Annotated in this window: 108 protein-coding genes, 1 tRNA gene and 1 riboswitch (2 of these 110 cut by a window edge); of the genes, 49 read left to right on the top strand and 60 right to left on the bottom strand. The window is 68.5% G+C overall.

Annotation, left to right across the window (positions count from 1 at the left end):
* On the top strand, positions 1–1,592 hold the 3' portion of the coding sequence (locus tag G369_RS35505) for a sensor histidine kinase (RefSeq protein ID WP_038113821.1). 388 nt of this gene lie to the left of the window's left edge; only the last 1,592 of its 1,980 coding nucleotides appear in the window; its start codon lies beyond the left edge, outside the window; it ends in the stop codon at positions 1,590–1,592.
* A 25-nt stretch (positions 1,593–1,617) separates the two neighbouring features.
* Here the strand turns inward: G369_RS35505 and G369_RS0106710 are convergent, their stop codons facing one another.
* Complete coding sequence (locus G369_RS0106710) at positions 1,618–2,511, bottom strand: LysR family transcriptional regulator (protein WP_019653216.1); 894 nt, start codon at positions 2,509–2,511, stop codon at positions 1,618–1,620.
* Between the two features lie 89 nt (positions 2,512–2,600).
* Between G369_RS0106710 and G369_RS0106715 the strand changes: the two genes are divergently transcribed.
* The gene (locus tag G369_RS0106715) at positions 2,601–3,380 is read left to right on the top strand and encodes an NAD(P)H-dependent oxidoreductase (protein ID WP_019653217.1); all 780 of its coding nucleotides are present in this window, start codon (positions 2,601–2,603) and stop codon (positions 3,378–3,380) included.
* Positions 3,381–3,387: 7 nt separating this feature from the next.
* Here the strand turns inward: G369_RS0106715 and G369_RS0106720 are convergent, their stop codons facing one another.
* The 4 genes from G369_RS0106720 to G369_RS0106735 all read right to left on the bottom strand — a co-directional run bounded on the left by G369_RS0106720 (position 3,388) and on the right by G369_RS0106735 (position 8,332).
* Complete coding sequence (locus G369_RS0106720; RefSeq protein WP_019653218.1) at positions 3,388–5,490, bottom strand: alpha/beta hydrolase domain-containing protein; 2,103 nt, start codon at positions 5,488–5,490, stop codon at positions 3,388–3,390.
* A 74-nt stretch (positions 5,491–5,564) separates the two neighbouring features.
* Positions 5,565–6,530, bottom strand: coding sequence for a Bug family tripartite tricarboxylate transporter substrate binding protein (locus tag G369_RS0106725; protein ID WP_019653219.1), 966 nt, complete (start codon positions 6,528–6,530; stop codon positions 5,565–5,567).
* Positions 6,531–6,578: 48 nt separating this feature from the next.
* The gene (locus G369_RS0106730; RefSeq protein WP_019653220.1) at positions 6,579–6,944 is read right to left on the bottom strand and encodes an AtuA-related protein; all 366 of its coding nucleotides are present in this window, start codon (positions 6,942–6,944) and stop codon (positions 6,579–6,581) included.
* The gene (locus tag G369_RS0106735; protein WP_019653221.1) at positions 6,941–8,332 is read right to left on the bottom strand and encodes an acyclic terpene utilization AtuA family protein; all 1,392 of its coding nucleotides are present in this window, start codon (positions 8,330–8,332) and stop codon (positions 6,941–6,943) included. Before G369_RS0106735 ends, G369_RS0106730 begins: the two co-directional genes overlap by 4 nt.
* Before the next feature lie 106 nt (positions 8,333–8,438).
* On the opposite strand from G369_RS0106735, the gene G369_RS0106740 reads away from it, so the two are divergent.
* Positions 8,439–9,356, top strand: a complete 918-nt coding sequence (locus G369_RS0106740) for a LysR family transcriptional regulator (RefSeq protein WP_019653222.1) — start codon at positions 8,439–8,441, stop codon at positions 9,354–9,356.
* Positions 9,357–9,437: 81 nt separating this feature from the next.
* Here the strand turns inward: G369_RS0106740 and G369_RS0106745 are convergent, their stop codons facing one another.
* From G369_RS0106745 to G369_RS0106755, 3 genes are all read right to left on the bottom strand, one after another.
* A complete protein-coding gene (locus G369_RS0106745) occupies positions 9,438–10,214 on the bottom strand; it encodes an FABP family protein (protein WP_019653223.1) in 777 nt (258 codons plus the stop codon).
* 82 nt (positions 10,215–10,296) lie between these two features.
* Complete coding sequence (locus G369_RS0106750; RefSeq protein WP_019653224.1) at positions 10,297–11,289, bottom strand: Bug family tripartite tricarboxylate transporter substrate binding protein; 993 nt, start codon at positions 11,287–11,289, stop codon at positions 10,297–10,299.
* Entirely contained in the window at positions 11,286–11,660 is a 375-nt protein-coding gene (locus G369_RS0106755) for a winged helix-turn-helix transcriptional regulator (protein ID WP_020722976.1), read from the bottom strand. Before G369_RS0106755 ends, G369_RS0106750 begins: the two co-directional genes overlap by 4 nt.
* A gap of 133 nt (positions 11,661–11,793) precedes the next feature.
* Between G369_RS0106755 and G369_RS0106760 the strand changes: the two genes are divergently transcribed.
* The 3 genes from G369_RS0106760 to G369_RS0106765 are packed head-to-tail and all read left to right on the top strand — an operon-like array spanning position 11,794 to position 12,747.
* Positions 11,794–12,111, top strand: coding sequence for a DMT family transporter (locus tag G369_RS0106760; RefSeq protein WP_019653226.1), 318 nt, complete (start codon positions 11,794–11,796; stop codon positions 12,109–12,111).
* Between the two features lie 20 nt (positions 12,112–12,131).
* The gene (locus G369_RS38470; protein ID WP_157773643.1) at positions 12,132–12,335 is read left to right on the top strand and encodes a hypothetical protein; all 204 of its coding nucleotides are present in this window, start codon (positions 12,132–12,134) and stop codon (positions 12,333–12,335) included.
* A 22-nt stretch (positions 12,336–12,357) separates the two neighbouring features.
* Complete coding sequence (locus tag G369_RS0106765; protein WP_019653227.1) at positions 12,358–12,747, top strand: DUF427 domain-containing protein; 390 nt, start codon at positions 12,358–12,360, stop codon at positions 12,745–12,747.
* A 112-nt stretch (positions 12,748–12,859) separates the two neighbouring features.
* On the opposite strand, the gene G369_RS0106770 is transcribed toward G369_RS0106765, so the two are convergent.
* Entirely contained in the window at positions 12,860–13,240 is a 381-nt protein-coding gene (locus G369_RS0106770) for a hypothetical protein (protein ID WP_019653228.1), read from the bottom strand.
* Between the two features lie 218 nt (positions 13,241–13,458).
* Complete coding sequence (locus G369_RS0106775) at positions 13,459–13,932, bottom strand: cupredoxin domain-containing protein (RefSeq protein ID WP_019653229.1); 474 nt, start codon at positions 13,930–13,932, stop codon at positions 13,459–13,461.
* 180 nt (positions 13,933–14,112) lie between these two features.
* Here G369_RS0106775 and G369_RS0106780 point away from each other — a divergent pair, with 180 nt between their 5' ends.
* Together G369_RS0106780 and G369_RS0106785 are read left to right on the top strand one after the other, a co-directional pair.
* Positions 14,113–14,967 carry a hypothetical protein gene (locus G369_RS0106780; RefSeq protein ID WP_019653230.1) on the top strand — a complete coding sequence of 285 codons (855 nt, stop codon included), beginning with the start codon at positions 14,113–14,115 and terminating at the stop codon, positions 14,965–14,967.
* Positions 14,968–15,031: 64 nt separating this feature from the next.
* Positions 15,032–15,388 carry a DUF2845 domain-containing protein gene (locus G369_RS0106785; protein WP_019653231.1) on the top strand — a complete coding sequence of 119 codons (357 nt, stop codon included), beginning with the start codon at positions 15,032–15,034 and terminating at the stop codon, positions 15,386–15,388.
* Between the two features lie 30 nt (positions 15,389–15,418).
* Here G369_RS0106785 and G369_RS0106790 read toward each other — a convergent pair whose 3' ends face one another.
* Complete coding sequence (locus G369_RS0106790; RefSeq protein ID WP_244164279.1) at positions 15,419–15,916, bottom strand: cupin domain-containing protein; 498 nt, start codon at positions 15,914–15,916, stop codon at positions 15,419–15,421.
* Between the two features lie 29 nt (positions 15,917–15,945).
* Positions 15,946–16,683: an NAD-dependent epimerase/dehydratase family protein gene (locus G369_RS0106795; RefSeq protein WP_019653233.1), complete on the bottom strand. Its 738-nt coding sequence runs from the start codon at positions 16,681–16,683 to the stop codon at positions 15,946–15,948.
* A gap of 97 nt (positions 16,684–16,780) precedes the next feature.
* Here G369_RS0106795 and pdxR point away from each other — a divergent pair, with 97 nt between their 5' ends.
* The 8 genes from pdxR to G369_RS35515 all read left to right on the top strand — a co-directional run bounded on the left by pdxR (position 16,781) and on the right by G369_RS35515 (position 29,407).
* Entirely contained in the window at positions 16,781–18,217 is a 1,437-nt protein-coding gene (gene pdxR, locus G369_RS0106800; protein WP_019653234.1) for a MocR-like pyridoxine biosynthesis transcription factor PdxR, read from the top strand.
* A gap of 113 nt (positions 18,218–18,330) precedes the next feature.
* Positions 18,331–21,525 (top strand): hypothetical protein, encoded by a 3,195-nt coding sequence (locus G369_RS0106805; RefSeq protein WP_208604379.1) that lies wholly within the window; start codon positions 18,331–18,333, stop codon positions 21,523–21,525.
* Positions 21,522–23,228: a hypothetical protein gene (locus G369_RS0106810; RefSeq protein ID WP_019653236.1), complete on the top strand. Its 1,707-nt coding sequence runs from the start codon at positions 21,522–21,524 to the stop codon at positions 23,226–23,228. The genes G369_RS0106805 and G369_RS0106810 overlap by 4 nt, the downstream gene beginning before the upstream one ends.
* Positions 23,229–23,511: 283 nt before the next feature.
* Positions 23,512–25,452, top strand: a complete 1,941-nt coding sequence (locus G369_RS35510; RefSeq protein WP_019653237.1) for an RNA-dependent DNA polymerase — start codon at positions 23,512–23,514, stop codon at positions 25,450–25,452.
* A gap of 382 nt (positions 25,453–25,834) precedes the next feature.
* Positions 25,835–26,935 carry a GNAT family protein gene (locus tag G369_RS0106820; protein ID WP_019653238.1) on the top strand — a complete coding sequence of 367 codons (1,101 nt, stop codon included), beginning with the start codon at positions 25,835–25,837 and terminating at the stop codon, positions 26,933–26,935.
* On the top strand, positions 26,932–27,783 hold the full coding sequence (locus G369_RS0106825; protein WP_019653239.1) for a PA4780 family RIO1-like protein kinase: 852 nt from the start codon (positions 26,932–26,934) through the stop codon (positions 27,781–27,783). The genes G369_RS0106820 and G369_RS0106825 overlap by 4 nt, the downstream gene beginning before the upstream one ends.
* 34 nt (positions 27,784–27,817) lie before the next feature.
* Positions 27,818–28,759, top strand: coding sequence for an ABC transporter substrate-binding protein (locus G369_RS0106830; RefSeq protein ID WP_019653240.1), 942 nt, complete (start codon positions 27,818–27,820; stop codon positions 28,757–28,759).
* A gap of 129 nt (positions 28,760–28,888) precedes the next feature.
* Entirely contained in the window at positions 28,889–29,407 is a 519-nt protein-coding gene (locus G369_RS35515) for an SET domain-containing protein (protein ID WP_019653241.1), read from the top strand.
* Here G369_RS35515 and G369_RS37475 read toward each other — a convergent pair.
* From G369_RS37475 to G369_RS0106875, 8 genes are all read right to left on the bottom strand, one after another.
* Entirely contained in the window at positions 29,383–29,844 is a 462-nt protein-coding gene (locus G369_RS37475; protein ID WP_309935961.1) for a vWA domain-containing protein, read from the bottom strand. The genes G369_RS35515 and G369_RS37475 overlap by 25 nt on opposite strands.
* A 194-nt stretch (positions 29,845–30,038) precedes the next feature.
* Positions 30,039–31,130, bottom strand: a complete 1,092-nt coding sequence (locus tag G369_RS0106845; protein ID WP_019653243.1) for a magnesium chelatase ATPase subunit I — start codon at positions 31,128–31,130, stop codon at positions 30,039–30,041.
* Positions 31,127–34,951, bottom strand: a complete 3,825-nt coding sequence (gene cobN, locus G369_RS0106850) for a cobaltochelatase subunit CobN (RefSeq protein ID WP_019653244.1) — start codon at positions 34,949–34,951, stop codon at positions 31,127–31,129. Before cobN ends, G369_RS0106845 begins: the two co-directional genes overlap by 4 nt.
* 13 nt (positions 34,952–34,964) lie before the next feature.
* Positions 34,965–36,032, bottom strand: coding sequence for a cobalamin biosynthesis protein CobW (cobW, locus tag G369_RS0106855; RefSeq protein ID WP_019653245.1), 1,068 nt, complete (start codon positions 36,030–36,032; stop codon positions 34,965–34,967).
* A 134-nt stretch (positions 36,033–36,166) separates the two neighbouring features.
* A complete protein-coding gene (locus G369_RS0106860; RefSeq protein WP_019653246.1) occupies positions 36,167–36,844 on the bottom strand; it encodes an energy-coupling factor ABC transporter permease in 678 nt (225 codons plus the stop codon).
* A gap of 73 nt (positions 36,845–36,917) precedes the next feature.
* Positions 36,918–38,456 carry a PepSY domain-containing protein gene (locus tag G369_RS0106865; RefSeq protein ID WP_019653247.1) on the bottom strand — a complete coding sequence of 513 codons (1,539 nt, stop codon included), beginning with the start codon at positions 38,454–38,456 and terminating at the stop codon, positions 36,918–36,920.
* A 25-nt stretch (positions 38,457–38,481) separates the two neighbouring features.
* Entirely contained in the window at positions 38,482–40,683 is a 2,202-nt protein-coding gene (locus tag G369_RS0106870) for a TonB-dependent receptor (RefSeq protein ID WP_019653248.1), read from the bottom strand.
* A gap of 132 nt (positions 40,684–40,815) precedes the next feature.
* Positions 40,816–41,114: riboswitch (cobalamin riboswitch) on the bottom strand.
* 77 nt (positions 41,115–41,191) lie between these two features.
* Positions 41,192–41,416: a hypothetical protein gene (locus G369_RS0106875; protein WP_038114136.1), complete on the bottom strand. Its 225-nt coding sequence runs from the start codon at positions 41,414–41,416 to the stop codon at positions 41,192–41,194.
* Positions 41,417–41,570: 154 nt separating this feature from the next.
* Between G369_RS0106875 and G369_RS0106880 the strand changes: the two genes are divergently transcribed.
* Positions 41,571–41,975, top strand: coding sequence for a hypothetical protein (locus G369_RS0106880; RefSeq protein WP_019653250.1), 405 nt, complete (start codon positions 41,571–41,573; stop codon positions 41,973–41,975).
* A gap of 41 nt (positions 41,976–42,016) precedes the next feature.
* On the opposite strand, the gene G369_RS0106885 is transcribed toward G369_RS0106880, so the two are convergent.
* From G369_RS0106885 to phbB, 3 genes are all read right to left on the bottom strand, one after another.
* Positions 42,017–43,729, bottom strand: a complete 1,713-nt coding sequence (locus tag G369_RS0106885) for a cation:proton antiporter domain-containing protein (RefSeq protein ID WP_026346245.1) — start codon at positions 43,727–43,729, stop codon at positions 42,017–42,019.
* A gap of 62 nt (positions 43,730–43,791) precedes the next feature.
* Complete coding sequence (locus tag G369_RS0106890; RefSeq protein WP_019653252.1) at positions 43,792–45,135, bottom strand: dicarboxylate/amino acid:cation symporter; 1,344 nt, start codon at positions 45,133–45,135, stop codon at positions 43,792–43,794.
* A gap of 125 nt (positions 45,136–45,260) precedes the next feature.
* Positions 45,261–45,998 carry an acetoacetyl-CoA reductase gene (gene phbB, locus G369_RS0106895; protein ID WP_019653253.1) on the bottom strand — a complete coding sequence of 246 codons (738 nt, stop codon included), beginning with the start codon at positions 45,996–45,998 and terminating at the stop codon, positions 45,261–45,263.
* A gap of 204 nt (positions 45,999–46,202) precedes the next feature.
* Here phbB and G369_RS0106900 point away from each other — a divergent pair, with 204 nt between their 5' ends.
* Together G369_RS0106900 and G369_RS0106905 are read left to right on the top strand one after the other, a co-directional pair.
* Positions 46,203–46,850, top strand: a complete 648-nt coding sequence (locus G369_RS0106900; protein ID WP_019653254.1) for a DJ-1/PfpI family protein — start codon at positions 46,203–46,205, stop codon at positions 46,848–46,850.
* On the top strand, positions 46,847–47,359 hold the full coding sequence (locus tag G369_RS0106905) for a CinA family protein (RefSeq protein WP_019653255.1): 513 nt from the start codon (positions 46,847–46,849) through the stop codon (positions 47,357–47,359). The genes G369_RS0106900 and G369_RS0106905 overlap by 4 nt, the downstream gene beginning before the upstream one ends.
* Positions 47,360–47,365: 6 nt before the next feature.
* Here G369_RS0106905 and G369_RS0106910 read toward each other — a convergent pair whose 3' ends face one another.
* From G369_RS0106910 to G369_RS0106930, 5 genes are read right to left on the bottom strand one after another with little or no spacing between them, the layout of a single operon-like run.
* Positions 47,366–48,370, bottom strand: a complete 1,005-nt coding sequence (locus G369_RS0106910; RefSeq protein ID WP_019653256.1) for a tripartite tricarboxylate transporter substrate-binding protein — start codon at positions 48,368–48,370, stop codon at positions 47,366–47,368.
* A gap of 49 nt (positions 48,371–48,419) precedes the next feature.
* Positions 48,420–49,271 (bottom strand): HpcH/HpaI aldolase/citrate lyase family protein, encoded by an 852-nt coding sequence (locus G369_RS0106915; protein WP_019653257.1) that lies wholly within the window; start codon positions 49,269–49,271, stop codon positions 48,420–48,422.
* A complete protein-coding gene (locus tag G369_RS0106920) occupies positions 49,268–50,449 on the bottom strand; it encodes a CaiB/BaiF CoA transferase family protein (RefSeq protein ID WP_019653258.1) in 1,182 nt (393 codons plus the stop codon). Before G369_RS0106920 ends, G369_RS0106915 begins: the two co-directional genes overlap by 4 nt.
* 18 nt (positions 50,450–50,467) lie before the next feature.
* Positions 50,468–51,364, bottom strand: a complete 897-nt coding sequence (locus G369_RS0106925; protein ID WP_019653259.1) for an HTD2 family dehydratase — start codon at positions 51,362–51,364, stop codon at positions 50,468–50,470.
* Between the two features lie 15 nt (positions 51,365–51,379).
* On the bottom strand, positions 51,380–52,354 hold the full coding sequence (locus G369_RS0106930) for a tripartite tricarboxylate transporter substrate binding protein (RefSeq protein ID WP_019653260.1): 975 nt from the start codon (positions 52,352–52,354) through the stop codon (positions 51,380–51,382).
* Positions 52,355–52,538: 184 nt separating this feature from the next.
* Here G369_RS0106930 and G369_RS0106935 point away from each other — a divergent pair, with 184 nt between their 5' ends.
* A complete protein-coding gene (locus G369_RS0106935; protein WP_026346246.1) occupies positions 52,539–53,453 on the top strand; it encodes a LysR family transcriptional regulator in 915 nt (304 codons plus the stop codon).
* 457 nt (positions 53,454–53,910) lie between these two features.
* Here G369_RS0106935 and G369_RS0106940 read toward each other — a convergent pair whose 3' ends face one another.
* The gene (locus tag G369_RS0106940) at positions 53,911–54,501 is read right to left on the bottom strand and encodes an NADPH-dependent FMN reductase (protein WP_019653262.1); all 591 of its coding nucleotides are present in this window, start codon (positions 54,499–54,501) and stop codon (positions 53,911–53,913) included.
* Positions 54,502–54,545: 44 nt separating this feature from the next.
* Positions 54,546–55,424 carry a glutathione-dependent disulfide-bond oxidoreductase gene (gene yghU, locus G369_RS0106945; protein ID WP_019653263.1) on the bottom strand — a complete coding sequence of 293 codons (879 nt, stop codon included), beginning with the start codon at positions 55,422–55,424 and terminating at the stop codon, positions 54,546–54,548.
* A gap of 28 nt (positions 55,425–55,452) precedes the next feature.
* Between yghU and G369_RS0106950 the strand changes: the two genes are divergently transcribed.
* Positions 55,453–56,097 (top strand): glutathione S-transferase family protein, encoded by a 645-nt coding sequence (locus tag G369_RS0106950; RefSeq protein WP_019653264.1) that lies wholly within the window; start codon positions 55,453–55,455, stop codon positions 56,095–56,097.
* 150 nt (positions 56,098–56,247) lie between these two features.
* On the opposite strand, the gene G369_RS0106955 is transcribed toward G369_RS0106950, so the two are convergent.
* A complete protein-coding gene (locus tag G369_RS0106955) occupies positions 56,248–57,426 on the bottom strand; it encodes an acetyl-CoA C-acetyltransferase (RefSeq protein ID WP_019653265.1) in 1,179 nt (392 codons plus the stop codon).
* 178 nt (positions 57,427–57,604) lie between these two features.
* On the bottom strand, positions 57,605–59,356 hold the full coding sequence (gene phaC / locus G369_RS0106960; RefSeq protein WP_019653266.1) for a class I poly(R)-hydroxyalkanoic acid synthase: 1,752 nt from the start codon (positions 59,354–59,356) through the stop codon (positions 57,605–57,607).
* 53 nt (positions 59,357–59,409) lie between these two features.
* Here phaC and G369_RS0106965 point away from each other — a divergent pair, with 53 nt between their 5' ends.
* Complete coding sequence (locus tag G369_RS0106965) at positions 59,410–59,799, top strand: hypothetical protein (protein WP_019653267.1); 390 nt, start codon at positions 59,410–59,412, stop codon at positions 59,797–59,799.
* Here G369_RS0106965 and pgeF read toward each other — a convergent pair.
* From pgeF to G369_RS0106980, 3 genes are read right to left on the bottom strand one after another with little or no spacing between them, the layout of a single operon-like run.
* Positions 59,731–60,483 carry a peptidoglycan editing factor PgeF gene (pgeF, locus tag G369_RS0106970; protein WP_019653268.1) on the bottom strand — a complete coding sequence of 251 codons (753 nt, stop codon included), beginning with the start codon at positions 60,481–60,483 and terminating at the stop codon, positions 59,731–59,733. The two genes, G369_RS0106965 and pgeF, sit on opposite strands and share 69 nt — an antisense overlap.
* Positions 60,484–60,488: 5 nt before the next feature.
* The gene (maiA, locus tag G369_RS0106975; RefSeq protein WP_019653269.1) at positions 60,489–61,127 is read right to left on the bottom strand and encodes a maleylacetoacetate isomerase; all 639 of its coding nucleotides are present in this window, start codon (positions 61,125–61,127) and stop codon (positions 60,489–60,491) included.
* A gap of 37 nt (positions 61,128–61,164) precedes the next feature.
* A complete protein-coding gene (locus G369_RS0106980; RefSeq protein WP_019653270.1) occupies positions 61,165–62,091 on the bottom strand; it encodes a tetratricopeptide repeat protein in 927 nt (308 codons plus the stop codon).
* A gap of 129 nt (positions 62,092–62,220) precedes the next feature.
* Here G369_RS0106980 and G369_RS0106985 point away from each other — a divergent pair, with 129 nt between their 5' ends.
* The 4 genes from G369_RS0106985 to G369_RS0107000 all read left to right on the top strand — a co-directional run bounded on the left by G369_RS0106985 (position 62,221) and on the right by G369_RS0107000 (position 64,707).
* A complete protein-coding gene (locus G369_RS0106985; protein ID WP_019653271.1) occupies positions 62,221–62,922 on the top strand; it encodes a fumarylacetoacetate hydrolase family protein in 702 nt (233 codons plus the stop codon).
* 16 nt (positions 62,923–62,938) lie between these two features.
* Positions 62,939–63,490, top strand: coding sequence for an NUDIX hydrolase (locus tag G369_RS0106990; RefSeq protein WP_019653272.1), 552 nt, complete (start codon positions 62,939–62,941; stop codon positions 63,488–63,490).
* 8 nt (positions 63,491–63,498) lie between these two features.
* Positions 63,499–63,987: a CreA family protein gene (locus tag G369_RS0106995; RefSeq protein ID WP_019653273.1), complete on the top strand. Its 489-nt coding sequence runs from the start codon at positions 63,499–63,501 to the stop codon at positions 63,985–63,987.
* Positions 63,988–64,191: 204 nt separating this feature from the next.
* On the top strand, positions 64,192–64,707 hold the full coding sequence (locus G369_RS0107000) for a murein hydrolase activator EnvC family protein (protein WP_019653274.1): 516 nt from the start codon (positions 64,192–64,194) through the stop codon (positions 64,705–64,707).
* A 100-nt stretch (positions 64,708–64,807) separates the two neighbouring features.
* On the opposite strand, the gene G369_RS37045 is transcribed toward G369_RS0107000, so the two are convergent.
* The 3 genes from G369_RS37045 to G369_RS0107015 form a co-directional block, all read right to left on the bottom strand.
* Complete coding sequence (locus G369_RS37045; protein ID WP_019653275.1) at positions 64,808–66,745, bottom strand: hypothetical protein; 1,938 nt, start codon at positions 66,743–66,745, stop codon at positions 64,808–64,810.
* A 119-nt stretch (positions 66,746–66,864) separates the two neighbouring features.
* Positions 66,865–68,493 carry a phospholipase D family protein gene (locus G369_RS0107010; protein WP_019653276.1) on the bottom strand — a complete coding sequence of 543 codons (1,629 nt, stop codon included), beginning with the start codon at positions 68,491–68,493 and terminating at the stop codon, positions 66,865–66,867.
* 131 nt (positions 68,494–68,624) lie between these two features.
* A complete protein-coding gene (locus G369_RS0107015; RefSeq protein ID WP_126184419.1) occupies positions 68,625–68,855 on the bottom strand; it encodes a hypothetical protein in 231 nt (76 codons plus the stop codon).
* A 225-nt stretch (positions 68,856–69,080) separates the two neighbouring features.
* Here G369_RS0107015 and alkB point away from each other — a divergent pair, with 225 nt between their 5' ends.
* Complete coding sequence (gene alkB, locus G369_RS0107020; RefSeq protein WP_019653278.1) at positions 69,081–69,761, top strand: DNA oxidative demethylase AlkB; 681 nt, start codon at positions 69,081–69,083, stop codon at positions 69,759–69,761.
* 36 nt (positions 69,762–69,797) lie between these two features.
* On the opposite strand, the gene G369_RS0107025 is transcribed toward alkB, so the two are convergent.
* Positions 69,798–70,073, bottom strand: a complete 276-nt coding sequence (locus G369_RS0107025) for a hypothetical protein (RefSeq protein WP_019653279.1) — start codon at positions 70,071–70,073, stop codon at positions 69,798–69,800.
* An 88-nt stretch (positions 70,074–70,161) separates the two neighbouring features.
* Here G369_RS0107025 and G369_RS0107030 point away from each other — a divergent pair, with 88 nt between their 5' ends.
* Positions 70,162–70,380: a hypothetical protein gene (locus G369_RS0107030; RefSeq protein WP_019653280.1), complete on the top strand. Its 219-nt coding sequence runs from the start codon at positions 70,162–70,164 to the stop codon at positions 70,378–70,380.
* A 202-nt stretch (positions 70,381–70,582) separates the two neighbouring features.
* On the opposite strand, the gene G369_RS0107035 is transcribed toward G369_RS0107030, so the two are convergent.
* Positions 70,583–70,852 (bottom strand): hypothetical protein, encoded by a 270-nt coding sequence (locus tag G369_RS0107035; RefSeq protein WP_019653281.1) that lies wholly within the window; start codon positions 70,850–70,852, stop codon positions 70,583–70,585.
* A 398-nt stretch (positions 70,853–71,250) separates the two neighbouring features.
* Between G369_RS0107035 and G369_RS0107040 the strand changes: the two genes are divergently transcribed.
* Positions 71,251–72,807 (top strand): alpha/beta fold hydrolase, encoded by a 1,557-nt coding sequence (locus tag G369_RS0107040; protein WP_019653282.1) that lies wholly within the window; start codon positions 71,251–71,253, stop codon positions 72,805–72,807.
* 13 nt (positions 72,808–72,820) lie between these two features.
* Here G369_RS0107040 and G369_RS0107045 read toward each other — a convergent pair whose 3' ends face one another.
* Positions 72,821–73,015: a hypothetical protein gene (locus tag G369_RS0107045; RefSeq protein WP_019653283.1), complete on the bottom strand. Its 195-nt coding sequence runs from the start codon at positions 73,013–73,015 to the stop codon at positions 72,821–72,823.
* A 173-nt stretch (positions 73,016–73,188) separates the two neighbouring features.
* Between G369_RS0107045 and G369_RS0107050 the strand changes: the two genes are divergently transcribed.
* The 4 genes from G369_RS0107050 (at position 73,189) to G369_RS0107065 (ending at position 77,737) form a co-directional block, all read left to right on the top strand.
* Positions 73,189–74,148, top strand: a complete 960-nt coding sequence (locus G369_RS0107050) for a S1C family serine protease (RefSeq protein WP_019653284.1) — start codon at positions 73,189–73,191, stop codon at positions 74,146–74,148.
* 65 nt (positions 74,149–74,213) lie between these two features.
* Positions 74,214–75,059, top strand: coding sequence for a 3-deoxy-8-phosphooctulonate synthase (gene kdsA / locus G369_RS0107055; RefSeq protein ID WP_019653285.1), 846 nt, complete (start codon positions 74,214–74,216; stop codon positions 75,057–75,059).
* A gap of 127 nt (positions 75,060–75,186) precedes the next feature.
* Positions 75,187–76,809: a methyl-accepting chemotaxis protein gene (locus G369_RS0107060; RefSeq protein WP_019653286.1), complete on the top strand. Its 1,623-nt coding sequence runs from the start codon at positions 75,187–75,189 to the stop codon at positions 76,807–76,809.
* A 94-nt stretch (positions 76,810–76,903) separates the two neighbouring features.
* Positions 76,904–77,737 carry an alpha/beta hydrolase gene (locus tag G369_RS0107065; RefSeq protein ID WP_019653287.1) on the top strand — a complete coding sequence of 278 codons (834 nt, stop codon included), beginning with the start codon at positions 76,904–76,906 and terminating at the stop codon, positions 77,735–77,737.
* A 15-nt stretch (positions 77,738–77,752) separates the two neighbouring features.
* Here G369_RS0107065 and G369_RS0107070 read toward each other — a convergent pair whose 3' ends face one another.
* Positions 77,753–78,640 (bottom strand): LysR family transcriptional regulator, encoded by an 888-nt coding sequence (locus G369_RS0107070; protein ID WP_019653288.1) that lies wholly within the window; start codon positions 78,638–78,640, stop codon positions 77,753–77,755.
* Between the two features lie 42 nt (positions 78,641–78,682).
* Positions 78,683–79,366: an isochorismatase family protein gene (locus G369_RS0107075; protein WP_019653289.1), complete on the bottom strand. Its 684-nt coding sequence runs from the start codon at positions 79,364–79,366 to the stop codon at positions 78,683–78,685.
* 205 nt (positions 79,367–79,571) lie between these two features.
* Here G369_RS0107075 and G369_RS0107080 point away from each other — a divergent pair, with 205 nt between their 5' ends.
* Genes G369_RS0107080 through G369_RS0107095 form a run of 4 tightly spaced genes read left to right on the top strand, consistent with a single transcriptional unit; the run spans position 79,572 to position 82,992 of the window.
* Positions 79,572–80,792 (top strand): hypothetical protein, encoded by a 1,221-nt coding sequence (locus G369_RS0107080; RefSeq protein ID WP_019653290.1) that lies wholly within the window; start codon positions 79,572–79,574, stop codon positions 80,790–80,792.
* 49 nt (positions 80,793–80,841) lie between these two features.
* Positions 80,842–81,516, top strand: a complete 675-nt coding sequence (locus tag G369_RS0107085; protein WP_019653291.1) for a Vgb family protein — start codon at positions 80,842–80,844, stop codon at positions 81,514–81,516.
* Between the two features lie 21 nt (positions 81,517–81,537).
* Positions 81,538–82,323: a DUF899 domain-containing protein gene (locus G369_RS0107090; RefSeq protein WP_038113825.1), complete on the top strand. Its 786-nt coding sequence runs from the start codon at positions 81,538–81,540 to the stop codon at positions 82,321–82,323.
* A 42-nt stretch (positions 82,324–82,365) separates the two neighbouring features.
* Positions 82,366–82,992, top strand: coding sequence for a hypothetical protein (locus tag G369_RS0107095; RefSeq protein WP_019653293.1), 627 nt, complete (start codon positions 82,366–82,368; stop codon positions 82,990–82,992).
* Here the strand turns inward: G369_RS0107095 and G369_RS0107100 are convergent.
* Entirely contained in the window at positions 82,949–83,851 is a 903-nt protein-coding gene (locus G369_RS0107100) for a LysR family transcriptional regulator (RefSeq protein ID WP_019653294.1), read from the bottom strand. The two genes, G369_RS0107095 and G369_RS0107100, sit on opposite strands and share 44 nt — an antisense overlap.
* 75 nt (positions 83,852–83,926) lie before the next feature.
* Between G369_RS0107100 and G369_RS0107105 the strand changes: the two genes are divergently transcribed.
* The 7 genes from G369_RS0107105 to G369_RS39700 all read left to right on the top strand — a co-directional run bounded on the left by G369_RS0107105 (position 83,927) and on the right by G369_RS39700 (position 89,976).
* A complete protein-coding gene (locus G369_RS0107105; protein WP_019653295.1) occupies positions 83,927–84,796 on the top strand; it encodes an HpcH/HpaI aldolase/citrate lyase family protein in 870 nt (289 codons plus the stop codon).
* A gap of 84 nt (positions 84,797–84,880) precedes the next feature.
* Positions 84,881–85,861, top strand: a complete 981-nt coding sequence (locus tag G369_RS0107110) for a tripartite tricarboxylate transporter substrate binding protein (protein WP_019653296.1) — start codon at positions 84,881–84,883, stop codon at positions 85,859–85,861.
* Positions 85,862–85,899: 38 nt separating this feature from the next.
* Positions 85,900–87,081, top strand: a complete 1,182-nt coding sequence (locus tag G369_RS0107115; protein ID WP_019653297.1) for a CoA transferase — start codon at positions 85,900–85,902, stop codon at positions 87,079–87,081.
* 3 nt (positions 87,082–87,084) lie between these two features.
* Positions 87,085–87,960, top strand: coding sequence for an amidohydrolase family protein (locus tag G369_RS0107120; protein ID WP_019653298.1), 876 nt, complete (start codon positions 87,085–87,087; stop codon positions 87,958–87,960).
* A 23-nt stretch (positions 87,961–87,983) separates the two neighbouring features.
* Positions 87,984–88,949 (top strand): Bug family tripartite tricarboxylate transporter substrate binding protein, encoded by a 966-nt coding sequence (locus G369_RS0107125; protein ID WP_026346252.1) that lies wholly within the window; start codon positions 87,984–87,986, stop codon positions 88,947–88,949.
* Between the two features lie 150 nt (positions 88,950–89,099).
* On the top strand, positions 89,100–89,669 hold the full coding sequence (locus G369_RS0107130; RefSeq protein WP_019653300.1) for a thioredoxin family protein: 570 nt from the start codon (positions 89,100–89,102) through the stop codon (positions 89,667–89,669).
* 175 nt (positions 89,670–89,844) lie between these two features.
* Positions 89,845–89,976, top strand: a complete 132-nt coding sequence (locus G369_RS39700; protein WP_020722977.1) for a hypothetical protein — start codon at positions 89,845–89,847, stop codon at positions 89,974–89,976.
* A 19-nt stretch (positions 89,977–89,995) separates the two neighbouring features.
* Here G369_RS39700 and G369_RS0107140 read toward each other — a convergent pair whose 3' ends face one another.
* Together G369_RS0107140 and G369_RS0107145 are read right to left on the bottom strand one after the other, a co-directional pair.
* The gene (locus G369_RS0107140; RefSeq protein ID WP_019653302.1) at positions 89,996–90,253 is read right to left on the bottom strand and encodes a putative hemolysin; all 258 of its coding nucleotides are present in this window, start codon (positions 90,251–90,253) and stop codon (positions 89,996–89,998) included.
* A 29-nt stretch (positions 90,254–90,282) separates the two neighbouring features.
* Positions 90,283–91,026: a response regulator gene (locus G369_RS0107145; RefSeq protein WP_019653303.1), complete on the bottom strand. Its 744-nt coding sequence runs from the start codon at positions 91,024–91,026 to the stop codon at positions 90,283–90,285.
* Positions 91,027–91,275: 249 nt separating this feature from the next.
* Here G369_RS0107145 and G369_RS0107150 point away from each other — a divergent pair, with 249 nt between their 5' ends.
* Both G369_RS0107150 and G369_RS0107155 read left to right on the top strand, forming a co-directional pair.
* Entirely contained in the window at positions 91,276–92,658 is a 1,383-nt protein-coding gene (locus G369_RS0107150) for an ATP-binding protein (protein ID WP_019653304.1), read from the top strand.
* A gap of 151 nt (positions 92,659–92,809) precedes the next feature.
* Positions 92,810–94,603, top strand: coding sequence for a cytochrome c biogenesis protein DipZ (locus G369_RS0107155; RefSeq protein ID WP_019653305.1), 1,794 nt, complete (start codon positions 92,810–92,812; stop codon positions 94,601–94,603).
* 207 nt (positions 94,604–94,810) lie between these two features.
* Here the strand turns inward: G369_RS0107155 and G369_RS0107160 are convergent, their stop codons facing one another.
* From G369_RS0107160 to G369_RS0107215, 11 genes are all read right to left on the bottom strand, one after another.
* The gene (locus G369_RS0107160; protein WP_019653306.1) at positions 94,811–95,077 is read right to left on the bottom strand and encodes a hypothetical protein; all 267 of its coding nucleotides are present in this window, start codon (positions 95,075–95,077) and stop codon (positions 94,811–94,813) included.
* Positions 95,078–95,398: 321 nt separating this feature from the next.
* Positions 95,399–95,475, bottom strand: a tRNA-Pro gene (locus tag G369_RS0107170).
* A gap of 26 nt (positions 95,476–95,501) precedes the next feature.
* Positions 95,502–95,960, bottom strand: coding sequence for a MerR family transcriptional regulator (locus tag G369_RS0107175; protein WP_019653308.1), 459 nt, complete (start codon positions 95,958–95,960; stop codon positions 95,502–95,504).
* A 65-nt stretch (positions 95,961–96,025) separates the two neighbouring features.
* Entirely contained in the window at positions 96,026–96,397 is a 372-nt protein-coding gene (locus G369_RS0107180; protein WP_019653309.1) for an integration host factor subunit alpha, read from the bottom strand.
* A gap of 5 nt (positions 96,398–96,402) precedes the next feature.
* The gene (pheT, locus tag G369_RS0107185; protein WP_019653310.1) at positions 96,403–98,844 is read right to left on the bottom strand and encodes a phenylalanine--tRNA ligase subunit beta; all 2,442 of its coding nucleotides are present in this window, start codon (positions 98,842–98,844) and stop codon (positions 96,403–96,405) included.
* Positions 98,845–98,883: 39 nt separating this feature from the next.
* Positions 98,884–99,960: a phenylalanine--tRNA ligase subunit alpha gene (gene pheS, locus G369_RS0107190; RefSeq protein ID WP_019653311.1), complete on the bottom strand. Its 1,077-nt coding sequence runs from the start codon at positions 99,958–99,960 to the stop codon at positions 98,884–98,886.
* A gap of 113 nt (positions 99,961–100,073) precedes the next feature.
* Positions 100,074–100,433, bottom strand: coding sequence for a 50S ribosomal protein L20 (gene rplT / locus G369_RS0107195; protein ID WP_007832499.1), 360 nt, complete (start codon positions 100,431–100,433; stop codon positions 100,074–100,076).
* A gap of 24 nt (positions 100,434–100,457) precedes the next feature.
* Positions 100,458–100,661 carry a 50S ribosomal protein L35 gene (rpmI, locus tag G369_RS0107200; protein WP_007832497.1) on the bottom strand — a complete coding sequence of 68 codons (204 nt, stop codon included), beginning with the start codon at positions 100,659–100,661 and terminating at the stop codon, positions 100,458–100,460.
* 164 nt (positions 100,662–100,825) lie between these two features.
* A complete protein-coding gene (gene infC / locus G369_RS0107205) occupies positions 100,826–101,452 on the bottom strand; it encodes a translation initiation factor IF-3 (protein ID WP_080647805.1) in 627 nt (208 codons plus the stop codon).
* A gap of 101 nt (positions 101,453–101,553) precedes the next feature.
* Positions 101,554–103,461 carry a threonine--tRNA ligase gene (thrS, locus tag G369_RS0107210; RefSeq protein ID WP_019653313.1) on the bottom strand — a complete coding sequence of 636 codons (1,908 nt, stop codon included), beginning with the start codon at positions 103,459–103,461 and terminating at the stop codon, positions 101,554–101,556.
* 220 nt (positions 103,462–103,681) lie between these two features.
* On the bottom strand, positions 103,682–103,993 hold the full coding sequence (locus G369_RS0107215) for a putative quinol monooxygenase (RefSeq protein WP_019653314.1): 312 nt from the start codon (positions 103,991–103,993) through the stop codon (positions 103,682–103,684).
* Positions 103,994–104,108: 115 nt separating this feature from the next.
* Here G369_RS0107215 and G369_RS0107220 point away from each other — a divergent pair, with 115 nt between their 5' ends.
* Positions 104,109–105,071, top strand: coding sequence for a GlxA family transcriptional regulator (locus G369_RS0107220; RefSeq protein WP_019653315.1), 963 nt, complete (start codon positions 104,109–104,111; stop codon positions 105,069–105,071).
* Positions 105,072–105,163: 92 nt separating this feature from the next.
* Here the strand turns inward: G369_RS0107220 and aceA are convergent, their stop codons facing one another.
* Both aceA and G369_RS0107230 read right to left on the bottom strand, forming a co-directional pair.
* Positions 105,164–106,495: an isocitrate lyase gene (gene aceA, locus G369_RS0107225; protein ID WP_019653316.1), complete on the bottom strand. Its 1,332-nt coding sequence runs from the start codon at positions 106,493–106,495 to the stop codon at positions 105,164–105,166.
* A gap of 206 nt (positions 106,496–106,701) precedes the next feature.
* The gene (locus G369_RS0107230; RefSeq protein ID WP_019653317.1) at positions 106,702–107,115 is read right to left on the bottom strand and encodes a gamma-glutamylcyclotransferase family protein; all 414 of its coding nucleotides are present in this window, start codon (positions 107,113–107,115) and stop codon (positions 106,702–106,704) included.
* 43 nt (positions 107,116–107,158) lie between these two features.
* Between G369_RS0107230 and G369_RS0107235 the strand changes: the two genes are divergently transcribed.
* Together G369_RS0107235 and G369_RS0107240 are read left to right on the top strand one after the other, a co-directional pair.
* A complete protein-coding gene (locus G369_RS0107235) occupies positions 107,159–108,094 on the top strand; it encodes a DMT family transporter (protein ID WP_019653318.1) in 936 nt (311 codons plus the stop codon).
* A gap of 155 nt (positions 108,095–108,249) precedes the next feature.
* Positions 108,250–108,690, top strand: a complete 441-nt coding sequence (locus G369_RS0107240; protein WP_019653319.1) for an SWIB/MDM2 domain-containing protein — start codon at positions 108,250–108,252, stop codon at positions 108,688–108,690.
* A gap of 40 nt (positions 108,691–108,730) precedes the next feature.
* On the opposite strand, the gene G369_RS0107245 is transcribed toward G369_RS0107240, so the two are convergent.
* Positions 108,731–109,491, bottom strand: the 3' portion of a protein-coding gene (locus G369_RS0107245; protein ID WP_019653320.1) for an AraC family transcriptional regulator. 19 nt of this gene lie beyond the right edge of the window; only the last 761 of its 780 coding nucleotides appear in the window; the start codon falls outside the window, past its right edge; its stop codon occupies positions 108,731–108,733.

Below are 109,491 nucleotides of genomic sequence, written 5' to 3' on the forward strand. Positions count from 1 at the left end.
CGCTGGGCCACATCGCGGTGTACGGCGACGGCGCCCTGCTCTACCAGTCGCACGGCAGCCCGATCCACAACGGCTACAACCACCCTCTGCTGATCCCGCTGAACGCCGCGGCCGGCACGCCCCCGCCCAGCACGGTGCTGATCCGCGTGAACCGGCTGCGCAACAGCGGCAGCGGCTTCTCCACGGTCTGGGTCGGCAGCGAGGCCTCGCTGAGCTGGCGCTACCAGATCCGCCAGCTGCTGCAGGTGCAGCTTCCCTTCATGGGCAGCGCAGCCTTCCTGGCGGTGGGCGCCTTCGCCTTCGCCGTCTGGATGGGGCGGCGGCGCGAACTGCTCTACCTGCTGTTCTTCGCGATCTCCGCGCTCGCCTTCTTCAGGACGCTGCACTACTACGCGGGCGGCAGCTACATCCCCATTTCCGACGAGTGGTTCGAATGGATGACCGTATCGAGCCTGCTGTGGCTGGTCATCCTCATCCACCTGTTCCTGCAGCGCCTGCACCAGCAGCCCTCCGTGTGGCTGACCCGCATCGCGGTGACGCTGGCCGTGGCGTGCAGCATCTCGACGTTGCCGCACGTGTCGGAGAAGATCGTCAGCCTCTATCTGTTCACGCCGCTGCTCAACCTCGCGGTGCTGCCGGTGGCGGTGCTGATCTTCACCGTCAACCTGCGCAAGTCGCTGCACAACCAGCAGAGCGAAGGCCGGCTGGTGGCGGTCTGGACCGTGTTCGCGCTCGCGCTCACGTCGTACGACGGGCTGCTGCAGAACAACCTGGTGAGCCCGGAGAGCGTGTACATGTCGCCCTACGCGATCATCAGCCTGTTCTTCGTCTTCTCGTACATCATGTTCCAGCGCTACACCGGCGCCTTCGCCGAGGTGGGCCGGCTCAACAGGGGCCTGGCGCAGCGCCTGAGGGAGCGCGAGGCCGAACTCGAGCAGAGCTACCAGCGCCTTCGCGCGAGCGAGAACCAGCACATGCTCAGCGCCGAGCGCCGCCGCCTGATGCAGGACATGCACGACGGACTGGGCTCGTCGCTGATCAGCGCGATCCGCTCGGTGGAACGCGGCGCCATGACGGAGGCCGAGATCTCCGAGGTGCTCAAGGGCTGCATGGAAGACCTGCGGCTGGTGATCGACTCCATGGAAAGCGTCGATGCCGACCTGCTCCTGCTGCTGGCGACCATGCGCTTCCGCCTGGCGCCGCGCATCGAGAGCGCCGGCATCGCGCTGCAGTGGGAGGTGCAGCCGGTTCCCGCGCTCAACTGGCTCGACCCCGACGGCGCGCTGCACATCCTGCGCATCGTGCAGGAGTGCGTGGCCAACGTGCTGCGCCACACCCGCGCCACCACCATCTGCGTGAGCACCTCCGTGGCCGACGAGGGCGTTTGCGTGGTCGTCGAGGACAACGGCGGCGGCTTCGACGTGAGCGCGGCCATGCGGCGCGGCGGCCGCGGGCTGCGCAACCAGCAGCGGCGGGCGCAGGAGATCGGCGGCACGGTGAGCTGGGAGGCAGGCACCGCCGGCACGCGCTTCGTGCTCTGGCTTCCGCTGGAACGGCAGGCCGGGGTCGGCAAGGTCCTGGGCGTGGCCTGAACGCGGCGCAGGTCCAGAGAAAGGCTCAGAGGCTGCCCGCGATCTGCTCGCGCAGCCACTTGTGCGCCGGATCGCGATGCCGGCGCTCGTGCCAGAGCATCGCCATCTCGTAGCCCGGCACCTCCAGCGGCGCCTCCACCACGCGCAATCCGGGCGCGGTGCGCGCCAGCCGCTCGGGCAGCATCGCGACCATGTCGGTGCCCGCCACCGCCGACATCATGAAAAGGAAGTGCGGCACCGACAGCACCACCTTGCGCGTCAACCCCTGCTGCGCCAGTGCCTCGTCGGTGGGCCCTGCGAAGCCGCCGCCGGCCGGCGACACCACCACGTGCTCCAGCGCGCAGAACTGCGCCAGCGTCGGCCGGCGCTTCAGGCGCGGATGGCCCGCGCGCCCCACGAGCACATAGCGCTCCTGGAAGAGCACCCGCGCATGCAGGCCCGGCGGCGCGCCCACGCTGGTATGGAAGAACAGGTCGATCTCGCCGCTTTCGAGCTGCCGCGCCATGCGCGAAGGCACGGCCTCCACCACCGCCAGCCGGGTGCTCGGTGCGGCGGCGCGCAGCCCGGCCAGCGCCGGCAGCAGGATGGCCGACTCGGCGTAGTCGGCCGCCGCGACGCGCCAGGTGGTGCCCGCCTCGGCCGGCTCGAAGGGCCGCGTCGGCGCGACCGCCCGGCCCAGCGCCTCCAGGGCCTCGCGCAACGGCTCGCGCAATTCGTCGGCCCGCGCGGTGGGCCGCATGCCGCGCTGCGCAGGCAGCAGCAGCGGATCGCCGAACACTTCGCGCAGCTTTGCCAGCTGCACGCTCACCGAAGGCTGCGACAGGTTCAGCCGCTCGGCGGCGCGGGTGACGTTGCGCTCGGCCAGCAGGGTGTCGAGCGTGACCAGCAGGTTCAGGTCGAGGCGGCTGAAATTGTTCATGGCAATTCCTGGAATTCAGACTATTCATTTCCAATATATCGCCAGCGTACCTAACCTGAGGGCATCTCCACTCGAACCCTCAAGAAATCATGAACGTCCTCCTGGTCCTGGCCCATCCCGAACCCGCCTCGCTCAATGGCTCGCTGCACCGCTTCATGGTCGATCGCCTCACGGCCAACGGCCATTCCGTGCGCGTGTCCGACCTCTACGCCATGCGCTGGAAGCCCGCGCTGGACGCCGACGACTTTCCGGCACGCGACGCCGCCGCGCAATTCGACCCGATCCTGGATTCGCAACGGGCCTTCGAGGCCGGCACGCAGACAGCCGACATCACCGCCGAGCAGGAGAAGCTGCTCTGGGCCGACGCGGTGATCCTGCAGTTTCCGCTCTGGTGGTACTCGATGCCCGCCATCCTCAAGGGCTGGGTCGAGCGCATCTACGCCTACGGCTTCGCCTATGGCGTGGGCGAGCATTCGGACCGGCACTGGGGCGACCGCTTCGGCGAAGGCGTCATGGCGGGCAAGCGCGCCATGCTGGTGGTTACCGCCGGCGGCTGGGCCTCGCATTACGCGCCGCGCGGCGTCAACGGGCCGATCGAAGAACTGCTCTTCCCGATCCAGCACGGCATCCTCTACTACCCCGGCTTCGACGTGCTGCCGCCCTACGTCGTGTATCGCACCGACAAGGTCGACGAGCCCGCATACGCGCGCATCACGCAGGAGCTGGGCGAGCGGCTCGACACGCTCTTCAGCGTCGAGCCGATTCCGTTCCGCCGCCAGAACGGAGGCGACTACGAGATTCCCGCCCTCACCCTGCGCGAGCACATCGCGCCGGGCAAGACGGGCTTCGGGGTGCACACCGCGGGTTGACGCGGGCTCAGGGAAGCACCGGGTTCGCCGCCGCGTTGGCGATGGCCGCATCGGCGTCCACGCGCAGCATGAAGCGCTTCGCCACCAGGTCGTCGGCGGCCGCGGTCACCGCCGCCACGTAGCCAGCCTGGTCGGTGTAGCGCTCCTGCAGCGAGGGCCGCGGATCGGCACCGCGCAGCGCGGCCGTCTTCGCGAAAGGGAAGTACGAGCCGAAGAGGCCTGCCTGGTCGATGCGGCCCGGCACGCTCGTGTAGTTCCAGCCGGTGTTGGTACCCAGCGGCACGGCCACGTCGAGGCTGCGGATGCCGGCGACGTCGTTGCCGTCGGCGTCCACCTGCGGCACCAGGATCGCGTAGTCGCGGCCCAGGTAGGCCGGCGGTACCTGGGTGGCGATGCCGCTCTCGTCCTGCGGACGGTAGTTCGGGCCCCAGTCGAGCAGCGAGTAGTTGTTGACCAGCCCCGTGTAGTTCACGCCGGGAATGGAAGGGAACTTGACCTGCTGCGGCCGCACCAGCGTGGCGTCGGCGATCTTCGGCACCTGGCTGTCGGGCGGCGTGGTGCCCTTGACGACCCAGTCTTCCAGGTTCTGGTACAGCGCGCGCACCACCGGGATTACGCCGGCATTGCCGTTGGTCGCATAGAGCGCGCCGGCGCTCGAGCCCGGCAGCGAAGCCAGGCCCAGCAGATGGTGCGTGCTGGCGTAGTAGTAGACGCGGGCGTTCGCAGGCTGCACGAGGTCGGTCGTACCCCACGCATCGGTCAGCAGCGGCGAGCCCTGCAGCACGTAGAACTCGGTACCGCTGAAGCCGATGAAGAGCTTGGGGCAGGTGCCGCTGGCCTCGCAGCGCGACAGGATGCCGCCGCGGCGCTGCGCCACGTCGTCCACGTAGTCCTTCGAGAGCCCGCGCGTGCCCGCCTGTCCGAAGGCCGTGTGGTCGGCGCGCACGCCGCCGCCGCCGCCGGGAATGGCGAAGCGCATGTTGATGTTGGTCTGCCGCGCCGCGATCTGCGCGAACACGCCGTCGAACACCTTCTGCCCTGCACGGTCCTCATTGAAGCCGAGGTGCACGAAGGTCTTCATGAAGTTGCCGCACTGCGAGACGCCGGAGGCGATCGTGTTCCTGATCGCGGCGGCCACCGGATTGGCCGTGCCGGCCGAATCGCTGGCATCGCGATGGAAGAAGGTGATCATGTCGCGCAGCGCCGCGAGGCCCAGGCCCATGACCTTCGGGTCCTTCGCGACGTAGACCAGCTCGTACAGATAGGCCGGGTCCCATTTGTCCTTCAGGCACACGCTCGTCTCGTCGGGCGTGCCCGGAAACGGCGTAGCGGCGCTGCACTTCGCGAACTTCCACTCGCTCGCGGGAATGAGCTGCCGCGCATCGCCCTCGTTGATGCGGCGCGTGAGCACATAGCCGGGTTTGGTGTTGTCGAGGCTCGCGGTCGGGTAGGCCTGCATCGCGGCATTGAACGGACCGCCGGGCAGCGGCAGCGAATCGTTGGTGGCCGCGGTGGGCAGCAGCTCGGCGCGATAGGTGCCGGTGATGCTGCTGCCGTCGGCGTTCTTCGCGACCGGCACCTTCAGCGTAAGCTTGCCGGCTGCGGCCGGCACGTCGCCCTGCCATGCGGCCGTGAGGAACACGTAGCCGCGCGAGGCGAAGTACGGATCGAGGTTGACGATGTTGCCGCGGTTGGGCGCGTCGTAGCGCAGCACGCCGCTGGCCTTGCTCATGTCCTTGGGCTTGAAGAGCACGAAGTCGGAGGTGTACTCGACCTTGCCATTGGCGTTGAGCGGCGCGAGCTGCAGGTCCTGGATGATCGCGTTGCGCGCGTCCTTCGGATCGACCTCGCCGGTGAAGGTGCCGGTGATCTTCTCGTAGGCACCGACGCTGCCGAAGGTGCCGGCGACGTCTTCCGTGGCGGTGATGGCGAGCTTGTACTTCGGGGCGGCGGCCGCCGTGGGCGGGGGCGCGGGCGTCGACGGGGTTCCGGTGGAAGGCGGCGGCAGGATCAGCTCGCCCCCTCCTCCTCCGCCGCTCCCGCCGCAGGCGCTCAGAAGAAAAAGGGCGGCCGAAGCCACCGTGGCAGCCCTGAGGCTCCAGCGTTTCATGGTTTGTCTCCTTCGTTGTGGATCTTTTGTATGTATGCGGCGCCGATCCCCGCTACGGCGTGCAGGCCGTCAGCTCACTCGGCCTCGATGCCGGCAGCCTTCACGATGCGGCCCCATTTCTGCGATTCGCCGGCCTGGAACTTCGCCAGTTCTTCCGGCGAGCTGGTGAACACCTCGGTGCCGGTCGGTTCGTAGAAGGCGGTCTTCGCGGCCTCGCTCTTCGCGGCCTTGACCAGCAGCTCGTTGAGCCGCTTGACCACGGCCGGCGGCGTCTTCGCGGGCGCGTAGGCCGCGAACCAGTAGCCCATCTCGTAGCCCTTCACGCCGGCCTCGGCGATGGTGGGCACGTCGGGCGCGAGCGTCGAGCGCGTGGAACTGGAGAAGCCCAGCGCGCGCAGCTTGCCGGCCTTGACCTGGGGAAGGCCGGTGGCGGTGTCGGTGATCATCATGTTGATCTGCCCGCCCAGCAGGTCGGTCACGGCGAGCGTGTTGCTCTTGTAGGGCACGTGCAAGAGCTTGATGTCGGCCATCTGCTGCAGCAGCTCGCCCGCCATGCGGCTCGATGAACTGCCGCTGCCGAAGCTGTACTTGCCGGGCTCCTTCTTCGCGAGCGCGATGAACTCGGCCACGCTCTTCGCGGGGAAGGTGGGGTTCACCACCATGATCTGCCCGCCCTTGCCGAGTGCTGCGACGGGCGAGAAGTCCTTGACCGGGTCGTAGGGCAGCTTCTTGAACAGGTGCTCGTTGGCCGCGTGCGTGGTGTTGGTGGTGATGAGCACCGTGTAGCCGTCCGCCGGCGCCTTGGCCACGCTCTGCGAGGCGATGAAGCCGCTGGCGCCCGCCTTGTTGTCGATCACCACGGCCTGCTTGGTCTCCGCGGTGATCTGGGTGCCGAGCGCACGCGCGATCTGGTCGGTGGCCGTGCCGGCAGCGAAGGGCACGACGAAGGTGATCGGCTTCTCGGGAAAGGCCTGCGCCTGGGCCAGCAGCGGCACCACGGCCAGCGCGGCGGTCAGCATGGTGAGGGGGAATCGCTTCATTGTCTTGTCTCCGTATGGAATGGCTTGGGAAGGAAAAAAGGTTTGCGGCTAAGGCCCGGCCAGCAGCGGCACCAGCTCGCGCGGCACGCGCACCGGCATGTCGAGCAGCAGGAAGGAAAGCGCCTTGCCGTGCGCGTCGAGGTTCAGCGCGTCGTTGACGCCGCCGTCGAGCACCGCGTCGAGCACGAAGTTCATCGCATTGAGCTTCGGCAGCAGGAAACGCTGCACCTGCGATGGCGCGCGGTGATGGAACTGCGCCGCCACCCGCTCGGGCGTGAGCTGCTCCACCAGCACGGGATAGAGCTGCGCATGCCAGGCGATGACGCTGATGTTGGAGCGGTCGCCCTTGTCGCCGGTGCGGCCGTGGGCGGCGCGGTACAGCGGCACTTCGATGGTGTCTGCGGCGTTCTTCATGCCAGTTCCTCCTGCGAAAGCAGCGCGAAGCGCACCGGGATCGCCTCTCGCGGCAACAGGCACGACAGCGTGTTGAGCCGCGGCGTGAGCGCGGTGCGCACGCCGCCGCCGCCCGCCGGGCCGCAGGTGTAGAGCGCCATCACCTCGCGCACCAGCCGCTCGGCCTGCGCGCGCTCCGTGTGCGAGGCCGCGACGCGCAGGCGCACGTCGCGCAGGCCGGCATCGGGTGTGTCCGCCAGCGCGCGGCCGGCGTCGTCGCCGAAGATGCTCAGCGCGCCGATCAGGTCCACGCGCAGCGAGAGGCCGTCGAGCCGTTTGCCGAGCACCTCCGCCGCGAGCCGCGCACGGGCCTCGGCGCGCGGGCCGGCATAGGAGATCTCGCCCTCGGCCAGCCAGCCGCCTTCATGGCACACGTTGACCTTGTAGCGGTCCGGCCGCGCATGGCCGCGCACGCCGGAAAGCGCCACGCGGTCGGCGCAGTCCAGCGCCTGCACCTCGGCGTCGGAGATGTCGGCGACCACGTCGGGCGTCAGGTAGGCGGCCGGGTCGTGCACCTCGTAGAGCAGCTGTTCCTTCACCGTGGCCTCGCTCACGAGGCCGCCGGTGCCGTCGGCCTTGCCGATGGTGCAGCGGCCTTCGGCGTCGATCTCGGCGATGGGAAAGCCGACGGACTCCAGGCCGGGCACGTCCTTGTAGCCCGGGTCGGCGAAGTAGCCGCCGCACACCTGCGCGCCGCATTCGAGCAGGTGGCCCGCCATGGTCGCGCGGGCCAGCCTGTTCCAGTCGTCGGCGCGCCAGCCGAAGTGCGACATGGCCGGGCCTACCGTGAGCGACGGGTCGGCCACGCGGCCGCACACCACGATCTGCGCGCCCGCGTCGAGCGCAGCGGCGATGGGCTCGGCACCGATGTAGGCATTGGCGCTCACCACGCGCAGGCCTTCCATTTGCGCGCCCAGTGCCTCCTGCAGCATCGCGCGGTGCTCGGGCCCCGACAGGTCGTCGCCCTCCACCACCGCGATGCGCGGCGCGCTCGCGCCCAGCTCACGCGCCATGCGTGCGATGTGCCGGGCAGCGGCGCGCGGGTTGGCAGCACCGAAGTTGCTCACGATGCGGACGCCGTGCGCCAGGCAGCGCGCGAGCACGGGCCGCAGCATGGGGTCGAGCAGCGGCTCGTAGCCTGCCTCGGGGTTGTCGCGGCGGCGCAGCTGGGCCAGCGCGAGCGTGCGTTCGGCCAGCGTCTCGAAGATCAGGAAGGCGCGCCGCCCCTTCGGACCGTGGGCCAGCCGCGCGATCAGCGTGTCGACCACCGGGCCGGCGGCGTCGGTGCGGTCGCCCGAGAAGCCCGCGGCGCAGCCGATCAGCAGCGTTGGCGTGTCAGTGAGATTCATCGCGGTGCACTGTAGGCAGCGCCTGCTCATCCGTAAAATCGAAAATACGGATCGATTGATCTGCTTTTCAAATAAGAAGCCGCCACGGCACGGAGACGAGACCTACATGCGAAAGACGCCCGACCTTTCCACGCGGCAGCTGCGCGCCTTTCTCGCGCTGGCCGAGCACCGCAACTTCACGCGCGCGGCGCAGGGCAGCCATCTCTCGCAGCCCGCATTCAGCGCGCTGATCCGCACGCTCGAAGACGCCGTCGGCACGCGCCTGTTCGACCGCGACACGCGCAGCGTGCAACTCACGCCCGAAGGCCGGCTGTTCGAGAGTTCGGCGCGCCGGCTGCTCGACGACATGGGCAGCGCCATGGACGACCTCGCCGATCACGTGGAGCGCCGCAAGGGCCGTGTGCGCGTGGCCGCGCTGCCCTCTCTCGCGGCCGGCTGGCTGCCTTCGGTGTTCGCCGAGTTCATGCAGGCATGGCCCGGCATCCGCGTCGACCTGGACGACGCGCTGTCGGACGCCTGCATCGCACTCGTGCGCAGTGGCCAGGCCGACTTCGCACTCGCCGCCTCGGGCGCGGGCGGCACGGCCGACAGCGACCTGCGCGCGAGCAGGCTGTGCACCGACCGCTTCCATCTCGTCTGCCGCGCCGACCATCCGCTCGCGCAGGAACCGCGCCTGACGCTGAAGAAGATCGCGCCCTACCCGTTCATCCAGATGACGCGCAACAGCAGCGTGCGCCAGGCGCTCGACGCGGCGCTGCATCCGCAGCGGCTGAACTCGGTGTTCGAGGTGGAGCACCTCGCCACGGTGATGGGGCTCGTCGAGGCCGGGGTGGGCATCAGCGTGGTGCCCGCGCTCACGCTCTTCCATTTCCAGCGCGAGACGCTGGTGACGCGGCCGCTGCCGCTTCCCACTCTCACGCGCACGCTCTATCTGGTGCAGCGGCGCGAGGGCAGCCTGTCGGTGGCGGCGCAGACGCTGAACGACCTGATCGTCGAACGGCTCGGGTCGCTGCGTCTGGACTGAAGGCCGGTCGGCGCCGCTCGTCTAGCTACCGAGTCGACATGCAAGCGGCGCTCGCCGCCTCGGGACGAACCGGGAAACGGTTCAGGCCGGTTCCGCGCCCGCTTCGGCCCCCGTCCCCGCAGCCTTGTCCGTTGCCTTCCCGGTCGCCGCCACCGCCTCCACTGCGGCTTCCACCACCGACTCCACAGCGGCCTCCGCCTGCGCCTTCATCGCGGCGAGCGCAGTCGGGTTCGGCGTGGGTTCGCCGATCTTGTGCATGGTGTTGCGGTCGGTGTGGCTGAAGGGCTCGGCCTTGCCGAAGACCTGGAGCACCGTCTCGATCTCGTAGGACCAGCTGCCGTCGTCGTGCACCGTCACGTCGATGCCGTAGCGCAGCGTCTTGAACGCGTGGTCCAGGAAGGGGTTGTCCACGATGCCGTTGTTCTCGCTGCCGCGCACGGCTTCAAGCCTGAAGCTGCGGTCGTCGGCCTTCGCGCGGCCGGTGGCCATGGCGGTGAGGCCGCGCGGAATGCTGAGCGTCTGGATCAGCGCGCCGGTTGCGGGCTCCCAGAGCCAGTAGCCGACCTGGTCGTGGAAGGTCTCGACGTCATCGGGCTTGACGATGCGCAGGTGGTAGCGCAGGCCATAGAAGATCTGCGGGCCGTTGGTCTGCGCGTCGATGGGCTGGAACTCCGCGGTCTCGATGTAGGCCTCCGCCTCCGGGCCGTCTTCCTTCGGGCTCACGTCGTGGCCGGCAGAGCCGGTCCAGACGCCGGCCAGCGCCGCGAGCGGGCCCAGGTTGGCCAGGGTGTTCGGATCGGGTTCCGGCTCGGTGTAGATGTCGTGCGGGAATTGCGTCGCGGGTTGTTGCTGTTCCATGTTCTTCTCTCCTCGATGGGGCTTGCTGTATGGGGCAGGAGTGTCGCTCAACGATTTTCGGCTTTCCTGACTCGCCGGAAGCTCACTGGTCGAGCCGGATGCCGACCTTCGCGATGATCGCGCCCCACTTGCGACCTTCGGCATCGATGAAGGCCCTGAACTCCTCGGGCGAACCGCCGCCTGCCACCAGCCCCTGGTTGGCAAGCAATTCGCGCACCACCGGCTCCTGCAGCACCGCGTTGACGTCGGCGTTGATGCGCTGGACCACCTCGGGTGGGGTGCCGGCTGCAGTGAACAGGCCGTTCCATGCCAGCGACTCGAAGCCGGGATAGCCCGACTCGGCCACCGTGGGCAGGTCCTTCATGAGCTCCGATCGCTTCGCGCTGGTGATGGCGATGAGCTTCACCCGATGGCCCTGGATGAGCGGCAGCAGCGCGGGCGCCACCGCGAACAGCGCCTGCGTGTCGCCGGCCGCCAGCGAAAGCCCGGCAGGCGGCGAGCCCGAGAACGGCACGTGCACCGCCTCGATGTGCGTCGCGCTGCGAAAGAGCTCCATCGTGAGGTGCGACGAACTGCCCGCGCCCACCGAGGCATAGCTGAACCGGTTGCCGCGCGACCTCGCCCATTCGACGAACTCGGGCAGCGTGTTCGCGGGGTTGTCGGCCTGCACCGCGAGCACGTTGGGCTGCGAGGTGGTGAGCACGATCGGTGCGAGGTCACGCGCCGGTGCATAGGGCATGCGGGCGTACATGTAGGGGCCGAAGGCGATCGGGCCGTTGAAGCCGATGCCCAGCGTGTAGCCGTCGTGCGGCGCCTTGGCGACCGTGTCCATGCCGATCAGGCCGCCGGCGCCGGCCTTGGTCTCGATCACCACGGGCTGCTTCCACATCACGCGCAGGCGGTCTGCGAGCGTGCGGGCGATCAGGTCGAGCGAGCTGCCGGCCGGCGCGGGCACGATCACGCGCACCGGCTTGGAGGGCCACGCCTGTTGCGATTGCTGTTGCGCCCAGGCGCCTGCGGCGAGTAAACCGGCTGCAAGAAAGACGGCCAGGGTTGCGAGCGGGTTCTTCTTCACCTTGTGGCCTCCTCTCGCGCGGCATCGATCTGCGCATGGTTGGCCTCTGCCCAGCGGTCGACCGCGATCAGCGTCCTGCTCAGCGACAAGCCCAGCGGACTCAGCCTGTACTCGACATGCGGGGGCACGGTCTGGCGGTCTTCGCGCAGCACCAGGCCATTGAGCTCCAGCTCGCGAAGCGTCTGCGTGAGCATCTTCTGAGATATGCCGCCCACCTTGCGCAGCAGCTCGTTGTTGCGCTGCGGCTTGCCGCGCAGCAGCGGAATCAGCAGCAGCGCCCACTTGTTGGCGATGAGCTCCAGCACGCGGCGCGAGGGGCAGTCAACACTCCACACGTCGGCGCTCGTCGCATCGGCGCCTGGCTCTGCCACATCCGGCTTCCTCTTCGTCGGCATCTTTGAATTTCCCATGGTTACCAGAAGGTGCGTACTTGTTGATCGGTGCCCGGACCGGAATTATCCGGTTCCTCTTTTCCGCAACGAACGACAACGAAGGAGTTTTTTCATGGGTTGGCTATTTCTGCTGGCAGCGGGTCTGGTCGAGATCGCGATGGCCGCCGCGCTCAAGCAATCGGAGGACTGGTCGCGGCTCGTGCCGTCGGTGATCGGCGTTCTGACCGCGCTGTTGAGCATCTACCTTCTGGCAAGGGCCCTGCGCTATCTGCCGCTGGGGCCAGCCTACGCGATCTGGACCGGCATCGGCTCCGTGGGCGTGGTGCTGATGGGCGTGTTCTTCTTCGGCGAAGCGCTCTCGGCCGCGCGAATTGCATGCATCGCGATGGTGATCGGCGGCACCGTAGGCCTGCGCATGGTCCATGGCTGATGCGTAAACGAAACAGAATCGTGACCACACGCATCGTGCATCCACGGAAGTCGTTTCGACAGTTCCGCCCGGGTAACGAAATGAATAAGAAAGGCTTCCAGAGCCGTTCCGATGGGCATCGACTGTTTAACCACGTCGACAATGGGCTGATTCGCCGGGGACTTCAAATCGACATGCGCTCGCGGCAATATCCGCATCCCCCGATTCCGTGCCATCCGATCTGACCTGAGGACGAAGGAGCTTTCCATGTTCGCTACAGCAGAGCGCGCCATCAAGATCCCCGGCCCCGACCATCCCATCACCATCACACCGAACCCGCTGCGCGTGGTGGTGTCGGTCGATGGCTGCGTCATCGCCGATACCCGCGAGGCACTGACGGTGCGCGAAGCCCACTTCGGCACCGTGCACTACTTCCCTCGCAAGGACGTGAAGATGTCTCTGCTGGAGCGCACCTCGCATGCGACCTACTGCCCCTACAAGGGCGAATGCAACTACTACAGCATTCCGGCCGGCGGCGAACGCTCGGTGAATGCGGTGTGGACCTACGAGACACCGTACGAGTCGTTCTCGCAGCTCAAGGACTACGTGGCTTTCTATCCCGATCGCGTCGGCCCCATCGAAGAACGCGTCTACTGACACCGACGGCGGCAGAAGGGCACGAAGCCCCGGCCGAATCGAACAAAAGCCGGGCCCCGCTTTCGCAGGGCCCGGCTTCTTATTTCTTCGGCGCCTTCAGCGCCAGCGCCTATTACAGCGGCAGTGCGTCACCGCGAGCCGCCGCACGGGCAGCGGCACGCACGGCGGAGCGATCGAGACCGCTGGCCAGGACCGGTGCCACGCGCGAGGTCACGCCTTCGGCATACGGGTTCTCGCTGTGGGCAGCAGCCACTGCTTCGGCACGGACGGCAGCGCGGCTGGTGGTGGAAGCGATCAGCTGCACCGGACCCTGGTTGGCACCGTCTGCATACGGGTTGCCGCTGCGTGCTGCAACGACGGCCTGGCTGGCAACGTCGGCGCGGCTTGCGGCCGAGGTCAGCTGATGCACGCCGTCATAGCTTTCGGCATGGGCGGCGCCGGCAGCAGCCAGCAGGGCGATGGAGATGGCGGAGAGGAGCTTCGAGGCGGTCATTTGGATTTCCTTCAGTTCAGTTCTTTGCATACGGGATGGTTTCGAACCGGTCTTGGGTGGGGCACCGTCCCTTTCGGGGGCGGCCACCTCGCTCGGGGCCTGTTCATCCAGACTGGCTTGCTTGGTTGATGTCGGCTGGTCTGTGGGATGAATTGTGAGCCTGCGGATAGGTAAAACCCGGAGCAAAAAGAACCGCGGTGTTCATGCGGCGGAAACAATCAGCGGGGGGTGGCCTGCGCCACGTTCACCACGCCCTTCATGCCCGCGTCGTAGTGCCCGGGCTGCAGGCAGCCGAAATCGACCCTTCCTGCCTTGGTGAACTGCCAGACCACTTCACCGGTCATGCCCGGCGCCAGCGTCACCATGTTCGGCTCGGCATGCTCCATCTCGGGGTTCTTCATCATCGCGGCGTAGTGCGACTTCAGTTCCTGCGCGGTGCCGAGCACCAGTTCGTGCTTGAGCCTGCCCGAGTTCCTCACGACGAAGCGAACGGTCTCGCCCTTCTTCACGCTGATGTCCGAAGGCGTGAAGCGCATGCTGTCCGTCATGTCGACCTCCACCGTGCGGGTCGCCTTGGCGGCCACGCCGGGCTTGCCGATGGCATCGTCGTGCGAGCCCGAGGCAGAGGCGCCTGCGGCGTACGTGGAGAGCAGCGCCGCGAACGCGGAAGTAGCGAGGAATGCGTGTTTCATGAATCGATGCTCCGTGAATGAATAAGAAAGAAGTCAAAAGAGGCCAGGCCGATACCTCTCATTCTGGAAAGCCCATCCGGCCATGGCCTTTCGCGCGGATTACAAGGGCGTAATGGCGGAACCGGCCCGTAAGATGGCGCAGCCCTGCCCTCGGGTCTTCATGGAGCGAAGAAGAACAAGATGTCCCATCCCGTCTACCTTTCCAGCTCGAAGCTGCCGCGCATGCCCGAAGGCAACCGCAACGAATGGCGCGGCTTCTTCGGCCATGGCGCGGAGCTGGAGGCCAATGCCTTCTTTCCGCTGTTCTGGCGCGCGCTCTTCGGCGAAGGCGACATCCGCCGCGCCCGCTTCGTCGAGGCCTACGACGTCGATGACGAAGACAGCGCCGTCGAGCGCGAGGAGTGCCTGGAAGACCTCGGTGCCGAAGCCGCCTACCCCTACCTCGTCACCGACAGGGCCACGGCGCTTTCACGGCTCGCGGCACGGCGTGAAGCCATCGTCGCCGCCATCGGCGAGCGCTACCGGCCGCTCTACGAGGGCTTCGAGGCATGGGCCGCTCAAGGCTTCGACGACCACATCCTGCTGCGCACCGAAGGGCTACCCGATGCCGCAGATGCAGAGCCTTGGCTGCGTTCCGAGCTGGCCTTCATCGAGCGGCTGGACGACGCCAAGGCGCTCGCCGGCCTCATGTCGGACCTCTCGCGCCATGACACCGATCCGGTCTGGCAGCTGGCGGGCATCGGCGCTTCGCCGCACGGTCCGTGGCCCACGCCGGAGCTGCGAGCTCTGTTTCCCAATCCGAGGCAGCGACAGGCGCGCAAGCAAGCGAGCGCCCCGCGAGCCGAAGAACGCAAGAACGCGCCCAAGAGCTGGATCGACCCGGCGCTCGAATGGCTGGCCGTCGCGCTGTCCGCGGGCGCGGCGCTGGGCACCTTTGCGTTCACCCGCTCGATCTGGCCGACCCTGATCGTGTTTCTCTGCGTGGCCGTGGCGCTGGGCTTCGGCGTGGCCAGGCTGCGCGGGCCGAGGTCATGACGAAGGCAAGGGAAACTATCGGGGCCGGCCATGGTCCCAGGCAGCACAAGGAATCCGTCCCACCATGCGCACACTCGCCGCGAGCGCCATCTTCTGCCTCGTCTCCCTGCTGCATTCCCCGGCCGCATCGGCCCAGTCGCTGAGCTGCGGCGGCACGCTCTCCGGCGTGGGCGACTCCAAGGTCTCGGTGATCCAGAAATGCGGCGAGCCGATGTCCAAGGAATTCGTCTGCGTGCCGCGTCCGCAGGTCGCCTGGGTGCTTTCTCCCTATCCCGGCGGCCCGGCGCAGCAGGTGGTGACGCAGCAGTGCGTGCCGATGGAAGACTGGGTCTACTACCGCGGCCAGGGCAACTTCCTCGGCATCGTGAGGTTCTACAACGGCGCGATCGAGTCGGTGCGCGATGGCGAGAAGATGCGCTAGCGGCCGGGCTGTATCGCTGCAGCATGCCGATCAGGGCGGCAGCACCAGCGGCCCGCAGTTCTCTTCGGTGACGAACACCGACACCAGCCTGGCGTGCTTCACCGGATCGGGGTTCTCCGCGAACAGATGCAGCGTGCCGGGCGGCTCGAAGAAGGTCTCGCCCGTCCTGTAGTCGCCCGGCGGTCCGCCTGCCAGCTGCGAGCGCACCGTGCCTTCGAGGATGATCGCCGTCACCGAGCCCGGGTGCCGGTGTGCCGGCGAATAGGCCATCGGCGGAAAGTCGACGATGGCGGTTGTCACCGATTTGCCCGGCACGTGGGGCAGCGCTTCGCATGAGATCACCTTCACCGAGGTGCGGGGTCGCGCCGCGGCTGCGGAGCCTTCCGGTGCAGGCGCCGACGAGAACATCGGGCGGCTCAACGTGCTGCAGACGTCGTCGATGAGCTGCGCCGTCGATTGCTTGCTCGCATGCGGCAGCAAGGCCCAACCCATCGACGCGAACGCCAGCACGGCAAAGCCGATGCCCATGGCGCGATGCATTGGAAGCGGCACCGCGTTCAAGGCGTTGCTCCCCGTTGCGCATCTGCCTGCCAGCCCAGCATCCGCTTCGCCTTCTCGCTGCTGACTTCGACGCCGTCCTCGGCGATATTGAAGATGCCGCCAGGCGAGCGCTGCAGTGCAAGCAAGGCGGCGCGCGCGGCGTCCTTCACATGCAACGGACTCGATCCCTTGGGCGTCGGCGTCGACGTGTTCGGCCCGTAGAGCTGCCCGTAGCGCAGCACGGTGGCCGCCATGCCCCGCGCGTCCATCACGCTCTGCTCCAGCGCGGCCACGCCATCGACGCTGACGCGGCGCGCGCCTTCGGCCTGCAGGTCGAGCGGCCGGTCTTCGGTGAAGGGCTTCGGCCCCGGCGCATAGGCCCAGGCGATGCTCTGCGCCACCAGCCGCTTCGCGCCCGCCGCCTGCGCCGCGGCCACGAGGTTGCGAGTGCCCTCGGTGCGCACCCGCGCATTGAGCACGGCGGCTTGCGCCATGCGCGCCGGATCGAGGTCCCTGGGCAGGTCGGTGAGCTGGTGGATCACGCCCCAGGGTGCGATGCGCACCAGCGCGTCGTGCAGGGCCGCCGCATCGAACACGTCGACGACGACCGGGTGCACGCCCATCGCCTCCAGCGCGGCGGCACGGTCCGCACGGCGCGTGGTGCCGTGCACCTCAAAGCCGGCCTCGACCAGCATCGGAACCAGCGCCACGCCCACCGCGCCGGTGGCGCCTGCCAGAAACACCTTCTCGCTCATTGCATTCGTCCTTCCAGGCTGTTCATGTTCACGGGAATGAGCTTAGGTCTACGATGCCCCATCCAAAAGAGCCAAGAATCGCAGGAATGACCAGGCCATGATGCCGAAGCCCCAAGCACCGAAGGACGCACCCGGACTCGACCGGGCGAAGAAGACGCCGCTCTTCCGCCAGGTCTACGAGCGCTATCGCAGCGCCATCGAGCAAGGTGCGCTGCGCCCCGGCGACCGGGTCGCCTCCGCGCGCAGCCTGGCGGCCGAGCTCGGCGTGGCACGCGGCACCATCGAGGCCGCCTACGGGCAGCTGATCGGCGAAGGCTATTTCTCCTCTCGCGGACAGGCGGGCACGGTGGTGTCGCCCTCGTTGCCGCCGCATCGGCCGGCAAGGCGGGAACCGCAGCGCCGCAACGACAGGCCGGTGCCCGACACGCTCAAGCAGCCGGGCGAGCCGCCCCTCATGCAACTGGGCATCCCGGCGCTCGATGCGTTTCCGCGCAAGCTCTGGTCGCGGCTCGCCGCCCGCCGCGCGCGGGCCATGAGCGGTGCCGACATGTTCTATGGCGACCCTTGCGGCTACCCGCCGCTGCGCGAGGCGATCGCGGCCTACCTGCGGGTGTCGCGCGGCGTCCCGTGCCATGCCTCGCAGGTGCTGGTGACGGGCGGCTACCGCGCATCGCTCGCGCTCGCCGCACGCACGCTGCTGAAGAGCGGCGATCGCGTCTGGGTGGAGGATCCCGGTTTTCCGCCGACGCAGGAGGTGCTGCGCGCCGCCGGCCATCGCGCGGTGCCGGTGCCGGTGGACGAAGAAGGCCTCGTCGTCGAGCGCGGCCTGCGCAAGGCGCCCCGGGCGCGCATGGCCGTGGTCACGCCCTCGCACCAGGCGCCGCTGGGCGTGTCGATGACGCTCGCGCGGCGGCTTCAGCTGCTCGACTGGGCCTCGAAAGCCGGCGCCTGGATCGTCGAGGACGACTACGACGGCGAATACCGCTATGCCGGCGCGCCGCTGCCCGCGCTCAAGAGCCTGGACAGCCACGACCGCGTGCTGTACGCCGGCAGCTTCTCGAAGGTGCTCTTCCCGGGGCTGGCGCTGGGCTATCTCGTGGTTCCCGAATCGCTGTGCGCGCGCTTCGCGGAAGCGGCATGCGCCTGGTCGAACGGCAGCCCGCAGAGCACGCAGGCGGTGGTGGCCGACTTCATGCGCGAGGGCCACTTCCCGCGTCACCTGAAGAAGATGCGCCTGCTCTACGCGCGCCGCCGCGCGATGCTCGTGGCAGCTTTGCAGAAGACCTTCGGCGACGTGGTGCACATCGACCTGCGCAACGGCGGCATGCACCTGATCGCGCGTTTCGACGGGCGCACCGAAGACGATGCGACGCTGGCCCAGCGCGCGCAACTGGCGGGTCTCAACTGCCAGCCGCTGTCAGCACGGGGCATCTCGCGGCCGGGCTCGCAGGGGCTGCTGATGGGCTTCACCAACATCGCCACCGCCGCCGAGGCCGGACGGCTCGCGGCAAGACTGCGCTCGGCGCTGGGCTGAGTGGTCCGGCTCGCCGCGCATTCCGCGGCGGCCGCTGCCCGCAAACCCCCGCTAAGATGCGCGGCGACACAGAAAGAAGCACAAGCACCAACCGAAGGCAGGGAGGCCTCCGCGTGAAGCGCATTCGCTCAGAGAAATTGATCCGCATGAAGCCCGGCGTGGCAGGCGCCGCCGGCTTCAGCACCGTGGAACTGTTCGTCCTGCCGGAAGACGCCGGCCATGTGGTGCACGTGAGCACCAGCCGCGACGGACTGCAGTGGAGGGAAACGGTCTTCACCCCCTCGCCGCTGCCCTTGGAGGCAGCCAGCATTGCCTTCGAGCATGCTGTCGCGTCGCAGATCGCCCAGGGCTACGTCATCGAAGGCTCCGCCGCTCCGGTTGCCGCCGCATCCCCGCCCATTGCCCCCATCACCCACCCTGGGGACGCCGTGCTGCTGGCGGCCATCCGCCCCGACGCATGGCGCCTGCTGCCACCGGTGCGCCGCAGCCGCGTGGTGTGGCGCATCGGCGAGCGCCGGCTCGCGGCCGCGGTGCCGCAACTCATCGACCACATCGAGACCGGCGAGCCGATGCTCGACTACTGCATCGCCTGGACCATCGGCCGCTGCGGCGACGTGGGCGCCTTCGAGGCGATGCGCGAGCTGTCGCAGCGCGGGCGCACGCCGGTGGTCACGCGCGCCGCCCGCTGGGCCGCGCTCGCGCTCTGGCCCGAGGAGCAGCGCGCGGCCGAGGCGGCGCGTATCGTCGACGACTGGCCCGCGCCGCTGCGCCGTGCCTGGGCCGCGATGGGCGAAGCGCCGGCCGCCGAAGCCATGCCGATGCTGCGGCAGCATCTGGCCGACCCTGCGCTCTGGAACGGATTGAAGTACGCGGCCTGGGTCGAGCAGCTCTTAGACCTGTCGCTGCTCGAAGGCCGCCGCGACGACGGGCTTGCGCACGCCGCACTACTGGAGATCGCGCCGACGCTGCAGCTCGCGGCCGGCAGCTTCCGCGCATGGCGGCGCCTGTACAAGGGCGCGGAGTTCGCGGGCGACTATGCCCTGCTCGGCGTGCTGCACCAGCGCCTGGAAACGCAGCGCGCGGCCTACCGCACCGGGGGGCGCTGGGCGCAGGTCAACGGCCGCTACTTGGAGATCGCCAAGGAAGTCGCGCGGCCCGACAGCCGCCTCGCCTACAGCCAGCGCACGCGCGACTACCTGCGCCGCCGCACCTGGCGCAACCTTCGCAGGCTCGCGCTCGCCGGGGCGGCCGACGAAGCCGACTGGCTGCGGCTCGCCATGGGCGTGCTGCTGGCGGCCGACGACACCGAGGCCGGCACCGCCGGCCAGCAGCGCGAATCGCGCTGGACGCCCGAACCCCGCAGCTGGCACACCGGCCCCTACAGCCGCTGGCTGGTGCTGATGCAGCTTCTGCATCGCCACGACCCCGAATGGGAGGCGCAGCGCGGCGGCCTGCAATGGCGCCGCAGCACGCCGCTGCCCGCGCAGCGCCTGAACCGCACCGAAGCCTGGCCCGAACGCTGGGACCGCCATCCGCAGGCGCTGCTGCAGCTGATGCAGCAGGGCCGGTGCGCGGCGGTGCATGCCTTCGCCGCACGCGCGCTGCAGGACAACAAACCCTTCTGCGAAGCGCTCGACGCACAGACCGTCCGCGGCCTGCTGGGCCGCACCTGGGAAGACACGGCCCGCTTCGCGCTGGGCATCGCGCGCCAGCGCATCGCAGCGGGCGAAGCTCCCCTGCCCTGGCTGCCGGCACTGCTGGGCTCGCCGCTGGCCGAGGCACGCACGCTCGCGCTCGAATACATCGGGCAGGACCCGGGCCTCTACAGCCAGCAGGTCGACCTGCTGCTGGCGCTGCTGACCTCGCCCCATGCCGAAGTGCGCCGCGCCTCGCGCCTGCTGCTGCAGGCCGCCGCGCCGAACCTCTCGACGCTCGACGCGCTGGCCTCCGAACTGCTTTCGTGGCTGTCGGCCTGCGACGCCGCGCAGCCCCAGCTCGACGCGATCTGCGAGAACCTGCAGTGGGCGCTGCAGGGCCTGCTGCGCACGGCGGCGGCCAAGGCGCCGCTCGACAGGCTGCTGGCGCTCTTCGAGCATGCGAGCCCCGACGTCGTGCGCACCGCCGCAGAGTGGCTGCTGCTGCATCCGGCCTCGGTGCAGGGCCTGCCGGTTAGCGTGCTCACGCGGCTGCTGCAGTCCGACGACGAGCGGCTGCGCGGCGCCGGCGTGAGGCTCTTCACTTCGCTGCCCGACGAGTCGCTGGTCACCCAGCCCGAACTCTTTGCCGCCTTCTGCAGCAGCCCGATGCCGGCGGTGCGCGCCGCGGTCGCGCCGCGCCTGGCGCAGCTGCTGCCCGCACACCCGGCCTTCGCCGCCGCGCTGATGCCGCTGCTGCGCGACGAACTGTTCCGCGCCGAATCCGCGGAGGGCATATTCGATTCGCTGCTGCAGTGGCTGTGCGGCCCGCTGGCCGAGCACACGCGCCGCGGCGAGCCCGCCGTCACCCTTCGCCTGCTCGAAGCGCGCAGCAAGGGCGCGCAGCGTCTTGGCGCCTGGCTGCTGCCGCAGCAGGAACCGCTCGATTTCAGCGTGCTGCAGACCGCAAGCCTCGGCCTGGTCGACACCGCCGCCGCTCGCCAGTGGGCTACCGAGCAGCTGGCCGCCAGACCGGAGCGCACGCTCGCCGAGCTCGGCGACGCGCTTCGCATCTTCGACAGCCGCTGGGACGACGCGCGCGACTGGGCGCGCCGGTGGTTCGGCTCCCAGGGCGAATCCAGCCTCTGGACGCCCGCGCTGCTCGTGCGCCTGTGCGACCACAAGGACGCGGGCGCCCAGCGCCTGGGCCGCGAGCTGCTCACCACGCATTTCGACGTGACCGACGTCACCACCTACATGCTGCAGCTGAGCCAGCATCCCTCGCCGGGCATGCAGCTCTTCGTGACCAACTGGCTGGCCTCGGCCGCGAGCCGCAACGCCGACGTGCTCGCCCGGCTTGAGCCCTACTTCCTCAGCGTGCTCTCGCAGGCCAATCGGGGGCGGCTGGCCAAGTCGCGCGTGATGGAGTTCCTGGCCGCACAGGCGGTGCACTCGGAAGACATCGCACGCATCGTCGCGCGCGTGTTCGCGCGGCAGGCCGTCACCGGCGCGATCACCGAGCGCGCGCAATACGTGGCGGGGCTGCGCAGCATCCAGGAAGCCTTCCCCCTGCTGGACAACCCCCTGCAGACCGCGACGGTGCGCAGCATCGCGCCGCGCCGCGCGCCGCTGCCGCCTTCTTCCGCAGCCCGGACCGGAGGGCCCGCCGCATGAGATTCCAGTACCGATATTTCGGCCATTCCGGCGCGCAGCACACGGCCGACAGCACCGCGCTGCAATTCGCGCCCGACACGCTGCGCGCGCCGGTGCACTTCGTCGCCGACATCAACCGCCACCTGCCGTTCCGCGAAGGCATGTCGGCGCTGCACGACGTGGTGGTGGGCGACCTGCGCTTCAAGCCGCGCGACAAGAGCGCGTACCTCGAATGGCTGGCCGGGCAGGAAAGCGAGCTGCTCGCGCAGTTCATGGCGCGCAGCGACGAGCTGAAGGCGCAGATGGAGCCCCTCTCCAAGGAACTGGCCGAGCTGCGCAAGCGCAAGCAGGCGGTGCTGCAGCCCTTCATGAGTGCGCAGAAGCGCTACTTCGACCACATCTACAAGGTCAACCGCGAGGCGTGGTTCGTGCTCGACCCCGTCATCACGGTGCACCCCGACCGCGTGTTCTTCGAGTGCTTCAGCCAGGACGAGTCGAGCTACGGCATGTTCTCGTGCAGCCACGACGTCTTCGACCGGGTGAGCGACCATGCCTGCGGCACCACCAATGTCGACTACTCCGAGTCGCTGTACGACGAGTTCCAGAAGATCCGTGACTACAAGAAGACGCGGCTGGCCATCGACCCGGGCGGCTTCCAGGTCCGGAGCAACAACGACCCGGCCTTCCACGAACCCAAGATCGACGTGCCCGACAGCTGGGTGCGCGGCTTCCTGCAGGTCAGCAGCGCGATGCTGCTGCCCGCGCACCGGCTGCAGCTGCATCCGATGGACATCCACAACATCTGCCTGGTGCTGCGCCGGCGCAAGGAGCGCGTGGGGCCACGCTCGCTGCGCTTCGTGCTGCGGCCGGGGCAGCCGGTGCGCATCGTGTTCGAGCCCTGGGGCCACGAGCTGGTGTGCCCGCGCTCGACCCACACCGCCGCCGCCGACATCGACATCCGCGTGTGGGGCCGGCGCCGTCTGCTGCAGCTCGAACGGCTGGTGCCGGTGGCGCAGGGCTTCACCGTGCACCTGCTGGGTACCGGCATGCCGAGCTTCTGGGTCGCGCAGATGCCCGACATGGAATTCACCCTCGGTCTTTCGGGCTGGACCGCCAACGACTGGTCGCGCAACGGCCACTTCGAGCTGCTGCAGCCGCGCCAGACGGTCGACCAGGACAGCCTGCTGCGCGTGTTCTCGGCGCTCGGCGAGCGCTGGCGCGCCACCACCGCCGAGCTGGCGGCGGCCACCGGGCTGTCGACGCTCACCGTCGACGCGGCGCTCGGCGGCTACGTGCAGGCAGGCCGCGTGGTTTACGACATCGCGCACGGCGTGTGGCGGCTGCGCGAGCTCAGCCGCGAGCCGCTGCCCATGGACAAGCTGCGCTATGCCAGCCCCGAGGAAGAAGCCGCAGCCGAACTGGTGCGCGCGCGTCGCATCGTCAATGTGAAGACGCAGGCGCGCGCCGACGGCGGCGTCTCGATCAGCGGCAAGGCCAAGGGTTCGAACGGCCAGCGCGAGTACTTCACGAGCCTGCAGCTCGACGCCGACCAGCGCGTGGCCTCGGGCGAATGCCAATGCAGCCACTTCGTGCGCCATCGCATGACCCGGGGGCCGTGCGAGCACATGCTCGCGCTGCGCCTCTCGGCCACGCCGTCCATCGCGGCGAACACGACGACAACAACAACGACAGACCCGGAAAGGAGCACCGCCCACATCGGCTGATACACTGCTTTTTGCGAACGGAGCGGGAAGGCTCTTGCAATCCGGTCGGCGTATCGCCGCCCTCGCACACAGCACTTCCCAAGCGTCACTGGACGTCTCTTCACTGTGCCGTATGGCCATGGTGACGCGACAACAGTGCGGCTTCCTCGAAGCTCATCGGCGTCACCATGGCCATACGGCGTCGAGTGGAGCCCTCCAGTCCCGAGGCTCTTCGACGAGATTCCCGCTTCGTTCGCAATCTTTTCCCTTCTCCAAGCAGTGCATCGGCCGGTGGCGCAGCGCCATGACCATGCAGTCTCCCGCCTCTTCTTCATCTTCCGTGCCCGACTCGGCGCTCACCCGCGAGCAGCTGTACGAGCGCATCCGCAAGAGTTCCAAGCAGGAAGTCGTCCTCGAGGAAATGCAGCGCCTGGGCTTCTGGCCGCGCGACGCGGCGCAGCCGACGGTCGAGGAACAGCTGATCCGCCGCGAGGGCGAGTTGCAGACCGCGCTCTCGAAGCTCGGCAGCGAACTGCGCGGCATCGAGGACCGCGACCGGGCCCTGAAGATCATGCGCAAGGAGCGCATGGCCCGCGCCCGCGAGCGCCGCGAGGAAACCCGCCAGCGCCTCGCGCAGGGCCGCCATTCGCGCGCCCTGGCCTGGCACGAGCGGCGCAAGCGCGAGCTGCTGTACGTGGGCGACGGCGTCTCCGGCGGCCTGAACGACGCGCACAGCGACAGCCAGGCGCTGGCGCGCAACGCCCTGCCCGCGCTGGACCATGCGGGCGACCTGGCGCAGGCCATGGGCGTCGGCCTGGGTGAGCTGCGCTTCCTGGCATGGCACCGAGAGGTGTCGAGCGTGAGCCACTACCAGCGCTTCACCATGCCCAAGAAGAGCGGCGGCGAGCGCCACATCTCCGCGCCCATGCCGCGACTGAAGCGCGCGCAGTACTGGGTGCTGGACAACATCCTCGCGAAGATGCCGGTGCACGAGGCGGCGCACGGCTTCATGCCGGGCCGCTCGATCCTCACCAACGCGGCGCCGCACGTGGGCCGCGACGTGGTCGTCAACCTCGACCTGAAGGACTTCTTTCCCTCCATCGGCATGCGGCGCGTGCGCGGCGTGTTCCGCCAGCTGGGCTATTCGTCGCAGGTCGCGAGCCTGCTGGCACTGCTGTGTACCGAGGCGCCGACCGACGAGGTGCAGCTCGACGGCAGCCGCTACTTCGTCGCGCGCGGCGAGCGCGTGCTGCCCCAGGGTGCGCCCACCAGCCCGATGATCACCAACCTGCTGTGCCGACGGCTCGATGCACGGCTGGCTGCGAGCGCGGCGAAGCTGGGCTTCCGCTACACGCGCTATGCCGACGACCTGACCTTCTCCGCCGGCCCCGAGCACAGCCGCGACACGGCCAAGCTGCTGTGGCGCGTGAAGCAGATCGTGGCGAGCGAGGGCCTCACGCTGCACCCCGACAAGCAGCAGGTGATGCGCAGGCACCGCCAGCAGCACGTGACGGGCATCGTGGTCAACGACAAGCTCTCGGTCGACCGCGACACGCTGCGGCGCTTCCGCGCGGTGCTGCACCAGGCCGAGCGCCACGGCCCGCAGGGCCTGCAGTGGAACGGCAACAGCGACGTGATCAGCGCGCTGCGCGGCTATGCCAACTTCATCGCGATGGCCGACGCGGCGCGCGCCGAGCCCTACCTGCAGCGCGTGCGCGCGCTGGCGGCGAAGCACGAAGGCGGCGCCAAGCCAGCGACTGAGGCATCGCAGCGCAAGCTCGGCGCGGGCGAGTTCCGCAAGCAGTCCGCAGCGGGCAAGGCGCCATGGCCAGCCTGGTGGCAGCCGGCCGAGGCACCCGCGCCGGTGCTGGAGAAGACCGCCGAGCAACTGGCGGAGGAAAAGAAGGCGCAACGCGAGGCGGCGCGGCCCCAGCCAGCCGTGTCCGCGCCTGCAGCGGTGCGCCCTGCCACAGCGGCACCGCGGCCGTCGGGGCAGGCCCCCGCGCAGCCGCCAGCGCCGGCGCCCGCCTCCGCCTTCCGGGTCCGCTGGGGCATCAGCGTGCTGATGCAGGCCGTCTACGTCTTCAGCGTCTTCACCACAAGCGCCAGTCCGCTGATCTGGCTGATGACGGGCGCCGTCACCATCAGCAACATCGTGCAGCGCAAGTCGGGCTGGCTGCGCTTCATCGTGGCGGTCTTCATCTCGTCGGCGCTGGCCTCCCTGGTCCACAGCATGAAGAACTGAGGGCATGCTCAGGGCCGGCGGGGCCGACCGGGCCCGCCGGCTCTCGTGTGCCGCCCGCACCACGTTGCACCACGCAGAGTCATGCGGCACTTCACAGCAGGCGACCGGGCCGCTACAGTGGCCGCTTCGACAACCACCGCGAAAAGGAGGCACGAGATGGAAGACGCCGTAATTCACGCCCCCACCATCGTGCGGTTTGTCGTGCACCCCACCCGCTGATCGATTGCTGACGCACCTCCCGCGCAGCACGTGCCCCTGACGGGCACGCCCGGTTCGGCACCCGCGGCCTTCTCGCCGCCGCGACAAACAGCCCCGATTCAAACGCCACCGCCGGCACGCACGTGCCGTCGGCGCCCCGTTCCCTTTCGAATCAAGGCACACCATGTCCGAAGCCAACGCCGCGTATTCGCGGCCCGTTGCAACAACCGTATTCTTCGATCCCCAACGCGCTTCCGAGGCTGAGTGGCGTGATGCCCTTGCCTACTGGCGCCAGCGCAGCGCCGAGGACTTTCCCGACGAACCGTTGACGAGCGACGCCGAGACCCGACACGGCGTGCTGCAAAGCGCGCCGCTGTACGTCATCCACCGGGTGCTGGCCCTCGACGAGCACGGCAGGCCCGTCGGAAGCCTCAACATGGGCATCCGCCGCGCGGGAACGCCCGACTATGAATCCTTCGCGCCCTTCGTCGATATCTGGGGCGGCGTGCTGCGCTCGCATCAGCGCCGCGGCGTGGCCAGCACGCTGCTTGGCGCGCTGCTCGCGTTCATGGATGCACAGGGCAAGACCACGGCGACGGTCAAGGCGCACCTGCCCGAGGGCCACGCTTTCCTGCGCGCCATCGGAGCGCAGGAGAGGCACCGCAGCATCGAGAACCGCGCAACCTTCGCCGGCCTCGACTGGCAGGCTCTCTCCCGCTGGGAGGCCGAGGGCTTCGCGCCCGCCCACGGTCTGCGCGCCGAGATCCATATCGGGCGCGTGCCCGTCGAGCGGCTCGCGGAACTTCTGCCCGCGCTGTCGACGTTGCTGAACGACGCGCCCACCAGCGCACTGGAGCGAGCGCCCATGCGCTATGAAATGGCGGAATATCTCGCGTGGTACGCCGAGATCGACCGCCGCGGCGGCGAACACTACCTCGTGCTGCTGCTCGATGGCGACGAGGTCGTCGCGGTGTGCGACGCCAGCTGGAACCAGCTGTTCCCCGACCGCATGTTCCAGCGGCTCACGGCCGTGGCCCGCCACTGGCGCGGCAGGGGCCTGGCCAAGGGCGTCAAGGCCGCGATGCTGCGGCTGGTGCACTCGCGCCACCCGGAGCTGACGCTGATCTCCACCAGCAACGCGGAGGTCAACGCGCCGATGCTCGCCATCAACCGCCAGCTGGGCTTTGTCGTGCACCGGCAGGAAGGCCTCTACCAGTTCGGCACCGACAGCCTGCGGGCCTACCTCGCCACCCGTCCCATGATCTCCCGGGAGTCCCGCGCATGAAGGCACCGCAAAGACTGCAGGCCCTGATCGACGAAGGCCTGATCGACACCGTGGTTCGCCAGCTCATGAGCGGCAAGGAAGCCATGGTCTACGTCGTGCGCTGCGGCGACGAGACGCGCTGCGCCAAGGTCTACAAGGAGGCCGACAAGCGCAGCTTCCGGCAGGCCGTCGACTACACCGAGAACCGCCGCGTCAAGAACAGCCGCGAGGCGCGCGCCATGGCCAAGGGCACGCGCTTCGGCCGCAAGGTGACCGAGGCCATCTGGCAAAGCGCCGAGGTCGACGCGCTCTACCGGCTTGCCGCCGCCGGCGTGCGCGTGCCGACGCCGCACAACTTCCTGGAGGGCGTGCTGCTGATGGACCTGGTGACCGACGCCAATGGCGACGCCGCACCCCGCCTGAACGACGTGATGTTCTCGCCGGCGGACGCCATGCGCCACCACGCCAGCCTGCTGCGCGAGGTGATGCGCATGCTGTGCGCGGGCATCGTGCACGGCGACCTCTCGGAGTTCAACGTGCTGCTGGCCGAGGACGGCCCGGTCGTCATTGACCTGCCGCAGGCGGTCGATGCCGCGGGCAACAACCACGCCCGGCGCATGCTGTTGCGCGACGTCGAGAACCTGCGCAATTTCTTCGGCCAGTTCGCGCCCGTGCTGCTGGACACGCACTACGGCGAGGAGATCTGGCACCTCTACGAGCGCGGCCAGCTGCGCCCCGAGACCGAACTCACCGGCGGCTTCGTTCAGGAAACCGGCCCGGTCGACCTGCGCCACGTGATGCGCGAGGTGGACGACGCGCGCGAGGAAGAGGCCGCGCGGCGGCTGCGCCTGCGCACGCCGCGACAATAGGCAGGCCAACGCCCGCCCGCAGCCTGCCAGATCGATGACCTCCTCCGTCCTGCCGAACCCCGCCCCGCGCCAGCTCCTGTCTTCCACCGTCCGCCGGGTCGCCAAGGCCGCGGCCTTCGTCGCGCTGGGCTTCGGCCCGGCCGCGCATGCCGCCGGCACGGCCATCCGGCTGGAGGACGACCGGGGCACCACGGTCGATCTGCAGGCGCCGGCCAGGCGCATCGTGTCGCTGATGCCTTCGCTGACCGAGACCGTCTGCGCGCTCGACGCCTGCGACCGGCTGGTGGGCATCGACCGCCACGCCAACTGGCCGGCCTCGGTGAAGGGGCTGCCGCAGGTGGGAGGCATCGACGACGCGAACGTGGAGCGCATCGTCGCGCTCAAGCCCGACCTGGTGCTGCTGCGTCCGCGCAGCCGCGCCGCCGAGCCGCTGGAGCGCCTGGGCCTGAAGGTGCTCGCGCTCGACGCCAAGACCCATGCCGACATGCGCCGCGTGATGGAGACCGTGGCCCGTGCCACCGGCCGCCCCGGCGCGGGCGAGGCCTACTGGCGCAAGCTCGACGCCGGGCTGGACGCGGCCCGTGCCCGCGTGCCGGCCGGCTGGCAGGGCCGGCGCGTGTACTTCGAGGTGCATGGCGGCATGGCCGCGGCCAGCGAGAGCTCCTTCATCGGCGAGACGCTGGCCCGCCTCGGGCTCGGCAACGCGGTACCCGGCACGCTCGGCCCCTTCCCCAAGATGAGCCCCGAGTTCGTGGTGCGCGCCAATCCCGACGTGCTGATGGTGTCGGCCCTCGGCGAGGTCTCGGCCATGGCCGCGCGGCCGGGCTGGTCCGCCATGTCGGCGATCCAGCGCGGGCGGGTGTGCAGCTTCGCCTCTGCGCGCTTCGACCTCATGATGCGACCCGGCCCCCGCCTCGACGAAGCAGCCGACGCGATCGTGAGCTGCCTGGCGTCCCTCGGCGACGCGAAGCCCTGAACAGACACAGACAAGCAGATCGATGACGCGGTACCCGTCTGTCATCCGCCGGATCGGAATGGCGTTGACACTCCACCGGCCCGACAACGCCAACAGCAACACGCCCCACGGCAGCCACTCTTCTCCCTCATGAAGCACCACAAGCGAACCTCGTCCACGCCCTTCGTCCGCGTAGGCCCCAGCGGCGTGCACGGCCTCGGCGCCTTCGCCACGCGCGACCTGCCGGCCGAATCATTTCTCGGCCTCTACGAGGGCCGCCGCTACACGAAGGCCGAGATCGCCACCAAGGTCTGGGACGACCAGCTCACCTACCTCTTCACGCTGTCGAACGACATGACGATCGACGGTGCCAAGGGCGGCAACGCCACCCGCCACCTCAACCATTCGTGCGAACCCAACTGCGAGGCGGTCGAGGAGTACGACGAAGGCGGCGAGCTGGTGCTGAAGTTCCAGACGCTGGTGGCGGTGGATGCGGGCGACGAGCTGTTCATCGACTATTCACTGACCGCCGACGACGGCTCGCCGGCGTCGAAGTACCCCTGCCATTGCGGGGCGCCGAGCTGCCGGGGCACCATGCTGGCCCCGCCTGAAGACGAAGCCGACGAGCAGGCCGCGCAGCCCGCTCAGGCGCTGTCCGCCGGGACGTAGCGCGCATCCCAGCTGTCGGCCAGCCGCCTCGCGCGGTGCAGCGGCAGGCGCGCCGCCTCGAAATCGACCACGCACACCTCGTCGGCCGACTCCGGCCGCTGCGGGCTTTCGCTGCTGCGGCCATCCGTGAGCAGCCACAGCCAGCGCCGGCGCGTGCCGCCGCTCTTCGCGAGCAGCTGGTCGGCGCGCCGCACGCCCAGCGCGAGGGGCGTGCCGCCGCCGGCCGCGATCGGCGCGATCCAGTCGTCGTTCCAGGCACTGGCGCGCCGCGGCGGCAGGCGCAGCTCGACGACCTCGCCCGCGAAGCACAGCAGCGCAACGTGGTCCCGGCGCTGATAGGCCTCCTGCATCAGCGCCAGCAGCAGGCCCTTGGCGCGTGCCAGGTTGCCGTCGTCGCGCATCGAGGCCGAGCAGTCGAGCAGGAAGCAATGCAGCACGCCGCTGCGCGCTTCCCGCGGGCGATGGCGCAGATGATCCGCGCGCAGCCGGTCGGCGCCGCGCGCGGCGAAGGTGCGCGGCCAGTCGAAGGCCGCGCCCTGCCTGGCGGCACCGTGCCATGCGTCCCTTTGCGGGCCCTGCCTCCGGTCGCCCTGGCGCGATGCGCCAGCGGGCGGTGCGGCGTCCCGGAGGCTCAGGCTTTTTTTGGTGCGGCCTGTTGTTGTTGCTGCCGCAACGAAGGGATCAACGGGCGCAGCGGCTTCACGCGGTCGATGCCGACCGGTTCGGGCGGCATGGCGCCCCAGTCGCCGTCGTCCGCGCTGCCTGCGCTGCTTTCTCCGTCCGCGTCGCCGGCGGCCTTGCTGCCGACATCGGGCGGCGCAGTCCGGGCAGCGGCAGTTTCGGCCTCGGGCTTGCGCCGATGCAGCAGCACGGACTCGGCCACGCGCTGCACGTGCTGGCCGGTGATGGCCGTAGCACCTTCCCATGCCGCAAGGGCGCGGGCCGAGCGCAGCATGACCAGGTCGGCGCGCAGCCCGTCGACGGCGGCGGCGATGCACATGGCGCTCACCGCCTCGTGCACCGCGTCGGTGTATGGCAGCGCCGACGCGTCGGCCACGAGCGCACGTGCGCGGACCAGCGACGAAGACAGCTCGGCCTGCGCCTGCGCATGCCGGTCGCGAAAGCCCTGCGGATCGGCATCGAAGGCCAGCCGCGCGCGCACGATGGCCTGCCGCTCGGACGGGTCGTCGATGTTGTGCAGCTGAACGCACAGGCCGAAGCGGTCGAGCAGTTGGGGGCGCAGCGTGCCCTCCTCCGGATTCATCGTGCCCACGAGCACGAAGCGAGCTGCGTGGCGATGCGAGATGCCGTCGCGCTCGACCACGTTGACGCCGCTGGCGGCGGCGTCGAGCAGCGAATCGATCAGCGCGTCGGGCAGCAGGTTGATCTCGTCCACGTAGAGCACGCCGCCGTGTGCGCGCGCCAGCAGGCCGGGTGCGAAGCGAAGCTCATGGCCCGCCATCGCGCGGCCGAGGTCGAGCGTGCCGACGAGGCTTTCCAGGCTCGCGCCCAGCGGCAGGGTGACGAAGGGTGCGTCGGGCAGCAGCTCGGCCAGCGCACGAGCCGCCGTGGTCTTGGCGGTGCCGCGCGGTCCTTCGATCAGCACGCCGCCCAGGCCCGGATCGGCGGCGGCAAGCAGCAGGGCCTGCCGAAGGTGCGGCTGCCCGGCTATGGCGGCAAAGGGAAAGGGCGCCGGCATGGCAGCGGCGGCAGTGGTCGTCATCGGAGGCTTCCTTCCATCCGCTGCTCGTGGTCGAGCAGCAGGTTCTCGAGCCGGGCGCGGTAGTCGCCGGGCGATTGCCAGAGGCCGCGCTGCATGGCTTCGAGCAGGCGGCCGAGCATGTCCTGCAGCGCGCGCGGGTTGTGCTGGTTCACGAAGTCGCGGGTGGCCTCGTCGAGCACGTAGGCGTCGGCCACCATCGCGTACTGGTGGTCGCCGACCACGCGTGCGGTGGCGTCGAAGCCGAAGAGGTAGTCGACCGTCGCGGCCATCTCGAAGGCGCCCTTGTAGCCGTGGCGCTTCACGCCGTCGATCCACTTCGGGTTGACCACGCGGGAGCGCACGACGCGGCCGATCTCTTCCTTCAGCGTGCGAACGCGCGGCGCCTGGGGGTTGCCGTGGTCGCCGTGGTACATGGCGGGCTGGCGGCCGCTCAGGTGGCGCACGGCGGCGGCCATGCCGCCCTGGAACTGGTAGTAGTCGTTGGAGTCGAGCAGGTCGTGCTCGCGGCTGTCCTGGTTCTGCATGACGACGGTCATCGCCCGCAGCCGGCGCTTCAGCGCGCCGGCCGCCGGCACGCCGTCGCTGCCCTGGCCGTAGGCATGGGCGCTGCCGCCGACGTAGGCCTTCGACAGGTCGTCGTCGCTTTGCCAGTCGCCACGGTCGAAGAGCGGCTGCAGGCCGCTGCCGTAGCTGCCGGGCGCCGAGCCGAACACGCGCCAGCCGGCCTGCGTGCGTGCGAACTCGGGCGCCATGCCCCGGGCCTGCAGCGCGGCGGTCTCGCGAAGGATGCGCGCGCGGATCGGGTTGCGCTCCTCGTCCTCGTCTTCCTGTGCCGCCACGGCCTGCACTGCCGCGTCGAACATCTGAACGGCATTCGGGAAGGCGTCGCGGAAGAAGCCCGAGATGCGCAGCGTGACGTCGATGCGCGGACGCCCGAGCCCGACCGTGGGCAGCACCTCGAAATCGACCACCCGCTGGCTGCCCGGCGCCCACTTCGGCCGCACGCCGATCAGCGCGAAGGCCTGCGCCAGGTCGTCTCCGCCGGTGCGCATGGTGGCCGTGCCCCAGACCGACAGGCCCAGGGCCGCCGGGTAGTCGCCGTGTTCCTGCATGTGCCGCTCGACCAGCTGCGCGGCCGACTTCAGGCCCAGCATCCAGGCCGTGGGCGTGGGAATGGCGCGGGTGTCGACCGCGTAGAAGTTGCGGCCGGTGGGCAGCACGTCGGGCCGGCCGCGCGAGGGAGAGCCGCTCGGGCCCGGCGGCACGAAGCGGCCCTGCAGGGCGCGCAAGAGCTGGCGCAGCTCCTGCGCACCGCAGGCGTCGAGCGCGGGCGCGAGGCTGCGGTCGATGCGGCTCATCACGGCGGCGGTGCGCGGCAGTTCCGGCGGACATGCGCCCTCTTCCATCAGCCGCTGCGCGAGCAGCTCCAGCCGCTCGCGCGTGTCACCCTGGTGGCGCCATGCTTCGCTGCTCACCGACTGCAGCAGCGCGGGCCGCGCGCCCTGCCAAGGCCGGGCCGCGTCGATGTCGAGCGGATCGAAGGCGTCGTCGGGCAGCAGGTCTTGCGAAAGCGCGCCGAGCAGCCCGGCGTTGGCGCCCGCGCCGTCGGCCGCCGGATAGCGCGCCAGCGCCAGCAGCGTGTCGCGCCGCAGCCTCCCGCTCGGCGAAGCGCCGAACACGTGCAGCCCGTCGCGTATCTGCGTTTCCTTCAGCTCGCAGAGGTAGGCGTCGACGCGCGCGAGCACGGCGTCGTCTTCCTCCTGCGCGCCGGGCAAGCCCAGTTCCTCGACCAGATGCTGCGCGCGCACGGCTGCGAGGATCTGCGCGCGCAGCACCTTCGCACGGCGCGCGTCGACCAGCAGCGCGTCGTAGTACTCGTCGACCTGACGCTCCAGGTCCTGCATCGGGCCGTGGTTCTCCGCGCGCGTGAGCGGCGGCATGAGGTGGTCGACGATGACCGCCTGCGTGCGCCGCTTGGCCTGTGCGCCCTCGCCCGGGTCGTTGACGATGAAGGGATACACGTTGGGCATCGGCCCGAGGATCGCGTCGGGCCAGCAGGCCTGCGACAGCGCGATGCTCTTGCCGGGCAGCCATTCGAGGTTGCCGTGCTTGCCCACGTGCACCACCGCGTCGATGGCGAAGGCCTCGCGCAGCCAGAAGTAGAAGGCCAGGTAGCTGTGCGGCGGCACCAGCTCGGCGTCGTGGTAGCTCGCGTAGTCGGCGGCGCCCGGGCTGCCGAGCGCCCGCGCGGGCTGGATGCCGACGAACACGCGGCCCAGCCGCAGGCCGGCGATCATGAAGCGGCCGTTGCGCAGCATGGGGTCTTGTTCGGGCGGTCCCCATCGCGCATCGATGGCCGCGGCCATGCCGTCGGGCAGTCGTGCCAGGCATGCCCGGTAGTCCGCCAGCGCGAAGCTCTGCCAGGCGGGCCGCGAAGCCCACTGCGACGGGTCGTTGGCGATGCCTTCCTGCAGCCTGCGCATCAGCGCGTCGCCATCGGCGGGCATCGCGCCGGGATCGCCCAGCGCATAGCCGTCGGCTGCCATGGCGTGCAGGATCGCCATCACCGAGGCCGGCGTGTCCAGCCCCACGCCGCTGCCGATGCGGCCTTCGCTGCCCGGATAGTTGGCGAGGATCAGTGCGATGCGCTTGCCTTCCGCACGCAGGCTGCGCAGCCGGCACCAGCGCCGAGCCAGCTCGGCCACGAAGGCGACGCGGTCGGGCTCGGGCTGGTAGTTGACCACCTCGGTCTGCGTGAGCTCGCAGCGGTGCGACAGGCCCTTGAAGCTCACGGCGCGCGTGACGATGCGGCCGTCCATCTCGGGCAGGGCGATCTGCATCGCGATGTCGCGCGGGCGCAGGCCCTGGCTGTCGGCCAGCCAGTCTTCCCTGTTGCCGCCGCTCACGATCACCTGCAGCACGGGGGCGTCGCCAGCCAGCTCGACCTCGTCGCTTTGCCCGCCCGGCCCGCCCTGTCCCAGGGCCGCGAAGGCCGTGGTGTTGAGCACCAGCTGCACGTCGTGCTCCGCACACAGCGCGCGCAGCGTGGAAAGGCACAGCGGATCCTTCAGCGAATCGAGCGCGACGGGCAGCGGATTCAGTCCCTGCGCTGTCAAGGCCGCGGCAAGCGCATCGAAGGCCGCCGTGTTGCCCGACAGCAGGTGCGAGCGATAGAACACCAGCGCCACCACCGGCGCGCCCGCGTGCCAGCCGGCTCGCAGGTCATCGATGCCGGCCACGGTATGCGAAGCGGCCGCGCCGCCCGGCACGTGCAGCGCCACCTGCGGCAGGCTGCGCGGCGGCAACGGGGCCTCGCCATGGCCCAGGCCGTGGAAGGCCACCTCGCGCAGGAACTGCATCGCATTGCCCGCCCCGCCGCTGCGCATGTACTGCCAGAGCTGGCGGCTCACCGCGCGCGACAGCGTGCCGCGCGCGAGCAGGTCTTCGTCTTCCTGCAGGTCGCCCGAGAACATCGCGAGCCGCTGGCCCTTGCGCTTCGCCAGCTTCTCTAGCTGCTGCAGCCCGTAGGCCCAGGCCGATTCGGCACCCAGGTGGTCGACCACCACCACGCGCGCATGCTGCAGCACCTCGTCGACGTAGAGGTCGAGCGAGGCCGGCTGGCGCAGGTACATGAGATTGGCCAGCCTGAGCGACGGATAGCCGGGGTCGGTGGCCGCCAGCGCGGTGCGCGCGGCGGCGAGCAGCGCGAGCGTGGTGTCGGCCGAGCTGAGCACCACGATGTCGCCCGGCGTCTGGTCGAGGCGCGTGACGACGCTGTCGTCCTCGACGAAGCGTCCGGGCTGGGTGCTCAGCAGGTGCATGCGCTGGGGGGCGTCAGGCCGTGGCGGTGGCGCTCGCCTCTTCGAGCACCTTGCGCAGCGCGCCTTCGTCCAGGTCTTCGCCGATGAAAACCAGCCGCGTGCGCTGCGCCTCGCCGTCGCGCCAGCGGCGGTCGAAGTGGTGGTCGAAGCGGCGACCCACGCCCTGCACCAGCAGACGCATCGGCTTGCCCGGCACGGCGACGAAGCCCTTCACGCGGTAGATGGTGTGCTGCTCGACCAGCCTGCCGAGCGCGGCCAGCAGGCCATCGCGCTCGACGGGCGGCAGCTCGATCACGAGCGAATCGAACTCGTCGTGGTCGTGGTCTTCCTCGTGGTCGTGGTGGCTCTCGCGCAGGTGGATGGTGTCCTCGGCCGCGCGGCCCTGGCCCAGCAGCAGCGCGAGCGGCAGCCGGCCTTCGCTGGCGGCGACGATCTTCACCTCGGGCGGCAGTTCCTCGCGCACCAGCGCCTCGACCTTGGCGCGCGCCGCGTCGTCCATCAGGTCGGTCTTGTTGAGCACCACGAGGTCGGCGGCCGAGAGCTGGTCTTCGAACAGCTCGTGCAGCGGCGATTCGTGGTCGAGGTTGGGATCGGCGCGGCGGGCTTCATCGACCGCCTGCGGGTTCTCGGCGAACTGGCCCGAGGCGGCGGCCGGCCCGTCGACCACGGTGACGACCGAATCGACGGTGAAGATGTTGGCGATGTCCGGCCACTGGAAGGCCTGCACCAGCGGCTTGGGCAGCGCGAGGCCCGAGGTCTCGATGAGCACCGCGTCGAGTTCGCCGCGCCGCTCGGCCAGCTGCAGCATCACCGGCAGGAACTCCTCCTGCACCGTGCAGCAGACGCAGCCGTTGGCCAGCTCGTAGAGCGCGCCTTCACGCTCGTTGCCTTCGTCGTCGCAGCCGATGCCGCAGCCGCGCAGGATCTCGCCGTCGATGCCGAGCTCGCCGAACTCGTTGACGATCACCGCGATGCGGCGGCCTTCGGCGTTGCCGAGGATGTGGCGCAGCAGCGTGGTCTTGCCGCTGCCGAGGAAGCCCGTGACGATGGTGACGGGGATCTTGGCGTTGCTTGGGGTCATGGGTGGATTCTTTCAGGCGCTCGCGAGCGGGGCGCACCAGCAAGGCGAAAGTGGCGCCGGATGATTCCGGCGCCACCGATGGAAACGGACAGCCTCCCCGAGGCCGGCCCCGGGGAAGCGACGAAGGGAAGCGCTCAGACGCCGCCGTACAGGCGGCGCTCGACGAAGACGGAACCCTGCAGCCGGCGCCAGGCCTTGGCAGCAGCCAGCACGCCCAGGTCGACCAGCGGCTCGACCAGCACGACCGTCATGTAGGCCGCGCCGAAGCTGGCGATCTGGCCCATGTTCTCGATGCCGGTGCCGCGTCCGTACAGCGCCCAGAAGCCGACCCACACCACGATGCCGCCCTGGTAGGCCACCGAGAGCTTGAAAGCCTCGCGGTAGCCGATGTCCACATAGGCCAGCTTCTCGGGGATGATGCGGCGCGCCAGCGCGGAAGTGACGAACAGCGGCACCAGCAGCGTGGTGACGTTCATGCCGTATTGCGGGATGTCCTGCGGCTCGAAGAACAGGCCCTGGATCAGCAGGCCGCCCGCCAGGCCAATGGCGGCGGGCGCGAGGCCGAAGACCAGCAGCAGCGTGGTGCCCAGGATCAGGTGCACCTCCGACACGCCCACAGGGTGGTGCGGAAACACCTCGAAGAAGCAGAACACCAGCGCCACGGCGATGGCGGAGCGCAGCACCAGTGCGGCGGGCCCGTCCTTCATGAGCGTCTGGAACGCGACCTTGCCGGTGTAGGCAAGCGCGGCGGCTGCCGTCGCGTAGCTGAGGAATATCTTGGATCCGTCGACTAGACCTGGTTCGATGTGCATCGAGCACCTCCTGAAATGCACCGCGGTGCGAAAGTTGATTGTTGGTGGATGGGCAGGCTCGCGCAAGCCCCGATCATGAACGCCGCAGCGCAGGCTGCGCGCCCGGCACGGCCGCCGGCTTCGGTTTTCGCCGCAGCCTCCGCCAGCCGATCACGACGCCGCTGGCCGAAGCCACCGCGCCGACGATGGAAAGCAGCCACATCACGAGATCCCAGGCCGGCCGGTACTGGATGAGCCAGGGGAAGTCGAGGCTGTGCGCCGCGTTGAAGAGCCAGCGGCGCAGGCGCGAACTGGCGTCGCTGCTGCCGGCCACCTGGCCGCTGGAAGGATCGATGTAGATCCAGCTGCGCGCCGGGTCGTCGAACTGCAGGCGCCACACGGGCACAACGCGCTCGCGGTGGTGGCCGTACCAGTGGAAGTCCTCGCGGGTCTGGAGCACCGCTTCGGTGATGTTCGAGCCGGGGCGCAGGCGGGCGGCGGCGCGCAGGACGTCGTCCTTCGCGACGGTGGCCGGTTCGCCGGTGACTGCATCGATCACGCGCACCCGCGCCCTCGCGTCGCGCAGCTGCAGCAGCGGCCTGCCGTCGAACCACAGCAGCGCGGCCTCGCGCGGCGCATCGGCACCCTCGCCTGCCGGCAGCGATGCCGGCGGCCACGGGAACGGCGACTTGCCGGCACCCGTGTAGCTCGCCATCGCGGCCGCATCGCCCGTTCCACGCTGGAACCAGCCATTGGGATTCATCGACAGCCAGCCGCTGACGATCCAGGTCAGCACGAAGAAGCCGCCGACCAGCCCTGCGATGTGGTGCCAGGCCATCCAGCCGCTGTAGGGCGTGACCGCCCCGTTGCGGAAGCGCCGCCGCAGGCGCACCCGGAGGATGCCGATGACGATGCCCGTCACCGCCGAGACGATGCAGGCCGCCGACAGCCACACCACCACGTCGTGCCACAGGGGCGGGTCCGCGCGCAGCGGCGTGAAGTAGATCCAGTGGGGCACCGAGCCCAGCCAGTTCCAGAAGCGTTCGGAGCGCGTGGTGTCGCGCACCACTTCGCCGTTGACCTGCGACACGTAGAGCTCGGTGCCCGCGGCGTCGCCGACTTCGATGCGGTGCATCGGACGCAGCGGGTTCAGGCCCTGCGGCACGGTCCACTGGTCACGCTCCAGGGTCTCGGCCCAGCGGGCGCCGGCATGGCCGGAGAAATCGCGAGCGATGGCCTCGGCCTGCGCGGCATCGACCGGGCCCGGTACGCGGCCGTCTCGGGCCGAGACCGTATGCCGGCCGCCGCGCGCATCGACGATGCGCCAGACGGGGCCGGCGACTGTGCCGCCCTGCATCTCCAGCACCATGCGCCGCGGCGGCTGCGCATTCGCCTCCTTGGGCAGTGCTTCCAGCGCGGCCGAGGGCGACACCATCCCCCGGTCGAAACGCAGCGGCGAGAGCCCCGCGAGCCGTTCCTCGTCCGTGAGGTTCGGGTACCCCACGTACATCATCACCACGCCCGAGACGAACCACATGACGAACAGCAGGCAGCCGCCGATGCCCAGCCACCGGTGCGTCCAATAAAGCCAGTGCCGGAGGCGCGGCCAGGCGCGGCGCCATGCGGAGGTCATGCGTTCCACCAGACTCCCGGGCCTCTCAGAAGCTGACCAGCGCCGACAGCTCGAAGGAGCGCGGGCGCCCCAGCAGCCACTGGTTGCCGCCATTCGAGAACGACACCGGATAGCGCCGATCAGCCAGGTTGTAGGCGCGCAGCGCGAGCCTGAGCGAGGGGTTCGCCTGCCAGCTCACGCCCGCATCGGCGACCGTGTACGAGCCGATCTTTCGCGAGTTGGCCGCATCGACCTGGCGCGGGCCCACGTAGCGCAGGCCGACGTCGGCCTCCCACTGCGGCAGGAAGCGCCAGGTGAGCCAGAGGTTGGCGGCCTCCTCGGGTACGCCGGTGGGCGTGTTGCCCGCGCGCGAGACCAGCTTGCCGCCGACCAGTTCGTTGAAGTTGTCGTAGCGCGCGCGCAGCTTGGTGGCATTCGCCTCCAGCCGCAGCGTGGAGCTCAGCGCCAGGTCGAGCGTGGCCTCGATGCCTTCGGAAGACTGCTTGCCGACCTGCTGGGTGACGGTCGGATCGATGGCGTCGCGCGACAGCAGCTTGTTCTTGTCGATGCGGTAGGCGGCCACGGTCCAGGCGCCTCGGTTGTCAGCGAGCTGGCGCTTGTAGCCGACCTCGAACTGCCTGCCCGTGCTGAGGTCGAAGGCCGCCTGCGAAGCCGAAGTGGTCACCAGCGAGCCCAGGGGATCGGCCGCGCGCGCCACCTGCGCGTAGAACGACTGCGAGGCGTCCGGTGCGTAGACCACGCCGAGCCGGCCGGTGGCGTACTCGAAGGTCTTGCCGAAGCTGTTGGCGGCGTTCTGCAGGTCGGTGCGTGCGACCTTCGCGTGGTCCCAGCGCAGGCTGCCCACCACCGACCACTGCTCGTCGAAGGCCAGCCTGTCCTCCGCGAAGAAGGCGTAGGTGCTGGTCTTCGTCCTGTAGCGCGGCGTGTAGGCCACGGGCGACGCGTAGTAGCCGGGGCTGAAGACGAAGGGATCGACCACCGATCGGCCGCCGTAGGGCGAGTCGTTGGTGTGAGTGAAGTCGATGCGGTTCACGTCGAAACCCACGAGCACCTGGTTGGCGAGGCCGAACGGCCGGTGCCTGAAGGTGGCGTCGGTGCGATTGCCGATCTGCTCCTGGTCGTGGCCGATCTCCAGGTAGTCGCCGCGCGTCACGCGCCGGGTGGCGGGGCTGTAGGTATAGGTCTCGCTGTTGCGCCAGTGGCGTTTGCTCTCCAGCCGGTAGAGCTGGTTGCGCACCGTCACGGCGTCGCTGGGCGTCCACAGGGTGTCGAGGCGGGTCCACTTGTCGCGGTACTTGATCTCGGCGTCGTCCACGTCGTAGTTCTGGCGCAGCGTCTGGCTGCTGAGGCGGCCGTCGATCAGCGGCACGCCGTAGTAGCGCTGCGGCGACTGGCGGCCCTCGTCGTGGGAGAGCGTGAACTGCAGCTGCGGCGACACGTCCAGCCGCACCGCGGCGCTCACGGCGAGGCTTTCGGCCTCGCCGCGCTGCATGAAGCCGTCGGTGTTGCGCTGGCTGATGTCGAAGCGGTACGAAAGCCTCTCGTCGATCGCCCCGCCGCTGCCGAAGGCCACCTGCCGCGTGGCGTCGGAGCCCAGCGTGACCAGCGCTTCATTGCGGATCGGGCCGCGCGTGGGCTTCCTGGGCACCACGTTGATCGCGCCGCCGATGGCGCCTTCGCCGTACATCACCGAGGCCGCGCCGCGCAGCACCTCGATGCGGTCGGCCGACCAGGTGTCGAAGGGAAAGGTGACGGTGCCCGCGCCCGCGTAGAGGCGCGTGCCGTCGAAGAGCTGCATCACCGAACCGTGACCGAGGAAGCCGCGCGCCACCAGCGCGGTGCCGCCGTTGCCGGGACCGGGCGAGCCGGTGATGCCGGTGGCGCGGGTGACGGCGTCGACCACCGAGACGTCGCCGCGCGCACGGATGGTGTCGCCCGTCAGCACCTCGACGCTGGCCGGCGTTTCGAGCGGCGTGAGGCCGAGACGGCTGCCGGTCTGCGTGGGCTCGTCGATGGCCATGGGCGTGTGGCGCTGGGCATCCACCTGAATCGCCCTGAGCGTCTGGCCGTCGGAGGCCTGCGCGAAGACTGCCGCGCATGGTCCCAGGGCGAGGCCCCAGCCCAGCGAAATGCCGGAAAGGCTCGAAAGACCCGAAAAGCGCGGCCGGCGTCGCAGCCGCTTCGGCGACGCGCCCCTGCGATCGCGCTTCGGCGATGCATGACTCATGAAATCTCTCCTCCGGCCTGCGTCCCCGCAGGCTCCTGACCTATGAAGGGCGCGGCGGAAGAGGCGAAGGGGCTGCGGCGGCCCGCGGCGGGCGCGGTAGGCGGCTGGCCCGGACACGCACTCCCGCAGCGTCCGAAGGCGGTTGCGAAGGCCGGTATCCGGGCTTGCGGAGCGCCGCGGCGTGATCTGCGAGAGTCACGCCGCGGCGGAAACCCTCGCCTTCCCACGCCGAAGCGCAGTGGCTGCCCGTGCCGATCGATGAGGCACGAGCCCGAGGGGTTCCAGATCCGCTGACCGTTGCGGGGGCAGCGCAGGAATCGCCGCGCCGGCCGATCTCCGTGGAGAACGACGATGCGGGTTCACCTGCTTCCCGTTTAACCCCGCCGCCATGGATGGCATGTCGTGCGAGGCACCTTCGAACCGTTGTGGTCCGGCCGGGCAGTCGATGAGGCTGCCGCCACCGGAACGGCGGGATTATAGGTAGGGGCCTCCCGTGAGCCCCGCGGGCTCAGGGTGCGGGCCTGCCGTCGGGCCCGAAGAGCCGCCGCATCATCGCCACGCCCGCGACCAGTGCATTCGAATAGGTGGCATAGGGTTCGTGCGCGGCTTCCAGCGGCACGTAGACGTGGGTGGTATCGCCCGGGGCGCCGTCCACCGCCTCCATCAGCACCCAATAGAACTCGCCCGTCTCCAGCTCGTGGACGGTGAGTGCGATGTTCCTGGACGAAGGCATGGAAATGAGGATGACGTTGCTTGCTGACTGCGCCATGAATTGAACAGGCAAGGCAGGCGCGCGGTTGACAGTGCTTTCGGGGTTCTCCTACAGAGCGCCCTGAGAGGGCGGCCTAGCGTCGGACCGATGATCCACACAAGATTCAGGAGGCAGCATGAAGCACTTCACTCTTGAACCGGGCATGCTCTCGAGCATCGGCGGCGCCTTTTATCCCACCGGCTATTCGATGGTGATGTTCCCCGACGCCAAGGACGCCGAGCGCATCGGCCGCGGCCTGATCGAAAAAGGCATGAGCGGCGACGACATCTACCTGATGCCGGCCGAGACCGTGCTGCGCGAGATCGTGCCCACGGTGACGACCGCCGACGACCCACTGCCCTCCGCCGGCACCGATGCGGCCACCGTGCGTGCCTATGCCAAGCTCGCGAAGGAAGGCCACGCCGCGCTGCTCGTCAGGACCGAGGACGGCGCCGCGGCCGAGCGGATGATGGAGGTGGTGCGCACCGTGCCCTACTCCATCGCCCAGCGCTATCGCACGCTGGTGATCGAGGACCTCTGAAGCGCCCGGACCGCAAGCCCGCGCGTTCGGGTTTTCGCCGGTCATGCCGGCACGGCCATCGACACTGCGCGCTGGACCACGTCCCTCGCCATCGCCTGGGCGAGTTCATGCTCGCCGAGGAACACCGTGGCCGAGGTTTCCTGCGTGAGCAGGCGAGCCTCCTGCTCGTTGTGGCTGCGGATGACGGTCTGGATCGCCGGGTTGAGCGTGTGCGCCGTCTCCATCATCTGGCGCACGTTCATCGCGTCCGGCGTGGCGACGACCAGCACGCGCGCACGGGCGATATGCGCCTGGATCAGCACCGCCGGGTCGGCCGCATCGCCCCACACGGCGGGCGTGCCGGCCTCGCGCAGCTTCTCGACCAGCTCGCGGTTCTGCTCCGCCACCACGTAGGGGATGTCGTTGGCGTCGAGCTCGGCCGCGATGCGGCGCCCGACCCGGCCGTAGCCCACCAGCACCACCTGCCGCGATAGGTACTTGGCCTCGGTGGTCATCGGCAGTTCGGCCAGCGGGTCTTCTCGCATCTCCAGACCGCGCGCGAACGAGGAATGCGCATGCAGCCATTTCTGCATCGGCGCGATCAGGCTGAACCACAGCGGATTGGTGGCGATGGAAATCAGCGCCCCGGCCAGCACCAGGCTCTGCCCTTCCGCCGGCAGCAGGCCAAGCGACACGCCCAGGCCGGCCAGGATGAAAGAGAACTCGCCGATCTGCGCCAGGCTGGCGCTCACCGTGAGCGCCGTGCCCAGCGGGTAGCGGAACACCAGCACCAGTGCGCAGGCCGCCAGCGACTTGCCCAGCACGATCACCAGCACCACGGCGAGCACCTGCAGCGGCCGGTCGAGCAGCACAGAGGGGTCGAACAGCATGCCGACCGACACGAAGAACAGCACCGCGAAGGCGTCGCGCAGCGGCAATGACTCCTGCGCCGCACGATGGGCGAACTGCGACTCGCGCATGACCATGCCCGCGAAGAAGGCACCCAGCGCGAACGACACTCCGAAGAGCGCCGCCGACGCATAGGCGATGCTCACGGCCGCCGCCACCACGCACAGCGTGAACAGCTCGCGCGAGCCTGTGCGCGTGACCTGCCAGAGGATCCACGGGAACACCCGGCGCCCCACCACCAGCATCAACGCCACGAAGCCGCCCACCTGCAGCATCGTGAGGCCCAGCGTCTGCCACAGCGGGTCGGCATTGCCGGTTCCGCCTGCAGCGCCCTGCACGCCCAGCGTGCCCGCCAGCGGCGGCAGGAGCACCAGCACCAACACCATCGCGAGGTCTTCCACCACGAGCCAGCCGACCGCGATGCGCCCGGTGAACGAATCGAGGATGCCCAGGCTTTCGAGCGCGCGCAGCAGCACGACCGTGCTCGCCACCGACAGCGCCAGCCCGAACACCAGCGCGGCACCGGGGCTCCAGCCCCACCACATCGCCAGCCCTCCGCCCAGCAGCGTCGCCACCGCGATCTGCGCGAGCGCGCCTGGCAGCGCGATCTTGCGCACCGCCAGCAGGTCGTCGAGGGAGAAATGAAGGCCCACGCCGAACATCAGCAGCATCACGCCGATCTCGGCGAGCTGGGCCGCGATGCCCGCGTCGGCCACGAAGCCCGGGGTGAAGGGGCCGATGATCACGCCCGCCAGCAGGTAGCCGACCAAGGCCGGCAATCGCAGCCGCGCCGCCAGGAATCCAAGCATGAGCGCCAGCCCCAGGCCGGCGGCGATCGTGTTGATGAGGGAGACGCTGTGGGGCATCGTTGCATTTTGCAGGAACGATGCCCGGCCTTTTGGTTCGTCAGGCCATCCGCGGTGCCGCCTCAGCCGGCCATCTTGCCGCTGCGCTCGGCATCGAGCGCCTCGGGCTCCTGCGCCTCCACCCAGGTCTCGTTGTTGAGTCCGGCCTGCAGCCGGGCCTCGTCGAGCTCGTTGGTCCACTTGGCGACCACGATGGTGGCGACGCCGTTGCCGATCAGGTTGGTCAGCGCACGGGCCTCGGACATGAATCGGTCGATGCCGAGGATGAGCGCCAGCCCCGCCACAGGCACATGGCCCACGGCCGACAGCGTCGCCGCCAGCACGATGAAACCGCTGCCCGTGACGCCCGCCGCGCCCTTCGAGGTCAGCAGCAGCACCGCCAGCAGCGTGATCTCCTGAGTGAGCGTCATCGGCGTATTGGTGGCCTGCGCGATGAACACCGCCGCCATCGTCAGGTAGATGGAAGTGCCGTCGAGGTTGAAGGAATAGCCGGTCGGAATGACGAGGCCCACGCAGGTCTTGTTCGCGCCCAGGTTCTCCATCTTCTCCATCATGCGCGGCAGCACCGACTCGCTCGACGAGGTGCCCAGCACGATCAGCAGCTCTTCCTTGATGTACTTGATGAACTTCCAGATGCTGAACCCATGGAAGCGCGCGATGAGCCCGAGCACCACGAAGATGAACAGCAGGCAGGTCAGGTAGAAGGTGCCCATCAGCTTGCCCAGCGAGAACAGGCTGCCCAGCCCGTACTTGCCGATGGTGAAGGCCATGGCGCCGAAGGCGCCGATGGGCGCCAGCTTCATGATGTAGTTGACGATGCCGAAGAGCACGTGCGAGCCCTTCTCGATCACGTCGAACACCAGCGTGCCGCGCCCCCCGAAACGGTGCAGCGCGAAGCCGAACAACACCGCGATGAGCAGCACCTGCAGGATCTCGCCCTTGGCGAAGGCATCCACGATGGTGTTCGGGATGATGTTCATGATGAAGTCGACCGTGCCGGTCATCTTGCCCGGGCCGGTATAGGCCGCGATGCCCTTGGTGTCGAGCGTGGCCGGGTCGACGTTCATGCCCGCGCCGGGCTTGAGCACGTTCACCAGCACCAGGCCCACGACGAGCGCGATGCTGCTGACGATCTCGAAATACAGCAGCGCGAGGCCGCCGGTCTTGCCGACCTTCTTCATGTCCTCCATGCCGGCGATGCCCACCACCACCGTGCAGAAGATGATCGGCGCGATGATCATCTTGATCAGCTTGATGAAGCCGTCGCCCAGCGGCTTCATCGCCTCGCCCGCGGCCGGATAGAAGTGGCCGAGCAGCACGCCGATGATCACGGCGGTGATCACCTGCACGTAGAGCGAGCGGTACAGCGGGAGCTTTCTGGCGGATGTGCTTGTTGTGCTTTCCATGTTTGCCTCCGGGGGTTGAAAACTGTAGGACGCGCATCCGCGGTTTTCTATCCGTGGAACCCGCATCGTCGAAATGAAAAGACCCGCCGAAGCGGGTCTTGTCGATCAGGTGTAAGTCAGCATGCTTAATGCATGTGCAGGCCGCCGTTGACGGAGAAGTCGGCCCCCGTGCTGTAGCCGCCTTCGTCGGTGGCCAGCCACGAGATGATCGAGGCGATCTCGCTGGGTTCGCCCAGGCGCTTGACCGGGATGGTCGCCACGATCTTGTCGAGCACTTCCTGGCGGATGGCCTTGACCATGTCGGTGCCGATGTAGCCCGGGCTCACGGTGTTGACCGTCACGCCCTTGCTGGCGAGCTCCTGGGCCAGCGCCATGGTGAAGCCGTGCATGCCGGCCTTGGCCGCCGAGTAGTTGGTCTGGCCGGCCTGGCCCTTGGCGCCGTTGACCGAGCTGATGTTGATGATTCGGCCCCAGCCCTTTTCAACCATGTCGCCCACCACCTGCTTGGTGACGTTGAACATGCTGTTGAGGTTGGTCTCGATCACCGCGCTCCAGTCCTCGGGGGTCATCTTGAGGAACATGCGGTCCCGGGTGATGCCGGCGTTGTTGACCAGCACGTCGATCGGGCCGTGCGCGGCCTTGGCGGCGGAGAAGGCTTCGACGGTGGATTGCCAGTCGCCGACATTGCCGACCGACGCATGGAACTCGAAGCCTGCGGCTTTCTGTTCGGCCAGCCATTTGGCGTAGTCGCGCGTGGGGCCGCAACCTGCGACCACGGTGAACCCGTCCTTGTACAGACGCTGGCAGATGGCTGTTCCGATGCCACCCATGCCTCCAGTGACATATGCAACTTTCTTGCTCATGAGATTTCCTTTGTGTAATGGCAAAAGCCTGAACGGCCGCCTTCACTCTAGCGAGTTTCAAGCCATGGCCCCTCTCAGGAAAACACTGAGCCAGGCTTGCAACCAGCTGTCACGAAGATTGTCACGAAGCGGCCTCCGTGCTCAGCCTCTATCCTCTCATCCGTGCGTGTCCGCACGAGCCAATCACCCAAGGAGTTCCAAAGTATGAATTTCGGGATCATCGTCTTCCCCGACGTCGAGGAACTCGACTTCGTCGGCCCCTGGGAGATGCTCACCATGTGGAGCAAGCTGGCCGGCGGTCCCGAGCATTGCCTGATCGTGGCCGAGAAGCGCGAGCCGGTGGTCTGCGCCAAGGGCCTGTCGATCAACCCCCACGTCTCCTTCGCCGACTGCCCCCAGCTCGACTGCCTGCTCGTCCCCGGCGGCATGGGCACGCGCCGCGAGGTCGACAACGTCGTCATGACCCGCTTCCTCGCCGACCAGGCGCCCGGATGCACCACGCTGATGTCCGTATGCACCGGCGCCTTCGTGCTGCACGCGGCCGGCCTGCTCTCGGGCAAGACCGCCACCACCCACTGGGGGTCGCTCGACCGCCTGCGCGCGCTGGGCGACGTGAAGGTGGTGGAGCAGCGCTGCGTGCAGGACGGCAACGTCTGGACCTCGGCCGGGGTATCGGCCGGTACCGACCTGATGCTGGCCTACATCGCCCACACCGCGGGCGAGGAAGCCGCCGCCAAGGTACAGCTGCAGTCCGAGTACTACCCCGCGGACACCATCTACGGAAGCACCGCCAGCCACGAGCGCGCGCCGGCCTATGTGAAGCGGCCCGGTCCCCGCTTCCAGGCCCGATGAACGCGCCCTCCTTGCCCGAGCCGCTGCCGGTACTCGCTGCACGGGTGGGCGAAGCGCTGCGCGCGCGGGGGCGGACCGTGGCGGTGGTCGAGTCCTCGGCAGGCGGACTGGTGTCTGCCGCCCTGCTCGCCATCGCGGGCGCCTCGGCCTACTTCAAGGGCGGTGCGGTCGTCTATTCGAGGCGCGCGGGCCGCGCGCTGCTGAACCTGACCGCCGAAGACATGGCCGGCCTGCGCGGCGAGACCGAGCCCTACGCCCGGCTCGTCGCGGGCCGGGTGCGCGACACCCACCACTCGACCTGGGGCATCGCCGAAAGCGGAGCGGCCGGCCCCTCGCCCAGCCCTTACGGCGACGTGCCCGGGCGGGTATGCCTGGCGATCGTCGGCCCCGTCACCGTGAGCCGCACCGTCGAGACCGGCAATGCCGACCGCCCCGCGAACATGGACCTGTTCGCGCGGCACCTGCTCGCGCTGTTCGACGAAACACTGCGCGCCCGGTCGGTCGACTGAAGAACCTCAGTCCGCCTGCACGCCCGCCGCGCGGATCACCTTGCCCCACTTGGCCACCTCCGCAGCGAGGTGCGAGCGAAGGCTCTCGGGCGTCTGCTTCTCCACCGGCACGATCTCCGAGCTGAGTTCGGCCAGGCGGTTCTTCACCATGTCGTCCTGCAGCCCGGCACGCAGGGCGGCGTTGAGCTTCTCGATCACCGCGGGCGGCGTGCCCTTGGGCGCATAGATGCCGTGCCACACGCGCACGTCGAAGCCCTTGAGGCCCTGCTCGTCCAGCGTCGGGATGTTCGGCAGGCTCGACAGCCGCTGCGGCGTGGTCACGCCGAACACCTTCACCCGGTTGCCGTCCTTGATGACGGGCGCGGTCTGCGTGGTCTGGTCGCACAGCAGGTCGACCTGCCCGCCCATCAGGTCGTTGAGCGCCGGCCCCGCCCCCTTGTAGGGCACGGTGGTCAGCTGCACACCGATCTGGTTCATGAACAGCAGCCCGCACAGCTGCGACACCGCGCCCACGCCCGCGTTGGCCAGCGTCACCTTGTCCTTGTTGGCCTTCACGTAGGCCAGCAGCTCCTGGTAGTTGTTGGCCGGGAAGTCCTTGCGCGACAGCAGCGTCATCGGCACGTCGAGCACCTGGCCGACGTACTCGAAGTCCTTGAGCGGGTCGTAGTTGAGCTTCTTGTAGAGCGCGGGCGCGGTGGCCATGCCCATGTGGTGGATCAGGATGGTGTAGCCGTTGGGCGCCGCCTTCGCGACCCGCGCGGGTGCGATGGTGCCGCCCGCGCCCACGGTGTTCTCCACGATCACAGCCTGGCCCAGCGACTTGCCCATGGGAATGGCCAGCATGCGCGCCACCACGTCGGTCGGTCCGCCGGCCGAGTACGGCACGACCATCGTCACCGGCTTGTCGGGCCATGCCGCCTGCGCCGAAGCCGGCGCCTGGAAGGCGAGCAGGCAGGCGCCAGCGGAGGCGGCGATCAGGGTCTTCAGTTTCCAGTTTCTGGTTGCTTTCACTTTCTTGTCTCCTTTGGTTGTTCTCTGGTCCGTTCGTCAGGTGTGTTCGTCAGGTGTGTTCGAGTGCGAGCAGGCGCTCGGCCAGCCGCACCACCGGGGCATCGACCATGCGCCCGTCGAGGCTGACGACGCCGCCGCCGGCCTCGCGGATGGCCGCGACCACGCGGCGGGCCCATGCCAGTTCCTGCGCCGAGGGGCCGAGCGCCGCATGCACCGGCGCGACCTGGTCGGGGTGGATGCACAGCTTGGCGCCGAAGCCGCCGCGCCGGGCGCGCGCGGTGTCCGCTGCCAGCCGGGGGGCGTCGCGCCAGTCGGGGGTCACGCCGTCGATGGGCGCGGCAAGGCCGGCGCGGCGCGAGGCCAGCAGCAGTGCGAGGCGCACGGGCACCAGTTCGGCCTCGTCGGCATCGCAGGCCAGGCCCAGGTCGGCCTGGAAATCGAGGTTGCCGAAGGCCAGGCGCAGCACCTGCGGGCCGGCGGCGAGTTCGTCGACCGCGGCGAGGCCGGCGGCCGATTCGATCAGCGGCACCAGCACGGCCGAGGGGCCTGCCGCCGTCGCCAGCCGCGACAGGTCGGCCGCCCGTTCCGCCTTCGGCAGCACGATGCCGGCGATCAGCCCCTGGGCGGCGAGCGCTCCGACCTGCGCGCAGTCGTCGTCATGCCACGGCGTGCCGGCGGCGTTGATGCGCACCAGCAGACGTCGCCGTTCTTCGGCGGGCAGCGCGGCGAACGCGGCACCCAGTTGCTCGCGCGCTTGAACCTTGCGCTCGGGCGCGACGGCGTCTTCGAGGTCGACGATCACGCCGCCCGCCCCGGTGGCCAGCGCGCGCGCATGGCGCTCGGGCCGGTCGGCGGGCACGAAGAGAAAGGCGCGTGCCAGCGAAAGAGGCGGCGCGCTCACACCGCGCCCGCCTCGCGCAGCGCCGCGATGTCCGCCTCGCTGCGCCCGAGGCTGCGCAGGATGGCGTCGGTGTGCTCGCCTACCGCCGGGATCGGGTCCATGCGGTAGTCGAAGGCGCTCTGGCGACCCGCCGGCAGCAGGGCCGGTATGTCGCCCGCCGGCGAGCCCACCTGACGCCAGCGCTCGCGCGCCTGCAATTGGGGATGGGCCCACAGGCCGGCCATGTCGTTCATGCGGGCGTTGGCGATCTGCGCGGTGTCGAGCCGCTCGAGCACCTGCGCCGTCGTCAGCGCGCCGAAGGTCTCGAGGATGATGGCGCGCAGCATCTCGCGGTTCTCGTTGCGCCGCGCGTTGCTGTCGAAGCGAGGGTCGGCGGCCAGCGCTGTCTGCAGCAGCACCTTCTCGCAGAAGGTGCGCCATTCGCGCTCGTTCTGCAGGCCCAGCATCACGGTGCCGCCGTCACCCGCGGGGAAAGGACCGTAGGGATAGATGGTCGCGTGCGAGGCGGCGCTGCGCGGCGGCGGTGGAGCGCCGTCGTAGGCGTAGTACATCGGGTAGCCCATCCACTCGGCCAGCGCCTCAAGCATCGACACGTCGATGTGCGAGCCCCTGCCCGTCTTTCCGCGCTGGAGCAGCGCCGCAAGGATGCCGGTGTACGCATACATGCCGGCCGCGATGTCGGCGATGGAGTTGCCCGACTTGCAGGGCTCCTCGGGCGTGCCCGTCACCGAAAGAAAGCCGGCCTCGCTCTGGATCAGCAGGTCGTAGGCCTTCTTGTCGCGGTACGGGCCGTCCTCGCCGTAGCCCGAGATGTCGCAGACGATGAGCCTCGGGTGCCTTTCGTGCAGGGCCTGCGCGCCCAGCCCCATGCGCGCGGCGGCGCCGGGCGCGAGGTTCTGCACCAGCACGTCGGCATCGGACAACAGCTCCTGCAGCACCGCCAGCGCGGCGGGCTGCTTGAGGTCGAGCGTGAGGCTTTCCTTCGAGCGGTTCACCCACACGAAGTGCGAGGCCTCGCCGGCCACGCGGGCGTCGTAGGCGCGCGCGAAGTCGCCCGCTCCGGGGCGCTCCACCTTGATGACGCGCGCACCGAGGTCGGCGAGTTGCCGCGTGCAGAACGGCGCGGCGATGGCGTGCTCGAGCGAGATGACGGTGATGCCGTCCAGGGGTCTTGTCATGTGTTCTTCCCTCCCCGCTCAGGCCAGCACGGCCGTGGCCTGCATGGTGAGCCAGCCGTCGGCGTCCTCGCCCCACAGATCGAACGTCTTTCCATCGGCGCCCGGCTTGCCGTGCACGCGGAACGGCGCGATGTCGAAGGTCGGGCGCACCGCGCGGAACTCGAAGCGCGCGAGCTGCGCGCCCGGCACGTTGCGGCGCAGCAGGTCGACCAGCAGCGTCGCGATCAGCGGGCCGTGCACGATCAGGCCCGGATAGCCCTCGACCTGCGTGACGTAGCGGCGGTCGTAGTGGATGCGGTGGCCGTTGAAGGTGAGTGCCGAGTAGCGAAAGAGCAGCACGTCGTCGGGCGCGATGTCGCGGCTGAAGGCGGCGTCCTTCGGGGCGGGCGTGGGTGGCGGGCCGGCCTCGCCCGGCTGGGCGGCGGCGCGGTAGACGATGTCGTGCTCCTCGGTGAGCGCAAGGCCGCGTTCGTTGCGCACCTCGTGGCGCACCAGCACGAACACGAGTTCGCCGGTGCGGCCCGACTTGTGCGTGACCGAGACGATGCGCGAGGTGCGCTCCGCCTTGTCACCCACCTGCAGCGGATTGCCCGGCTCCCATGCGAGCCGCCCGCCCGCCCACATGCGGCGCGGCAGCGGCACCGGCGGCAGGAAGCCGCCGCGCCTGGCGTGGCCGTCCTCGCCGATCTCCGACTGGCGGTGGTGCGGCAGGAAGTAGAGCCAGTGCCACAGCTCGGGCAGGCGGGTGCCGGCCTGCGGCGGCGGGTCGTCGCGGTCGAGCGTGGCGGCGAGCGCGCGCACCGGCGCGGCGGTGACGTCGTCGGCCAGCGTTTCGCTGCGGCCCTGCCAGGCCTGCAGCCTGGCCAGCGCCTCGCTGTCGATGGTGGGAGATGGAGTCTGTGTGTCGTTGCTCATGGGTCTCTTCGTCGTTCAGTCGACCGCGGCGCCGGAGGCCTTGACGATCCGCGCCCACTTGGCGAGATCGTCGTGCAGCAGCGCCGCGAACTGTTCGGGGGTGGTCGGCGCGGCGATCTCCACGCCCTGCTGGTCGAGCTTGTCGCGCAGGTCCTTCGAGGCCAGCGCCTTGCGCGTGGCGTCCTGCAGCGTGGCGAGCACGTCGGGCGGCACGCCCGCGGGGGCGAACAGGCCGATCCACAGCGTGCCGTTGTAGCCGGGCACGGCCTCGGCGATGGCGGGCACGTCGGGCAGCACGGGCGAGCGCTTCTCGCCGCTGACGGCCAGCGCGCGCAGCTTGCCGGCCTTGATGTGCGGCAGCGCCGAAGGCAGGCTCGCGAACACGATCGGCAGCTGCCCGCCCAGCACGTCGTTGAGAGCGGGCGCCACGCCCTTGTAGGGCACGTGCTGCATCGAGATGCCGGCCATGCTGTTGAGCATTTCGCCGAGCAGGTGGTTGAGCGTGCCGTTGCCGGCCGAGGCGTACTGGTAGTTCGCGCCCTTCGCCCGCGCGAGCTTCAGGAACTCGGCGAAGTTCTTCGCCGGGAACGAGGGGTTGACCAGCAGCACGTTGGGCACCGAGCCGATGAGCCCCACGGGCTTGAAGTCGCGCTCGGGGTCGAAGCCCGGGTTCCTGTAGAGCGCCGGGTTGATCGCCTGGCTGCTGCTGATGGTCATGAGCAGCGTGTAGCCGTCCTTCGGGCCCTTGGCCACGAGCTGCGTGCCGATGTTGCCGCCCGCGCCGGGGCGGTTGTCGACCACCACGCTGGCGTTGTTCATCACCTCGCCGAGCTTCTGGCCGACGAGCCGGCCGACGATGTCGTTGGTGCCGCCAGCGGCCTGGGGCACGACGAGCGTGACGGGGCGAGAGGGGTATGCGTCCGCATTCGCCGGGCCGGACTGGACCAGAGCGGCCGCGGCGGTCAGTGCGACCAGGGCCAATGCGCGCAATCTTGTGCCGGCAGCAGGGCGACGGACTTTCAATCCGCTGGCCACCGGCAGGTTTCGTTGGTGTCGTGTTGTCTCCATGGCCCGCATGGTCGGGCGCCCCACCCTCGCGCGCAATCTGCGATTTCGGAACCCAGCCTTCTGCAATGCCGAAGGCTGGCGGCATGCTGGCGCCTACCATCGCTGCATGCTCTTCGACCTTACCGACCTGCGCCTCTTCGTCGCCACGGCCGAACTCGGCAGCCTCACGCGGGCCGCCGAGCGCCAGCACCTGTCGCTCGCGGCGGCAAGCGCGCGCATCAAGGCGCTCGAAACTCAGGCCGGGCTGCAGCTGCTGCAGCGCGAGGCCCGAGGCGTGCGGCTGCTGCCGCCGGGCGAAGCCTTCCTGCACCACGCGCGCCTCGTGCTGCACCAGACGGAGCAACTGCGCGCCGACCTGCTGGAGTACGGCGGCGGCCTGCGCGGCCACCTGCGCGTGTTCGCCAACACCACCGCAGTGACCGACTTCCTGCCCGAGATCCTGCCGGGCTTCCTGGCGCACAACCCGCGCATCAACGTCGACCTTCAGGAAAAACCGAATGCTCAGATTCCGCGCGGCGTGCTCGACGGCCGCGCCGACATCGGCATCGTCGCCGGCCGCGTCGACACGCTGGGGCTGGAGGCCATCCACTTCAGCACCGACCGGCTGGTGCTCGCCACCTCGCGCAAGCACCGCTTCGCGAAGCGCAAGAAGATTTCCTTCGCCGAGACGCTGGACGAAGACGCGATCGGCATGCAGCAAGGCAGCACGCTGCAGACCTTTCTCTCGCAGATCACCGACAACCTGGGCAAGCGGCAGAAGCTGCGCATCCAGCTCGGAAGCTTCGACGCCATGTGCCGGATGATCGGCAACGGCGTGGGCATCGGCGTCGTGCCCGAATCGGCTGCCCGGCGCAACCAGGAAAGCATGCAGCTCGCGCTGATCGACCTCGACGACGCCTGGTGCGTGCGGGAGCGCTACCTGCTCGTGCGCGACCGCGCAGCGCTGCCGATCTACGCACAGGCGCTGGTCGACACGCTATGCCGCCACTACGCCGAACAGCAGGCCTCTTCGCCAACCTGACTGCTGCCAGCACGCAAAAACAGCAACTTGCATGCGATTGCTGAACAACTCGCTCCCGTCCCCATTTTCTGTGGGCAACTTTGGGGGTAACTCATGAGGAGCCTTGTAAAACGAATGCAAGTCGTTGTTTTACAAGGGTATTCCTTAGTTTGCTCAATTTTTGGGCGGTGTACAACTCTGGCCGCCAAAACCGCCTCGTCCAGACCTGAAACAGCCTTTCGACTCCATTTTTCACGGTTTCCGGTGAGCGAAAAACGCCATCGGATCAGCCACTTGCGGTGGGAATGTGGAAAAGCCGGCTTCTTCCCCATTTTCAGTGCACAACTTTGGGGATAACTGATGAGGAGCGTTGTAAAAGCAACGTAAGTCGTTGTTTTACAAAGGGAATAGTTAATCTGCTCAAATTTTGGGCGGTGAACAAGCCGCTCCGCGGGACCCTTCCGCGGGCCCTGCCCGATCAGTAAGGCGGCGCCTTGCGCGCCCGCTGTGCGCGCGCCGCCTCGGTCCACCAGGCCAGGTCGTCGGCGAAGCGGCCGAAGGAGCGCTGCAGCGATTCGCCCGCCGGGCCCGTGGGCTTGCCCGCCGCATCCAGCGTCTGCGAGATCGGCCCGACGGCCAGGGTGCTCGACACCACGACCATGCCCATCTCCGACAGGATCGAATGCCACACAGTGCCCGAGCGCACGCCGGAGAAGCGCCCCGCCGAATAGCTCGCGATGGCTGCGGGGCGCCAGAACCACTCCTCCAGGAAGTGGTCGGTGAGGTTCTTCAGGCCGGGCTGCGGGCCCCAGTTGTATTCGCCGGTGACGAAGACGAAGGCGTCGGCCGTGCGGATCTTCCCGGCCAGCGCTTCCATCGCGGCGGGAGCGCTGCCCTTCGGATATTCCTTGTACATGCGGTCGAGCATGGGCAGGTCGACCGCCTTCGCGTCCACCAACTCGGCGTCATCTCCACGTTCGCGCAGGCCGGCGACGATGAAGTCGGCCAGGCGCACGCCCATGCGGTCGGAGCGGTAGGAGCCGTAGAACACCAGGATCTTGTCGCTCATCGTCGTTGCTCCGGCTGTGTGGATGGTGAGGGGCCGCGTCGTGCTCAGGTCGGCGCCTGCAGCTTGTCCTGCGTGCGGGTGTCGAAGTCGGACGCGTCGTGGCGCTCGTGAAGCTGGCTCGTGGGCTGGCCCCAGGTGCGGTTGACCATGCGGCCGCGCTGCACGGCCGGCCGTTTCGCGATCTCGTCGGCCCAGCGCACCACATTCCTGTATTCGCTCACCTGCAGGAACTCGCCGGCTTCGTAGAGCTGCCCCTTGGCCAGCGCGCCGTACCAGGGCCAGACCGCGATGTCGGCAATGGTGTATTCGTCGCCCGCGAGATAGCGGCTTTCGGCCAGGCGGCGGTCGAGCACGTCGAGCTGGCGCTTGGTTTCCATCGCGAAGCGGTCGATGGCGTATTCGATCTTCGTGGGCGCGTAGGCATAGAAATGCCCGAATCCGCCGCCCAGGTAGGGCGCGCTGCCCATCTGCCAGAACAGCCACGACAGGCACTCGGCCCGCTCTGCCCGTTCCGTCGGCAGGAAGGCGCTGCCGAACTTCTCGGCCAGGTACTGCAGGATCGCGCCCGACTCGAACACGCGGATCGGCTTGTCGCCGCTGCGGTCCATCAGCGCGGGAATCTTGGAGTTCGGGTTCACCGCGACGAAGCCGCTGCCGAACTGGTCGCCATCGTTGATGCGGATCAGCCAGGCGTCGTACTCGGCGCCGGCATGGCCCAGCGCCAGCAGTTCCTCGAGCATCACCGTCACCTTCACGCCGTTGGGCGTGGCGAGCGAATAGAGTTGCAGGGGATGCCTGCCGACCGGCAGGTCCTTTTCATGCGTGGCGCCTGCGATGGGCCGGTTGATGTTCGCGAAGCGGCCGCCGCTCTCCTTGTTCCATGACCAGACGGTGGGCGGCGTGTAGGCTGTCGTGCCATTCATGCGATGAGTTCCTGGAGTTGAACCGACGATGATCATTCTCTACGACTGCGCCACCGCCCCCAGCCCGCGGCGCGTGCGCATCCTGCTTGCCGAGAAGGGCATTGCACACGAGACCGTGCAGGTCGACCTGGTCCGTGGTGAGCAGCTGGGCGAGGCCTACCGCGCGATCAATCCGCAGTGCACCGTGCCTGCCCTGCGCACCGACGACGAAGACGGCCTGCTGCTGACCGACAACGCCGCCATCGCGGCCTGGGTGGAAGCCCGATACCCGCAGCCACCGCTGATGGGCATCACCCCGCGGGAAAAGGCCGAGATCGCAAGCTGGAACTGGCGCATCGAGTTCGAAGGCCTGCTCGCCATCGCCGAGACGCTGCGCAACAGCTCGCCCGCGATGGCCGACCGCGCGCTGCCCGGCCCGGTCAACTACGCGCAGATTCCCGAGCTCGCGCAGCGCGGGCTCGCCCGGATCCAGCATTTCTTCGACACGCTGAACGAACGCCTGGCCGGCCGCGACTTCATCGCCACCGACCGCTTCAGCATTGCCGACATCACCGCCGTGGTGGCGGTGGACTTCGCCCGCGTGGTGCGGGTCAAGCCCGGGGAGCAGCACCCCGAGCTGCTGCGCTGGCGCGCGGCGATGGCGCAGCGGCCGTCGATGGCGATGGCGCGCTGAGCGACGGGCCTTGGCGCCCGTGGACCGGAAGGGTGTGAGAAAACCGCCGCGAACGGTCCGAAGGTCGCACCGAGGACCTGAACCGTAGCCAGCTACGGTAAGGCCCGCAGGTGCGAGATCGGGCTGCGCAGCAGCTTTGTTCGCGCCTTCTCAGCGCTCAATGGTGAGCGCCACACCCATGCCGCCGCCGATGCACAGCGAGGCGATGCCCTTCTTGGCGTTGCGGCGCTGCATCTCGTGCAGCAGCGTCACCAGGATGCGGCAGCCAGATGCGCCGATGGGGTGGCCGATGGCGATGGCGCCGCCGTTGACGTTCACCTTGTTGATGTCCCAGCCCATTTCCTTGTTCACCGCGCAGGCCTGGGCCGCGAAGGCTTCGTTGATCTCGAGCAGGTCGAGGTCGGCGGCCTTCCAGCCGGCGCGCTGCAGCGCCTTGGTCGATGCGGGCACGGGGCCCATGCCCATGATGGCGGGGTCGAGGCCGGCAGTGGCGTAGCTGGCGATGCGGCCCAGCGGCTTGAGGCCCAGTGCCGCGGCCTTCTTGGCCGTCATGACCATCACGGCTGCCGCGCCATCGTTCAGGCCCGAGGCGTTGCCTGCCGTCACGCCGCCGGCCTTGTCGAAGGCGGGACGCAGGCCGGCCAGGCCTTCGGCGCTGGTCTTGCGGTTGATGAATTCGTCGGTGTCGAAGACGACGGGGTCGCCCTTCTTCTGCGGGATGCTCACGCCGACGATCTCGTCCTTGAACTTGCCGGCGTCCTGCGCGGCGGCGGCCTTGGTCTGGCTGCCCAGCGCCAGTTCATCCTGCGCGGCGCGGTCGATGCCGTACTTCTTGGCCACGTTCTCGGCGGTGATGCCCATGTGGTACTGGTTGTAGACGTCCCACAGGCCGTCGACGATCATGGTGTCGACCATCTTCCAGTCGCCCATGCGCTGGCCGTTGCGCGAGTTGGGCAGCACGTGCGGTGCGGCGCTCATGTTCTCCTGGCCGCCGGCAATGACGATCTCGCTGTCGCCCGTGGCCACGGCCTGGGCCGCCAGCATCACGGCCTTCAGGCCCGAGCCGCACACGGCATTGATGGTGAGCGCCGGCGTTTCCTTGGCGCCGCCGCTCTTCAGCCACGCCTGGCGCGCGGGGTTCTGGCCCGCTCCGGCCGCCAGCACCTGGCCCATGATGGCCTCGCCGATCTGGTCGGCCGTGAGGTTGGCGCGCGCAATCACTTCCTTGATGACGGTTGCACCGAGCTCGGTGGCCGGGATGCCGGCGAGCGAGCCGCCGAACTTGCCGACTGCCGTGCGGGCGGCCGAAACGATGACGATGTCTTCCATGAGGTTCTCCGTTGAAGTGATTAAGGAATCCGCGTATCAAAACTGCAGGCGCAACTTGCGCCAAGCCACAGCCCAACCCAGGAACACCGCGGAACCGGCTTTGCCGGGCCGCCGGTGTTGCCCCCTGCAAGGGGGTTGGCGGCCACACGCAGTGGGCAAGCCTGGGGGTGTGCCATGTTTAGGCCTTGGCCTTCACGTAGCGTCCGGGCGCCGGCTCGATGGCCTTGTAGGCCTTGCCGTTGCCGTACGCCTTGGGCGCGGGGATCTGTTTGCCCGCGTGCCCCTTGAGCCATTGTGCCCAGTCGGTCCACCAGCTGCCCGGATGCTCCTGCGCGCCGGACAGCCATTCGGCCTGGGTCCTGGGAAACTTGCCGTCCTCGCGGATCCAGTGGCTTCGCTTCTTCTTGGCGGGCGGGTTGATCACGCCGGCGATGTGGCCCGATGCGCCCATCACGAAGCGCTTCTTGCCGGGCAGCAGCTGCGTGGAGGCATAGGCGCCGCCGATGGGCACGATGTGGTCCTCGCGCGAGCCGTAGATGTAGGCCGGGATGTCGATGCGGCCGAGGTCGATCTTCTCGCCGCACACGGTGAGCGCATTCGGCTTGGCCAGCTTGTTCTCGTGGTAGGTGTTGCGCAGGTACCAGGCGTAGAAGGGGCCCGGCAGGTTGGTGGCGTCGCTGTTCCAGTACAGCAGGTCGAAGGGCGGCGGGGTCTCGCCCTTGAGGTAGTTGCCGACCACGTAGTTCCACACCAGGTCGTTGGGCCGCAGGAAGCTGAAGGTCGAGGCCAGGTCGCCGCCCGGCAGCAGGCCGCCGTTGCCCAGCTGCATCTCGCGGTACTGCACGAGTTGCTCGTCCACGAAGATGTCGAGGATGCCGGTGTCGCTGAAGTCGAGGAAGGTGGTCAGCAGCGTGACCGAGGCGGCCGGCTTCTCGCCGCGCGCCGCGAGCACGGCCAGCGCGGTGCTCAGGATGGTGCCGCCCACGCAGAAGCCCAGCGCGTTGATCTGCTTGCTTGCGCTGATCTCCTGCACCGTGTGGATCGCCTTGATGGCGGCGTTCTCGATGTAGTCGTCCCAGGTGGCCTTGCCCATCGACTCGTCGGGGTTGCGCCAGCTCACCACGAACACGCGGTGGCCCTGCTCGTTCGCATAGCGGATCAGCGAGTTCTCGGGCTGCAGGTCGAGGATGTAGAACTTGTTGATGCAAGGCGGCACCAGCAGGAAGGGCCGCTCATAAACCTTGGGCGTGAGGGGCTTGTATTCGAGAAGCTGGAAGAACTCGTTCTCGAACACCACGGCGCCCTCGGTGGTGGCCACGTTGCGCCCCACTTCGAACGCGCTCTCGTCGGTCATGCTGAGATGGCCCTGCTTGACGTCGTTCAGCAGGTTCTGGATGCCCTTGGCGATGCTCTCGCCCTGCGTGTCGATGGCCTTCTTCTGCGCCTCGGCGTTGAAGGCCAGCGAATTGCTGGGCGCCGAGGCGGCCATCCATTGCTCGACGGCGAACCGCAGCCGCGCCTTGGTCTTCTGGTCGGCGTCGATGGCCTCGGCCATGCTCAGCATGGTGCGGCCGTTGAGCAGGTAGACGGCCGCCGAGAAGGCGGACAGCGGATTCTTGTTCCAGGCATCGCCCGCGAAGCGCCTGTCGCCTTCGGGCCTGGCGTCGAAGCCCTGGCGCCAGAGTTCGGTGGCCTCGGCGAGGTATTGCTGCTGGATCGACTGGAGCTTCTCGGGGTCGATGGAAAACCGGGGCATCTGCGGCAGCTCCGGCAATTTCGGCAGCTGCCATAGCGGCGTGCCTCCGATGTCGAAGGCGGAGCCGGCCTGCGCGGTGGACTGCCGGAACGATTCCAGCGCCTGGGTCCATCCTTGCGAAAGAGCCTGCTGGAAGGGCGCGAACGCATCGGCACCCGTTGCTTGTTGCTTCATCTTCTCTCCTGGTCCTCGCCTGAAACGGTACGGATGGCTTGCGTGATTTGAGTATGCTGCATCCCAAGGGCGCTCACAACGCTACCTCCACCACTTACCAACTGAAACTTTCCGTGTTTGTCCATCTGATCGTCATCGGCTGGCTGTATGTCGCCTTGATGATGGCGGTGGCCGAAGCCACCAACACCACCGGCACCGTGCTGGGCGCCATCTTCACATTTCTTTTGTACGGTTTGGCGCCCGTGGCACTGGTGGTTTACCTGATGGGCACGCCCGCACGGCGGCGCGCCATCAGGCAGCGCGAACTCGAGGCACAGGAAGCCGCGCGCCGCGCAGCCGCCGAGGAAGCAAGCCGGCCCACCGGAACTGCGGGGTCAGACCTTCCAGACCAGGGCAGCGAAGCGCCCGCTGATGCCGTCGCGCCGGTGCGAAAAGAACCGTGACGGGTTGCCGACGGTGCACCACGTGTCGCTGCCGTCGTTGCCATGGATCGATTCCACGCCCGCCGCGCGCAGCCGCTGGCGCGCCAGCCCGGGCAGGTCGGCGAGCCATTTGCCGGGAGCAGGCCCAGGCCGGAAGCAGGACGCAGCCTCGGGCGCATGCGCCTCGAAGGCAGCCTTGACCTCGGGGCCCACCTCGAAGGCCTTGGGGCCGATGCACGGCCCCAGCCAGGCAATGACTCCTGGAGCGCCATCGAAAGCCCTCACCGTCTGCTCCAGCACGCCGCCGGCCAGCCCGCGCCAGCCCGCATGCGCCGCCGCCACGCGATGCCCGGCTTCGTCGGTGAAGAGCACCGGCAGGCAATCGGCCACCATGATCGTGCAGGCCAGGCCTGCCGCCGTGGCGGTACAACCGTCTGCAGCCGTGCCGTCGTTCACGATGCCAGGGGCAGCATCGAGTTCGACGACGCCCGTCCCGTGCACCTGCTGGAGAAAGACCGGACGAGCCCCGATGGCCGCGCGCAAACGGTTGCGGTTGTCCGCCACGTGCGAGGGCTCGTCGCCCACGTGGTCGCCGAGGTTCAGGCTCGCGTAGCGCCCCGGCGAGACACCGCCCTCGCGCGTGGTGCACACGGCCCGCACGTTCGGCGGCGCGGGCCATTTGGGCACCAGCCAGCTTGCATCCATCGGCTTCAGGCTTCCGCGTCGGGGGCCTGCGAGGGCTGCGCGCGCTGGAAGGCCTCGTGCTCCATGCAGGCGTCGAAGGCGGCCATGGTGCGCGGCAGGCCGCTGAAGTCGCAGTCGAAGCGGCGGCCGTTGAAGATCTGCGGCACGAGGCAGCAATCGGCCAGCGTCGGCGTGTCGCCCCAGCAGTAGGTGCCGGCGGGGTACTGCGCGAGCTGGCGCTCGAAGGCCAGCAGGCCGTCTCGCACCCAGTGGCGGTACCAGGCGTTCTTGGCTTCCTCGTCGAGCTTGAGGTCCTTCACGAGGTACTTGAGCACGCGCAGGTTGTTCAGCGGATGGATCTCGCAGGCGATCGATTGCGCCAGCGCGCGCACGTGGGCGCGGGCCACCGGGTCGAGCGGCAGCAGCGCGGGCTCGGGATGCGTTTCGTCGAGGTACTCGATGATGGCCATGGACTGCGAGAAGCGCTCGCCGCCGTCTTCGAGCAGCGGCACCAGCCTGTCGGCGGAGATGGCGGCGTAGGGGCCGGTGCGGTGGTCGCCGCGCGCGATGTGCACGGGGATGTATTCGAAATCGAGGCCCTTCAGGTTGAGGGCGATGCGGACGCGGAACGAGGCGGAGGAGCGGAAATAGTTGTGCAGCTTCATGATCCGGCAAGCATAGCGCTCCCTCCGAAGCACAGCGTCAGGAGCGGGCTATAGCCGCCAGCACGCAGCGGAAGTCCAGCAGCGCGGCCTTCGGCGAGGTGGCGGCGACGGCCTCGCGCCACTCGCCGAGGATGCGGCGCGCGGCTTCTTCCTCGCGGGCGGCGATGCCGATGCGCCATGGCCCCAGGGTGCCGGGCTCCTCGCCCTCGCCATGGTTGTGCAGGCCTTCGCCGTAGGGCCGGCCCTCGGAGCAGGCGCGGCAGAGCATCTGCATGCTGGTGGTCCAGTTCTCGGCGCTGGCGTCGGCGGCCTCGAAGCGCTTGACCAGCGCGTCGATGTCTTCCCTGGTCGCCTCCTCGATGGTGACTTCGTACGTCGAATAGTCCGACGGCGCGATCAGCTCCAGGGCGTCGAACACCGGCACCTCGCGCTCGCCCCGCAGGCGGTAGCCGTTGGCCGCGCCGTCGTGCAGCACGAGGTCGCCGTAGCGGTGGCCGCAGTCGGGCGTGGGCACGTTGCGCAGGATGGCGCGCGCCGGATCGATGCGGTCGGCCCACACCACCTCGCTGGCCTCGAGGCCATGCACGCGGATGGGCGTGAGCCCGATGAAGAGATCGACCGGCCCGTTGCCCTCGGGCACCTCGATGCCGTACTGCCGCCAGGCGCTGCGCGCGGTGGCCCAGTCGCCCAGGGCCGTGGCCGCGATGCCGAGATTCCAGACCGCGCCCTCGTTGCGCGGGTCGCACTGCACGGCACGGGCGTTGGCCTGCAGCGAGGCGGCCCAGTCGCCGCGGTACTTGTGGATGAGGCCGATGTTGTACCAGGGCGCCGACCAGTTCGGCAGCACGGCGCCGGCCTGCGCATAGGCTTGCAGCGCGCCGTCCTGGTCGCCCTCCTCGTCGAGCCGGCGGCCTAGTTCGTTGAGCGCGTTGGCCTTGCCGGCCTTGCCGATTCGGATGGGCATGGTGGGAAATGAGGGGAATGGAGAAGGAATCCGCCGCGCGGGCCGTCTATTGTGAGCCCCGCGCCTCTGGCACACTGCCGGTTTCCCGCCTGGCTTCCCCCTGAGAAACTGAGAAAAGGACACGTCTCCATGGCCTCCGAGTTCGTCTTCGCCCCGCCCGCCGCCGTTTCGGTTCCGGTGGCCGGCCAGTCCGCCCGCTTCCCGGTGCACCGCATCTACTGCGTGGGCCGCAACTACGAAGATCACGCCAAGGAAATGGGTTTCACCGGCCGCGAACCGCCCTTCTTCTTCATGAAGCCCGCCGACGCGCTGGTGGTGGTCGATGCCGGCCAGACCGGCACCATGGCCTACCCGTCGCTCACCAAGAACCTGCACCACGAGATCGAACTCGTGGTCGCCATCGGCACCGGCGGCAAGAACATCGCCGCTGCCGACGCGCACAAGCACATCTACGGCTACGCGGTCGGCCTCGACATGACCCGTCGCGACCTGCAGAACGACATGAAGAAGCAGGGCCGCCCCTGGGACATCGGCAAGGGCTTCGAGCAGAGCGCGCCCATCGGCCCGATCGTGCCCGTGGCGCAGGCCGGCGACGCCGAGAAGGCCGAGATCTCGCTCCAGGTCAACGGCGCCGACCGCCAGCGCAGCAACGTGAGCAAGCTGATCTGGAACGTGGCCGAGACCATCGAGCACCTCTCGGCAGCCTGGGAGCTGCAGCCCGGCGACCTGATCTACACCGGCACGCCCGAAGGCGTGGCGGCCGTGGTGGCCGGCGACACGCTCGTGGGCGAGGTCGCGGGCCTGCCCAAGCTGACCGTCAAGGTCGTCTGAAGACGGCGGTCGGTTCATGCTCCTGCGCGTCCCCATCAAGCATTGCAAGAACTGCGGCACCGCGGTGGTCTACCGCGTGCCGGACGACGGCGACACCAAGCAGCGCGCCGTCTGCCCGGCCTGCCACACCATCCACTACGAGAACCCGCTGAACGTGGTCGGCACCATCCCCGTGCTGGGCGACAAGGTGCTGCTGTGCAAACGCAACATCGAGCCGCGCTGGGGCAAGTGGACGCTGCCGGCCGGCTTCATGGAGCTCGAAGAGACCACCGCCCAGGGCGCGGCCCGCGAGACCGACGAGGAGGCCGGCGCGAACTTCGAACTCGAGGGCCTGTTCTCGGTGATCAGCGTGGTGCGCGTGGGGCAGGTGCACCTGTTCTACCGCGCGCGCCTGCTCGACGACAAGTTCGACCCGGGCCACGAGACCATCGAGGCGCGGCTCTTCACCGAGGAAGAGATTCCCTGGGACGAGATCGCCTTCCGCACGGTGCGCGAGACGCTCGAACACTACTTCGCGGACCGCCGACGCGGCAGCTTCGACCGCGTGCACGAACTCAGCATCGTTTGACCAAATCCATGAACAAGACTCTGCGCGCCACCCTCCTCTGCAGCGCCAGCCTCGGCTTCGCGCTGGCGGCAACGGCAGCCAGGGCGGATGCCGTGGGCGAGGTGGACACCGCCTTCAAGCTCATCGGGCCCGACCACAAGATCGTGATCGAGGCCTACGACGACCCCAAGGTCAACGGCGTGACCTGCTACGTCTCGCGCGCCAAGACCGGCGGCCTGGCGGGCGCCTTCGGCGTGGCCGAGGACAAGGCCGAGGCCTCCATCGCCTGCCGCCAGGTCGGCCCGGTGAGCATCACCCAGCCGCTGCCCAAGCGCGAGGAGGTCTACAGCGAGCGGCTGTCGGTGCTCTTCAAGCGGCTGCGCGTGGTGCGCATGGTCGACCCCAAGCGCAACACGCTGGTCTACCTGACCTACTCCGACCTGCTGATCGACGGCTCGCCGAAGAACAGCGTGACCGCGGTGCCCATCGACCGGGCGACGCCGATCCCGCTCAAGTAGCAGGCACAGGCAGCAAGCACTGGCAGCAAGCATCGGGGGCGGGTGCGGGCCGCCGGCGCGACTCCCGCGCAATGCCCACCTCACAGCCGGTTGCTCTTTCGCAGGGCGCCGCCTCGGTGGTTTGCTAGCATCGCCCGCGTGGCGCACCCCCGGGAGCGCCGGTTTGCAGGAACCCTCCGCAACGAACCCGTTCGAACAGAGCCCATGCACCTTCAGACTTTCGTTTTACGTTTCGGCGCCGCGGCGCTGCTGGCCACGGGCCTCGCAGCCTGTACCACCGTCGATCTCAACACCCCCTGGCCGACGACGCCTCCGGCCGCCAAGCCGCCGGTGCCGCAGCGCCCGGCCGCGCTGTTCATCCGACCGGCCAACGGCCCGACCATCGCGCGCTTCGACGGCGACCGCGTCAAGGGCATCGACATCGGCGGCAACCTCGGCGACCCGATCGTCGCCGCCGCCGACGGGCGCGTGGTGTACGTTGGCAGCGAACTGCCCGCCTACGGCAACATGGTCATCGTCAAGCACAACGAGACCTTCCTGACGGCCTACGCGCACCTGCAGACCATCTACGTCAAAGAGAACGCCGTGGTCCGCCAGGGCGACAAGATCGCCGAGATGGGCCGCAGCAACGCCGACCGCGTGAAGCTGCGCTTCGAGATCCGCAAGAACGGCAGCCCGGTCGATCCCGAGCCGTATCTCAGCGGCCGACTGTTGCAGTAACGGCTGATGGCCGCAGGCCCGGCCGCCGCCAACGAAAAAGCCCCCTTTCGGGGGCTTTCGGCTTTCTGGGGCGCACTGAAAACTGCGCCCCGCGCCTGCGTCACTCCAACACGGTGGCCTTGGTGTCGCGCAGCACGATCTCGCGCCAGCTGCTGTCGTAGGTGCTGACGAACATGTCGCGGAAGGACACCGAGCCCTGCGCCGGCAGGTTGAAGCTCTTCGATGCCGTGCCCGTGGCCGAAGGCGCCACGTCGGCCCGGTCTTCCGCGCCGGCCGAGGGACCGGCGATCAGTTTCAGGAAGAACTGCGTCGCGAAGGCGGGGTTCAGGCCCGTGGCGCTGATCGAGAAGTCGGCGCCGCCCGAATAGGAGGCCAGGGCCGGCGTGGTCGTGAAGTCCGGATAGCCGACTGCGGCGGCTTCCGCCAGCGTCAGCGGTCGGCCATGGAAGCGGTGCTTGTAGACGATGTCGAAGCCGTTGAACTTGGCCACCGTCGTGCCGTCGCTCTCGTACGCGGTGAAGGTGTACTCGGGCGTGGCGGGGAGCGCGGCGATCGCGCTGTCGGTCAGGCCTGCGTTCTGACGGCCGTTGCAGTTCGTCGTCAGGTAGTAGTAGTTGAAGTCCGGGCTGCCATCGATCGGCCATGCACCGCCGCCCGAAGGACGCGAGTGGCGCAGGCCGCCCGGGGGCAGCCCCGGGCCGGTGACGACCACCGACGCGACGTTGCCGCTGTTGCCGGTGCTGATGTCCTGGATCTCGAACTGCAGCGAGCTGCTCACGCAACCGGTCGCCTTCTCCTTGGTGGCATGGACGTGCGGGTTGATGTCCAGCACGCGACCGTCGCCGCGCAGGCGCCAGACGCCGTCGGTGCCCTTGACCACCTGCATGCCCTGCGTGTTGCTGAATGCGATGCCGTTCTTGTCCTTGTGCGTGAACTCGACGAAGGCGCGCGGGCTCGTGTTGTTCGCGTCGATGGTGTAGTTGATGCGCTGGATCACCACGTCGGTGAAGCTCGCGCCGATGAGGTTGACGTCGGTCGCCGTCTCGTTCGCGAACTGCGAGGCGGTGAGGTCGGAGAACCTGAAGCCGTAGGTGCCGGTGACGGGGTTGGTGCCGTCGGTCATCAGCGGCAGCAGCTGCGACGGCGAGGGAAGACCGGTGGCGAACTTGCCCACGAAGTCGGAGAACACCTTGCGGATCGCCGCGATGTCGTCGGCCGCGGTGCCCATGCCGGAGCCGCTCATCGGCGTGGTGGCGGGTTCGGCCGCAGCCTTCACCGCCAGGTCGTCGGCGATCTGCTGCTGGGTGACGATGTTGGTGATGGTCGCCACGTTGGTGGCCGGATCGACGCTCACCCGCAGCACGTCCAGCGCCTTGTCCAGCGCGCTGGACAGCGGGGTGAAGGCCGTGCGCAGCAGGTCGATGCTGGCGTCCACGCCCATCGCCTGCAGAACCGGCAGAAGCTTGGCCTTCAGCGCGTCGCTCTCGGCCTTGAGCTCGTCCGCGGAGAGCGAGGCGAACTCGCCGCCGTCGAAGTACTGCGACGCCAGCCGGCCGGCGATGTTGGACACCACCAGGTCGGTCAGCGGCGTGATGTTGATGTTGCCGTTGACGTCGGCCGCGGTGGCGGCCGAATGGATCACCGTGCGCTCGCCGGCCACCGTGCCCTCGGCGCGGAAGACGAAGGGCGCGGTCATGCCGCTCACGTCGACGGTGTACTTGCCGTCGACCAGCGGCACGGTCTTGCTGGCGCCCTTGGCGTCCTTGACGGTGACGGTACCCACCAGCGGCAGGCCGGCAGCCGCCGTGCCCGAAAACGTAACAGACGCCGCCGGCGGGTTGCTGGCCGGCGGATTGCTCGCGGGCGGGCTGCTGGGCGGGTTGCTCGAGGCGGGAAAGCCGGCAAAACCTCCGCCACCGCCGCCCCCACCCCCGCCGCAGGCGCCGAGCGAGACCAGGAACGCCACCGCGAATGCGCAGCGCGTCATCTGGAAGAAGGACCGGCCGGGGGCCGCGGGGGTCGCGAAGTTTGTGTTCATGATGGTCTTGGCGGTAAAGGAGCAAACAAAAGAATCAACTCGTAACACGAGCGTTGCGATTCTTCTGGAGGCCCCCGCCTCCGACCATCCTCTGTTTTGAGGATGCGGACCGGCCAGCCCTAGAGCAGGCTCTCGGGCACCAGCGGAGCCAGCAGCTCCAGCTTCCAGCGCGACCAGAAGTCCGTCTCGGGCTCCTGGTGCAGGATGGTGTCGGCCGCGTCGCCCGAGGCCGGGCTCACCCACTCGATGGCGCCTTTCGGCCCCAGCTGCAGCTGGTAGGCGCCGTCCAGCCGCATGAAGCCGATCAGGCTGGTGAGCTGCTGGGCGATCTGCGGGCTGAAGATGAAGATGCCGACCTCGGTGTTGTGCAGCATCGAGCGCGGGTCGAAGTTCATCGAGCCGATGAAGACGATCTTGCGGTCGACCACCGCCGACTTGCCGTGCAGCCGGCCGCTGGCCGAGCCGTACATGCCGAATCGCTTGGTCTGCTCCACCCGCTTGGGGCTCAGCTCGTACAGCTCCACGCCCAGGCGCAGCATCTCGGCGCGATAGCGGCGGTAGCCGATGTGCACCAGCGACTCGTCGGTGGCGGCCAGCGAATTGGTGACGATGGTGTAGCTCACGCCGTTGCCGCGCACCAGGCGGATGGTCTCCATGCCGCCGCGCCCCGGGATCAGGTAGGGCGTGGTCTGCATGATCTCGTTCTCGGCGCCGCGCAGGTAGCGCCGCACGTTGTAGAGCACGCTGTCCTTCGACTCGTCGGCCGGCAGGCCCCGCGCCTCGTCGGTCTGGCCCAGCGCCTTAGCAGGCGGATCGGCATACGCCTCGGCGCGCGCCCAGACCAGCTTCAGCTCGCCGGCTGCAAGGTCCTTGGCCAGCGAGTTGTTGCCCAGCAGGTCGGTGGAGCCGGGTTCCTCGGGGTGCAGCTCTTCAGGCCCGGTGGTGAGGCGGTCGAAGCGCTCGCGCAGCTGCCGGGGCGTCTCGCCGCCCGGCGGCACCAGCGACTCGATGGGATAGACGTACGGGCTGTTCCAGTACATGTCGAACAGCGAGGACAGCTTCGGCACCACCGCGCCGGCCACCAGCGTGTCGATGTCGATGAAGTTCGAGCCCCCGTCGCGCAGGAAGTACTCGTTGGCCATGTTGCGCCCGCCCATCACGCCGATGGTGTTGTCCACCACGTAGAGCTTGTTGTGCATGCGGCGGTGCACGCGGTCGAAGTCCAGGATCGACCATGCCCAGCGCGTGCCGAAGCGGTCGCGCCCGGCGGGAAAGGGATTGAAGAGCCGCACCTCCACGTTGGGGTGCGAGGCGAAGCTGGTGAACAGCGGATCGGCGCCGGCCGTGTAGAGGTCGTCCACCAGCAGGCGCACGCGCACGCCCCGGTCGGCCGCGTCGCGCAGGGCGCGCAGCAGGTAGCGGCCGGTCTCGTCGTTCTGCACGAGGTAGTACTGCACGTCGATGGAGCGCTGCGCCCGCCGCGCGAGCTCGATGCGCGCATGCAGCGAGAACTGCGGCATCGGCAGCAGGCGGAACCCGCTGAGCGGCTCGCCCGGCGGCGCCGCGGCCTTCACGAGGCGGCCGAGCGGGGTGTCGGCGCCGTCGGCGATGGCCGTGGAGGGTTTGCGCTGCACCTGCGACGGCAGGCCGGCACAGCCCGCCATGAACAGCGCCGCGATGCCCAGCAGCAGCCAGGCCAGCCATCGGACATGCGGTTGGTCGGCAGTCCGGCGGTGGGATTTCGGCATGGATGGCGGCGCGTGGGTTGGAGCGGGAATCTTGGTTCGGGCCAGTGCCCGGAAAAGCTCGCGGTTTCTACCACGAGCCCGCTCCATGTGCTGCACCGCAGCGGCAGATTCAAGATCCGGGGAAGGCCCGCTCAGGAGCCGCGCGCAGGCCCCCACTGCCTGACGAAATGATCGGCCCGCAGGGTGGCCCTCTCGACCGCAGCGTCCCACGACAGCTGCTGGGTGATGACCAGCGCACAGCGCGGGATGCCGCTGAAGCTCAGTTCGGCGATGCCGGCGTAGGTGCCGCTGGGGGTGCGCATGAGCTCGAGCCAGCCGGTCCAGCCGTCCGGAACGCTGAGAGCCAGTCGAGCGCCGTCCATGATGGGATCACCATAGCCCATTTATTTACGCACTTCCATGAATTTAAACCCTAGGTACTACCTTGGGACGGAGGGGTGAGGAGGCTAATGGCTGCGCGCGCCGGGCGCATCACGCGAACATGGGAGGCGTCGGCGCACCGGTCGGCCCACCAACCGGCCGCCCCACCGACATAGAGGCGAACAAGCCGAGGCTGCAGCCCGGCTTTTGGGCAAAGATCGGGAAGCATGAAAGCGAAGAAGACAGGCGCCAACTCCGGCGCCACCCTGGCACTTTTCGAGGATCCGCCCCGGCCGGCGCGCGAGGCGCTGGGCGCCGGCGCGTTCGTGCTGCCCGGCTTCGCCCTGCCCTTCGTGGACGAACTGCTGCCAGCGATCCGTTCGGTGGCGGAGGCGGCGCCCTTCCGGCACCTCGTCACGCCAGGCGGCTTCACCATGTCGGTCGCACTCACCAATTGCGGCGCGCTCGGCTGGACCAGCGACCGGCGCGGCTATCGCTACAGCGCGACCGATCCCGACAGCGGCAAGCCCTGGCCCACCATGCCCGAACCCCTGGCGCGGCTGGCACGCGAGGCCGCATCGGCGGCCGGCTTCGACGGCTTCTCGCCCGACGCCTGCCTCGTCAACCGCTACGCCCCCGGCGCGCGGCTTTCGCTGCACCAGGACAAGGACGAGCGCGACTACGGCGCGCCCATCGTCTCGGTGTCGCTGGGCATGCCGGCGGTGTTCCTGTTCGGCGGCCATGTGCGCACCGACAAGGCGGTGCGCGTGCCGCTCGCGCACGGTGACGTGGTGGTCTGGGGCGGCGAGGACCGGCTGCGCTTCCACGGCGTGCTGCCGCTGAAGGACGAGCCTCACCCGCTGCTGGGTGCAGTGCGCATCAACCTCACCTTCCGCAAGGCGGGCTGAGCGGCGGCGCTGATGCGGGCTGGCGCGAAGGACCGCTCAGGCCTGCCCCTGCGCCCCCTGCGTCCTGTCGTGCACCCATCGCATGGCCTGCTGCTCGGCGTGGCGCAGGGCCTCGGCCTCGGTGCCGTAGGAGGCGTTGTCGGTATCGGCAGGCAGTTCGATGTCGTCCTCTCCGGGGGACGCGGCGCGGCAGACCACGACGGGCCTGTAGGTCTGGTCGTCGAGCCGCTCGGCGCGGCACAGGAACAGCCGACCGCGATAGCTGAAGGTGACGAGGCGGTCCTCGAAGGCTGAGGGGGTTGCTTGTTGCATGGAATGCGTCCTTTCTTTCTCTTGAGATGCTGGTCAACGGCGTTCCAGGCCTACAGACAGAGCCGGCGTGCAGCACCATGGTGGCGCCATGACACATCCCATCGAACTCACCATCGAGGAGCCGCTGCCGGGCGCCTACGTCTGGCAGCTGCTCGAAACCGACGACCAGGGCACGCATCCGCGCGTCCTGCGCAGGGCCTACGAGCCTGCCGAGAGCTACGAGCTCGCGCTCTCCTCAGGCCAGCGGGCCCTGCAAAGCGAGATCCGGCACCGGACACCGCACGCGCACGGAACGGGCGCGTCGTGAGGACGGGCACTCCGGCCTGTGCGGGGTGCGCCCTCTTTCGTTTTGCCTGTGATCAGGCCTGATGCCAATGTGACGGGGCGGCCAGGGCCCCGGCTAAGGCTCGGGCCGCCTTGCCTTGTCGGAGAGTGGCCCATGCCCGGCGCGGCAGCCAGCGCGAGCCGTCCGGTACCGAGTGTCCCCGTGGACAGCTATCTCGGCTCGGTCAGGCGTGGAGCCCGAAGTCCGTGATGGTGAGCGTGATGGCCTGGTCCGGGGTGGCCCGGTAGCGCGCCACGGCTGCCGGTTCGATGGCGTGGAAGTGGTCCCGGCACGCGCCGAGCAGGTGTTCGCCGATTTCGCGGACGCCGAATTCGTCGTGCAGGGTTTCCTCGGAAATCTGTGCGAGTACGCGCGGGCCCTCGGGCCCCTCGGGATAGAAGGCAAAGCGCACGCTCGCCGTGTCGAAGCAATAGATGCCTTCGAAATTCTTCATCTCAGTCGTCTCCTGTGCCTGCGGCGGTTTCCAGCGGTTTCATTTGTGTCGACGGCGATTGAGCGCGTGCCGTCACAACTGGAAGCGGAGAAAGCAGCGCATGAGTGCGCAGGAAACGTCCTACAGAGATCGAGGCGAGCGCTTTCACCCTGAATCGACCATGGCTTCGTTTTCCGCGCGCCGATGCGGCGAAGATCGGGCTCTCTCGACTTGCGCTTCGCTGCATGCCTTTTTCTCTCCCGGCCGTAAGGCCAGATCCGACGACCGCAATCCCCACCGGCCCTGCGCGCCCTGCCCGGTCTCGCCTGCATGGCGTCACGGCCGCGCTGGCCGTCGGCGTCCTCGCCCTCCAGCTCGGCGCATGCGGCGGGCCCAGCCAGGCTCAGCGGCAGGCCGAGGTGACCTCTGCGCCGCCCACCGACTGCACCGCCTGGGTCGGCACCGACCGCAACGCGATGATGGGCGGCTACCTGCTGCCGAAGAATCCGAAGGACGCCAGAGGCCCGAAGGTCTGCGTGCCGGTGCTGATGACGGCCAACCATCCGCCGGCCGGCTATGCGGGCGGCAACTACTACATCAGCGAGTTCACCGACGACAAGCTCAAGGCACGCTGGCGCGCCTGCAAGGAAGATCCGGCCTGCTTCAAGCGCATCGACGCGCAGATGCAGCGCTGGCTGCCACCCAACAAGGAGCGCGCCACGCGCTCGACCGGGGTTGTCGATCCGTCCGGGCGCATCGACCCCGACGGCAACGTCGACCTCAGGCAGATCCGCCGCCCCGCCTTCTTCGCCAGGGCGCCCTACCGCGAGGGCATCGCCGAGGCCGACGCGCGCACCTACGTGGTGGAGTTCACCGCGCCGCGCGACACCTTCGAGCGCATCGACCTGAAGATGACGGGCGACATCAAGCTGCGCGGCTGGTACATCGAGGGCGCGGGCATCGACGACGGCAAGGGAAAGAAGACGCGCGCGCTGGTCGTCATGGCGCCGGGCGGCGGCGGGCAGCTCACGGCGATCCAGCATCCCGCCGAGGTGGCGTACCGCATCGACCAGAAGACCGGCAAGACCATGCCGGTGAGCTTCCCCAACGCGACCACCGAGACCATGGGCCAGCGCTGGTGGCGCGAGAACCTGTATGCCCTGAACCAGGCCGGCTTCGACGTGCTGGCCTACGACCGGCGCGGCGAGGGGCTGTCGGGCGGCTTCAGCGACACCAACACGCTGGAGCAAGGCGAGGACGTGTTCCGCGCCCTCACGGCGCTGGAGACCGGGCGCGGCCTGCGCATCCTCACGCCCAAGGGCGAACTGCTGCAGGGCGAGGCCACGCGGGGCCGGCTGCTGGCGGGCATGCCTGCCAGCGAGATCCCGCTGGTGCTCGGCGGCTATTCGCGCGGTTCGATGTCCACCGCCTGGGCGATGACGAAGAACTACGTCGCCCAGTGCAGCTTCGACATGCCCCAGCCCAGCTGCACCCCGCCCAAGGGCCTGCGCAACATCCGCGGCGCGCTGCTGCTGTCCTCGTTTGCGAGCGGCGCGGGCTACGTGGGCGATTCGCCCGACCTGGCCGACCGTAACCTGTTCCTGGGCGGCATGGCGGCGGAGCACCACATCGTGTTCTATCCCAACTCGTCCACGCTCGCGGGCATGGACCGCTGGCCCGCAGCATTCTTCGGCAAGGGCCTGTGGGACCGCGCGGAAACGCTGGAAGGCACGGTGGCGGCCTACAACCGCATCCGCGGCCTGAAGGAGATCGTGCTCGCGCGCGGCCCGCATTCCATCGAGACATGGCCCGAATCGGACCGCGCCTACCTGCGCGAGCGCATGGTGGTGTTCGCCAAGGGGCTGATCGTCGGCGGGCGCACCATCCCTGGCGCGCGGCCGTGGAAAGACTTCAAGTCGCTGGTGGCGACCACGCCCGACTCGTGGGAGCCGTCGTCGCAGCCGAAGGCGCCGTGATCGCCCTGCGCTATCAATAGCGGCGCGGATCGTACGGCCTGCGGTCGTAGCGGTCGGGGATGCCGTCGCGGTCGCTGTCGCTGTCGCGGTTGCGCTCGTAGCGGTCGGGAATGCCGTTGTGGTCGCGGTCCCTGTCGTGGCGGTGGCGATCGTGGCCGCAGCCGGCCGCGAGCGCGGCGACGGCGACCAGAAGAATGAGGTGCTTCAAGCTGGTGTCCCCGTGGGCTTGGGTGTTGTTGTCGGGAAACCGAGTGTGGGCAGGCCCGCTGAAGAATCGCTGAGCCTTCGCTGAAGGCTTCGTGAACGCCCGGCGCCGGGTTGAAAACCAGGCGCGCACCGCCATTTCCTTCAGGTTCCGCCGACTGAAAGAAGAGGTACTCCATGGGCGCGCGCGACGAATTTATCCTCGACTCCTACTCGGCCGCCGTCACCCAGGTGGCACACACCGCGAGCCCCGCGGTCGCCCACATCAAGGTCCGCAAGGCCGCGCAGCGCGGCAACGGTCCTGCAGCCCAGGGCAGCGGCTCGGGCTTCCTGTTCACCCCCGACGGCTTCACGATCACCAACGCCCACGTCGTCGAGGGCGCCGGCGAGCTGCGCGCCGCCTTCGCCGACGGCACCGAGAGCGTGGCGCGCCTGGTCGGCACCGACGCCTCCACCGACATCGCCGTGCTGCGCATCGAGTCGCACCCCAGCGCCTTCCTGCCGCTGGGCAGCTCGGCCGCGCTGCAGCCGGGCCAGCTGGCGGTGGCGGTCGGCAATCCGCTGGGCTTCGACTTCACCGTGACCGCCGGCATCGTGAGTGCGCTGGGCCGCAGCCTGCCCTCGCGCGGCGGCCGGATGATCGAGGACGTGATCCAGACCGACGTGGCGCTCAACCCCGGCAATTCGGGCGGCCCGCTGCTGGACAGCGCCGCGCAGGTCATCGGCGTGAACACGGCGGTGATCCCCTCGGCCCAGGGCCTGAGCTTCGCGGTGGCCATCGACACCGCCCGCTGGGTGGCCGGCGAGCTGATGCGCCACGGCGCCGTGCGGCGCGGCAAGCTCGGCGTGCAGTGCGCGGCGGTGGCCCTGCCGCGGCGCTGGGTGCGCGAGAACGAATGGCCGGTGGCCACCGGCGTGCGGGTGGTCGAAGTGGTGGCCGGCTCGGCCGCCGCGCGCGACGGGCTGCGCAGCGGCGACATCCTCGTCGGCTGCGACGGCGTGCCGCTGGCACAGCTGTCCGACCTGCTCAAGCGGCTGGCGGGCGAAGGCTACGGCAAGCCGCTGCTGCTGAAGCTGCTTCGGCCGGTGGCGGGCACGCTCACGCCCTTCTACCTGACGGTGACGCCCGGAGGCTGAGCCCCCCGGGCCGGCGGAACGACAATAGGCCCCTGCACCGAAGCACCCCCGTCAGGAGAAAAACCTTGTCAACCGTCACCATCACCCCCCAAGTCGCCACCAGCAACGAGGCCCCCTTCGTCCTCTTCGGCGGCGTCAACGTCCTCGAGTCGAAGGACCTCGCCCTGCGCAGTGCCGAGGAATACGTGCGCGTCACGCAGAAGCTGGGCATTCCCTACGTGTTCAAGGGCAGCTTCGACAAGGCCAACCGCTCCTCCATCCACTCGTACCGCGGCCCGGGCCTCGACGAGGGCCTGAAGATCCTGCAGGCCGTGAAGGACAGCTTCGGCGTGCCGGTGCTGACCGACGTGCACGAGATCGCCCAGGCGGCGCCCGTGGCCGAGGTGGTCGACGTGCTCCAGCTGCCCGCCTTCCTGGCGCGGCAGACCGACCTGGTGGTGGCGCTGGCGAAGACCGGCCGGGTCATCAACATCAAGAAGCCCCAGTTCCTGAGCCCCTCGCAGATGCTCAACATCGTCGAGAAGTTCAAGGAGGCCGGCAACGACAAGCTGATCCTGTGCGACCGCGGCACCTGCTTCGGCTACGACAACCTCGTGGTCGACATGCTGGGCTTCGGCGTGATGAAGAAGGTGTCGCAGAACCTGCCCATCATCTTCGACGTGACCCACGCGCTGCAGCAGCGCGAGGCCGGCGCCGCCGCATCGGGCGGCCGCCGCGAGCAGGTGGCCGACTTGGCGCGCGCCGGCATGGCGGTCGGCCTGGCCGGCCTCTTCCTCGAAGCCCACCCCGACCCGGCCCAGGCCAAGTGCGACGGCCCGAGCGCCCTGCCGCTGGACAAGCTGGAACCCTTCCTCACGCAGATCAAGGCCCTGGACGATCTGGTCAAGTCGTTCCCGCCGCTGAAGATCTGAGCCGGGAGCCGGCGGGGAACTCCCAGGAGTTTTCTAAAGTTTTCAATTGAACGGCCGATAACCAGCGATGAAGGGCGACCCGACGGTCGCCCTTCGTCCTCTCATTCCTGGTTTCCGGAGTTCGACCATGTTCCTGAGCAACGTCTCAATCGGCAAGCGCCTGGCCATCGTGCTGGGCATCATCCTGGCGCTCTTCGTCGCCACCAGCGCCGCGGCGGTGTGGAAGCTGCACCAGCTCAGCCGCGAGATAGACGCCATGATCGAGGACAACCTGAAGATCGAGCGCGCCGGTTCCGACTGGCTGCGCTACACCACCGCCGGCGTGCAGCGGGCCGCGGCCATCGCCAAGAGCAGCGACCCCAGCCTCGTCGACTACTTCGCGCCGGCCTCTGCAGCGTCGATCAAGAACACCAACGAGCTGCAGAAGTTCGTCGAGGAGAAGCTGGTCAAGCCCGACGAGCGCGCCCTGCTGGAGAAGATCGCCGGCCTGCGCAAGGCCTACCTGGCCGCGCGCGAGGAAGTGAGCAAGCTCAAGCTCGCGGGCGACCTCGAAGGCGCCACCCGCGTCTTCGATGCGCAGTTCCAGCCCACCTCCGTCAGCTACATCGCCGGCGTGCAGCAGGTGGTGGACATGCAGCGCGAGCAGCTCGACGCCGCCGCCGTGCGTGCCAACGACCTGCGCGCGCAGACCGGCAACCTGCTGATCGTGTGCTCCGCCGTGAGCCTGGTGCTCGGCACCCTGCTGGCCTGGATGCTGGCGCGCAGCATCACGCAGCCGCTGCGCCGTGCAGAAAGCATCGCGCAGGCCATCGCCGAGATGGACCTGACGGGCAAGCCCCAGTCCAGCTACGCGGGCGACGAGACCGGCCACCTGCTGCGCGCCCTCGACCAGATGCGCGGCGCCCTACAGGGCTCGCTCGCGCAGGTTCACGGCGTGGTGGCCAGCGTGTCGACCGCCAGTTCGCAGATCGCCGTGGGCAACCAGGACCTGTCCTCCCGCACCGAAGAGCAGGCCAGCTCGCTGGAACAGACAGCCGCTTCGCTGGAGGAACTGACCTCGACCGTGAAGCAGAACGCCGACAACGCGCGCCAGGCCAACCAGCTGGCCACCTCCGCATCGGAAGTGGCGGCGCGCGGCGGCAGCGTGGTGTTCCAGGTGGTGGAGACAATGGGCTCGATCAATGCCTCTTCGCGCAAGGTGGTGGACATCATCGGCGTGATCGACGGCATCGCTTTCCAGACCAACATCCTCGCGCTCAACGCGGCCGTCGAGGCGGCCCGCGCGGGCGACCAGGGGCGCGGCTTCGCCGTGGTGGCTTCGGAAGTCCGCAGCCTCGCGCAGCGCTCGGCCGCCGCAGCCAAGGAGATCAAGGCGCTGATCGGCGACTCGGTCGAGAAGGTCGAGGAAGGCAGCCGCCAGGTGGCCGACGCGGGCCGCACCATGGAAGAGATCGTGGGCAGCGTGAAGCGCGTGACGGACATCATGGGCGAGATCAGCGCCGCGAGCCAGGAGCAGACCTCGGGCATCGAGCAGATCAACCAGGCCGTCACGCAGATGGACCAGACCACGCAGCAGAACGCGGCGCTGGTCGAGCAGGCCTCGGCGGCAGCCCAGTCGCTGCAGGAACAGGCGGGCAGCCTGTCGCTGATCGTCGGCAAGTTCAGGCTGGAACAGCGGCATGGTGACGCCCATGCTGCCGAGCCGATGCGCATCGGCGCCGGCCGCCAGCAGCTGATCGCGGCCCACTGAAAGGAAAGAAAGCGAAACAGGCGCAAAGACCGGCAAGCGCGGCGCGGCGGAGAAAGAGGCGAAACTAGGCGCTGCCTTTCTCCCGGAGCACCATTTGTCATCCAAAGCCGCCCGCATCGCCCTTTCCGCTTCGGCCGCAGCCATCGGCAGCATCGCCGCGTACTGGGCGCTGCTTGCCGCGCGCCAGGGCGACATCCTCTTCAACGCCCGCAAGCTGCCGGTCGTTCCGCTCTCCGACGACTTCTCGACCTACTCCCACACCGTACCCGGCGGCATGGTGCGCGGCTATGTCTACCACCCGCAGGGCGAGGAAGCGCTGCAGGATCTCTTCATCTACTTCGCGGGCCGCGGCGAAGACGTACGCGCCACCGCGCAGACGCTGCACTGGCTGCCCGAGGGCTTCGGCTTCGCGGCCGTCAACTACCGCGGCGTGGCCGACTCGCAGGGGCACCCTTCGGAGATCGCCTCGGTGCAGGACGCCTGCCAGTTCGCCAGGCACCTGCGCAAGGCTTTCCCGCAGGCCCGCCTGCACGTGGTCGGCCGCAGCCTGGGCACCGGCGTGGCCATCCAGCTCGTCGCACGGCAGGAGTTCACGAGCCTGCAGCTGGTGACGCCCTACGACTCGATGCTGGAAGTGGCGAAGAAGCGCTTTCCGCTCGTGCCGCTGTCGCTGCTGCTGCGGCACCAGTTCAACTCGCTCGAGCACTGCAAGGAGGTCGCGGCCAAGACCCACGTGCTGCTGGCCGAGAGCGACGACGTGGTGCTGCCCGAGCGCTCGCAGAAGCTCATCGCGGCGTGGCCCACGCCGGTCAGCGTGACGACCGTTGCGAAATCGGACCACCACAACATCATGGGCCTCGAGGAGACCTGGCTGCACCTCGTCGACTTCGCGCTGACCTCGGTGCTTCCGGAGCTGAAGGAGGCGTAGCCGGCTCCGGCGCTGCTACCGGTAGTAGCCCGCCATGAAGTCGATGAAGGCGCGCACCGCCGGCTGCACATGCCGCGTGTGCGGATACAGCGCCGCGTAGGTGCGCCGCCCGAGCGTGACCTCGGGCAGCACGCGGACCAGGGCGCCCGACTGCAGGTCGGAGCGCACCGTGTGCCATGTCAGCGCGGCAATGCCGAGCCCGCATTTCGCGGCCGAATACAGCGCGGTGATCGTGTCGCAGGCAAAGCGCGCTTCCGGCCTGAACGTCTGCTGCCGACCATCGGGCATGTGCAGCGTCCAGTGCGCGGGGCTCTCCGGACCGTTGTGGAGCAGGCATTCGTGCTCCGACAGCGCCTGAGGCGTCATGGGCAGGCCGTGGTCCGCCAGGTAGCGTGGCGCCGCGACGAGGACCATGTCCGAAACCGCCAGCGTCCTGGCCATCATCGAGGCATCCTCGAGCTCTGCGCTGATGCGCAGGGCGACGTCGATGCCTTCGGCAACCAGCTTCGTGAATCGATCGGTGCAGACCACCTCCAGCCTGATACCGGCATGGCGAGCCTGGAAGGCCGGGAGCCACTCGGGCAGGTCGAGCGTCGCGATCGCCAGCGGCATGCTCACCTTCAGCGTGCCCGAGGGCGCCTTGCCGTCGGCCGCGACCTCCGCCTGGGCGGCGTCGAGCCTTGAAAGGATGTCGGTGCAGGCGGCGTAGTAGCGGCTGCCCGCCTCCGTCAGCGTGATGCCGCGCGTATCGCGCCGCACCAGCTGTGCGCCCAGCGATATCTCGAGCGCCTGCAGCTGGCGCGAGAGGCTGGAGTGCGTCGTGTCCAGGGACTGCGCGGCCGCCGACAGGCTCTTCGCCTGCGCGATGCGTTGAAAGGCCCGCATCGCTTTCACCTGGTCCATGCGCCGCCTCCCGCGGGTGCTTCAGAGGCTGCGCATTTTCCGTCAGGCGACCGGCAGGGCCAGGATCTGCGCGGTGGTCAGCACGTCGCCGAAGGTGTCCTCGATCTCCGCCAGCGCCGCGCGGTGCAGGCTGTCGTGCGACACGACGTCGCCGTTCTCGCGGCGGACCGCGCGGGTGGCCGTGGCATCGGAAGACACCACCACGTCGAAGCCCTGCGGCCCTGCGTCGCGCGCCGCCCCGGCCACGCAGGCATGGGTCATGAGGCCGGCGATCACGAGCGTCTGCACACCGGAAGAACGCAGCTGCCGCGCGATGTCGGTGCTCGCGAAGACGCTGACGGTCGTCTTCTGCACGACCTTGTCGCGCGGGCGGGGCTGCATGTCGGGATGGAACCTGACGGTACTGCCATCCCTGGCGAAGGTGGCGGCTCCTTCGGGCGCAATGTGCTGGATCTGGAAGACCGGCATCGCGTGCTGGTCGGCCCATGCCAGCAGCCGCCTCGTCTGGGCCGCCGCACTCGCGCCGTCGGCAATGGGCATCCGGCCGGTGAAGTATTCGTTCTGGAAGTCGATCACCAGCAATGCCGTAGCGCTGCGACGCAGCTGTTGCACCGGCTTTGCGCCCGACATGGCGCGGATGGTGGGTGTGGGCAATCCCGTCGCTGCCGCTGCGGCCGAGGAGGTGCCGACAATGCCGGCCGCGTACGGTGCGACGAGCGCGCCCATGAGTCCGCGGCGGGAGAGTCCTGATGAGAAAGACATGCTTGCTGTTCCTGTAGGTCCATCGAAAGTGATGGAGGAAAGTCTAGGAACGGCCCTCCTTCGCGCCTAGGCTCGCGCGGCGACAAGTGTTGTGCGGGCTGCGCACGGCGCCCCTCGACTTTCAGGGCGGCGCTGGCCCTGCAGGCCGCCATCAAGATAATCCGCCTCCATGGACTCCCTCATCGCCGCCTCCGCCCGCGCCCTTGCCGCCGGCGATGCACTCGGCGCCCTCAAGCGGGTCGCCCTGCGCGACGACCCGCCGGCGCTGGCGCTGCGCGGCATCGCGATGGCGCAGCTCGGCGAGCATCCGCGGGCGCGCGAGCTGCTGCGGCGTGCCGCGCGGGGCTTCGGCGCGCATGAGGAGCTCTCTCGCGCGCGCTGCATCGTCGCCGAGGCCGAAGTCGCGCTGGCGATGCGCGATCTCGGCGGATCGACGCGCTCGTTGACGCATGCCGCCGCCGCGCTGGAGGCCCACGACGACCACGCCAACGCGGTGCAGGCCCGGCTGATCGCGGCGCGCCGGCTGCTGCTGCTGGGCCGGCTCGAAGACGCGGAAGAGGCCCTCGCGCATCTCGACACGCGCGGCCTGCCGCCGACGCTGGCGGCCGTTGCCGAACTGGCTGCGGTCGAGCTGTCGCTTCGCTCCCTGCGCATTGTGCCGGCGAAGTCAGCACTGGGCCGTGCGCACGAAGCCGCGGTTCGCGCGCGCGTGCCCGCCCTGCTCGCCGAAGTTACGGAGGCGAAAGCCGCCTTCGACCGCCCCGCCGCCCGGCGGATCGGCTCGGACGGCGAGCAGCCGCTGCGCCTGGACGAGGTCGCCGCCCTTCTCGCCTCCAACACGCTGGTGGTCGATGCCTGCCGCCGCGGCCTCGGCGCCGGCGATGCCTGGCGGCCGCTGGCACGGCGGCCGGTGCTGTTCTCGCTGGCGCGCTCGCTGGCCGAGGCATGGCCGGGCGACGTCGATCGCGAAGCGCTGATCGAGAGCGCCTTCCGCACCCGCCACCCCGACGAGACGCACCGCGCGCGGCTGCGCGTGGAGATCGGCCGGCTGCGCGCGCTCGTCGCCGCGATGGCGGGCATCGAGGCCACGCCGCGCGGGTTCGTGCTCAGGCCGCACGATGGACGCGGCGTGGCCGTGCTGGCGCCGCCCATCGATGGCGATCAGGCCTCGCTGGTGGCGCTGCTGTCCGATGGCGCCGCATGGTCCACCTCGGCGCTCGCGCTCGCACTGGGGGCCAGCCAGCGCACGGTGCAGCGCGCGCTGGTCGAACTGGAGGCGCAGGGCCGGGTGCGTTCCATCGGCAAGGCGCGGTCGCAGAAGTGGCTCGCGCCGCCGCTGGCCGGATTCACGACGATCTTGTTACTCCCCGCCGCGCTGCCCATTGAATAGAGTTGCCTCCAAGCGCCTGTTTCGGGGCGCTTCATACAAGGAGCCGACGATGAGCAGCAAGACAGGCAAGAGCAATCCCACGGTACGCGCCGCCGAGATCGTGCGCGAATACGGCCCGTTCGGCGGTGCCGGCCAGGTCCACGGTGTGACGCACGACGGCCGCCGCGTCTGGGCCGCCACCGGCGCGAAGCTGGTGGCCTTCGACCCTTCCAGCGGCGAAACCAGCCAGACGCTCGACGTCGCCTGCGACGCCGGCACCGCCTTCGACGGCAAGTACCTCTACCAGATCGCCGAATCGCGCATAGACAAGATCGACCCGGCCACCGGCAAGGTGCTGGCGTCGATTCCCGCGCCGGGCAACGGCTATGACTCGGGCCTGACCTGGGCCGAAGGCAGCCTGTGGGTGGGCCAGTACCGCGACCGCAAGATCCACCAGGTCGACCCCGAGACCGGCGCCGTGGTGCGCACCATCGAGTCGAACCGCTTCGTCACCGGCGTGACCTGGGTCGAAGGCGAGCTCTGGCACGGCACCTGGGAAGCGGAAGAAAGCGACATCCGCCGCATCGACCCGCAGACCGGCGCCGTGCTGGAGCGGCTCGAAATGCCGCGCGGCGCGGGCGTGAGCGGGCTGGAGTCCGACGGCGCCGATCTCTTCTACGCAGGCGGCGGCGCGAGCGGCAAGGTCCGCGCGGTGCGCCGGCCCCATTCCAGCCAACGGCAGTAAGCAGTGATCCAGGAGGCCAGCATGAACACCACGACCATCGAGAGACCCGAAACGACGAACCACCGCGTCGTCTCCAGCGAGCAGTGGCTCGCCGAGCGCAAGGCATTCCTGGCGCGCGAGAAGGAGCTCACGCACCTGCGCGACCAGATCGCACGCGAGCGCCGCGCGCTGCCATGGGAGCGCGTGCAGAAGAACTACGTCTTCGACACGCCCGAGGACAGGCGCACGCTGGCCGAACTCTTCAAGGGACGCAGCCAGCTGCTGGTGCAGCACTTCATGCTCGGGCCCGACTGGGAGCAAGGCTGCCAGAGCTGCTCCTTCATGGCCGACCACACCGACGGCATGAACGTGCACCTCGCGCACCGCGACATCACGCTGGTGGCCGTCTCGCGAGCGCCGCTCGCACGCATCATGCAGTTCCGCGAGCGCATGGGCTGGCGCTTCGACTGGGTGTCGTCGAACGGCAGCGACTTCAACCTCGACTTCCACGTCAGCTTCACGCCCGAGGAACTGGCCACCGGCGAGGTCTACTACAACTACGGCAAGCTGCCCTTCCCGCACGACGAGGCGCCCGGCATCAGCGCGTTCTACAGGAACGAAGCCGGCGAGGTGTTCCATACCTACTCGACCTACGGCCGCGGCGTGGAAGTGATGATGGGTGCCTACAACCTGATGGACCTCATGCCCAAGGGCCGCGACGAGCGCGAGGTGCCCTACAAGATGGAATGGGTGCGCCACCACGACCGCTACGAGCAACAGGCTGAAGCCCCCGCGATCGGCGCGTGCTGCTGCGACAAGCGCGCCTGAGACGCGACCGGCGACAGCTTCAAGGCGTGAAGGCGACGCATCATGGCAAGCCTCTGGCCATGGCTCGCGGTCGCGGGCGTCGGCGCACTGCACGGCCTGAACCCGGCCACCGGATGGGCCTTCGCGGCCGCTCTGGGAGCCGCTTCGCGCGGCCGGTCGCGGGTGCTGCGGGCGCTGGTGCCGATCGCCGTCGGGCACGCTGCGTCCGTCGCGCTGGTGGCTGCCGCGGTCCTGTTCGCTCCATCGATGGATCGCATCGTCCTGCAGTGGGCAGCGGGGGCGATGCTCGTCGCCGTTGTCGCGCATCACCTGTGTCGCGGCCGGAAGGCCGCCCATGCCGGGCTCGCACTCTGGTCCTTCATGATGTCCACCGCCCACGGCGCCGGACTGATGCTGGTGCCGGCGCTGATCCCGCTGTGCATGAGCGAAGCGCCGGCGGCCCGGGAGATCACCGCGTCGGGCTCGCTGGCGCTGGCCTTCGCGGCTGTGGCGGTGCACATGGTGGCGATGCTGGCGGTCACCGGTGCGGCAGCAGTCGGGGCGAGCCGCGGCTTCGACGTCGCGGCCGGGCTGCTCAGGCGACGGCCGCGTACGCGGATGCCAGGAGACACGGCGAGCGCCGACGCTAGCGCTTGCGGGAACCGCCGCCCTCGCCCTTTGCAGCAGTGACCAGCGCCGCGCTCTCCACGAAGCCGTGGATCAGCCTCAGCCGCGGCGATGACCGCATCCACAGGATCCCGAAGCGCCGCGTCTCGGAAGGCAGCGGCAATGGGATCTTCACGATGCGCTGCCCGTCGAGCAGCGGCGAGGCGATATCGGGCACGACCGACACGCCCAGGCCCCGGTCGACCATCATCGCGATCGCCAGCAGCGAGCTGAGCTCGAAGCGCTCCTGCGGCACGATGCCGGCAGCCCGCAGGTAGCGGTCGGCCTGCTTGCCGCCGCCGAGGTTGCGGTCGTAGCGGATCAGCGGCGAAGTGCGCAGCAGCTCGTGCGGATCGCGCCGCGCGAGGCGGCTGGGTGCGAGCAGCACCAGCGGCTCCTCGCGCAGCAGCGCCCAGTCGAAGGTCTTGGCGAGGGCGAACGGCGGATACAGGCACACGGCCGCGTCGAGTTCGCCCTGCTGCATCGCCTTGTAGAGCGCGGCGGTGGTGCCCGACTGCAGGAACACCTTGGCGCCCGGATGCGTCGTCACGAAGCGCGCGAGGATGTCCGGCAGCAGGCTGTGCATGGCCGTGTTGATGGTGCCGACGACCAGCTCGCCGCCCGCCGCCTCGCTGCCCACCAGCGCCTTGATGTCGCTCACCTCGCGCAGCAGCGTGCGCGCCCGCTGCACCAGCCGGTGCCCGGCCTCGGTGGGCTGCACTGTGCGCCCGGCGCGCGCGAGCAGCGGCGCGTTGAGCTCGCGCTCCAGCGCGCGGATCTGCTGCGCCACCGCGCCGGGCGTCAGGTCGAGCCGGCGCGCGGCCTCGGACATCGAGCCCGACTCCACCACCAGAAGAAAGCTTTGCAGGTAGGCCGTTTCCATGAAGATAGATTTTCTATGATGTGATCGCAGCGAACAGCTGTTTTTCTCTTCTCATGAACTGCCGACACTGCCCTCATGAGAAGCAAACTCTTCGTTCCCGGCACCCGCGCCGAGCTGTTCGCCAAGGCGCTCGCCGGCGAGGCGGACGCCATCAGCCTCGACCTCGAAGACGCCGTGTCCGAGCCGCGCAAGGACGAGGCGCGCGAGACCGTGCGCAGGTTCCTCGAAGGCGGCGAGGCCGCCTCGTCGCGCAAGACGCTGATCGTGCGCGTCAACGCCATGGACACGCCGCACTTCGACAAAGACATCGCGGCGGTCGCGCGCACCGGTGTGCACCTGATCAACCTGCCCAAGCCTCAGAGCCCCGCGCACGTGCGCACCGCGGCCGACGCCATCGAGCGCGCGGAGCGGGCCAACGGCGTGCAGGCGCCCATCGGCCTGCTGCTGAACATCGAGACGCCCGCCGCCCTGCGCATGGCCGCCGAGCTCGCACTGGCGCATCCGCGCGTGGCAGGCCTGCAGCTGGGGCTGGGCGACCTGTTCGAGCCGCTGGGCATCGCCCGGCGCGAGCCTTCGGCGATCCGCCATGCGATGTTCGCGGTGCGCATCGCGGCCGGCGAGGCGGGCCTGTATGCCTACGACAGCGCCTTCGCCGACATCCGCGACGCCGAGGGCTTCAGAGCCGAGGCCAAGCTGGCACGCGACCTCGGCTTCCTCGGCAAGACCTGCATCCACCCGAGCCAGATCGCCATCGCCAACGACGTGTTCCGCCCGACCGACGAGGAGATCGCCCATGCGCGCAAGGTGGTCGAGGCGGCGCGCGAGGCCGATGCCAGGGGCGTCGGCGCCTACGTGGTCGACGGAAAGATGATCGACATCCCCTTCGTGATCCGCGCGCGCGCCATCGTCGAGAGCGCACGCAGCCTGGGGCTGCTTCCGAGTTGAGCCTGGGGCTGCTTCCAGGCTGAGCCAGGGCCTGCTTGCAGGCCGACCTGCCTTCCATCAATAAAAGAAACCGGAGACAAGAAAATGCATTTCCCATCCTTCCTTCGCCCGCGAGCGCTCGCCGTCGTCGCGATTGCCGCATTCGCCGGCGCCGCGTTCGCCCAGGGCGGCTATCCCAACAAGACCATCACCATCGTCGTGCCCTACCCGGCCGGCGGCTCGAACGACACCTTCGCGCGGCAGGTGGCGAAGGAGCTGGGCGACCAGCTCAAGCAGCCGGTCATCATCGACAACCGCCCCGGTGCGAGCGGCAACACGGGCACGGGCCAGGTGGCCAAGGCAGCGCCCGACGGCTACACGCTGGTGGCGGTGTCCTCGAGCATGACGACCAACGCGGCGGTGCAGTCGAAGCTGCCCTTCGACCCGGTCAAGGGCCTCGCGCCGGTGGCGATGTTCGCCAAGGGGCCGTTCATCGTCGCGGTCAACAACGAGTTCCCGGCCAGGACGCCGGCCGAGCTGATCGCCGCCATCAAGGCGAAGCCGGGCCAGTACAACTACGCCTCTTCCGGCTCGGGCAGCGTCAACCAGTTCGGCACCGAGCTGCTCAAGGCCAAGGTGGGCGACCTGCAGATTGCGCACATCCCGTACAAGGGCATGGGCCCGGCGGTGACCGACCTTGTCGGCAACCAGACGCAGCTGCTGATCTCCAGCGGCCCCTCGCTGCTGCCGATGGTGCGCGCCGGCAAGCTGCGCGCGGTCGGCATCACCAGCCTGAAGCCGAGCCCCATCGCACCCGACCTCACGCCGATCTCCACCGCCGTGCCCGGCTACGAGTTCGAGCTCTGGTGGGGCCTGCTGGCGCCTGCGGGCACGCCGCCGGACGTGGTCGCCAAGCTGAACGGCGCCGTCAACCAGATCCTGGCCAAGCCCGAGATCAGCGCCAGCTTCCTGCGCGAAGGCGCCATCGCCACGCCGCTCACGCCCGCGCAGTTCGGCGCCGTCATTGCCGATGACGTCGAGCGCTGGAAGAAGCTGGCCAAGCAACAGAACATCACCGCCGACTGAACGTCATCGCCGATACAGGCAAGAAAGAGAAAGAGCCCATGAGCATCACCGCCCCCGACGACACGCGCCTGCCCGAACGCCGGGGCCCCGCCGGCCCGCTCAGCGGCCTGCGCGTGCTCGACCTGAGCGCCTACATCGCGGGCCCGTACGGCTGCTCGCTGCTGGCCGACCAGGGTGCGGAGGTCATCAAGATCGAGCCGCCCGCCGGCGACAACCTGCGCAAGTACCCCTCGACGCTGGAAGCCGAGAGCCGCGCCTTCATCGGCGTGAACCGCAGCAAGCTGGGCACTGTGCTCGACCTCAAGAACCCCGAGGACCTGGCTGCGCTGATGGAGCTGGTGCGCGGCGCCGACGTGCTGGTGCACAACTTCAGGCCCAGCGTGCCGCCGCGGCTGGGCATCGCCTACGAGCAGCTGAAGGCGGTGAACCCGCGGCTCATCTACTGCGCGGTCACCGGCTATGGCGAGACCGGTCCGCTGCGCGAGAAGGCCGGCTACGACCAGGTGCTGCAGACCATGACCGGCATGTGCGCGCTGCAGGGCAAGCGCGGCGAGCCGCCCGAGATCATCTACGGCTCGGTGGTCGACTACTACGCCGCGGCGCTGGTGGCCGCGGGCGTCGCCTCGGCGCTGTACGAGCGCGAGAAGAGCGGCGAGGGCCAGTTCGTGGGCGTGTCGCTGCTGCGCTCGGCGCTCACGATGCAGTCGGCGCGCATGGTGTGGGCCGAGGGCGAGCCGAAGGACGTGGGGCGCGACATGCGCTCCGGCGGCATCACCGGCATCCACCCCACGCGCGAGGGGCACATCTACATCTCGGCCAACACGCCGCACTTCTGGCAGGCGCTGTGCGCCAAGGTCGGACTGGCCGAGCTTGCAGCCGACGCGCGCTACGACTCGGTGCGCAAGCGCGCGCAGCACGCGGCCGAGATCGTGCCGAAGCTGCGCGCCGCGCTGGCCGGGCGCACCGCGCTCGAATGGGAAGAGATCTTCGGCGAGGAAGTGCCCTGCTCCGCCGCGCGCACCGTGGAAGACATGTTCGACAACGAGCAGGTGCTGGCCGAGGACATGGTCGCGAACATCCCGCACCCCACGCTGGGTTCGTATCGCGGCTTCACCCGCCCGGTGCGCTTCGGCCGCACGCCCGGGCCCGAGCCCTTCGCGGCGCCGACGCTGGGGCAGCACACGGCCGCCGTGCTGGCCAAGCGACGCGCAGGCGACTGAGCCATGGCCGACGAGATCGCAGTGCCTCACAGCGCCGGCACGCGCAAGCCGCTCATCGCGGCGCCCGAAGGCGCATGCGACGCGCACATCCACGTGTACGACCGCCGTTTTCCGATGCACGGCTCGCCCGACGCGATGCTCGACGACGCCACCGCCGGCGACTACCGCCTGCTGCAGCAGCGCACCGGCACGCAGCGCACGGTGGTCGTGCAGCCTCGTGTGCACGGCACCGACAACAGCGTGACGCTCGATGCCATCCAGGCGCTGGGTGCAGATCGCACGCGCGGCGTGGCGGTGGTGCGTCCCGAGGTTAGCGATGCCGCGCTGAGGCAGCTGCACGAGGGCGGAATCCGGGGCATCCGCTTCACGCTGTACACATCGGCGAACGCGGCGACGGACTTCTCGATGGTCGAGCCGCTGGCCCGTCGCGTTCACGAACTCGGCTGGCATGTGCAATTGCACTGGAGCGCCGACCAGATCGCCGCGCACTCGGCGCTGCTCGATCGCCTGCCCTGCACGATGGTGTTCGACCATCTGGCGCGGCTGCCGCAGCCCGACGGACCATCGCACCCCGCGTACCGCGTGGTGAGCCGGCTGCTCGACAAAGGCCGCACCTGGATCAAGCTTTCGGGCGCGTATCTCGACTCCGCGGCCGGCGCCGAAGGCGGCTACGCAGACACCGTCGACGTCGCCCGGGCCTGGGCGACGCAGGCGCCCGAGCGGGTCGTGTGGGGCAGCGACTGGCCGCACCCCACCGAACGCACGGCCAAGCCCGACGACGCGCAGCTCTTCGACCTGCTGGGCCGATGGGTGCCCGACGAGGCCGCGCGTCGCCGCGTACTGGTCGACAACCCCGCGCAGCTCTACGACTTTCAATGACCCGCAAGACCCGAGACATCGAGATGAAGAAGCGACTCCTCCTGAAATCCATCGCCACGCTCACCGCCTGCGCCGTTCCCCTGCTGGGCTGGGCCGCCTGGCCCGACAAGCCGATCCGCATGGTGGTGCCCTACGCGGCAGGCGGCGGCGCCGACAACACGGCGCGCATCGTCGCGCAGCAGATGAGTGCCGCGCTGGGCCAGCAGATCGTGATCGACAACAAGCCGGGCGCCGGCGGCGTGATCGGTGCCGACAACGTCGCCAAGGCAGCGGCCGACGGCTACACCGTGCTCTACGACGCATCGGCGTTCTCGGTGAACCCATCGCTGCGCAAGCTGCCGTTCGATGCGGCGAAGGACTTCATCCCGGTGTCGCTGGTGGCCACGGCGCCGCAGATCCTCGTGGTGCCCGCGACCGCCCCTTACAAGACCGTGCCGGAGTTCATCGACTACGCACGCAAGAACCCGGGCAGGCTGAGCTTCGCGTCGGCGGGCGGCGGAACCGGCTCGCACCTGGCGGGCGAGGCACTGAACGAGCAGGCGAAGATCAACCTCATGCATGTGCCCTACAAGGGCGGCGCACCGGCGCTGACCGACGTGATGGGCGAGCAGGTGTCGGCCTACTTCGGCAACGTGGCCTCGACGCTGAGCTATGTGAAGAGCGGCAAGCTGCGCGCGCTGGGCGTGAGCTCCGGCAAGCGCGTGCCCGGGCTGCCCGATGTGCCGACGCTCGCCGAGTCGGGCCTGCCGGGCTACAACGTGGTCGAGTGGAACGGCGTGTTCCTGCCCAAGGGCACGCCGGCCGATATCGTGCAGAAGCTGGGCAAGGCGGTGCAGGCCGCGGTCAACGATCCTGCCGTTCGGCAGAAGCTGCTGCAACTGGGCCTGGAGCCGGCCGGAACCACGCCGGAGGCTTTCGCGAAATTCGTGAAGGACGAAACCGGAAGGGTGAGCGCGCTGGTCCGCTCGCGCAACATCCGGGTCGATTGACCCTCGCATCTGGCGAGCTGTGAAACGTAGTGTGCGGCCTGCGCCCCGCAGATACAGAGGCATACGCAATCCGCTCCACGCACGGGCGGCCCGGCGAAGAATCGGCTTCGTTCATAGACGAACGTCCGTCACTCTTCCGAAGGAACCGCCATGCGCTTTCGCTCTTCCGCCCTCTACTTCGCAGTCGCCATCGCCGCCTCGGCGGCCGCGCTCACGCTGACCTTCGCCGCGCCCTCGCCGTTCGGCGGTGACATCCCTGCTTCGGAAGCCGTCGCGGCGCCCGAATTCCAGAACATCGACACCTGGCTCAACTCGCAGCCGCTCAAGCTGAGCGAACTGCGCGGCAAGGTGGTGCTGGTCGACTTCTGGACCTACACCTGCATCAACTGCCTGAACCACCTTCCCTACGTGAAGGACTGGAACCAGAAGTACAAGGACAAGGGCCTGGTGGTGGTCGGCGTGCACACGCCGGAGTTCGCGTTCGAGAAGTCGACGAAGAACGTGAAGGACGCCATCGAACGCCTGCAGATCAAGCACGCCGTGGCGCAGGACAACGGCTACGGCACCTGGAAGGCATTCCGGAACCAGTACTGGCCCGCCGTGTACCTGATCGACAAGCAGGGGAAGATCGTCTACTCGCACTTCGGCGAGGGCAGCTACGGCACGACCGAGAAGAAGATCCAGGCGCTGCTGGCCGAGCCTGCGCCTTCGGGTACCTGAAGCGGTTGTCGCCCAGGGCGCGATCACGCCGACGGGGTACCTTGCTCCACGAATGTCCCCCCGCCTTCGGCCTCCTCCTGTACTTCGCTGCGCAAGGCAACCCATCGTCGTGATCGATGAGCGCAGCGTCCGTGCCCCGGACACGAACACCCACGAACCGCAGGAAGCAAAACAAATGAAGAAACTCTGGCTCGCCCTGCTCTTCTTCGCAGGCGGCGTCGCACATGAAGTACGCAACCCCGTGAGCTGCCAGTGCATCTCGTCCAGGCGCGAAGACGGCCAGCGCCTGCGCTCGCCCGAACCGTAGAAGCGAGGCTGCTACAGCGCTACTTCGCCGGATGATCGCGGCGGTAGAGCTCCCATTCCTCGATCTGCCGACCATCCGGAAGCTGGCAGATGCCGTACTGCCCCTTGTCGTTCGACCGCATGAGCGTCTTGCCCCCGAGGCTGTTGCAGTAGACCGAAGCCGGATTCGCCATGCCGACCGGCGGCGGCGCGGGCCGGGGCGGCTCGGGCTGGGCACACGCAGCGACCAGTAGAAGCGAGAGAAGCGCGCCCGCCGGGAAGAACAGTGGCTTGATCATTCCGCGAGTGTAGGCCCGCGGCCCCAGGCTCAATCCAGCGCCTCGACGGCCGACGAGAAGACGTAGCCCTCGCTGCGCACCGTCTTGATGTAGCGCGGCTCGCGCGCATCGTCGCGCAGGCGCTGGCGCAGGCGGCTCACCAGCAGGTCGATGGAGCGCTCGAAGAGCTCGGCCTCGCGGCCCTGGGTGAGGCTCAGCAGCTGGTCGCGGCTCAGCACCTTCTGGGGATGGTCGAGGAACACCATCAGCAGCCGGTACTCCGCGCCGCTGAGCGCCACCATCACGCCGCTGTCGTCGATCAGGTTGCGCGCGGTGGTGTCGACCTGCCAGTCGCCGAAGGCCAGCTTCGAGGCCGACTCCGTGGAGCGCATGTTCGGCGGCAGCATGCGCGTGCGGCGCAGCACCGAGCGGATGCGCGCCAGCAGCTCGCGTGCGGAGAAGGGCTTGGCCAGGTAGTCGTCGGCGCCCATCTCCAGGCCCAGGATGCGGTCCGCCTCCTCGCTGCGCGCGGTGAGCATGAGGATGGGCGTCGCCTTGTATTTTCCAGTGCGCAGGTCGCGGCACAGCGTGAGTCCGTCTTCGCCGGGCAGCATCAGGTCGAGGATGATGAGATCGAAGGGCCCCGACTCCTCCAGCGCCGCGCGCATGTGCCGCCCCGTGGGCACCGTCACCACGCGCAGGCCGTTCTTGACCAGGTAGGTGGAGAGCAGTTCGCGGATCTCCCGGTCGTCGTCGACGATGAGGATGTGGTCGGAGCTCTTGGCAATGTTCATGGCTGTGCTGTGATTCGCCTGTGGCGCGAGGGGTAGGCGCAATGTAGCCCGGGCGGGGGCCGGATCGGGCCGTTTTGTATTTCCGTGTATCTCGCGGACACGGCGGCCACACTATGTTGCCCGGCGCGCGCCCGGGACGGCTGGCAGGCCGGGGTGAACGGGTAATGTTGTATGTCGGCCCGCGCTGCCCAACACACTGGAATACAAAGCGGGCCGCTCCAGGATGCGGGCGGGTCTATAAACCTGCCCATGCCTACATCCGCCGACAGCCTTCCCGCCGACATCGCCCCGGCCTCCCCCGCGCCCACGGGCCTGCGCCGTCTGCTGCCGCGCTCGCTGTTCTCGCGGGTGACGCTGATCATCGTCGTCGGGCTGGCCATCGCGCAGCTGCTGACCTTCATCGCCATCGGCTACGAGCGCGGCATCGCGATGCGCGAGCTGATGATGATCGGCATCGAACGCGACATCGCCAGCTCGGTCGCCATCCTCGACCGGCTGCCCGCCGCCGAGCGCCAAGACTGGCTCGCGCGGCTGGAGCGGCGCAACTACCATTTCGTGCTGGGCGGCAGCGCCGAAGGCATACCGCCCGACACGCCGCTGTCGCAGCAGTTCGCCAAGGCCATCACCGACGCGATGCGCCCCTTCGAGATCGTCAAGGTCGGCCAGGTGAGCAATCCACCGCAGGGCCTGCAGATCCAGGTGCGGCTGTCCGACGGCTCTTCGGTGGTGGTGCATGCGCGGCGGGTGGACATGCCGGTCTCGAGCTGGGTGATGTGGCTGCTGTGGGTGCAGCTGTTGGTGCTGGCGGTGTGCGCCTGGTATGCGGTGCGGCTGGTCACGCGGCCGCTGGCGCAGCTGGCCGACGCGGCCGACGACCTCGGCCCCGATCTGAAGGGCCGGCAGCTGGCCGAGGAAGGTCCGACCGAGGTGCAGCACGCGGCGCGCGCCTTCAACGCGATGCAGAAGCGCATCGCCGGCTACATGGCCGAGCGGGTGGAGATCCTCGCGGCCATCTCGCACGACCTGCAGACCCCCATCACCCGCATGCGGCTGCGCACCGATCTGATGGACGACGGCCATGACCGCGACAAGTTCCGGCAGGACCTCGACGCGATGCACACGCTCGTGCGCGAGGGCGTGACTTACGCGCGCACCCTGCACGGTGCCACCGAGCCGCCTCGCCGCATCGACGCCGACGCGCTGTTCGAGAGCATGGTGGCCGACTACGAGGACGCGGGCCAGCAGGTGCTGCTCGAAGGCCGCGTCGGCGAGCCCATGGTGACGCGGCCGAACGCGCTGAGGCGCATCCTGACCAACCTGATCGACAACGCGCTGAAGTTCGGCACCGAAGTGCGGCTGCAGGTGCAGGCCGACGCCGGCCACCGGCTGACGCTGGCGGTGGTCGACAACGGCCCCGGCATTCCGCCAGACCAGCTGGAGAACGTGCTCAAACCCTTCTACCGCGTCGAGGGCTCGCGCAACCGCAACACCGGCGGTACCGGCCTCGGCCTGGCCATCGCGCAGCAACTGGCGACAGCGATGGGCGCGGAGCTCACGCTGCGAAACCGTGACGGAGGCGGGCTCGAAGCCCGGCTGACCATGAACACCCGCGACGCGACGCACGAGGACTGAGCCGCCGCGCGGCCAGCGCCATCCACACCAGCACCGACAGGGATGCGGCTCGCCGGGCGAGACCGCGAGGGCTCCGCTCGCCCTGCATTCCGCTGTCTTGGCTTGCCTTCGCTTTCATTCACCCACAACATCACACCGACCGGACCCGACCATGCTCCTCCTCATCGTTGCCTACCTGGGTGGCGTCCTCACCATCCTGAGCCCGTGCATCCTGCCCGTGCTCCCCTTCGTGTTCGCGCGCGCCGACCGGCCTTTCCGCTCGCACGGCCTGCCGATGCTGCTGGGCATGGCCCTGGCGTTCTCGGCCGTCGCCACGCTGGCGGCGGTGGGCGGCGGCTGGGTCGTGACGCTCAACGAGTACGGGCGCGGCGCGGCGATCGCGCTGCTGGCGCTGTTCGGCGTGACGCTGCTCTTTCCTTCGGTGGCCGACCGCCTGACCCGCCCTCTGGTGGCGCTCGGGCTGCGGCTGTCCGGGCCGGCTGCGGACGCGAAGGCGTCGTCGGTGCTCTCGCCGCTGCTGCTGGGCATCGGCACCGGATTCCTCTGGGCGCCCTGCGCAGGCCCGATCCTCGGGCTGATCCTGACGGGTGCCGCGCTCAACGGTGCGAGCGTAGGCACTTCGCTGCTGCTGCTGGCCTATGCGGCGGGTGCGTGCACGTCGCTCGCGGCTGCGCTGCTCTTCGGCGGGCGGGTGTTCTCGGCGATGAAGGGCTCGCTGCACGCGGGTGAATGGATGCGGCGCGTGGCCGGCGTGGCGGTGCTCGCGGGGGTGGGTGCGATCGCGTCGGGTCTCGACACGGGGCTGCTCGCCCAGCTCTCGATCGGCACGACCTCGGCGCTGGAGAAGGCGCTGGTGGAGAAGATCGACATGCCGATGCCATCGCAGCAGCCTTCGTCCGCGCCGCAGGCCTCCGTCGACCCCGGCGGCCTGATGCTCGCGTCGACGCAGCCCGAACCGAAGAAGCCTGCGCTGACGCTGCCCGACGAAGGCATGCTTCCCTCGCTCGCGGGCGCCACCGAATGGATCAACTCGCCCCCGCTCACGCCCGAGAGCCTGCGCGGCAAGGTGGTGCTGGTCGACTTCTGGACCTACTCCTGCATCAACTGCCTGCGCACCCTGCCCTACGTTCGCGCCTGGGCCGAGAAGTACAAGGACGCGGGCCTCGTGGTGGTGGGCGTGCACACGCCGGAGTTCGCGTTCGAGAAGCAGTCGGCCAACGTGCGCCGGGCGACGAAGGATCTGGATATCGGTTTCCCGGTGGCCGTCGACAGCGACTACGCGATCTGGCGCGCCTTCGGCAACCAGTACTGGCCGGCCTTCTATCTCGTCGATGCGCAGGGGCGCATCAGGCATCACCAGTTCGGCGAGGGGCAGTACGCGAAGTCGGAGCAGGCCATCCAGCAACTGCTGGCGGAGGCCGGACGGCCCGTCGCATCGGCGGGGATGGTCTCGCCTGAGGGCAAGGGCACGCAGGCTGCGGCAGCCGCGGAGCCTGCCCTCTCGGGCGAGACCTACCTGGGCTACGAGCAGGCGCGCAACTTCGCATCGCCCGGCGGCATCTCGAACGACCGCGCGCGGGTCTACGCCGGTGTTTCATCGCTACGCACCAACCAATGGACGCTGGGGGGCGAATGGAAGGTGGAAGGCGAGCGCGCAGTGCTGGTGCAGCCCAACGGGCGCATTGCCTATCGCTTCCATGCACGCGACCTGCATCTGGTGCTAGGGCCCGCGGCCGATGGGAAGCCGGTGCGCTTCAGGGTGCGGATCGACGGCGCGCCGCCGCTCGGCGACCATGGCACCGATACCGATGCGCAGGGCAACGGCGTCATCGACGGGCAGCGCCTCTATCAGCTGGTGCGCCAGACGGCGAACGAGAAGGATCGCCTCTTCGAGATCGAATTCCTGGACGCGGGCGCGCAGGCCTACGCGTTCACCTTCGGTTGACCGGCGGTCGCCTACAGATGCTGGGCGACAAGCACCACGGCGCCAGCGACGGAGATCGCGCCGCCGACGAGTTTTCTGAATGCTTTCATGGCGTGCTCCTTGTTCGGGTATCGACACCTGATGGTGCCGCAGAAGGAGCACTTCGTGGGTTGGCAATCCTCATCCGCGGGATAGCCAACTCCAACCCTCGCGCGGCGGCGAGGTGGATCAGCCCAACCTTGCCAGGCTCGCCGAAGCCACGTCGAGCGGACCGAGCCTCTCTCGCGCGAACTGGCTGGCCCGCAGCCGCACGCGCTGCAGCGCCGCTTCCAGCGTGGGCTGCTGCATGAAGACCAGTACGCCGTACTTGAGACCGCGCAGGTTCAGTTCGGCAACGCCCGCATAGCGGCCGCTGGTGGTGCGCTTGATATCGATGCGGCTGGACCAGCCATCGGGCAGGTCGACGAGGAGTTGCAGTTGCTGTGCGGCATTCATGTTGGGCGCGAAGGATAGGCGCGAAGGCACAGCAAACAAAGGAACTAATTCCGGGGTATCCGCATTTCTTCGGAATCGATGTGCGAGCGCCCCGAAATCGAGAACTCGTCCTCGATGTCTCCCAGATTGGCCGCGATCATCGATTCGCCCGCCTCCCTCCGGCGGGCTCCTCCCTCCGACCCCATGCGAGAACGGGGTCCTTCAGCTCACCCTCGGGTGAGCTTTTTTTTAGTGCTGAACCGAAGGCACGGCAAGCACCGCGGCCCAAAGAAAAACGGCTTACGCCTTTTGAGCGTAAGCCGTTGTTCCATCTACTGACTTTGGTCGGTGTGAAAGGATTCGAACCTTCGACCCCTTGCACCCCATGCAAGTGCGCTACCAGGCTGCGCCACACACCGAAGCTCTCGATTATAGCCTTGGAAATTCAGCGTCCGACGGTCAGCAGCTCACGAATTTCAAATAGTTCGCGCCGAAGGTGCAGAAGCTGCGACAGATCGGCCGTCTGCACGACCGCAGACGCGGACGAATCCTCGACGATGGCGGCGTCGAATTCCTCCTGGTCGATCTCGATGGCCTCCACGCCTTCGAGCGGCACTTCGCCCGCCTTGCGGCGGTCGCGCTCGCCCTGCACGAGTTCCTGCAGCTTGTTGCGCGCGCCGCTGATCGTGAAGCCCTGGTCATAGAGCAAGTCACGGATGCGGCGGATCATGAGCACCTCGTGGTGCTGGTAGTAGCGGCGGTTGCCGCGCCGCTTCATCGGGCGCAGCTGCGTGAACTCCTGCTCCCAATAACGCAGCACGTGCGGCTTGACGCCACACAGCTCGCCGACCTCACCGATGGTGAAGTAGCGTTTGACGGGAATCGGAGGGAGCGTTTTCTCCATTGAAATCAAGACTGTGCGCGGGAAACCTCAGAGATTACTCCACGCAGCCGCGCAGCACCAAGCACTTATTCGGAGCCGAGGCTCCATTCGACTTCGGAGGTACTGCCCTGGTCGATGCTTCCGTGGATCTGTTCCTTGAGCTTGGCGCTCGCATGGAAGGTCGCGACGCGCCGCTCGCCGATCGGAATCGCCTCGCCGGTGCGCGGATTGCGCCCCGGCCGGGGCGCCTTCACGCGGATCTGGAAGTTGCCGAAGCCCGAGATCTTCACGTCCGTGCCTTCGATGAGGCTGTTGGCCACGAGCTCGAAGAAGGCCTCGACCATGTCCTTGGACTCACGCTTGTTCAGGCCGATCTGCTCGAAGAGCAGGTCGGCGAGATGCGCCTTGGTGAGCGCAGGCGTTTCGAGAGCCTCGAGCGTGAATTCGGCAGCGTTCATTCTCATCATCCCCTCAAGCGGCCGCCGAGTTTGGCGCCCAGTTGTTCGACGATCGCGCGGACGGCCGGCTCGACCTGCTCGTCCGTCAGGGTGGCGCTGTCGCTCTGGAAGCTCAGGCGCACCGCCATGCTCTTCTCGCCCTGCGACAGTGCCCCCGGCGCAGCCACCGCACCCTCGCGCAGCGGCTGCGGACGATAGATGTCGAACAGCGTCGCGTCGCGCAGCAGGCCCTTGGCAGCCGCGGTGGAGCGGATGGTCTGCATCAGTGCGTCGTGCGTGACGGCCTCGGCCACCACGACCGCGATGTCGCGCTCGACGGCCTGGTGCTTGGGCACCGGCTGCGCCACCGGCACGAGGCGCGCAGTGACGGCGTCGAGATCGAGTTCGAACAGCACGGGCGCCTGCGAGAAGTCCCACTTCTGGCGCCAGCGCGGGTGCAGCTCGCCGACGAAGCCAATGGCCTTGCCGTCGACCAGCACGCGCGCAGAGCGGCCCGGGTGCAGCGCCGGATGCTCGGCCGCCTCGAAGACGGGCTCCAGCGGCGCGAGCAGCGCCTCGACATCGCCCTTCACGTCGTAGAAATCGATGCGTTGCGGCTTGCCGTCCCAGCGCGCCTCGTCGGCATCGCCCCAGGCGAGGCCCGCCACGCGCATCGGCTGGTTCACGCCGCGCACAGTGCTGTCGGTCGTGACGACGCTGTCGTCGCGCATGAACACGCGGCCGAGCTCGAACACGCGAACGCGCGGCGCCTTGCGGTCGAGGTTGAACTTGAGCACCTGCAGCAGCGACCCCATCAGCGAGGAGCGCATCACGCTCATCTGGCTGGCGATGGGATTCAGCAGCTTCACCGGGTTGGCGTTGCCAGCCAGGTCCTGCTCCCAGTGCGCCTCGACGAAGCTGAAGTTGATCGTTTCCTGGTAGCCCAGCGCGGCGATGCTGCGGCGAACCGCGAAGCGGCTGCGTTGCGCCTCGGGACGCACGCGCGCGGTGATGGGCGCGAGCGGCGCGGTGGTCGGCAGGTTGTTGAAGCCGATCAGGCGCGCGACTTCCTCGATCAGGTCTTCCTCGATCAGCAGGTCGAAGCGGTGCGGCGGCGGGGTCACGGTCAGCGTGCCATCGCCATCGGTGATCGCGAAACCGAGGCGGCTCAGCGCTTCGGCGCACTGGGCCTGCGTCAGCGGCATGCCGATCACGCGCGATGCACGCGCCACGCGCAGCGTGACGGGCACGGCCTCGGGCACGCTCAACGTCTGGTCGTCCATACGGCCGGCCTGGCCACCGCAGATCTCGGTGATCAGCTGAGTGATGCGCTCGATGATCTGGACGGTGCGGCTCGGATCGACGCCGCGCTCGTAGCGGTGGCCGGCGTCGGTCGAGAAGTTGAATCGACGCGAACGGCCCTGCACTGCCTCAGGCCACCAGAAGGCAGCTTCGACGTAGATGTTGCGCGTGTCGTCGGACACCGAGGTGGCGTCGCCGCCCATGATGCCGGCGAGCGACTCGACCTCGCGATCGTCGGCGATCACGCCGACCTTGTCGTCGACGGTGATCGTGTTGCCATTGAGAAGCTTCAGCTGCTCGCCCGGCTTGCCCCAGCGCACCGTGAGGCCGCCATGGATCTTGTCGAGGTCGAAGATGTGGCTGGGCTGGCCGTACTCGAACATCACGTAGTTCGAGATGTCGACCAGCGGCGTCACGCTGCGCTGGCCGCAGCGCGCAAGGCGCTCGACCATCCAGGCGGGCGTCGCGACCTTGGTGTTCACGCCGCGCATGATGCGGCCCGAGAAGCGGCCGCAGAGCTCGGGCGCCTCGACCTTCACCGGCAGCACATCGGCGAACGAGGTGGCGACCGGCGCGATGTCGGGCGTCTTGAGCGGCGCGCCCGTGAGCGCGGACAGTTCGCGCGCCACGCCGTAGACGCTGAGGCCGTGCGCCAGGTTGGGCGTGAGCTTCAGCGTGAGCAGCATGTCGTCGAGCTTGAGCACCTCGCGCACGTCGGCGCCGATGGGGGCATCGGCGTCGAGCTCGAGCAGGCCGCCGTGGTCTTCGCTCAGCTGCAGTTCGCGCGCCGAGCACAGCATGCCCTGGCTTTCCACGCCACGCAGCTTGCCGAGCTTGATGAGGAAGGGCTTGCCGTCCTCACCCGGGGGCAGTTCGGCGCCGACCAGCGCGCACGGCACCTTGATGCCGACGCGCGCATTCGGCGCGCCGCAAACGATGTTCAGCAGAGCGCCCTGCCCCGCATCGACCTGGCACACGCGCAGGCGATCGGCATTCGGGTGCTGCACCGCTTCCTTGATTTCGCCGACCACGATGCGCGTGAAAGGCGGCGCCACCGGTCGGCGCTCTTCCACCTCGAAACCGCCCATGGTGAGCGTTTCGGCCAGTGCGGCGCTGTCGATGGGCGGGTTGCAGAACTCGCGCAGCCAGGATTCCGGGAATTGCATCTCTTCGATCTCGATCTGGTTTTTTCTGTGATGGGGTGCTTACTGGAACTGCGAGAGAAAACGCAGGTCGCCGTCGAAGAAGAGGCGCAGGTCGTTCACGCCGTAGCGCAGCATCGTGAGCCGGTCGGGGCCCATGCCGAAGGCGAAGCCGATGTAGCGCTCGGGGTCGAGGCCCATGTTGCGCACCACGTTCGGGTGCACCTGGCCCGAACCCGACACCTCGAGCCAGCGGCCGGCCAGCGGGCCGCTCGCGAACTGGATGTCGATCTCGGCGCTCGGCTCGGTGAACGGGAAGAAGCTCGGGCGGAAGCGCAGCACAAGGTCGTCGCGCTCGAAGAAGGTGCGGCAGAAGTCGGTGAAGACGACCTTCAGGTCCTTGAAGCTCACGTTCTCGCCGAGCCACAGGCCTTCGCACTGGTGGAACATCGGCGAATGGGTGGCGTCGCTGTCGACGCGGTAGGTGCGGCCGGGCGCGATCACGCGGATTTCGGGCGCCTTCACGGTGCCTGTGGTGTCGGCAGCGGCAGCAGCGAACTCGGCTGCGTACTTCTTGATGTGCTGATGCGCATAGCGCACCTGCATCGGGCTGGTGTGCGGGCGCAGGTTGTAGGGGATGCCGTCGTCGCCGTTCAGGTCGACGTAGAAGGTGTCCTGCATCGAGCGCGCAGGATGGTTCGGCGGGTTGTTGAGCGAGGTGAAGCTGTGCCAGTCGCTCTCGATCTCGGGGCCGTCGGCCACGTCGAAGCCCATGCTGGAGAAGATTTCCTCGATGCGCTCCAGGGTGCGGCTCACAGGGTGCAGTCCGCCCGAAATACGGCGGCGGCCGGGCAGGGTCACGTCCAGGGACTCGGCACGCAGTTGCAGCGAAAGCTCCTCGTCGGCCAGTTGCTGGCGACGGTCGGTCAGCGCGGCTTCGATGGCTTGCTTGGCGACATTGATGGCGGCGCCGCGGGACTTCTTCTCTTCGACACTCAGCGCGGCCATGCCCTTCATCAGCTCGGTGATGCGGCCCGACTTGCCAAGGAACTGGGCCTTGGCGTTTTCGAGCTCGGCGGGTGTCTTCGCTTCGGCGAAGGCGGCACGTGCGGTGTCGACCAGGGAGTCCAACTCGTTCATAGCAACAAAAATCTTCGAGGGGAAATAAAAAAGAGCTGGAGCCTTTTCAAGCGCCAGCCCTTGAGCCGTGGGCGCAGGAAGCCGCCCTGGAGCGGCACTCCTGCTGTGCAGAATCAAGCAGCCAGCTTGGCCTTGACCTGCTCCACGATGCCGGCAAAAGCGGCCTTGTCGTGCACGGCGATGTCCGCAAGCATCTTGCGGTCGATCTCGATACCGGCCTTGCGGATGCCGTTGGCGAACTGGCTGTAGGTCAGGCCCAGTTCACGCGAGGCGGCGTTGATACGCGCGATCCACAGCTGACGGAACACGCGCTTCTTGGTACGGCGGTCACGGTAGGCGTATTGGCCTGCCTTCATCACCGCCTGTTTGGCGACGCGGAAGACATTGCCGCGGCGACCGCGGAAACCCTTGGCGAGTGCGAGAACTTTCTTGTGGCGGGCGCGAGCCGTTACACCACGTTTGACGCGAGGCATGTGTGTACTCCTTGTTCGTCTGAGTTAGATGCCACGGCCGGGCAGCATGGCGGCGACAGAAACCATGTTGGTTTCATGCACTGCGACTGCACCACGCAGGTGACGCTTGTTCTTGGTGGTCTTCTTGGTCAGGATGTGACGCTTGAAGGCTTGACCGCGCTTGACGGTGCCACCGGGACGAACGCGGAAACGCTTTTTCGCGCTGCTCTTGGTCTTCATTTTGGGCATGTGAATGCTCCTTTAGTTTGTGCTCGTGAGGCGCCATGGATGCTCCACGGACTTGTTGGCCCCGAGACACTTCTTCATCCCGCCCCTGCCTGCATTTCTTTCGAAATGCGGGCAAAGGCGAAATCCCTTCAAAACCTCTCTGCTTCGACTCCAGCCCCGGCCAGTCAGGCCGCTGCGGGAGTCGCCGCCGGAGCGGCACCGGCGTCGGTCGCCGGCTTCTGTCCACCGCCGCCGGGCTTCTTGCGGCCCGGCGCGATCATCATGATCATCTGCCGGCCTTCCAGCTTCGGGAACTGCTCGACGATGATCGAGTCGCCCAGCTCGTCGCGGATGCGCTGCAGCAGGGCCAGACCGAGCTCCTGGTGCGTGATCTCGCGGCCGCGGAAGCGCAGCGTGATCTTGCACTTGTCGCCCTCATCAAGGAAGCGCCGGATGTTGCGCATCTTGATGTTGTAGTCGCCATCGTCGGTACCGGGCCGGAACTTGATTTCCTTGACCTCGATGACCTTCTGCTTCGACTTCGCCTCGGCCGCCTTCTTCTGCTCGTGGTACTTGAACTTGCCGTACTCGATCAGGCGGCACACGGGCGGATTGGCCGCGGCGACGACCTCCACCAGGTCCACGTCCTGCTCACCGGCAAGGCGTAGAGCCTCTGCAAGACTCACGACACCCAATTGCTCGTTATCCGGGCCGATCAGGCGGACTTCCGGGGCCATGATTTCCCGGTTCAGGCGGTGTTGGCGTTCCTCGCGGTGGCGGCGGTCGCGGAATGCAGTAGCGATGGTCAGGATCCTTCAAAATTTGCTACAAAATCTGTAGCGAAAGCCGCTCAGCTCTCGCGGACAAGCGGCACGATTTGGCAGGGAAACATATGGGGTTTTCCGAAGACAAATCAACGCTTGTCGGCAACATCCTGAACGAGCCGTTGAACGAACGATTCGAGGGACATTGCACCGAGGTCTTGATTGCCCCGGGCGCGCACTGCGACGGCACCTGCTTCCTTTTCCTTGTCGCCTACGACAACGATGTAAGGGAGCTTTTGCAACGAATGCTTCCGTATTTTATACGTAATCTTTTCGTTGTGCAGGTCGAGCTGGACCCTAAGCCCTTGATTTTGCAGCGTTTTCGCAACTTGCGAGGCGTAATCGGCCTGCCCTTCGCTGATATTCAGCACCGCCACCTGCACCGGAGCGAGCCACGCGGGCATCGCGCCGGAGTGGTGTTCGATCAGCATGCCGATGAAGCGCTCAAGGCTGCCGACGATCGCGCGGTGCAGCATCACGGGGTGCGCGCGGCCGCTGGATTCCGTCACGTACTCGCCGCCAAGGCGCTCGGCCGTGTTGAAGTCGACCTGCATCGTGCCGCACTGCCACTGGCGGCCGATCGCGTCGCGCAGCGTGTACTCGATCTTCGGGCCGTAGAAGGCACCGTCGCCGGGTGCGATGACGAAGTCGACGCCCGAACGGCGCAGCGATTCCATCACCGCGTGCTCGGCCTTGTCCCACAGCTCGTCGGAGCCGACGCGGTTCTCGGGACGCGTCGCGACCTTGTAGAGGATGTCCGTGAAGCCGAAGTCAGCGTAGACCTTCTGCAGCTGCGCCGTATAGGCGATGCATTCGTCGAGGATCTGGTCTTCCGTGCAGAAGATGTGGCCGTCGTCCTGCGTGAAGCCGCGCACGCGCATGATGCCGTGCAGCGCGCCGCTGGGCTCGTTGCGATGGCACTGGCCGAATTCGCCGTAACGCAGCGGCAGGTCGCGGTAGCTGCGCAGGTCGCTCTTGAAGATGAGCACGTGGCCCGGGCAGTTCATCGGCTTGAGCGCGTAGTCGCGCTTTTCCGATTCCGTCGTGAACATGTTCTCGCGGTAGTTCTGCCAGTGGCCCGTCTTCTCCCAAAGGCTCTTGTCGAGGATCTGCGGGCCCTTCACTTCCCAATAGCCCGTGTCGCGGTAGATGCCGCGCATGTACTGCTCGACCGCCTGCCAGATCGCCCAGCCCTTCGGGTGCCAGAACACCACGCCCGGCGCCACTTCGTCGATGTGGAACAGGTCGAGTTCCTTGCCCAGCCGGCGGTGATCGCGCTTCTCGGCCTCCTCGATGCGCTGGATGTACTGGTCGAGCTGCTTCTTGTCGGCCCAGGCCGTGCCGTAGATGCGCTGCAGCTGCTCGTTCTTGGCATCGCCGCGCCAGTAGGCGCCGGCCAGCTTCGTGAGCTTGAAGACCTTCAGGAAGCGCGTGTTCGGCACGTGCGGGCCGCGGCACATGTCGACGTATTCCTGGTGGTAGTAAAGGCCCATGGCCTGCTCGTCGGGCATGTCTTCGACCAGGCGCAGCTTGTAGTCCTCGCCGCGCGACTTGAAGACCTCGATGACCTCGGCGCGCGGCGTCATCTTCTTGATCACGTCGTAGTCCTGCGCGATCAGCTCGCGCATGCGCGCCTCGATGGCGGCCATGTCCTCGGGCGTGAACGGGCGCTCGTAGGCGATGTCGTAGTAGAAGCCCTCGTCGATCACGGGCCCGATCACCATCTTGGCCGTCGGGTAGAGCTGCTTCACCGCGTGACCGACCAGGTGCGCCGTCGAGTGGCGGATGATTTCCAGGCCCTCTTCGTCCTTGGGCGTGATGATCTGCAGCTTCGCGTCATGGTCGATGACGTCGCTTGCATCGACGAGCCTGCCGTCGACCTTGCCGGCCACCGTCATCTTGGCCAGGCCGGGACCGATGGACTGGGCGACTTCGGCCACCGAAACCGGGCCGGGGAACTCGCGGCGCGAGTTGTCGGGGAGCGTGATCTGGATCATTTTGGGAAAACCTCGGGGAGAAAAACAAAAAAGCGCGGTGGATGACCGCGCTTTGCTTGGTTGTGTAGCTGGCGAAAACCAGCGAGCGCGGGCTACCGGCCTTTTCCTTCGGTGAAGAAAAAGCCGCTGAATCCTTGCGGGGTAGTTCGCGGTGTCATAACCAAGATGCCTTTCTCGCTCTTGTTGAGTGCAGAGGCGGCGATTCTAGCCTTTGCCCGCTTCAGGATGCAGGCGCGGCGTTCTTGAGGCCCAGCACGTCGATAGGCTCGATCGACGGCGGCCCGGCAAACAGTTCGGCCGCTTTCGCCATCAGCGCCTGGGCGATCGGACCGGCCAGGTGAGCCTGGCGTGCGGCGTCGCTCTCGAATGCATCGAATATGCCGAAGGTACTCGGCGACAGGCGCAGCGCAAACCAGATCGGTGTGGTTTTCTCGTCGCGCGCCATCGCAAGACCGGCCTCAAGGAACTTCTCGACATCGCTTTCCTTTCCCGGCTTGGCTTCGAGCCGGGCGAACAGTGCGTACTTGATCATGGGTCATCTCCTGCGTTGAACGGCGCGCGAGATTGCGCGGCGTCGGCACCGACTCTAGGCGGCCCTCACCTTTAGAGCTATTGGCATTTTTGACATCTTTGATATCGTTATTGCCATGAAGCTCGAAGTACTCGCCCTCGACGGCGTATTCGACACCGGCCTGTCCACGGTGCTCGACGTGTTCACCACTGCCAACGAGCTCGCGGCCATGCTGCAGCCTGACGCAGCCCCGTTCGAGGTCACCGTGACAGGCGTGCGCAAACGCGTGCGGACCTCGCAAGGTCTTTCCGTGCCAGTGGCTCGCGCACTCGGTACCGGCACTGCAGACTGGCTGATCGTTCCCGCGCTGGGCTGCAAGATGCCCGAGACGCTGGAGCCCGCCCTGCAGCGTGCCGACGTACGCGACGCCTGCATCGCGTTGCGGGAGCGCTCGGACAGGAACGCCGGCGTGGCCGCCGCCTGCATCGGCACCTTCGTGCTCGCCGAATCGGGCGTGCTCGATCACCACAACGCGACCACGACCTGGTGGCTCGCCACCCTGTTTCGCCAGCGCTATCCCAGCGTGCAGCTCGAGGACTCGCGCATGCTGGTCAATTCCGGCCACCTGATCACGGCCGGCGCGGCGTTGAGTCATGTCGATCTGGCGCTGTGGATCGTCCGCCAGGCAAGCCCCGAACTCGCCACGCTGGTCGCGCGCTACCTGATCGTCGATCCGCGGCCGTCGCAATCGGCCTACGTAATCTCCGACCACCTCTCGCATTCAGACCCGCTGGTGGAGCGCTTCGAACACTGGGCACGCGGCCGGCTGGCCCATGGCTTCTCGCTCGACGAGGCCGCGCAGGCCGCGGGAACCAGCAAGCGCACGCTGGCCCGGCGCATGCAGCAGGTCCTGGGCAAGAGCCCGCTCTCCTACGTGCAGGATCTACGCGTGGAGCGCGCGGTGCACCTGCTCAAGACCAGCGACAGGAGCCTCGAGCAGATCGCCGGCATGGTGGGCTACGCCGATGGCGTCACGCTGCGTACCCTGCTGCGCCAGCGACTGGGGCGCGGCGTGCGCGAGGTACGCCTCGAGATCTGACGGGCGCAAAAAAGCCCGGCGCACGGCCGGGCTGAAGGTGACAGCGAATACCTGCCTGTCAGAGATCGATCCGGCGAGGATCGATCGACCGATCAGTGGAACTGTTCTTCCTCGGTCGAGCCCGACAGCGCCTTCACGCTCGACGAACCGCCCTGGATCACGGTGGTCACGTCGTCGAAGTAACCCGCACCCACTTCCTGCTGGTGCGACACGAAGGTGTAGCCCTTGTCGCGTGCGGCGAACTCGGGTTCCTGGACCATGTTCACGTAGTGCTTCATGCCTTCGCCGCGAGCGTATGCATGGGCGAACTGGAAGGTGTTGAACCAGTTGACGTGGATGCCGGCCAGCGTGATGAACTGGTACTTGTAGCCCAGCGCCGACAGGTCTTCCTGGAACGAGGCGATCTGCTTGTCGTCGAGGTTCTTCTTCCAGTTGAAGGAAGGCGAGCAGTTGTACGACAGCAGCTTGCCCGGGCAGGCGGCGTGCACGGCCTGCGCGAATTCGCGGGCGAAGCCGATGTCCGGCACGCCGGTCTCGCACCACACCAGGTCGGCGTAGGGAGCGTAGGCCACGCCGCGGCTGATGGCCTGCTCCAGGCCGTTCTTGACGCGGAAGAAGCCTTCCTGCGTGCGCTCGCCGGTCAGGAACGGCTTGTCGTTGGCATCGTGGTCGGAGGTGATCAGGTTCGCGGCTTCGGCGTCGGTGCGGGCCAGCACGATGGTCGGCACGCCGAGCACGTCGGCGGCGAAGCGTGCGGCAATCAGCTTCTCGCAGGCTTCCTGCGTCGGCACGAGCACCTTGCCGCCCATGTGGCCGCACTTCTTCACGGCGGCCAGCTGGTCTTCGAAGTGCACGCCAGCGGCACCGGCGGTGATCATGTTCTTCATCAGTTCGAAGGCGTTGAGCACGCCGCCGAAGCCGGCTTCCGCGTCGGCCACGATGGGCAGGAAGTAGTCGATGAACTCCTTGTCGCCCGGGTTGATGCCGCGGCCCCACTGGATCTCATCGGCACGGCGGAAGGTGTTGTTGATGCGACGGACCATCGTCGGCACCGAGTCGTACGCGTACAGCGACTGGTCGGGGTACATCGTCTCGGAGGTGTTGCCGTCGGCGGCAACCTGCCAGCCCGACAGGTACACGGCCTCGAGGCCGGCCTTGGCCTGCTGCATCGCCTGGCCGGCGGAGATCGCGCCGAAGGCGTTCACGTAGCCCTTCTTGGCGCCGCCGTTGATCTTGTCCCAGAGCTTCTCGGCGCCGCGCTTGGCCAACGTGTGCTCGATGGGGAACGAACCGCGCAGGCGCACGACGTCGGCCGCGCTGTAGCCGCGCTTGACGCCCTTCCAGCGGGGGTCGGTGGCCCATTCTTTCTCGAGTGCGGCGATCTGCTGTTCGCGGCTCAGTTGTTCTGTGAGGGTCTGGGGCATGGTCACTCCGTGAGGTTGATTGAAAGGTTGGCGCTGCGGCCGTGGAGTTACTGTAACTCCGCCCCAGACTCTTATGTCTTATAGAAGACATATTTTTGCGTCAATAAAATCAACTAGTTAGCGCGATATTTCTCAATGCAGAATCATTTTTCCCATATCGAGAAAAAATATTGCGGCGCAGCAGCCACCCATTCCGCAATGCGCAATCAATCTTTCGGTTGTGAAAACGAGGCAGCGCCGCGCGCTGCATGGGCGATCCAGTCGCCGCTTTCGATCACCTCGAGCCCGGCGATGCGCGTCGGGTGGATCTCGTAGACCAGGCATTCGAACCACTGCCCGTTCACCTCCACGCGCACCTGCCGCTTGATGTACTCGCCGGAGTCGTCGTCTGCCACCTCCTCCAGCATGTCGAGCGCCGTTTCCACCGCGGGCTCGATGGCGTAGACCTCGCCCTTCACCCGCTGCGCACCGCCGAGCACGACGCCCGGATAGGCGCCGAGATCGAACAGCGTGCCGGCGATGCTCGCCTCGCCGATGAACCTCGGCTCGGGCCGGTAGCGCGCGATGTCGTTGCGTCCGCCGCGGCGCAGCGTGCCGTAGACAAAAACGTGGGGCATCATCGAAAGCGCATCCTTCCTTCACAACAACACGTCGTCCAGTCTATTGAACTCCGCTGCACCCGCATCAGGCCGCCTGGTGGCCTATGGCTGCCTGGCCCTGAGCATGTCGCTCGTCGGCGGCTACGTCGCCCTCTCCAAGCCCCTCGTCGCCGCCTTTCCGGTGCTGCTGCTCGCCTGGCTGCGCTTCGGCATCGCGGCGCTGGCCATGCCGCACTGGCTCAGGCGCTCGCCCGACGAACCACCGATGACCACGCGCACGCGCTGGCTGGTGTTCCTCGAGTCCTTCCTCGGCAACTTCCTGTTCTCGATCTGCATGCTCTTCGGCGTGAGCCTGACGAGCGCGGTGTCGGCGGGCGTGATCATGGCGTCGATCCCGGCGTGCGTCGCGGTCGCGAGCTGGCTCTTCCTGCGCGAGCGGATCACCTTACGCATCGGCCTGGCCATCGCCTGCGCGGCGCTCGGCATCGGGCTGCTGGCGCTGTCGCCGGCGGCATCGCATGCACCGGCCTCCAGCGCCGACTCATCGGCATCGACGTCGATGCCCTGGCTCGGCAACCTGCTCGTCTTCTGCGCGGTGCTCTGCGAGACGGCCTACGCGGTGATCGGCAAGTCGCTCACCGGGCGCCTCGGGCCCAAGCGCATCGCATCGCTCATCAACCTCTGGGGATTCATGCTGTCGATGCCCTTCGGCATCTGGCTCGCGCTTCAGTTCGACTTCGCCGCGGTGCGCTTCGGTACCTGGGCGCTGCTCGTGGCCTACGCGCTGGCCGCGAGCATCTGGACGGTGTGGCTCTGGATGACCGGACTTCGCAACGTACCAGCGGCACAAGCGGGTGTTTTCACCGTGCTGCTGCCCGTGAGCGCCGCCCTCGTGGGCGTGCTCGTGCTGGGCGAAAGCCTCTCTTCCCCACAGCTGGTTGCGTTCGTCGTCGCGCTCATCGGCGTGGTGCTCGCAACGTGGCCCGGGCGCCGGACGTGAAAAACGGGGCTTCTCCCCTCTGAAAAAACAACAGCTCCCAATGAAAAAAGCGCTTTTTCCCTTGGAAACGCGTTTTTTCTCCTTTAGCATCCGCAATGCCACTGGAGACGCAAGTTTTTCATTGGTGAGTGTTCAACCAAAAAAGGAAATCAACCATGGCAACTGCAAAGAAGGCTCCGGCCAAGAAAGCTCCGGCAAAGAAGGCCGCTCCTGCAAAGAAGGCTGCGGCTCCGGCGAAGAAGGCCGCTCCGGCCAAGAAGGCGGCTCCTGCGAAGAAGGCCGCACCGGCGAAGAAGGCGGCTCCCGCCAAGAAGGCCCCCGCGAAGAAGGCCGCTCCCGCCAAGAAGCGCACGCCCAACGCTGCGTTCATGAAGGCACTGACCCCCAGCCCGGCACTGGCCGCCGTGGTCGGCTCCACGCCGCTGCCGCGCACCGCTGTCGTGAGCAAGCTGTGGGACTACATCAAGAAGAACAACCTTCAGGACAAGGCCAACAAGCGCAACATCAACGCCGACGCCAAACTGAAGGAAATCTTCGGCAAGCCGCAAGTGTCGATGTTCGAACTGGCAGCGCTGATCGGCAAGCACGTCAAGTAAGCCCTCGGGGGCCTCGCGCTCCTGAATCAGAAAGCCCGCTTCACGCGGGCTTTTTTTTCGCCTGCAGCATTGCCCCGCCCTCCTCGAAGAAACGCGCCGGCGTCGAGCCGAAATGCTTTCGGAAAGCCTCGATGAAGGCACTGACGGAGCTGTAGCCCACCGTCAGCGCGACCGCGGTGACACTCTCCTGCAGGCTCAGCAGTTCCACAGCCTTGAGCAGCCGCGCCTGCTGGCGCCACAGCGCGAAGCTCAGTCCCGTCTCGGCAGCGAATCGGCGCGTGAGCGTCCTTCGGGCCATGCCGATGCGATCGGCCCATCGGTCGATGCCGTCCGGCAGCGCCGGGTCGTCGGCCAACGCGGCAGCCATGGCTGCCAGCCGGCTGTCCTGCGGCATCGGCAGATGGAGGGATGGCCTGTCGCCCGCCGCGAGTTCGTCGATCAGCACACCCACCAGACGCCCTCGGCGGGGCTCCAGCAGGGGATCGGATGCGTCCATGCCCGTCAGCCGATCCACCAGCGCACGCACCAGCGGCGTCGCCGCGAACACGTGCGGCACACCCGGCAGCGCCTGTGCCGTCGTTGCATCGATGTGCAGGCTCCAGCCCGCGGTGGCGCCGAAGGTCTGCGCCGCATGGGCGCAGCGCGGCGCGATCCAGCCGATCCACCCCGGCGGCTGCACCCAGCGCCCCGACGGCGTCTCGATGACCTGCAGCCCCTCCCGCAAGGCGAACAGCTGCCCGGTGTCGTGCGAGTGGTAGCCGGTGACGCGCGGCGCCTCGTAGGCGGTGATCCACAGCGTCG

Source organism: Variovorax atrisoli 110B, from assembly GCF_000382045.1.
Lineage (GTDB): Bacteria > Pseudomonadota > Gammaproteobacteria > Burkholderiales > Burkholderiaceae_C > Variovorax > Variovorax atrisoli.

What these genes read in the sequence shown, in the direction of transcription:
- G369_RS0106710 (WP_019653216.1), bottom strand. Translation starts at nt 2,511, where the DNA reads ATGAACAATTTCAGCCGCCTCGACCTGAACCTGCTGGTCACGCTCGAC.
- G369_RS0106715 (WP_019653217.1), top strand. Translation starts at nt 2,601, where the DNA reads ATGAACGTCCTCCTGGTCCTGGCCCATCCCGAACCCGCCTCGCTCAAT.
- G369_RS0106720 (WP_019653218.1), bottom strand. Translation starts at nt 5,490, where the DNA reads ATGAAACGCTGGAGCCTCAGGGCTGCCACGGTGGCTTCGGCCGCCCTT.
- G369_RS0106725 (WP_019653219.1), bottom strand. Translation starts at nt 6,530, where the DNA reads ATGAAGCGATTCCCCCTCACCATGCTGACCGCCGCGCTGGCCGTGGTG.
- G369_RS0106730 (WP_019653220.1), bottom strand. Translation starts at nt 6,944, where the DNA reads ATGAAGAACGCCGCAGACACCATCGAAGTGCCGCTGTACCGCGCCGCC.
- G369_RS0106735 (WP_019653221.1), bottom strand. Translation starts at nt 8,332, where the DNA reads ATGAATCTCACTGACACGCCAACGCTGCTGATCGGCTGCGCCGCGGGC.
- G369_RS0106740 (WP_019653222.1), top strand. Translation starts at nt 8,439, where the DNA reads ATGCGAAAGACGCCCGACCTTTCCACGCGGCAGCTGCGCGCCTTTCTC.
- G369_RS0106745 (WP_019653223.1), bottom strand. Translation starts at nt 10,214, where the DNA reads ATGGAACAGCAACAACCCGCGACGCAATTCCCGCACGACATCTACACC.
- G369_RS0106760 (WP_019653226.1), top strand. Translation starts at nt 11,794, where the DNA reads ATGGGTTGGCTATTTCTGCTGGCAGCGGGTCTGGTCGAGATCGCGATG.
- G369_RS0106765 (WP_019653227.1), top strand. Translation starts at nt 12,358, where the DNA reads ATGTTCGCTACAGCAGAGCGCGCCATCAAGATCCCCGGCCCCGACCAT.
- G369_RS0106770 (WP_019653228.1), bottom strand. Translation starts at nt 13,240, where the DNA reads ATGACCGCCTCGAAGCTCCTCTCCGCCATCTCCATCGCCCTGCTGGCT.
- G369_RS0106775 (WP_019653229.1), bottom strand. Translation starts at nt 13,932, where the DNA reads ATGAAACACGCATTCCTCGCTACTTCCGCGTTCGCGGCGCTGCTCTCC.
- G369_RS0106780 (WP_019653230.1), top strand. Translation starts at nt 14,113, where the DNA reads ATGTCCCATCCCGTCTACCTTTCCAGCTCGAAGCTGCCGCGCATGCCC.
- G369_RS0106785 (WP_019653231.1), top strand. Translation starts at nt 15,032, where the DNA reads ATGCGCACACTCGCCGCGAGCGCCATCTTCTGCCTCGTCTCCCTGCTG.
- G369_RS0106790 (WP_244164279.1), bottom strand. Translation starts at nt 15,916, where the DNA reads ATGGGCATCGGCTTTGCCGTGCTGGCGTTCGCGTCGATGGGTTGGGCC.
- G369_RS0106795 (WP_019653233.1), bottom strand. Translation starts at nt 16,683, where the DNA reads ATGAGCGAGAAGGTGTTTCTGGCAGGCGCCACCGGCGCGGTGGGCGTG.
- pdxR (WP_019653234.1), top strand. Translation starts at nt 16,781, where the DNA reads ATGATGCCGAAGCCCCAAGCACCGAAGGACGCACCCGGACTCGACCGG.
- G369_RS0106810 (WP_019653236.1), top strand. Translation starts at nt 21,522, where the DNA reads ATGAGATTCCAGTACCGATATTTCGGCCATTCCGGCGCGCAGCACACG.
- G369_RS35510 (WP_019653237.1), top strand. Translation starts at nt 23,512, where the DNA reads ATGACCATGCAGTCTCCCGCCTCTTCTTCATCTTCCGTGCCCGACTCG.
- G369_RS0106820 (WP_019653238.1), top strand. Translation starts at nt 25,835, where the DNA reads ATGTCCGAAGCCAACGCCGCGTATTCGCGGCCCGTTGCAACAACCGTA.
- G369_RS0106825 (WP_019653239.1), top strand. Translation starts at nt 26,932, where the DNA reads ATGAAGGCACCGCAAAGACTGCAGGCCCTGATCGACGAAGGCCTGATC.
- G369_RS0106830 (WP_019653240.1), top strand. Translation starts at nt 27,818, where the DNA reads ATGACCTCCTCCGTCCTGCCGAACCCCGCCCCGCGCCAGCTCCTGTCT.
- G369_RS35515 (WP_019653241.1), top strand. Translation starts at nt 28,889, where the DNA reads ATGAAGCACCACAAGCGAACCTCGTCCACGCCCTTCGTCCGCGTAGGC.
- G369_RS0106845 (WP_019653243.1), bottom strand. Translation starts at nt 31,130, where the DNA reads ATGACGACCACTGCCGCCGCTGCCATGCCGGCGCCCTTTCCCTTTGCC.
- cobN (WP_019653244.1), bottom strand. Translation starts at nt 34,951, where the DNA reads ATGCACCTGCTGAGCACCCAGCCCGGACGCTTCGTCGAGGACGACAGC.
- cobW (WP_019653245.1), bottom strand. Translation starts at nt 36,032, where the DNA reads ATGACCCCAAGCAACGCCAAGATCCCCGTCACCATCGTCACGGGCTTC.
- G369_RS0106860 (WP_019653246.1), bottom strand. Translation starts at nt 36,844, where the DNA reads ATGCACATCGAACCAGGTCTAGTCGACGGATCCAAGATATTCCTCAGC.
- G369_RS0106865 (WP_019653247.1), bottom strand. Translation starts at nt 38,456, where the DNA reads ATGACCTCCGCATGGCGCCGCGCCTGGCCGCGCCTCCGGCACTGGCTT.
- G369_RS0106870 (WP_019653248.1), bottom strand. Translation starts at nt 40,683, where the DNA reads ATGAGTCATGCATCGCCGAAGCGCGATCGCAGGGGCGCGTCGCCGAAG.
- G369_RS0106875 (WP_038114136.1), bottom strand. Translation starts at nt 41,416, where the DNA reads ATGCCTTCGTCCAGGAACATCGCACTCACCGTCCACGAGCTGGAGACG.
- G369_RS0106880 (WP_019653250.1), top strand. Translation starts at nt 41,571, where the DNA reads ATGAAGCACTTCACTCTTGAACCGGGCATGCTCTCGAGCATCGGCGGC.
- G369_RS0106885 (WP_026346245.1), bottom strand. Translation starts at nt 43,729, where the DNA reads ATGCCCCACAGCGTCTCCCTCATCAACACGATCGCCGCCGGCCTGGGG.
- G369_RS0106890 (WP_019653252.1), bottom strand. Translation starts at nt 45,135, where the DNA reads ATGGAAAGCACAACAAGCACATCCGCCAGAAAGCTCCCGCTGTACCGC.
- phbB (WP_019653253.1), bottom strand. Translation starts at nt 45,998, where the DNA reads ATGAGCAAGAAAGTTGCATATGTCACTGGAGGCATGGGTGGCATCGGA.
- G369_RS0106900 (WP_019653254.1), top strand. Translation starts at nt 46,203, where the DNA reads ATGAATTTCGGGATCATCGTCTTCCCCGACGTCGAGGAACTCGACTTC.
- G369_RS0106905 (WP_019653255.1), top strand. Translation starts at nt 46,847, where the DNA reads ATGAACGCGCCCTCCTTGCCCGAGCCGCTGCCGGTACTCGCTGCACGG.
- G369_RS0106920 (WP_019653258.1), bottom strand. Translation starts at nt 50,449, where the DNA reads ATGACAAGACCCCTGGACGGCATCACCGTCATCTCGCTCGAGCACGCC.
- G369_RS0106925 (WP_019653259.1), bottom strand. Translation starts at nt 51,364, where the DNA reads ATGAGCAACGACACACAGACTCCATCTCCCACCATCGACAGCGAGGCG.
- G369_RS0106935 (WP_026346246.1), top strand. Translation starts at nt 52,539, where the DNA reads ATGCTCTTCGACCTTACCGACCTGCGCCTCTTCGTCGCCACGGCCGAA.
- G369_RS0106940 (WP_019653262.1), bottom strand. Translation starts at nt 54,501, where the DNA reads ATGAGCGACAAGATCCTGGTGTTCTACGGCTCCTACCGCTCCGACCGC.
- yghU (WP_019653263.1), bottom strand. Translation starts at nt 55,424, where the DNA reads ATGAATGGCACGACAGCCTACACGCCGCCCACCGTCTGGTCATGGAAC.
- G369_RS0106950 (WP_019653264.1), top strand. Translation starts at nt 55,453, where the DNA reads ATGATCATTCTCTACGACTGCGCCACCGCCCCCAGCCCGCGGCGCGTG.
- G369_RS0106955 (WP_019653265.1), bottom strand. Translation starts at nt 57,426, where the DNA reads ATGGAAGACATCGTCATCGTTTCGGCCGCCCGCACGGCAGTCGGCAAG.
- phaC (WP_019653266.1), bottom strand. Translation starts at nt 59,356, where the DNA reads ATGAAGCAACAAGCAACGGGTGCCGATGCGTTCGCGCCCTTCCAGCAG.
- G369_RS0106965 (WP_019653267.1), top strand. Translation starts at nt 59,410, where the DNA reads ATGCTGCATCCCAAGGGCGCTCACAACGCTACCTCCACCACTTACCAA.
- pgeF (WP_019653268.1), bottom strand. Translation starts at nt 60,483, where the DNA reads ATGGATGCAAGCTGGCTGGTGCCCAAATGGCCCGCGCCGCCGAACGTG.
- maiA (WP_019653269.1), bottom strand. Translation starts at nt 61,127, where the DNA reads ATGAAGCTGCACAACTATTTCCGCTCCTCCGCCTCGTTCCGCGTCCGC.
- G369_RS0106980 (WP_019653270.1), bottom strand. Translation starts at nt 62,091, where the DNA reads ATGCCCATCCGAATCGGCAAGGCCGGCAAGGCCAACGCGCTCAACGAA.
- G369_RS0106985 (WP_019653271.1), top strand. Translation starts at nt 62,221, where the DNA reads ATGGCCTCCGAGTTCGTCTTCGCCCCGCCCGCCGCCGTTTCGGTTCCG.
- G369_RS0106990 (WP_019653272.1), top strand. Translation starts at nt 62,939, where the DNA reads ATGCTCCTGCGCGTCCCCATCAAGCATTGCAAGAACTGCGGCACCGCG.
- G369_RS0106995 (WP_019653273.1), top strand. Translation starts at nt 63,499, where the DNA reads ATGAACAAGACTCTGCGCGCCACCCTCCTCTGCAGCGCCAGCCTCGGC.
- G369_RS0107000 (WP_019653274.1), top strand. Translation starts at nt 64,192, where the DNA reads ATGCACCTTCAGACTTTCGTTTTACGTTTCGGCGCCGCGGCGCTGCTG.
- G369_RS37045 (WP_019653275.1), bottom strand. Translation starts at nt 66,745, where the DNA reads ATGAACACAAACTTCGCGACCCCCGCGGCCCCCGGCCGGTCCTTCTTC.
- G369_RS0107010 (WP_019653276.1), bottom strand. Translation starts at nt 68,493, where the DNA reads ATGCCGAAATCCCACCGCCGGACTGCCGACCAACCGCATGTCCGATGG.
- G369_RS0107015 (WP_126184419.1), bottom strand. Translation starts at nt 68,855, where the DNA reads ATGGACGGCGCTCGACTGGCTCTCAGCGTTCCGGACGGCTGGACCGGC.
- alkB (WP_019653278.1), top strand. Translation starts at nt 69,081, where the DNA reads ATGAAAGCGAAGAAGACAGGCGCCAACTCCGGCGCCACCCTGGCACTT.
- G369_RS0107025 (WP_019653279.1), bottom strand. Translation starts at nt 70,073, where the DNA reads ATGCAACAAGCAACCCCCTCAGCCTTCGAGGACCGCCTCGTCACCTTC.
- G369_RS0107030 (WP_019653280.1), top strand. Translation starts at nt 70,162, where the DNA reads ATGACACATCCCATCGAACTCACCATCGAGGAGCCGCTGCCGGGCGCC.
- G369_RS0107035 (WP_019653281.1), bottom strand. Translation starts at nt 70,852, where the DNA reads ATGAAGAATTTCGAAGGCATCTATTGCTTCGACACGGCGAGCGTGCGC.
- G369_RS0107050 (WP_019653284.1), top strand. Translation starts at nt 73,189, where the DNA reads ATGGGCGCGCGCGACGAATTTATCCTCGACTCCTACTCGGCCGCCGTC.
- G369_RS0107060 (WP_019653286.1), top strand. Translation starts at nt 75,187, where the DNA reads ATGTTCCTGAGCAACGTCTCAATCGGCAAGCGCCTGGCCATCGTGCTG.
- G369_RS0107070 (WP_019653288.1), bottom strand. Translation starts at nt 78,640, where the DNA reads ATGGACCAGGTGAAAGCGATGCGGGCCTTTCAACGCATCGCGCAGGCG.
- G369_RS0107075 (WP_019653289.1), bottom strand. Translation starts at nt 79,366, where the DNA reads ATGGGCGCGCTCGTCGCACCGTACGCGGCCGGCATTGTCGGCACCTCC.
- G369_RS0107080 (WP_019653290.1), top strand. Translation starts at nt 79,572, where the DNA reads ATGGACTCCCTCATCGCCGCCTCCGCCCGCGCCCTTGCCGCCGGCGAT.
- G369_RS0107085 (WP_019653291.1), top strand. Translation starts at nt 80,842, where the DNA reads ATGAGCAGCAAGACAGGCAAGAGCAATCCCACGGTACGCGCCGCCGAG.
- G369_RS0107090 (WP_038113825.1), top strand. Translation starts at nt 81,538, where the DNA reads ATGAACACCACGACCATCGAGAGACCCGAAACGACGAACCACCGCGTC.
- G369_RS0107095 (WP_019653293.1), top strand. Translation starts at nt 82,366, where the DNA reads ATGGCAAGCCTCTGGCCATGGCTCGCGGTCGCGGGCGTCGGCGCACTG.
- G369_RS0107100 (WP_019653294.1), bottom strand. Translation starts at nt 83,851, where the DNA reads ATGGAAACGGCCTACCTGCAAAGCTTTCTTCTGGTGGTGGAGTCGGGC.
- G369_RS0107105 (WP_019653295.1), top strand. Translation starts at nt 83,927, where the DNA reads ATGAGAAGCAAACTCTTCGTTCCCGGCACCCGCGCCGAGCTGTTCGCC.
- G369_RS0107110 (WP_019653296.1), top strand. Translation starts at nt 84,881, where the DNA reads ATGCATTTCCCATCCTTCCTTCGCCCGCGAGCGCTCGCCGTCGTCGCG.
- G369_RS0107115 (WP_019653297.1), top strand. Translation starts at nt 85,900, where the DNA reads ATGAGCATCACCGCCCCCGACGACACGCGCCTGCCCGAACGCCGGGGC.
- G369_RS0107120 (WP_019653298.1), top strand. Translation starts at nt 87,085, where the DNA reads ATGGCCGACGAGATCGCAGTGCCTCACAGCGCCGGCACGCGCAAGCCG.
- G369_RS0107125 (WP_026346252.1), top strand. Translation starts at nt 87,984, where the DNA reads ATGAAGAAGCGACTCCTCCTGAAATCCATCGCCACGCTCACCGCCTGC.
- G369_RS0107130 (WP_019653300.1), top strand. Translation starts at nt 89,100, where the DNA reads ATGCGCTTTCGCTCTTCCGCCCTCTACTTCGCAGTCGCCATCGCCGCC.
- G369_RS39700 (WP_020722977.1), top strand. Translation starts at nt 89,845, where the DNA reads ATGAAGAAACTCTGGCTCGCCCTGCTCTTCTTCGCAGGCGGCGTCGCA.
- G369_RS0107140 (WP_019653302.1), bottom strand. Translation starts at nt 90,253, where the DNA reads ATGATCAAGCCACTGTTCTTCCCGGCGGGCGCGCTTCTCTCGCTTCTA.
- G369_RS0107145 (WP_019653303.1), bottom strand. Translation starts at nt 91,026, where the DNA reads ATGAACATTGCCAAGAGCTCCGACCACATCCTCATCGTCGACGACGAC.
- G369_RS0107150 (WP_019653304.1), top strand. Translation starts at nt 91,276, where the DNA reads ATGCCTACATCCGCCGACAGCCTTCCCGCCGACATCGCCCCGGCCTCC.
- G369_RS0107155 (WP_019653305.1), top strand. Translation starts at nt 92,810, where the DNA reads ATGCTCCTCCTCATCGTTGCCTACCTGGGTGGCGTCCTCACCATCCTG.
- G369_RS0107160 (WP_019653306.1), bottom strand. Translation starts at nt 95,077, where the DNA reads ATGAATGCCGCACAGCAACTGCAACTCCTCGTCGACCTGCCCGATGGC.
- G369_RS0107175 (WP_019653308.1), bottom strand. Translation starts at nt 95,960, where the DNA reads ATGGAGAAAACGCTCCCTCCGATTCCCGTCAAACGCTACTTCACCATC.
- G369_RS0107180 (WP_019653309.1), bottom strand. Translation starts at nt 96,397, where the DNA reads ATGAACGCTGCCGAATTCACGCTCGAGGCTCTCGAAACGCCTGCGCTC.
- pheT (WP_019653310.1), bottom strand. Translation starts at nt 98,844, where the DNA reads ATGCAATTCCCGGAATCCTGGCTGCGCGAGTTCTGCAACCCGCCCATC.
- pheS (WP_019653311.1), bottom strand. Translation starts at nt 99,960, where the DNA reads ATGAACGAGTTGGACTCCCTGGTCGACACCGCACGTGCCGCCTTCGCC.
- rplT (WP_007832499.1), bottom strand. Translation starts at nt 100,433, where the DNA reads ATGCCTCGCGTCAAACGTGGTGTAACGGCTCGCGCCCGCCACAAGAAA.
- rpmI (WP_007832497.1), bottom strand. Translation starts at nt 100,661, where the DNA reads ATGCCCAAAATGAAGACCAAGAGCAGCGCGAAAAAGCGTTTCCGCGTT.
- thrS (WP_019653313.1), bottom strand. Translation starts at nt 103,461, where the DNA reads ATGATCCAGATCACGCTCCCCGACAACTCGCGCCGCGAGTTCCCCGGC.
- G369_RS0107215 (WP_019653314.1), bottom strand. Translation starts at nt 103,993, where the DNA reads ATGATCAAGTACGCACTGTTCGCCCGGCTCGAAGCCAAGCCGGGAAAG.
- G369_RS0107220 (WP_019653315.1), top strand. Translation starts at nt 104,109, where the DNA reads ATGAAGCTCGAAGTACTCGCCCTCGACGGCGTATTCGACACCGGCCTG.
- aceA (WP_019653316.1), bottom strand. Translation starts at nt 106,495, where the DNA reads ATGCCCCAGACCCTCACAGAACAACTGAGCCGCGAACAGCAGATCGCC.
- G369_RS0107230 (WP_019653317.1), bottom strand. Translation starts at nt 107,115, where the DNA reads ATGATGCCCCACGTTTTTGTCTACGGCACGCTGCGCCGCGGCGGACGC.
- G369_RS0107240 (WP_019653319.1), top strand. Translation starts at nt 108,250, where the DNA reads ATGGCAACTGCAAAGAAGGCTCCGGCCAAGAAAGCTCCGGCAAAGAAG.